Source organism: Delftia tsuruhatensis NBRC 16741 (assembly GCF_001571325.1).
GTDB classification, from domain to species: Bacteria; Pseudomonadota; Gammaproteobacteria; order Burkholderiales; family Burkholderiaceae_C; genus Comamonas; species Comamonas tsuruhatensis.
Map to the genome: position 1 here is coordinate 1 of NZ_BCTO01000027.1, position 113,165 is coordinate 113,165.

General features: G+C 67.3%; 101 protein-coding genes and 2 riboswitches (1 of these 103 running past the window's edge). Of the genes, 39 read left to right on the forward strand and 62 right to left on the reverse strand.

Translation table 11 applies throughout. The annotated features are described in order from the left end of the window. Positions 1-843: IPTL-CTERM sorting domain-containing protein (locus tag DTS01S_RS14290; protein WP_156493771.1), on the forward strand; the 843-nt coding region annotated here is incomplete at its 5' end. A 129-nt stretch (positions 844-972) separates the two neighbouring features. Further along, positions 973-1,452 (forward strand): GNAT family N-acetyltransferase, encoded by a 480-nt coding sequence (locus DTS01S_RS29655; RefSeq protein ID WP_074931903.1) that lies wholly within the window; start codon positions 973-975, stop codon positions 1,450-1,452. 36 nt (positions 1,453-1,488) lie between these two features. Here DTS01S_RS29655 and DTS01S_RS14295 read toward each other — a convergent pair whose 3' ends face one another. The 10 genes from DTS01S_RS14295 to DTS01S_RS14340 form a co-directional block, all read right to left on the reverse strand. Next, positions 1,489-1,929 (reverse strand): hypothetical protein, encoded by a 441-nt coding sequence (locus tag DTS01S_RS14295; RefSeq protein ID WP_017404801.1) that lies wholly within the window; start codon positions 1,927-1,929, stop codon positions 1,489-1,491. Positions 1,930-2,134: 205 nt separating this feature from the next. Then, positions 2,135-4,015 (reverse strand): HEAT repeat domain-containing protein, encoded by a 1,881-nt coding sequence (locus tag DTS01S_RS14300; RefSeq protein ID WP_255247319.1) that lies wholly within the window; start codon positions 4,013-4,015, stop codon positions 2,135-2,137. A gap of 294 nt (positions 4,016-4,309) precedes the next feature. After that, on the reverse strand, positions 4,310-4,717 hold the full coding sequence (locus DTS01S_RS14305) for a GFA family protein (RefSeq protein WP_017404804.1): 408 nt from the start codon (positions 4,715-4,717) through the stop codon (positions 4,310-4,312). 94 nt (positions 4,718-4,811) lie between these two features. Further along, positions 4,812-5,147 (reverse strand): hypothetical protein, encoded by a 336-nt coding sequence (locus DTS01S_RS14310; RefSeq protein WP_223275358.1) that lies wholly within the window; start codon positions 5,145-5,147, stop codon positions 4,812-4,814. A gap of 198 nt (positions 5,148-5,345) precedes the next feature. Continuing rightward, positions 5,346-6,290, reverse strand: a complete 945-nt coding sequence (locus DTS01S_RS14315) for an FHA domain-containing protein (protein ID WP_016446376.1) — start codon at positions 6,288-6,290, stop codon at positions 5,346-5,348. A gap of 119 nt (positions 6,291-6,409) precedes the next feature. After that, entirely contained in the window at positions 6,410-8,620 is a 2,211-nt protein-coding gene (locus DTS01S_RS14320) for a TOMM precursor leader peptide-binding protein (protein WP_061287938.1), read from the reverse strand. Next, positions 8,577-9,443, reverse strand: coding sequence for a class I SAM-dependent methyltransferase (locus DTS01S_RS14325; protein ID WP_244160511.1), 867 nt, complete (start codon positions 9,441-9,443; stop codon positions 8,577-8,579). The genes DTS01S_RS14320 and DTS01S_RS14325 overlap by 44 nt, the downstream gene beginning before the upstream one ends. Further along, positions 9,418-10,203 (reverse strand): BMA_0021/BMA_0022 family TOMM bacteriocin, encoded by a 786-nt coding sequence (locus DTS01S_RS14330; protein WP_016446373.1) that lies wholly within the window; start codon positions 10,201-10,203, stop codon positions 9,418-9,420. The genes DTS01S_RS14325 and DTS01S_RS14330 overlap by 26 nt, the downstream gene beginning before the upstream one ends. A gap of 17 nt (positions 10,204-10,220) precedes the next feature. Further along, the gene (locus tag DTS01S_RS14335) at positions 10,221-14,309 is read right to left on the reverse strand and encodes a TOMM system kinase/cyclase fusion protein (RefSeq protein WP_017404808.1); all 4,089 of its coding nucleotides are present in this window, start codon (positions 14,307-14,309) and stop codon (positions 10,221-10,223) included. A gap of 177 nt (positions 14,310-14,486) precedes the next feature. Continuing rightward, positions 14,487-15,026, reverse strand: a complete 540-nt coding sequence (locus tag DTS01S_RS14340) for a DUF6886 family protein (protein ID WP_017404809.1) — start codon at positions 15,024-15,026, stop codon at positions 14,487-14,489. Between the two features lie 110 nt (positions 15,027-15,136). On the opposite strand from DTS01S_RS14340, the gene DTS01S_RS14345 reads away from it, so the two are divergent. Then, positions 15,137-15,541 carry a GFA family protein gene (locus tag DTS01S_RS14345; RefSeq protein WP_061287939.1) on the forward strand — a complete coding sequence of 135 codons (405 nt, stop codon included), beginning with the start codon at positions 15,137-15,139 and terminating at the stop codon, positions 15,539-15,541. An 11-nt stretch (positions 15,542-15,552) separates the two neighbouring features. Beyond that, positions 15,553-16,695: a DSD1 family PLP-dependent enzyme gene (locus tag DTS01S_RS14350; protein ID WP_026062218.1), complete on the forward strand. Its 1,143-nt coding sequence runs from the start codon at positions 15,553-15,555 to the stop codon at positions 16,693-16,695. A gap of 74 nt (positions 16,696-16,769) precedes the next feature. Here the strand turns inward: DTS01S_RS14350 and DTS01S_RS14355 are convergent, their stop codons facing one another. Next, a complete protein-coding gene (locus DTS01S_RS14355) occupies positions 16,770-17,777 on the reverse strand; it encodes a Bug family tripartite tricarboxylate transporter substrate binding protein (RefSeq protein WP_017404812.1) in 1,008 nt (335 codons plus the stop codon). 203 nt (positions 17,778-17,980) lie between these two features. On the opposite strand from DTS01S_RS14355, the gene DTS01S_RS14360 reads away from it, so the two are divergent. Continuing rightward, complete coding sequence (locus DTS01S_RS14360) at positions 17,981-18,880, forward strand: LysR family transcriptional regulator (protein WP_016451484.1); 900 nt, start codon at positions 17,981-17,983, stop codon at positions 18,878-18,880. Between the two features lie 34 nt (positions 18,881-18,914). On the opposite strand, the gene DTS01S_RS14365 is transcribed toward DTS01S_RS14360, so the two are convergent. Further along, positions 18,915-19,697 carry an IclR family transcriptional regulator domain-containing protein gene (locus DTS01S_RS14365; RefSeq protein WP_061287940.1) on the reverse strand — a complete coding sequence of 261 codons (783 nt, stop codon included), beginning with the start codon at positions 19,695-19,697 and terminating at the stop codon, positions 18,915-18,917. A gap of 170 nt (positions 19,698-19,867) precedes the next feature. Between DTS01S_RS14365 and pobA the strand changes: the two genes are divergently transcribed. From pobA to DTS01S_RS14380, 3 genes are all read left to right on the forward strand, one after another. Continuing rightward, on the forward strand, positions 19,868-21,043 hold the full coding sequence (gene pobA / locus DTS01S_RS14370; RefSeq protein ID WP_061287941.1) for a 4-hydroxybenzoate 3-monooxygenase: 1,176 nt from the start codon (positions 19,868-19,870) through the stop codon (positions 21,041-21,043). A 131-nt stretch (positions 21,044-21,174) separates the two neighbouring features. Beyond that, positions 21,175-21,957, forward strand: coding sequence for a 2OG-Fe dioxygenase family protein (locus DTS01S_RS14375; RefSeq protein ID WP_061287942.1), 783 nt, complete (start codon positions 21,175-21,177; stop codon positions 21,955-21,957). Positions 21,958-22,056: 99 nt separating this feature from the next. Next, on the forward strand, positions 22,057-22,494 hold the full coding sequence (locus tag DTS01S_RS14380) for a universal stress protein (protein ID WP_016446360.1): 438 nt from the start codon (positions 22,057-22,059) through the stop codon (positions 22,492-22,494). 90 nt (positions 22,495-22,584) lie between these two features. Here DTS01S_RS14380 and DTS01S_RS14385 read toward each other — a convergent pair whose 3' ends face one another. The 8 genes from DTS01S_RS14385 to rpoN form a co-directional block, all read right to left on the reverse strand. Then, positions 22,585-23,139: a bacteriohemerythrin gene (locus DTS01S_RS14385; protein ID WP_223275325.1), complete on the reverse strand. Its 555-nt coding sequence runs from the start codon at positions 23,137-23,139 to the stop codon at positions 22,585-22,587. A gap of 60 nt (positions 23,140-23,199) precedes the next feature. Continuing rightward, positions 23,200-24,183, reverse strand: a complete 984-nt coding sequence (locus DTS01S_RS14390) for a Bug family tripartite tricarboxylate transporter substrate binding protein (RefSeq protein ID WP_034366137.1) — start codon at positions 24,181-24,183, stop codon at positions 23,200-23,202. Positions 24,184-24,437: 254 nt separating this feature from the next. Then, positions 24,438-25,715: a Zn-dependent hydrolase gene (locus tag DTS01S_RS14395; protein ID WP_061287943.1), complete on the reverse strand. Its 1,278-nt coding sequence runs from the start codon at positions 25,713-25,715 to the stop codon at positions 24,438-24,440. A gap of 93 nt (positions 25,716-25,808) precedes the next feature. Next, positions 25,809-29,639 (reverse strand): ATP-binding protein, encoded by a 3,831-nt coding sequence (locus DTS01S_RS14400; RefSeq protein WP_217649272.1) that lies wholly within the window; start codon positions 29,637-29,639, stop codon positions 25,809-25,811. 80 nt (positions 29,640-29,719) lie between these two features. Beyond that, a complete protein-coding gene (locus DTS01S_RS14405; RefSeq protein ID WP_061287945.1) occupies positions 29,720-29,971 on the reverse strand; it encodes a hypothetical protein in 252 nt (83 codons plus the stop codon). A gap of 1 nt (position 29,972) precedes the next feature. Beyond that, positions 29,973-30,167, reverse strand: coding sequence for a hypothetical protein (locus DTS01S_RS14410; protein WP_016446355.1), 195 nt, complete (start codon positions 30,165-30,167; stop codon positions 29,973-29,975). A 49-nt stretch (positions 30,168-30,216) separates the two neighbouring features. Beyond that, positions 30,217-30,543 carry a hypothetical protein gene (locus DTS01S_RS14415; RefSeq protein ID WP_061287946.1) on the reverse strand — a complete coding sequence of 109 codons (327 nt, stop codon included), beginning with the start codon at positions 30,541-30,543 and terminating at the stop codon, positions 30,217-30,219. A 184-nt stretch (positions 30,544-30,727) separates the two neighbouring features. After that, entirely contained in the window at positions 30,728-32,062 is a 1,335-nt protein-coding gene (rpoN, locus tag DTS01S_RS14420; RefSeq protein WP_061287947.1) for an RNA polymerase factor sigma-54, read from the reverse strand. A 233-nt stretch (positions 32,063-32,295) separates the two neighbouring features. On the opposite strand from rpoN, the gene DTS01S_RS14425 reads away from it, so the two are divergent. Then, entirely contained in the window at positions 32,296-33,888 is a 1,593-nt protein-coding gene (locus DTS01S_RS14425) for a nitrogen regulation protein NR(II) (RefSeq protein WP_061287948.1), read from the forward strand. Between the two features lie 92 nt (positions 33,889-33,980). On the opposite strand, the gene DTS01S_RS30885 is transcribed toward DTS01S_RS14425, so the two are convergent. The 12 genes from DTS01S_RS30885 to pdxK all read right to left on the reverse strand — a co-directional run bounded on the left by DTS01S_RS30885 (position 33,981) and on the right by pdxK (position 47,715). After that, a complete protein-coding gene (locus DTS01S_RS30885; protein WP_016446351.1) occupies positions 33,981-34,124 on the reverse strand; it encodes a hypothetical protein in 144 nt (47 codons plus the stop codon). Positions 34,125-34,168: 44 nt separating this feature from the next. Continuing rightward, a complete protein-coding gene (locus DTS01S_RS14430; protein WP_016446350.1) occupies positions 34,169-34,447 on the reverse strand; it encodes a GlsB/YeaQ/YmgE family stress response membrane protein in 279 nt (92 codons plus the stop codon). A gap of 70 nt (positions 34,448-34,517) precedes the next feature. Then, positions 34,518-35,045, reverse strand: a complete 528-nt coding sequence (locus DTS01S_RS14435) for a hypothetical protein (RefSeq protein WP_016446349.1) — start codon at positions 35,043-35,045, stop codon at positions 34,518-34,520. A gap of 95 nt (positions 35,046-35,140) precedes the next feature. Next, a complete protein-coding gene (locus DTS01S_RS14440) occupies positions 35,141-36,736 on the reverse strand; it encodes a sigma-54-dependent transcriptional regulator (protein ID WP_016451495.1) in 1,596 nt (531 codons plus the stop codon). 162 nt (positions 36,737-36,898) lie between these two features. After that, positions 36,899-37,960, reverse strand: coding sequence for a DNA topoisomerase IB (locus DTS01S_RS14445; protein ID WP_061287949.1), 1,062 nt, complete (start codon positions 37,958-37,960; stop codon positions 36,899-36,901). 345 nt (positions 37,961-38,305) lie between these two features. Further along, the gene (locus DTS01S_RS14450) at positions 38,306-40,393 is read right to left on the reverse strand and encodes a catalase (protein ID WP_139223858.1); all 2,088 of its coding nucleotides are present in this window, start codon (positions 40,391-40,393) and stop codon (positions 38,306-38,308) included. Between the two features lie 142 nt (positions 40,394-40,535). Beyond that, a complete protein-coding gene (locus DTS01S_RS14455) occupies positions 40,536-40,745 on the reverse strand; it encodes a hypothetical protein (protein ID WP_016446344.1) in 210 nt (69 codons plus the stop codon). Positions 40,746-40,961: 216 nt separating this feature from the next. After that, positions 40,962-41,951, reverse strand: coding sequence for a non-homologous end joining protein Ku (gene ku / locus DTS01S_RS14460; protein WP_061287951.1), 990 nt, complete (start codon positions 41,949-41,951; stop codon positions 40,962-40,964). Next, on the reverse strand, positions 41,948-44,620 hold the full coding sequence (ligD, locus tag DTS01S_RS14465; RefSeq protein ID WP_061287952.1) for a DNA ligase D: 2,673 nt from the start codon (positions 44,618-44,620) through the stop codon (positions 41,948-41,950). The genes ku and ligD overlap by 4 nt, the downstream gene beginning before the upstream one ends. A 134-nt stretch (positions 44,621-44,754) precedes the next feature. Further along, positions 44,755-45,729, reverse strand: coding sequence for a hypothetical protein (locus tag DTS01S_RS14470; protein WP_016451500.1), 975 nt, complete (start codon positions 45,727-45,729; stop codon positions 44,755-44,757). A 292-nt stretch (positions 45,730-46,021) separates the two neighbouring features. After that, the gene (locus DTS01S_RS14475; RefSeq protein WP_046240202.1) at positions 46,022-46,798 is read right to left on the reverse strand and encodes an SDR family NAD(P)-dependent oxidoreductase; all 777 of its coding nucleotides are present in this window, start codon (positions 46,796-46,798) and stop codon (positions 46,022-46,024) included. Beyond that, positions 46,795-47,715 carry a pyridoxine/pyridoxal/pyridoxamine kinase gene (gene pdxK, locus DTS01S_RS14480; protein WP_061287953.1) on the reverse strand — a complete coding sequence of 307 codons (921 nt, stop codon included), beginning with the start codon at positions 47,713-47,715 and terminating at the stop codon, positions 46,795-46,797. The genes DTS01S_RS14475 and pdxK overlap by 4 nt, the downstream gene beginning before the upstream one ends. 172 nt (positions 47,716-47,887) lie before the next feature. Here pdxK and DTS01S_RS14485 point away from each other — a divergent pair, with 172 nt between their 5' ends. Further along, positions 47,888-49,036 (forward strand): hypothetical protein, encoded by a 1,149-nt coding sequence (locus tag DTS01S_RS14485; protein ID WP_016446338.1) that lies wholly within the window; start codon positions 47,888-47,890, stop codon positions 49,034-49,036. Between the two features lie 99 nt (positions 49,037-49,135). On the opposite strand, the gene DTS01S_RS14490 is transcribed toward DTS01S_RS14485, so the two are convergent. The 10 genes from DTS01S_RS14490 to gcvT all read right to left on the reverse strand — a co-directional run bounded on the left by DTS01S_RS14490 (position 49,136) and on the right by gcvT (position 62,081). Continuing rightward, entirely contained in the window at positions 49,136-49,837 is a 702-nt protein-coding gene (locus DTS01S_RS14490; RefSeq protein WP_026062223.1) for an ABC transporter ATP-binding protein, read from the reverse strand. An 8-nt stretch (positions 49,838-49,845) separates the two neighbouring features. Continuing rightward, positions 49,846-50,613, reverse strand: coding sequence for a high-affinity branched-chain amino acid ABC transporter ATP-binding protein LivG (gene livG / locus DTS01S_RS14495; RefSeq protein WP_016446336.1), 768 nt, complete (start codon positions 50,611-50,613; stop codon positions 49,846-49,848). Between the two features lie 52 nt (positions 50,614-50,665). Continuing rightward, on the reverse strand, positions 50,666-51,904 hold the full coding sequence (locus DTS01S_RS14500; protein WP_016451503.1) for a high-affinity branched-chain amino acid ABC transporter permease LivM: 1,239 nt from the start codon (positions 51,902-51,904) through the stop codon (positions 50,666-50,668). Beyond that, complete coding sequence (livH, locus tag DTS01S_RS14505) at positions 51,904-52,830, reverse strand: high-affinity branched-chain amino acid ABC transporter permease LivH (protein ID WP_016446334.1); 927 nt, start codon at positions 52,828-52,830, stop codon at positions 51,904-51,906. The genes DTS01S_RS14500 and livH overlap by 1 nt, the downstream gene beginning before the upstream one ends. Positions 52,831-52,930: 100 nt before the next feature. Then, complete coding sequence (locus DTS01S_RS14510; protein ID WP_016446333.1) at positions 52,931-54,052, reverse strand: branched-chain amino acid ABC transporter substrate-binding protein; 1,122 nt, start codon at positions 54,050-54,052, stop codon at positions 52,931-52,933. A 340-nt stretch (positions 54,053-54,392) separates the two neighbouring features. Next, on the reverse strand, positions 54,393-55,094 hold the full coding sequence (locus DTS01S_RS14515; RefSeq protein WP_017404835.1) for an RluA family pseudouridine synthase: 702 nt from the start codon (positions 55,092-55,094) through the stop codon (positions 54,393-54,395). Next, entirely contained in the window at positions 55,091-57,319 is a 2,229-nt protein-coding gene (locus tag DTS01S_RS14520) for a PAS domain-containing hybrid sensor histidine kinase/response regulator (RefSeq protein WP_017404836.1), read from the reverse strand. Before DTS01S_RS14520 ends, DTS01S_RS14515 begins: the two co-directional genes overlap by 4 nt. 155 nt (positions 57,320-57,474) lie before the next feature. Next, positions 57,475-60,366 (reverse strand): aminomethyl-transferring glycine dehydrogenase, encoded by a 2,892-nt coding sequence (gene gcvP / locus DTS01S_RS14525; protein ID WP_017404837.1) that lies wholly within the window; start codon positions 60,364-60,366, stop codon positions 57,475-57,477. 71 nt (positions 60,367-60,437) lie between these two features. Beyond that, complete coding sequence (gene gcvH / locus DTS01S_RS14530; RefSeq protein WP_012206130.1) at positions 60,438-60,812, reverse strand: glycine cleavage system protein GcvH; 375 nt, start codon at positions 60,810-60,812, stop codon at positions 60,438-60,440. 135 nt (positions 60,813-60,947) lie between these two features. Next, a complete protein-coding gene (gcvT, locus tag DTS01S_RS14535) occupies positions 60,948-62,081 on the reverse strand; it encodes a glycine cleavage system aminomethyltransferase GcvT (RefSeq protein WP_437438706.1) in 1,134 nt (377 codons plus the stop codon). A 58-nt stretch (positions 62,082-62,139) separates the two neighbouring features. Continuing rightward, positions 62,140-62,258, reverse strand: a riboswitch (glycine riboswitch). Between the two features lie 15 nt (positions 62,259-62,273). Further along, a riboswitch (glycine riboswitch) is annotated at positions 62,274-62,385 on the reverse strand. Between the two features lie 169 nt (positions 62,386-62,554). Here gcvT and DTS01S_RS14540 point away from each other — a divergent pair. The 3 genes from DTS01S_RS14540 (at position 62,555) to DTS01S_RS14550 (ending at position 64,913) form a co-directional block, all read left to right on the forward strand. After that, a complete protein-coding gene (locus tag DTS01S_RS14540) occupies positions 62,555-64,159 on the forward strand; it encodes a fatty acid--CoA ligase (protein WP_026062224.1) in 1,605 nt (534 codons plus the stop codon). A 102-nt stretch (positions 64,160-64,261) separates the two neighbouring features. Further along, complete coding sequence (locus DTS01S_RS14545) at positions 64,262-64,504, forward strand: type II toxin-antitoxin system prevent-host-death family antitoxin (protein WP_217649273.1); 243 nt, start codon at positions 64,262-64,264, stop codon at positions 64,502-64,504. Beyond that, positions 64,494-64,913 (forward strand): putative toxin-antitoxin system toxin component, PIN family, encoded by a 420-nt coding sequence (locus tag DTS01S_RS14550; RefSeq protein ID WP_017404841.1) that lies wholly within the window; start codon positions 64,494-64,496, stop codon positions 64,911-64,913. The genes DTS01S_RS14545 and DTS01S_RS14550 overlap by 11 nt, the downstream gene beginning before the upstream one ends. A 37-nt stretch (positions 64,914-64,950) precedes the next feature. Here the strand turns inward: DTS01S_RS14550 and DTS01S_RS14555 are convergent, their stop codons facing one another. Continuing rightward, the gene (locus tag DTS01S_RS14555; protein WP_017404842.1) at positions 64,951-65,868 is read right to left on the reverse strand and encodes a LysR family transcriptional regulator; all 918 of its coding nucleotides are present in this window, start codon (positions 65,866-65,868) and stop codon (positions 64,951-64,953) included. Positions 65,869-65,966: 98 nt separating this feature from the next. On the opposite strand from DTS01S_RS14555, the gene DTS01S_RS14560 reads away from it, so the two are divergent. After that, positions 65,967-66,458, forward strand: a complete 492-nt coding sequence (locus DTS01S_RS14560; protein WP_026062226.1) for a DMT family transporter — start codon at positions 65,967-65,969, stop codon at positions 66,456-66,458. Positions 66,459-66,509: 51 nt separating this feature from the next. Here DTS01S_RS14560 and DTS01S_RS14565 read toward each other — a convergent pair whose 3' ends face one another. Continuing rightward, the gene (locus DTS01S_RS14565) at positions 66,510-68,156 is read right to left on the reverse strand and encodes a sensor histidine kinase (protein WP_017404844.1); all 1,647 of its coding nucleotides are present in this window, start codon (positions 68,154-68,156) and stop codon (positions 66,510-66,512) included. A 458-nt stretch (positions 68,157-68,614) separates the two neighbouring features. Between DTS01S_RS14565 and DTS01S_RS14570 the strand changes: the two genes are divergently transcribed. The 3 genes from DTS01S_RS14570 to DTS01S_RS14580 all read left to right on the forward strand — a co-directional run bounded on the left by DTS01S_RS14570 (position 68,615) and on the right by DTS01S_RS14580 (position 70,285). Then, positions 68,615-69,070 (forward strand): Lrp/AsnC family transcriptional regulator, encoded by a 456-nt coding sequence (locus DTS01S_RS14570; RefSeq protein WP_012206124.1) that lies wholly within the window; start codon positions 68,615-68,617, stop codon positions 69,068-69,070. Between the two features lie 5 nt (positions 69,071-69,075). Continuing rightward, positions 69,076-69,843: a helix-turn-helix domain-containing protein gene (locus DTS01S_RS14575; RefSeq protein ID WP_017404845.1), complete on the forward strand. Its 768-nt coding sequence runs from the start codon at positions 69,076-69,078 to the stop codon at positions 69,841-69,843. An 85-nt stretch (positions 69,844-69,928) separates the two neighbouring features. Further along, complete coding sequence (locus DTS01S_RS14580; RefSeq protein ID WP_016451512.1) at positions 69,929-70,285, forward strand: VOC family protein; 357 nt, start codon at positions 69,929-69,931, stop codon at positions 70,283-70,285. 51 nt (positions 70,286-70,336) lie between these two features. On the opposite strand, the gene DTS01S_RS14585 is transcribed toward DTS01S_RS14580, so the two are convergent. Then, entirely contained in the window at positions 70,337-71,818 is a 1,482-nt protein-coding gene (locus DTS01S_RS14585) for an amino acid permease (RefSeq protein WP_061287955.1), read from the reverse strand. A gap of 255 nt (positions 71,819-72,073) precedes the next feature. Then, positions 72,074-72,964, reverse strand: coding sequence for a LysR family transcriptional regulator (locus tag DTS01S_RS14590; protein WP_017404847.1), 891 nt, complete (start codon positions 72,962-72,964; stop codon positions 72,074-72,076). Between the two features lie 91 nt (positions 72,965-73,055). On the opposite strand from DTS01S_RS14590, the gene DTS01S_RS14595 reads away from it, so the two are divergent. The 3 genes from DTS01S_RS14595 to DTS01S_RS14605 all read left to right on the forward strand — a co-directional run bounded on the left by DTS01S_RS14595 (position 73,056) and on the right by DTS01S_RS14605 (position 75,831). Further along, a complete protein-coding gene (locus DTS01S_RS14595) occupies positions 73,056-74,495 on the forward strand; it encodes an MFS transporter (RefSeq protein WP_061287956.1) in 1,440 nt (479 codons plus the stop codon). Between the two features lie 60 nt (positions 74,496-74,555). Next, on the forward strand, positions 74,556-75,368 hold the full coding sequence (locus tag DTS01S_RS14600; RefSeq protein ID WP_017404849.1) for an AraC family transcriptional regulator: 813 nt from the start codon (positions 74,556-74,558) through the stop codon (positions 75,366-75,368). A gap of 76 nt (positions 75,369-75,444) precedes the next feature. After that, positions 75,445-75,831: a cupin domain-containing protein gene (locus tag DTS01S_RS14605; RefSeq protein WP_017404850.1), complete on the forward strand. Its 387-nt coding sequence runs from the start codon at positions 75,445-75,447 to the stop codon at positions 75,829-75,831. A 38-nt stretch (positions 75,832-75,869) separates the two neighbouring features. On the opposite strand, the gene DTS01S_RS14610 is transcribed toward DTS01S_RS14605, so the two are convergent. From DTS01S_RS14610 to DTS01S_RS14630, 5 genes are all read right to left on the reverse strand, one after another. Then, complete coding sequence (locus tag DTS01S_RS14610; protein ID WP_017404851.1) at positions 75,870-76,814, reverse strand: ankyrin repeat domain-containing protein; 945 nt, start codon at positions 76,812-76,814, stop codon at positions 75,870-75,872. 102 nt (positions 76,815-76,916) lie between these two features. Beyond that, complete coding sequence (locus tag DTS01S_RS14615; protein ID WP_016446316.1) at positions 76,917-77,711, reverse strand: ABC transporter ATP-binding protein; 795 nt, start codon at positions 77,709-77,711, stop codon at positions 76,917-76,919. A gap of 169 nt (positions 77,712-77,880) precedes the next feature. Next, on the reverse strand, positions 77,881-78,765 hold the full coding sequence (locus tag DTS01S_RS14620) for an ABC transporter permease (RefSeq protein ID WP_016446315.1): 885 nt from the start codon (positions 78,763-78,765) through the stop codon (positions 77,881-77,883). 124 nt (positions 78,766-78,889) lie between these two features. Continuing rightward, entirely contained in the window at positions 78,890-79,861 is a 972-nt protein-coding gene (locus DTS01S_RS14625; protein WP_016446314.1) for an ABC transporter substrate-binding protein, read from the reverse strand. Between the two features lie 404 nt (positions 79,862-80,265). Continuing rightward, positions 80,266-81,966, reverse strand: a complete 1,701-nt coding sequence (locus tag DTS01S_RS14630; protein WP_016446313.1) for an electron transfer flavoprotein-ubiquinone oxidoreductase — start codon at positions 81,964-81,966, stop codon at positions 80,266-80,268. Positions 81,967-82,183: 217 nt separating this feature from the next. Between DTS01S_RS14630 and DTS01S_RS14635 the strand changes: the two genes are divergently transcribed. Beyond that, positions 82,184-82,621, forward strand: coding sequence for an acyl-CoA thioesterase (locus DTS01S_RS14635; protein WP_016446312.1), 438 nt, complete (start codon positions 82,184-82,186; stop codon positions 82,619-82,621). 168 nt (positions 82,622-82,789) lie between these two features. On the opposite strand, the gene DTS01S_RS14640 is transcribed toward DTS01S_RS14635, so the two are convergent. The 3 genes from DTS01S_RS14640 to DTS01S_RS14650 all read right to left on the reverse strand — a co-directional run bounded on the left by DTS01S_RS14640 (position 82,790) and on the right by DTS01S_RS14650 (position 86,128). Beyond that, complete coding sequence (locus tag DTS01S_RS14640) at positions 82,790-83,815, reverse strand: methionine synthase (protein WP_061287957.1); 1,026 nt, start codon at positions 83,813-83,815, stop codon at positions 82,790-82,792. Positions 83,816-83,919: 104 nt separating this feature from the next. After that, complete coding sequence (locus DTS01S_RS14645; protein WP_016451520.1) at positions 83,920-84,903, reverse strand: DUF1852 domain-containing protein; 984 nt, start codon at positions 84,901-84,903, stop codon at positions 83,920-83,922. Positions 84,904-85,111: 208 nt separating this feature from the next. Next, entirely contained in the window at positions 85,112-86,128 is a 1,017-nt protein-coding gene (locus tag DTS01S_RS14650) for a LacI family DNA-binding transcriptional regulator (RefSeq protein WP_061287958.1), read from the reverse strand. Between the two features lie 110 nt (positions 86,129-86,238). Here DTS01S_RS14650 and DTS01S_RS14655 point away from each other — a divergent pair, with 110 nt between their 5' ends. The 12 genes from DTS01S_RS14655 to DTS01S_RS14710 all read left to right on the forward strand — a co-directional run bounded on the left by DTS01S_RS14655 (position 86,239) and on the right by DTS01S_RS14710 (position 100,343). Beyond that, positions 86,239-87,270: a Gfo/Idh/MocA family protein gene (locus tag DTS01S_RS14655; protein ID WP_061287959.1), complete on the forward strand. Its 1,032-nt coding sequence runs from the start codon at positions 86,239-86,241 to the stop codon at positions 87,268-87,270. Further along, the gene (locus DTS01S_RS14660; RefSeq protein WP_046985419.1) at positions 87,267-88,862 is read left to right on the forward strand and encodes an acyl CoA:acetate/3-ketoacid CoA transferase; all 1,596 of its coding nucleotides are present in this window, start codon (positions 87,267-87,269) and stop codon (positions 88,860-88,862) included. Before DTS01S_RS14655 ends, DTS01S_RS14660 begins: the two co-directional genes overlap by 4 nt. Then, positions 88,855-89,634 (forward strand): enoyl-CoA hydratase/isomerase family protein, encoded by a 780-nt coding sequence (locus DTS01S_RS14665; RefSeq protein ID WP_061287977.1) that lies wholly within the window; start codon positions 88,855-88,857, stop codon positions 89,632-89,634. Before DTS01S_RS14660 ends, DTS01S_RS14665 begins: the two co-directional genes overlap by 8 nt. Positions 89,635-89,721: 87 nt before the next feature. Next, positions 89,722-91,281, forward strand: coding sequence for an aldehyde dehydrogenase family protein (locus DTS01S_RS14670; protein WP_061287960.1), 1,560 nt, complete (start codon positions 89,722-89,724; stop codon positions 91,279-91,281). Continuing rightward, positions 91,278-92,525, forward strand: coding sequence for an ABC transporter substrate-binding protein (locus tag DTS01S_RS14675; protein ID WP_061287961.1), 1,248 nt, complete (start codon positions 91,278-91,280; stop codon positions 92,523-92,525). Before DTS01S_RS14670 ends, DTS01S_RS14675 begins: the two co-directional genes overlap by 4 nt. Before the next feature lie 14 nt (positions 92,526-92,539). Beyond that, positions 92,540-93,412, forward strand: coding sequence for a carbohydrate ABC transporter permease (locus DTS01S_RS14680; protein ID WP_082774918.1), 873 nt, complete (start codon positions 92,540-92,542; stop codon positions 93,410-93,412). After that, a complete protein-coding gene (locus DTS01S_RS14685) occupies positions 93,405-94,289 on the forward strand; it encodes a carbohydrate ABC transporter permease (RefSeq protein WP_047216922.1) in 885 nt (294 codons plus the stop codon). The genes DTS01S_RS14680 and DTS01S_RS14685 overlap by 8 nt, the downstream gene beginning before the upstream one ends. A 28-nt stretch (positions 94,290-94,317) precedes the next feature. Further along, the gene (locus tag DTS01S_RS14690; RefSeq protein ID WP_061287963.1) at positions 94,318-95,433 is read left to right on the forward strand and encodes an ABC transporter ATP-binding protein; all 1,116 of its coding nucleotides are present in this window, start codon (positions 94,318-94,320) and stop codon (positions 95,431-95,433) included. After that, positions 95,430-96,965, forward strand: a complete 1,536-nt coding sequence (locus DTS01S_RS14695) for a GMC family oxidoreductase (protein ID WP_061287964.1) — start codon at positions 95,430-95,432, stop codon at positions 96,963-96,965. The genes DTS01S_RS14690 and DTS01S_RS14695 overlap by 4 nt, the downstream gene beginning before the upstream one ends. Further along, positions 96,962-97,747, forward strand: coding sequence for a 3-ketoacyl-ACP reductase (locus DTS01S_RS14700; protein ID WP_046239201.1), 786 nt, complete (start codon positions 96,962-96,964; stop codon positions 97,745-97,747). Before DTS01S_RS14695 ends, DTS01S_RS14700 begins: the two co-directional genes overlap by 4 nt. Before the next feature lie 11 nt (positions 97,748-97,758). Next, entirely contained in the window at positions 97,759-99,360 is a 1,602-nt protein-coding gene (locus DTS01S_RS14705; protein ID WP_061287965.1) for a GMC family oxidoreductase, read from the forward strand. A 14-nt stretch (positions 99,361-99,374) separates the two neighbouring features. Then, complete coding sequence (locus DTS01S_RS14710; RefSeq protein ID WP_061287966.1) at positions 99,375-100,343, forward strand: DUF993 family protein; 969 nt, start codon at positions 99,375-99,377, stop codon at positions 100,341-100,343. 78 nt (positions 100,344-100,421) lie between these two features. Here DTS01S_RS14710 and argC read toward each other — a convergent pair whose 3' ends face one another. Then, entirely contained in the window at positions 100,422-101,390 is a 969-nt protein-coding gene (gene argC / locus DTS01S_RS14715) for an N-acetyl-gamma-glutamyl-phosphate reductase (RefSeq protein WP_061287978.1), read from the reverse strand. Between the two features lie 119 nt (positions 101,391-101,509). Here argC and DTS01S_RS14720 point away from each other — a divergent pair, with 119 nt between their 5' ends. Next, positions 101,510-102,394: a LysR family transcriptional regulator gene (locus DTS01S_RS14720; protein WP_017407463.1), complete on the forward strand. Its 885-nt coding sequence runs from the start codon at positions 101,510-101,512 to the stop codon at positions 102,392-102,394. A gap of 129 nt (positions 102,395-102,523) precedes the next feature. On the opposite strand, the gene DTS01S_RS29665 is transcribed toward DTS01S_RS14720, so the two are convergent. After that, positions 102,524-102,940 (reverse strand): jacalin-like lectin, encoded by a 417-nt coding sequence (locus tag DTS01S_RS29665; RefSeq protein WP_074922946.1) that lies wholly within the window; start codon positions 102,938-102,940, stop codon positions 102,524-102,526. A gap of 832 nt (positions 102,941-103,772) precedes the next feature. Here DTS01S_RS29665 and DTS01S_RS14725 point away from each other — a divergent pair. Then, positions 103,773-104,699 carry an NAD-dependent epimerase/dehydratase family protein gene (locus tag DTS01S_RS14725; protein WP_017407464.1) on the forward strand — a complete coding sequence of 309 codons (927 nt, stop codon included), beginning with the start codon at positions 103,773-103,775 and terminating at the stop codon, positions 104,697-104,699. After that, the gene (locus DTS01S_RS14730) at positions 104,696-105,391 is read left to right on the forward strand and encodes a type 1 glutamine amidotransferase domain-containing protein (RefSeq protein WP_016446292.1); all 696 of its coding nucleotides are present in this window, start codon (positions 104,696-104,698) and stop codon (positions 105,389-105,391) included. The genes DTS01S_RS14725 and DTS01S_RS14730 overlap by 4 nt, the downstream gene beginning before the upstream one ends. A 25-nt stretch (positions 105,392-105,416) precedes the next feature. Here the strand turns inward: DTS01S_RS14730 and DTS01S_RS14735 are convergent, their stop codons facing one another. Then, the gene (locus tag DTS01S_RS14735) at positions 105,417-105,911 is read right to left on the reverse strand and encodes a MerR family transcriptional regulator (protein WP_016451534.1); all 495 of its coding nucleotides are present in this window, start codon (positions 105,909-105,911) and stop codon (positions 105,417-105,419) included. Positions 105,912-106,213: 302 nt separating this feature from the next. Between DTS01S_RS14735 and DTS01S_RS14740 the strand changes: the two genes are divergently transcribed. After that, complete coding sequence (locus DTS01S_RS14740) at positions 106,214-106,705, forward strand: hypothetical protein (protein ID WP_012206106.1); 492 nt, start codon at positions 106,214-106,216, stop codon at positions 106,703-106,705. Positions 106,706-106,794: 89 nt separating this feature from the next. Here DTS01S_RS14740 and DTS01S_RS14745 read toward each other — a convergent pair whose 3' ends face one another. From DTS01S_RS14745 to DTS01S_RS14760, 5 genes are all read right to left on the reverse strand, one after another. Next, entirely contained in the window at positions 106,795-107,403 is a 609-nt protein-coding gene (locus DTS01S_RS14745; protein WP_034366698.1) for a DUF4337 domain-containing protein, read from the reverse strand. Positions 107,404-107,503: 100 nt separating this feature from the next. Then, positions 107,504-107,683, reverse strand: a complete 180-nt coding sequence (locus DTS01S_RS29670) for a DUF2256 domain-containing protein (protein WP_074931907.1) — start codon at positions 107,681-107,683, stop codon at positions 107,504-107,506. A 20-nt stretch (positions 107,684-107,703) separates the two neighbouring features. Further along, on the reverse strand, positions 107,704-108,762 hold the full coding sequence (locus DTS01S_RS14750) for an NAD(P)/FAD-dependent oxidoreductase (protein WP_061287967.1): 1,059 nt from the start codon (positions 108,760-108,762) through the stop codon (positions 107,704-107,706). Continuing rightward, positions 108,759-109,391, reverse strand: coding sequence for a lipocalin family protein (locus tag DTS01S_RS14755; protein WP_061287968.1), 633 nt, complete (start codon positions 109,389-109,391; stop codon positions 108,759-108,761). The genes DTS01S_RS14750 and DTS01S_RS14755 overlap by 4 nt, the downstream gene beginning before the upstream one ends. Next, positions 109,352-110,335 carry a MerR family transcriptional regulator gene (locus tag DTS01S_RS14760; protein ID WP_061287969.1) on the reverse strand — a complete coding sequence of 328 codons (984 nt, stop codon included), beginning with the start codon at positions 110,333-110,335 and terminating at the stop codon, positions 109,352-109,354. Before DTS01S_RS14760 ends, DTS01S_RS14755 begins: the two co-directional genes overlap by 40 nt. A gap of 259 nt (positions 110,336-110,594) precedes the next feature. Here DTS01S_RS14760 and DTS01S_RS14765 point away from each other — a divergent pair, with 259 nt between their 5' ends. Both DTS01S_RS14765 and DTS01S_RS14770 read left to right on the forward strand, forming a co-directional pair. Further along, positions 110,595-112,169, forward strand: coding sequence for a methyl-accepting chemotaxis protein (locus DTS01S_RS14765; protein WP_061287970.1), 1,575 nt, complete (start codon positions 110,595-110,597; stop codon positions 112,167-112,169). A gap of 479 nt (positions 112,170-112,648) precedes the next feature. After that, positions 112,649-113,165: the beginning of a dicarboxylate/amino acid:cation symporter gene (locus DTS01S_RS14770; protein ID WP_061287971.1), read on the forward strand. Its footprint extends 791 nt past the window's final position; only the first 517 of its 1,308 coding nucleotides appear in the window; it begins with the start codon at positions 112,649-112,651; its stop codon lies beyond the right edge, outside the window.

Here is a 113,165-nt window from a genome sequence, read left to right on the forward strand (position 1 = left end):
TGCACCGCCACGCCTGGTACGGGCTATCACTTCACCAGTTGGTCGGGCGATTGCGCGGGCACGGGAGCATGCCAGCTCACCAACGTGACCAGTCCGCGCAGCGTTTCGGCCACGTTCACCCACGACCCGGTCGATGCCACCTGCGGCTCAGCGGCCAACGGCGCTGTGGCCTTCAAGCCCAGCGCGAATCTGTGCGCCACGGGTACGCCAGGGACCGTGCTATCCGCCGGCGGCCAACACAAATGGCAGTGCAGCGGTGAATATGGCGGCGCAGCGCAGCAGTGCAGCGCACCGTGGCAGGGTGCGGGCGGCAACGGCAATCTGGGGGCGGTGGAGGTGGATGGAGCGAACGGCTGGGAGATCAGCAGCGCCGCCTTTGCCTCCACCTTGCCCGCGCCCTTGCCGTCCCATGTGCGTGCGGTGCACGCGCCGCTGGGCCTGGTGCTGGGGCGTGTCGCTGGCAATGCAGATGCACAGGTGACCGTGCACTTCACCACACCAGTGCCGCAGGGGGCCGTTTATTACAAATACGGCCCCAGCCCCGACGGGCTGGGCTGCACCGGCGCTGCCTGCGCGCAGCCGCACTGGTATGCGCTGCCCGGCGCGCAGTTTGCGCCCGACGGCCTGAGCGTGACCTTCACCCTGGCCGATGGCGGCGTGGGTGACAGCGATTCCGTGCCCAACCAGATCACCGACCCCGGCCTGCCCGTGCTGCTGGCCCCGCAGGCCATACCCGCGCTCGGCCCCTGGGCGCTGGCACTGCTTTCGCTGCTGGCAGCGGGTCTGGTGGCGGTGCGTTGCCGAGCGTCGAGCAGTGGTTGCGCACCGCCGATCAGAAAGTGAAGCCTTGGCTTGCAGCGGCAGCAACCCCGCACTGTGGACTGCTGCCCCTTGGTTGACGCTCAGATAGACGGTCGGCAACCACCGTTTTGGTAGGCTTTGAATTTGATGGGTAGACAACCAGATACAGGCATGAATTTGAAATTTAAGCGGCTCACTGAAGTTGATCCGGCTCACATTGTTTCGCTGAACAACAATCCAGATGTGCTGCGACAAATGCCGCTTGGCAGTGCGAATTTCGACCTGGCGAAAGCAAATGAATGGGCTCGGCAAAAGGATGCCCAGTGGCAGCAATACGGCTATGGGCCATGGGCGTTTGAAATTGACCAGCAATTTGCCGGCTGGGGCGGTTTGCAGTACGAGGAAGGTGATGCCGACCTCGCTTTGGTGCTTCACCCCAAATTCTGGGGAAGTGGCAAAGCCATCTATCAAGAGATAGTGAAACGTGCATTCACTGGCTTGGGGCTGAGCTCCATCACAATTTTGCTGCCACCTTCAAGAACCAGAATAAAAGGGATTCTCAAGCTGGGATTTCGGCCAGATGGCGCACTGGATATCGAGGGGACTCGCTTTTTGCGCTATCGCCTGCATGCACCCGGCAAACCCGCTTGACCAGATCTTTGGGCAGCGCGTCTTGATCCCGCGCGCTCATACCTTGGCGAGGAAGGCCGCTGCATCACCCGCTTCACACTTCCAGTCTGCGAAGACCCCAACCAGATTGCACTCCACGCAGCGGCAAGCGATGTAGTACCAGCGCACGTCGTGTGTGCCTTCGTACACGGAGACGCCGGACATCAGTTCGAACGTCTCGTTCTCGCACACGCACTCGTGTGCCTCGGGGGTGGCCTCTTCAACATATTCCGCGCTGTCGCCCATCAGGTGTTCCTGCCCGCAGTCGGTGCAGGTGCGGATGGCCACGCCGGCTTCTTCATCCGTCTGCAGCGCAAAAGTCCGGCACCCGCAATCGCATTTGGACGAGGCAAACCGGACGGCCTCATGGCGATTCGCAATGCTGTAGCTGCGCAGCTCGGCTTGGGTGTCGCCGGACGTTGTCCCGTACCAGAACTCGCCCTTCTTCGTCAGTGCCATTGATACTGTTCCCTTCTTCAAGTTGGGCTTCCCGGCAGACCTGACGCCAAGCTTTCCCGATCGTCTGGATTTTGCCTGAAGGCACGGTGAATCTTCGTCAAGGGGCCGGGCAGCTCTCAGCCTCAAGCAGCCGCACCGAATGCCGGCTCTACAGCGATGGCAGATCCAGACCGGGCGCACCGCAATCCGTGCGGGGATGTGCGTGTCAGCGTTCCCTGCGCAGCTGTCTGGCACTGGCCAACAGGAATGCGCGCGTGCCCGGCGCGCCCAGCCCATCGAGTGCGCCACCATCTTGCGCGCCCATGGCCAGCCAGGCTTGCATTGCGGCCTGCGCCACCTCCAGATGAAACTCTTTCAGCAGCAGGCGGACAAGCGGTGCCCCCGCCGCAGGGTCTGCGATCTGCCCCAGCGCCATGGCCGCTGCCTGGCGGCGGCGCGCGTTGGGGCTGCTCAGTTGATCGATCAGTGCAGGCACAACCGCCCGGTCGCCCAGACTGCCCAGACGGCCCAAGGCTTCCAATATCTCTTCGGTGGCGAGGTCGGCCTGCAGCGCCCGTATCAGGTCGGGAATCGCCTCGCGCGTGGCTGCCTTCGCCAGCGTTTCGGTGATCAGCCGGGCATCAGCCGGCGATTCGGCTTGCCGCAATGCCGCAGCCAGCGCCGCGCTGGCCTCGGCGCTGGGCGTGGCTGACAGCGACAGCATGGCGGCGTCCCGCAACGGGTTGCGGCGGACCATCAGAGGCGCCAGCAAACCGGCCCCCTGGGGGTCGCGGAATTCGGCAAGCGCCATCACGTAGCGGTATCGCAAGCTGTCGCCGGCTGCCTGGGCTGCAGCGATCAGCGCAGGCAATACCTCAGCCCCTTGCGCTGCCAGCGCTTTGCAGACGTGGTGGACGTATTCGTTGCGGATGCCGGGTATCAGCCCCAGGAGCAGGGCCTGCACCTGGGGGCCGCGAAGATTCTGGCAGGCGTACGCCACGGCGCTGGCATTCCAGTGGTGGGGGTCGTCCGCCAATGCCTTCGCGAAGCCTTCGAAACCCTCTGCTGAGCCCATCAAGGCCAGCGCTTCGGCCACGCCCACGGCGTCGCCGCCGCACAGCTGGGGCAGCATGGCGCGCAGATGCTGGGCCGCTTCCTGGGGCGCGGTGCGCGCCAGCTGCAGCGCGGCGGCTCGGCGTACCTGCAGCGACGCCGTGCGCAACCCTGCGCGGGGCCACTGCGACTCGCCGGGCCCTTGCAGCTGGGCCAACACCTCGGCCAGCTCGTCGGCATCGCGCGGTGTCCTTGCCTGTTCCAGCGCGGCCATCAGTTCAGGCACGGCTTCCTGCGCCTTCAGCGGGCCCAGCGCCGGTGCTGCAACGGTCACTCCGGCACGCAGCAGTGGCGCGATCGCACGCGTGTCGCCCAACTCGCCAAGCACCTTGACCAGTGCCGTCCTCAGCTCCCGCGGCATCCCGCGGCGCGGGTGTTCAAGCGTCTCGATCAGCGGGACCACGGCTGCCGTATCGCCCAGGCGCCCCAGTGCGCTGATGCAGGTCCCGCGGACTCTGGCGTCCGCATCGTGGAGTCCTTCCATCAGCAGGTCCAGGCAGGCGTGTGTGGATTTCTGGACCACCGCGCTGCACAGCGTGTTGATCACCTCGCCAAAGTCTTTCTTTTTGTCGGTCTCCTCACGCCGCAGCGTGCGGATGGCCTCCAGCAGGTCGGCGATCCAGTGTTCGTCGGCGTGGCTGTGAATGGATGTCGCCGCATACTCGCGCACCGCTGCGCTGCGGTGGCCCAAGGCCTTGAACAAAGGCGCCCGGGCCTGTGGCGAGGAGATACGGCCCAGGTACATGCAGCCCGAGCAGGCTTCGTCAACGCTCTTGGACTTGGCCATGCGCAGGTACAGGGGCAGTGCCTCATTGGAGGGACGGATCAACAAGGCCTGCCTGGCCGCGTCAGCCACCTTTGCGTCTTCGTCCAGCGTCGCGCTCACCAGGAGCGCGGGAGCGCGGTCCGCCAGCTCCAGCAGTGCATTTCGGGCCAGGGGCAGCTGATTTGCCGGCGCGGACCTCATGAATGTCGTGATGGCCTCGAAAGCCACTGCGGGGGCAGCGCAGGACAGCGCTTGCAGCGCCAAGAACACATCGACGTTTTTTGTGGAGCTCTGCAGCTGCTCTGCGAGTGCCTGGCTTGGGTTGTCGTTCATAAGTACTGGAAGGGCCGGTCCGGATTGCCCTGGTTCTGCTTGTCCGAGAAGACCACCAGCACAGGCTCGTCTGGCGCGCCCTGCATCATAGGTGCCGCCCCAGCGCCGCCACTGGACAAGTCGTCCACCGGTCGACCGGCCGGGCAGGCCTTGGCACCCGGCCGCTTTTGGGCGACCCTATCCGCCCGGTCACCTTGTCCCACCATCCACCCACGCCATCCCCGCCCCCCGGTTCACATGCCGCTGCCTGCCCACGACAAACTCCGAATCCAGCGTGGCCAGTGCGACGGAGATCCATGCGCCTTCTTCGTAATGCTGGCTGTGCCATGACAGCGATGAGCCGCATTGCTGGCAAAAGCAGCGCGTGATGCCGGGCGATGAGGCAAAGGAGCGCAATTGCTCCTGGCCCCGGGTGAAGACAAGGTCCTTTGCCGGCACGCTGCCGTAGGTGGCGAATGCGGCACCGTGGGCCTTCTGGCAGATGCGGCAGTGGCAGTGCGAGACGGCCCGGGGCGTGGAGCGCAGTGCATAGGCGATGGCGCCGCACAGGCAGCTGCCGGTCAGGGCAAGAGGGGGGCTATCCGGGGCGTTGCTCATGGTCGGGCGGGCACGAAAAAAGGCGCATGCCATTGTGCATGCGCCCCAATGCCGCGACAGGGATGCGCGGCAACCCCAGGAGTCATCCGTTTCGTCAGTCGCCGATGACCTGCAGCCCGCTGCCGTCCCCATGCGCCTGCAGGCACATTCTTCCGAGGTCGTTGAGAAAACGCAGCACCGGCATCTCGCCCACGCAGGCGGGGATGGCGGCCATGATGTCGTTGTGCAGTTCCAGCAACTGGTCCGAGGCCACGAACATGGCGGCGGATTCGCCGTAGTAGTGCCGCCAGAAGTCCTGCAGCAGGCCGTGGCGGGCCTTGCCGACGACCAGGGGATAGCCGTTTTCCCAGACCTGTGCGTCCATGGAAAGGCTGGCCAGGCCAGGATCAACGGGCCGCGCGCTGGCGGGGATCAACAGTACACGTCGCATGTCCATGCTCATTTGCGGTTTCCAGGTGCGCCAGTGGACTCGGGCAACCCGGTCCGGGAGGAGGGTGAGAGGTCCTTGCCGCAGGCGGCAGGAACCGGTTCCCACTTTATTGACGTGTGCACAACAAGAAAATTACAGCTGATTACATACGGCGAGCGATGCGCCGTGTGCCTGCCGTTCTCCGTTGCAGTTCGCCGTTCAGGCGCTGCGCGCGCCGCCCTCGATCTCGAACGCAAAGTCCCCGAAGCGCAGGCTGCCGCGCCGCCGCTCCACCAGGGCCGGCAAGGCCGCGCATTCGGGCAGGGCGCTGAGGATCTGGTGCTTGGCGCGGAAGATCTGGATGTTCACGTACGACGAATCCACGCCCAGCATGCGCGAGAGCGCGTCGAGCTCTATCCAGCCCTGGCTTGCGGGGGCCAGGCCCTTGTGGGCGTCCTGCTGGCGCACGCGGGCCAGGGTGACCAGGGTGTAGTGGTGTATGCGTTCACCCAGCGCGATGGGCTTGCCGTCGCTCATGACGGTCAGGCTGGCGTGCTCCTCGTTCTGGCTGACGTGGAAGCGAAAGGACACGTCCGGCGGCTTGGGCGCATGCGGGTCGAAGCTGCTTTCCCGCGTGGATTCCAGGTCGTCGCATTGCACGAATTCCCAGCTGCCTGCCGAGGTGTGGACCATGGCGCCGTCCACCAGGGGCTCGGTGCCGTCGCCGGACTCCAGCAGCCAGCGCCCGTCTTCGAAGAAGACGTTGGCTTCGGGCTCCTGGGCGTCGGGCAGCAGGGTGCCGCGCGGGTTCAGGGCCAGGGGGGCGTCCTGGGGCAGGCCCGGGCCGGGGCTCAGGCAGGTGACGGGCGGCCCCAGGTCTTGCACGGTCCAGGCCGCTTCTGCGCCTTCGCCCATGCTGAGCCTGGCGCCCACGGTCAGTACGGTCCAGCGGCCGGCGACCAGGCGCACGCCGTTGAGCATGGTGCCGTTGCGGCTCTGGTCCACGATTTCCCAGGTCTGCCGGTTCCAGCGGAACAGGGCGTGGACCTGGGAGACGTCGGGCGCCTTCATGACGGTCTGGCAGACCGAGGGGTGGCGGCCGAAGGTATGCAGGGGCCGCAGCACGACGATGCTGCCGTCGAGTTGGTTACGAAAGAGGGCCATCGCCTCGAATTCTCCTTGGGGCTTGTGTGAACAGGGGGTGGGCTGGGGGCGCATTGGCCCGGAGCCGGCAGCCTGTTGCCAAGCCGAGAGAGTACATGCCCGCTGCGCGTTTCAGTTTGTCAAACGTACAGCGCCTGCGGATTGAACTCGGATTCCTGCAGCGGCCGGCTGCGCCAGCCCAGGGCCACGGGCACGTCGCGCAGCCGTGGATTGCCCAGTTCCGGCCAGATATGGCACAGGCCCGGAACCACGACCTTGACGGTGTACAGAGGGATGTCGGGGCGCGAGTGGTCGTAGACGATGGTTTCCAGGCCCAGGCCCCGTGCGATGTCCACGCAGTGCGCAATGGCCCGGGCAATGTCCGGCGGCGCGGTGTCCGCCTGCTGCGCAGGCTGTTGCGGCGGCGCATCGGTGCCGTCCAGCGGATGCAGAAAGGCCTGCACCTGCTGCGGCACGGCAAAGCCCTTGCCCGCCGCGATCAGCTGGCTGATTTCGGTGAGGGCGCGTTCGCAGGCCAGGGCGCGGTCCAGGCTGCAGCCAAAGCCCACGGCCCAATGGCCGGTATCCGCGTGGCGGCCCACGCAGACCACGACCGGTATGCCGAAGTCATGGGTGATGTCCAGCAGCCAGTACGACCATTGCGGGCCGCAGCTGCGCGCCAGGCGCTGGCGCGTGGCTGCGGCGATGCCGTCCAGCGCGATGGCGGGCCTGCGGATCTGGCCGTACCACCAGATGGCGGCGGCGTCGCGCTCCACCAGTTCCATGAAGCCTTGGAGGATGGCTTCTTCCCGCGTGTTGCCGGCCGCGCAGCCGTTGGAGGTCCAGCCCACGTGGTGCTGGCTTTGCGCGGGCGCATGGGCCAGGCAAAAGCCCAGCGGCAGGTAGCGGCGCGCATCGGCGGTCAGGGACCAGGCGGGCGCCCACCACAGGGGTTCGCCCTGGCCGGCGCCGGGGGCCACGGCATGCGGCGGCCTGTCGGTGGCAAAGCGGGCGGTCTGCCGGTCGCTGAAGCGGGCCAGCGCTGTGGGAGGAATGCAGGGCGCATCCAGCTCGGCGGCGGGGGCGACGACCACGGCTTCATCGCCCTGGTGGAAGGCGGCGTAGCGCTCCACGGCTTCGCACATGGCGCTGGCGCGGGCCTGCATGGCCGACAGGCCCTTGCCCAGGCACAGCTGTGTCGGGGGGGCTGCCAGGAAGCCGCTGCCAGGCGCGGGCGTTCTGAAGATTTCGCTGCGGTAGACGGTGAGCGCTTCGTCGGTCTCGGCCGTCAGCGGCGTGACCCGGGCAATCACGCCGGTCAGCGGGCTGACGTGCCGGGACAGGCGCTGCACCGTGGTCTCGGCCGGCACGCTGCGCCAGCCGCCGTCGGCGCGCGCGGCATGCGTGCCGGGAACTGGCGCAATGGGTTCGCGTTGGCGCAGTGCCATCAGCCCCGGTGTGCCGCAGTGCGGGCATTGCGGGCGGGCGGCCACGGGGTGGGCCTGGAGGGGCTCCAGCGTCCACACGGTTTGCGCTGCATCGGTGTGCGCCAGCAGGCGCTGCACCGTGGGCAGCAGGGCCTGCAGCCGCGTGGCGATGAGGTCGGCGCCGGCGCGCACGGGCGGGCAGCGGCCGCTGTCGTGCGGCGGGCCGCCTTGCGCGGCGCGTGCGGGATGGTTGCGTTGCCAGCGGTGCGCCAGGCAATGCCGGCAGGCCGATGCGGTGCCGGCATGGGGCGTGAACAAGGGCCCGGCCATGGCCTGCTCGCCCGCGGGCCGGACCAGCATCCAGGGCCGGCCTGCGGCACGCTGGCCGGCGTCGATGGCGCCCAGGCGCGGGTCCAGGTAGTCGTCGCAGAAAACGATGGTGAGGGGGGCGGGGGCGGGTGCCTGCGTGGCCACGGCCGCAGCCCAGTGGCAGGCGGCTGTGCTGTCCAGCGCTGCAGTCAGCAGGACGATGTCGATCTGCTCCGATGCCTGCAGGCGCACGGGCGGGGCCGAGAAATCCGGTTGCAGATAACCGTGGCCGTTCAAGTCGCTGTGCAGCACCGGCTGGACCAGGCCCTGGCGCAGCAGGGCGCCCAGGGCGTGCAGCATCTGCGCAAGCGGCGCATCGGGCGCTGTGGCGCAGTGCTGCATGAGGCTGGTGCCGGCCTGCAGCGGGGCGTTGAGCGCCAGCACGGCGGCGGAGCCCAGGGCCAGGGTGTCGCGTTCGCTGGCCAGCAAGAGGCGGTCGCCCTGCTGCACGGGGGGCAGGAATTTCTCGTGCCAGCGGAAGGCGTCGGCAAACAGGTCCGGGGCCGCAGGCTCAGGCAAGGGACGGGGCTCCCAGTTCAAGGCGGACGACGGCATACGGGTGCTGGCCGGTGGTGGCGTGGAAGGCGGTCTCGAACAGTTGGTGCTGCTGCGAGAACCGGGCATACAGGTGCTCCTGCAGGCTGATGCGGATGGCGGGGTGGATGCGCTCCATCTGGGCGCCGTCCGCAAAGCCGGAGACGACGGGCAGCCGCATGCCGCCCACCTGCATGGGCAGCCGTGCAAGGGCCGGGTGCACATGGTCGAGCACCACGGTGCACGGCGGGCTGCCGGGCGCGGCAAAACGCTGGGCCAGCTGCTGCAGCATGGCCTCCAGCGGCGCCTGGGGAAGGTAGGGGCAGACGCCTTCGAGCAGCACCAGAACGGGCTGGCTGCCGGGCAGGGCGGCGGCGTCCAGCCAGGAGGTGTCGAGGATGGAGCAGGCAAGGCGGGTTTCGTCGCCGTCCATGTATTGATCGCGCAGCGCAATGGCGTCGGGCAGGTCCACGTTCAGCCAGCGTGCGGTGCCGGCCAGGGCCGCCAGGCGGCTGCGCCGCGTGCACAGGCCCGCGCCCAGCGCAATGCACAGGCCGGACGGATGCGCGCTCAGGAATTGCGTGGTGAGCCGGTCGAACAGCTGCGTGCGCAGCACCACGCTGCGCACAAAGGCGGGGTCGGCGGCGTGCGCCTCGCTGGCCTGGGGCAGCGCCGCCACGATGCGGCACGCCTCGGGGTCGGCAAAGGGCGGCAGGTCGTGCAGCTCCGGGGGAGCTGCCGCACCTGCAGCGCGGGCACGTGCCGCCAGCGTCAGCAGCAAGGTGGCCGTGGCCCCTTGCAGCTGCGCCGGTGCCGTATCAGCAGGTGAAGGGATAGGCGTCACCGGTGTTGTTGTAGGAGGTGAGGGCGATGGCCCACAGGTCCTGCTCGGCGGGTGCCACCGGGTAGTTCAGCACGATGCCGTTCTTGATGGCCGTGCCGTCTGCGCGCTGCAGGTTCCACTCGCCGCGCGCGGCGTCCCAGGTGAAGGCCTGTTCGGTCTCGAAGCGGACCTGGAAGTTGAACGGGTTGTTGTAGCCCAGCCATTGGCTCAGCACGGGGGCCTTGTCCTTGCCGTCGTCACGCGTCAGCTCCGCGTGGAACTCGGGCGACTGCCAGGCCAGGGCGATGGCGCGCAACACCACGCCGCCGAAGGCCAGCAGCGAGTCGGGGCCGCCGCCGGGGATGCCCAGGCCCGTGGGCAGGGCAGCCCTGAGCATGCCGTTGTTCGGTTCCTCGAACGAGGTGCTCACGCCCATGAAGTTGGGGAACAGCTGGTAGTAGGCGGCCAGGGCCTCGGAGGCATGGGTCTGGGGCGCCTGGGGCAGGACGATGACGAATTCATCGTCGGGACCGATCCAGCCGGCCGTGAGCACGGGCTTCCATTCGGCGCGCTGGGTGGGGTCGTCGCTCAGGCGCAGCGACACATCGACCTGGGGCCACTGGGTCGGCAGGTTGAAGTCGCGGTGCAGCATGGGCTGGATGTCGCGCTGCCCCAGCAGGTCACGGCGGTAGGCGTCATCCTGCCAGGAGCGGGCGATGGCCCGCAGGTAGGCAAGGCGGAATGCGAGCAACGGTTCAGTATTCTGCAGCTGGGTGGTCATGTGACTTCATCCTCGGTTCAAGAAAAATGCGCCTGGCCGGGCAGGGGCCCGGACAGGTGCACGGACAGTTCAGGCCGCAGCGCGGCCAGCTCACTCAGGCGCGCGCCCACGTCCGGCCTGGCGGGTGCCAGGGCCTGCGACAGGGCCAGTGCCTCGGTTTCGGTGCGGTACTTGCCGGCAGTGCGCGCAGTCCCGGCCGCCTGGGCCAGGCTGTCCTGCACGGCCGCGTGGTCGGCGCCCATGGCCAGCAGGAAGCGGGCCTTCTTCAGGTGCAGCTCGCTGCTGTGCAGCCGTTCGTCCAGCACGTCGGCCAGGCGCAGGCATTCGTCGATCTTGTCCAGGGCCTCGGTCCAGCGCCCGCTGGCCGCCAGCATTTCGGCGACGAAGGAGCGGTAGTAGGTCTGGCAGTAGCGGCAGCCCATGTCCCAGAGCACCTGCGCCGTTGCGCTGGCGCGCGCTATGCCTTCGCTGTCTTCGCTTGCCGTGCCCTCGCCCAGGGCCCAGCAGCGGATGATGTCCGCATAGCCCGAGAACGCTGGCAGGCCGTAGCGGGCCGTGATGTCCAGCAGCTCGCCCGTGGTGGCCAGCGCGCTGGCCCGGTCGCCGCGCGCCTGGTGGACCAGGCCCTGGTAGAGCAGGGCCATGCTCAGCGAGGGAATGTGCGAGACCTCGTGCGCCAGGCGCACGGCGTCGGCCGCATCGGCCAGCGCGGCCTGCCCGAAGCCGGCGAACCAGCGCACCAGGGCGCGCCCGCAGGTGGCCCAGACACGGGTGTCGAAGCCGAACTCGGCCGCATGGTGGGCATGGGCCACGGGGTCGTAGCGGGTGATGGCGTCGGTCAGCGCTTCTTCGGCCTGCTCGAATCGGCCGTCGGAGTAGTGGGCCAGTCCCAGGTAGGTCTGGGCGGCCACCAGCACGCCCGTGTCCTGCTGGCGCACGGCCTGCTCCAGCAGCCGGTGGCTGAGCTGGCGCACTTCCTCGCGGTTGCTGGCCACGTGGTGGTAGGTGATCAGCATCCACAGGTGCTGCACCTGCTTGTAGTCGGCCACGGCGTTGGCGCCCGGGCCGGCCAGCAGCTCCTGCGACAGCGCGATGCTTTCCACCACCTGGGCATGGGCCCAGCCGTGCTTGTTCATCAGCGCCTGGGTCACGTAGCTGTTGACGTCCAGCCGCGCCTCGCGCTGGGCCACGCCCTGGAGCTGTTGCAGCCAGTCGTCGATGTGGCGCGCGTAGGCAATGGTTTCATCGTTGAGCGAGCGCAGCTGGGTGATGCGCAACTGCCGCACGGCCAGGGCCACGGCCTGGGCGTGGTCTCCGGCGTCCGCCCAGTGCTGGGCCACGCCTGCGGGTTCCGCCGCAACGCGCTGCGGCTGGTGCTGCATCAGGGCCAGGGCCACGTCGCGGTGCAGCAGCCGGCGCTGCGATACCAGCATGCATTCGTAGGCCGTGTCCCGGATCAGCGCGTGGCGGAACATGTAGGCGCCCGGGCCCGCGCGTTCGTCGGCAATCACCAAGCCGGCCTGGCCCAGGGCGGCCAGTTCCTGCCCGACTTCGCCCTGCGGGCGTTCCACGCAGGCGCACAGCAGGTCGAACTCGAAGTGCCGGCCCATGGTGGCGGCCAGCTGCAGCAGGGGCTTGAGCGGGCCGATGCGGTCAAAGCGGCTGACCAGCGAGTCGCGCAGCGTGAGCGGAATGGCGGCCGGCAGCCCGGCATGGCGAAAGTCCCAGACGCCGTCTTCCTCCACCAGGTGGGCATCCAGCAGCATGCGCGCCATTTCCTGGATGAACAGCGGCACGCCGTCGGTGCGCTCCACCACGTGGCGGATCACGGCGGGGCTGAGCCGGCGCGGTGCCAGCGTCTGGCGGGCCAGTTCGGTGGCCTGGGCGTCTTCCAGCCGCCGCACGTCCACGCAGTCGGCCTGCAGGCCTTCGGGCGGTTGCCACTGCGGACGCGCCGTGAGCACCAGCAGCACGCGCCGCCCGGGCAGGCGCGCTACCAGTTGCTCCAGCAGTTCGATGCTGGTGGGGTCGGCCCAGTGCACGTCCTCGACGACCAGCAGCAGGGGCTCGGCTTCGGACATGTGCAGCAGCCATTGCGCGGTGGACTGCAGCAGCAGCGCCCTTTGCATGACGGCCGAGATGCGGCTGGGCTCGCAGTCGCCCAGGGGCAGCGAGAGCCAGGCGCACAGAATGGGCAGGGCGGCCTCGGCATCGCAGCCTGCGGCGCGCAGGGCTTCGCGCATCTGCTCGCGGTGGTCCTGCGGGGGATCGGCCGCCTCCAGCCGCTGCCGTATCAGGCCCAGGAAAGGGGTCAGCGCGGTGTTGCGGTGCTCGGGCTGGCATTGCAGCACCACGGTGTTCGCGCCCTGTGTCCTGGCGTGGACGAGCAGCATGTCGGCCAGGCAGGATTTGCCGATGCCCGGCTCGCCGCGAATCCACAGCGCATTGCCCCCGGCTTCGCGGGCCCGCGCCCATGCGTCGTGCAGGCGTTGCAGTTCGGGTTCGCGGCCTATGCACTGCAAGGCTGCATCGGACACAGGTCCCTGCAGTAGCTCGGCTGGCTGCTCCAGCTCCAGGCGATAGGTCTGCATGCCCGTGGGCTGGCCGGGCAGGCGCAGGCTGCCGGCCTTCTCGAAGCGCGCATGGCGCGACAGCAGGCGGTGGCTGCTTTCGCTGGCCAGCAGGGTGCCCGCATCGGCGATGGCCTCCAGCCGCATGGCCACGTTGACGGCATGGCCCGAGGGTGCTTCGCCGCCGACCACCACAGCCATGCCGGTGTGCAGGCCCATGCGGATTCCCAGGTGCAGTCCGTGGACCTGCTCGATGGCGGCCGCGCGGCTGCGGCTGAGCGTCAGCAGCTCCTGGGCCGTCATGCCGGCCTGGCGGGCATCGGTGTCGCTGGTGTGCGGGTAGCCGAAGAGCACCAGCATGCGGTCGCCCAGCGTGCCCGCCAGCATGCCACCGCGCCGGGTGGCAACGTCGGAGAATAGCGTGAGTTCCTCGCGCTGCAGCAGCTCGATGTCTTCGATGTTCAGCCCCTGCGAGGGCTGGCTTGAGGTGCCCGTCGTGCCGTCCATGCCGTGGGTGTCGCTGCCCGGCCAGAGGGAGACGCTGCAGCACAGCACGGTGAGCTGGCGCACTTCGGAGAACACGCGTGTGGTGGCCACGGTGCGTGTCAGGTCCGCCTGCTGCACCTGGGCGGCGGCGGGCAACTGGCCCACCAGATCGTCCAGCCGCACGCGCATGAGGTCCCTGAGCAGGGCCGCCGCTGAGTCGCTGCGCTCCGCAGGCCGCTTCTTGAGCGCCTTGCGCAGCAAGGTGGCGATGGGGTGGGTGGAGATGGCCGGCGGCAGCTGCACTTCCTGCGGGCTGAGCTGGCGGTGCACGATCTCGGCCACCGAGGCGCCCTGCACGGCGGGCGTGCCCGTCAGGCATTCGAGGAACATCAGCCCCCAGGCATACAGGTCGGTGCGGGCGCTGGGCGGCTCGCCGCGCAGCTGCTCGGGGGCGCTGTAGGCGGGCGTGCCAAGGCATTCGTCGCCCATGGTGAGCTGCGAGACCTGCGGGCCGGCAAACTGCGGGATCACGGTGCCAATGCCGAAGTCCAGCACCATGGCGTGCCGCACCGCGCCCGTGGAGGTGACCATCACGTTGTCGGGCTTGAGGTCGCGGTGCACGATGCCGGCGGCATGCGCGCAGTCCAGCGCATCAAGCACCTCGGCCATGAGGCGGCCGGCCTCGGCGGCCGTCAGCACGCCCTGGCGGCGGATCAGGCTCTTGAGGGTCTCGCCGGGCACATATTCGAAGACGCCGTAGACGCAGTCGCCTTGCTCGCCCTTGTCCAGCAACTGGACGATGTGGGGATGGTGCAGGGACGCGCACAGCATGGTCTCGCGGTGGAAGCGCTCCACCTGGCGGCCGCCTTCCTGCAGCCTGACGACCTTGATGGCCACCGATGCACCCGTGCGCCGGTGTCGCGCACGGTAGACGGTGCCGTAGCCACCCGATCCCAAGGTTTCCAGCAGTTCGTAATCGGGTATTTCCAGGGGGGCTGGCGCCACCGGGGTCACCGCAGCTTGCGTGGGGTTGGTGATGGCATCGTGCATTTCAGCCTCGGTTGGGTATCCTCCTGGAGGGTATCCAGTCGTCCATTTGTCATACGGCAGACCGTGCTTTTGATACCGTTCGTTACTATAGCGTACGTCCGAATGCAATTGCCTGTTTTTGCCTACGTGCTTGCCCATGGTTGCCGTCGCCGCCGCCATCGCTGTGGCGTCCGGTGCTCAGGCCCAGCTGGCCGCATTGCGCAGCCGTATGCCGCTGGCATGCAGCGAGCTGTCCCAGACGCCGCGCAGCGGCTGCAGGGAATCGACGATGCGTAGCTCGGTGCCGCATTCCGCTATTGCTTGCGGCAGATCGACCAGCAGGTCCCGGCGCAGGGGCTGCACGGCCTGCCGGCTCACGTACATGCCGGCGTCCTCCAGGCTTTCAAACGTATCGGCCGGCAGCTCGTACCGGTGTATCCGGGCCGCTTGCAGGCGCGCGGCCCAGGCGGTCTCCACATAGGCCACGGCCAGCGCTCCATCGGGCAGGGCGTTCAGCCATTGGGCCCTGTCTTCGCTGGTGCTGTGCTCGTGCGGCCATATGACGATGCGCGGGCATTCGCGCGGAAACAGGTACAGCCGCTGATGCGTCTGTGCGATGGCCCACACCAGGGGGCCGTTGAGCCACTCCTGTCCCTGGCGGCGGGGGGCCGCCTTCAGGACCGGGCGGGGTTGGAACTGCCGGATGTCCCCGTCTTCGCTGAAATGAAAAAGTCGCATGGCGCGCAGTGTAGGGCGCGGCGATTTGCAGGCGGCCCGCCATCGCCTATGATGCGCGACACCTGTGAATAATCCCAGGTGCTCGCAACCCACGGAAAGGTCCACGCACCATGAACGGTCACTGTCTTTGCGGCGCTGTCAGCTTTGTCTCTCCCCAGGCCCGGGAAATCGGGGCCTGCCACTGTGGGTACTGCCGGCGCTGGGGCGGTGGCCCCATGCTGGCGGTGCATTGCGGGCCCGATGTGAAGTTCGAGGGCGGCGAGCACATAGGCACCTATGCCTCCTCCGAATGGGCCGAGCGCGCCTTCTGCAGGCAATGCGGCACGCACCTGTACTACCGGCTGCACGCCACGGGCGAGTACTTCGTGCTGGCCGGCGCCTTCGAGTCGCAGGACTTCGAGCTGGCCACGCAGATCTACATCGACAGAAAGCCCGGCTACTACGACTTCGCCAACCAGACGCCGACCATGACCGAGGCCGAGGTCATCGCCCAGTACGCGCCCCCGCAGGAATGAGGCACAGCACCATGCCCTTGCACGATGACGCCAGCGGCCTGGCAATGGAGCCTGCCGCACGGCCCGGCGATCCGCTCGATCGCATCGACACACCCAGCCTGGCGCTGGACCTGACGGCCTTCGATGCCAACCTGCGCACCATGCAGGACTGGGCCGACCGCCATGGCGTGGCGCTGCGCCCGCATGCCAAGGCGCACAAGTGCCCCCAGATCGCGCTGCGCCAGCTGGCGCTGGGCGCGCGTGGCATCTGCTGCCAGAAGGTGAGCGAAGCGCTGCCCTTTGTGGCGGCCGGCGTGCGCGACATCCTGATCAGCAACGAGGTCGTGGGGCCGGCCAAGCACGCGCTGCTGGCCCGGCTGGCGCGCAGTGCGCGCATGGCCGTGTGCGTGGACAACGCGGCCAACCTGGTGCAGCTGTCCGAGGCCATGTCGCAGGCGGGCGTGGAGATCGACGTGCTGGTGGAGGTGGACGTGGGCCAGGGCCGCTGCGGCGTGCCCGGTGCCGATGCCGTGCTGGACCTGGCGCGGCAGGCGCGTGATCTGCCGGGCTTGAATTTCGCGGGCCTGCAGGCTTACCACGGAGCGGCGCAGCACCGGCGCAGCCGCGAAGAGCGTGCGCAGGCCTGCCAGGAGGCTGCGAGCCGGGCGGCGGCCTGCGCGCAGCTGCTGCGCGACAACGGCCTGGCGTGCCACACCATCACGGGCGGCGGCACGGGCAGCGTGGAGTTCGATGCGGCCAGCGGCGTCTACACCGAGCTGCAGCCGGGCTCCTATGCCTTCATGGATGGTGACTACGGCGCCAACGAATGGGGCGGGGCGCTGGCCTTTCGCCGCAGCCTGTTCCTGCTGTCCACGGTGATGAGCACGCCCGCGCCGGACCGCGTCATCCTCGATGCGGGCCTGAAATCCACCTCGGCCGAATGCGGCCCGCCCGCCGTCTACGGCACGCCGGGCCTGCGCTGCGTGGCCATCAATGACGAGCACAGCGTGGTATGCGTGGAGCCTGGCGCCCAGGCGCCCGCCCTGGGCAGCGTGCTGCAGCTGCTGCCCTCGCACGTGGACCCGACATTCAACCTGCACGACGAGCTGGTGGTGCTGCAGGGCGGCACGGTGCACGCGCTGTGGCCGATTGCGGCGCGCGGGCTGTCGCGCTGAAGACGGCATGAAAGAAGCCGCCGGCCTTGCGGCGCGGCGGCTTTTTTGCGTCTGCGCCTGCTGTGGCCTGTGGCTTACAGCTCGATCTTGGCGCGGCGGATCACGTCGCCAAAGCGCTTGTTCTCTTCGACGATGAAGGCCTTGAACTCTTCGGGCGTGGGAAAGTAGTTCTCGTAGCCGAAGGTCTGGAACTTGGGCTGGATGTCGGGCTCGCGCAGGACTTTCATGGTGTCCTGGCGGATCTTCTCGACCACGGCGGGCGGCGTGGACTTGGAGACGGCAAAGGCATTCCAGCCGGTGACCACGGCATCGGCCGGGCCGCCCGATTCGGCCACGGTGGGCACGTCTTCATAGCCCTTGAGGCGGTGGGGCGCCAGCACGGCCAGGAAGCGCAGCTTGCCCGAGCGCATCAGCGGGCCGGCCGTGCCCGAGGAGCCCAGCGCAAAGGCCAGCTCGCCCGTGGCCACGCTGGTGTACAGCTGGCTGGTTTCCTTGTAGATGACGTGTTCCATCTTGGTGCCCGTCAGCGACTCCAGCAGGGCCGAGCCCAGGTGCACCGGGTTGCCCACGGACCACGAGCCGTAGTTGAGCTTGCCGGGGCGCGCCTTGGCGTCGGCAATCAGGTCGGCCACGGTCTTGTAGGGGCTGTTGACCGGCACGCAGACGAAGAAGAAGGTGCGAAACAGCGGCAGGACGACCTCGAAGTCCTTGTCGATCCTGTAGGGCAGTTTCTTGAACAGGTGGGGATAGGCGGCCAGGTGGACGTTGTCCAGCTGGATGATGTCCGTGCCGTCGGTGGCGCCGCGCTTGAAGGCCTCGATGGCGATGAAGCCGTTGCCCCCCGGGCGGTTTTCCACGATGACGGGCTGGTTCCACAGGCGCGCCAGCTTGTCGGCCACCAGGCGCGAGGTGCCGTCCGGCCCGCCGCCCACGGGGAAGGGGTTGATGATGCGCACCTGCTTGGTGGGCCAGTTGGCGGCGGCACCCGACTGGGCACGCGCGGGTGCCAGGGCGCCCATGGCCAGGGCGCCAAGGGCGAGGCCCGCCTGGCGGCGATTGATGCGGAAGGCGCTGTCTTTCATGGTTTGTCTCCGAGTCGCTGTTGGGCTTGCTGGGTGGCTTGGTCCTATGCCGGCAAGGCACAGGCTGCTCTTGTTTTTACGCTCTCTTGCGGGAGCGGCTGGATCATCCAGTCGCCGCATTGTGTCAGTTCGTTGCAAAGCACCTAGCCGTGGCTGGCGCTAGCAGCTATAGCAAAATGGCATAAGTGAGGAGGCGAGAGAACATGAATTTGCAGCAGATAGAGACGTTCGTGCATGTGGCCGAGACCGGCAGCTTCAGCAAGGCGGCCGTGCTGCTGGAGACGGCCCAGCCCGCACTGAGCCGCCAGGTGCGGGCGCTGGAGACCGAGCTGCGCGAAACCCTGCTGATCCGCACCGGCCGCGGCGTGACCCTGACCGACGCCGGCCGCCGCCTGCTGGAGCACGGCCACGCCATCATGCAGCGCGTGGCGCTGGCCAAGGAGGATCTGGGCAGCCAGCGCGACGAGCCCGTGGGCCGCATCGTGGTGGGCCTGCCGCCCAGCCTGGCGCGGCGCCTGACGCTGCCGCTGATCGATCTGTTCAGCAAGGACATGCCCAAGGCCCGGCTGGCCGTGGTCGAGGGCTTTTCCATGAATATCGCCGAATGGCTGACCTCGGGCCGCATGGACCTGGGCCTGGTCTATACGCCCGAGCCGCATCCGCACATCGAGGTCACGCCCGTGCTGGAAGAGCGCCTGTGCCTGATCGGCCCGGCGCGCACGCTGGGCGGGCGCAGCAGCGTGCGCTTTGACGAGCTGTCGCAGTTTCCGTTGATCATGCCGCAGCACGGCCAGATCTTCCGCAAGCTGATGGAGGCCCAGGCCACGCTGTCCCAGGTCAAGCTCAACGTGGTCTGGGAAGTGTCCAGCGTGCCGGCCATCCTGGACCTGGTGCGCGGCGGCTACGGCTACGCCGCGTTGACCGACAGCGCCATGCGCAGCCACCTGACCGATGCCGAGCTGGTGGGCATTCCCATCGAATCGCCCCATGTGGTGAGCACGCTGTGCCTGGCGCAGTCGGCCAAGAAAAAGGCCACGCCGCTGATCCGCAAGACTTCTCTGGCCCTGCGCGAACTGAGCCAGCAGGTGTGCGCGCCGCTCTGAGCGGTTGCAGCGACGGCGGCGGTTCAGCCAGGCCTCAGAGCAACGGCCGCAGCTCCCGCGCCGCCTCCTGCAGCAGCGGCAGCAGCTCGGCCACCATGTCGGCCGGCGCCATGCGCTGGGGCGAGGTCACGATGTTGAGCGCGGCCACCGTGCGCCCCTCCATGTTGCGCAGCGGCACGGCCAGGGCCTGCACGGCCAGCTCATGCTCTTCCAGGGCCAGGCAGAAGTCCTGGCGGCGCACTTCGTCCAGCACGCCTTCGAGCGCTGCGCTGTCGGTGACCGTGTGGGCGGTCAGGCGCCGCAGGTCGTGCGAGGCCAGCCATTGCCTGAGCTCGGCCCCAGGCAGGGCGGCCAGCAGCACGCGGCCCGTGGAGGTGGCATGGGCGGGCAGGCGGCTGCCCAGGTGCAGGCCGTGGGCCATGAGGCGCTGGCCGCGCTCGTGCAGGGCGCTGCGCGCCACGATGACCACCTCGTGGCCATCGCGCACCACGCAGGAAAACGACAGCTGGGTCTGCGCCGCCAGCCGGTAGAGCACGGGCTGGACGATGCGCGGCAGCCGCGCCGAGGCCAGGTAGCTGCCCGACAGCCGCAGCACCTTGGGCGCCAGCCAGAAATGGCTTCCGTCCGTCTCCAGGTAGCCCAGGTGCGTCAAGGTCAGCAGATGGCGGCGCGCGGCCGTGCGCGTGATGCCAGAGCGCTCGGCCGCCATGGTGGCGTTCAGGCGCTGGCGCTCGGTGTCGAAGCTCTCCAGCACGGCCAGGCCCTTGGCCAGTCCGGCGATGAAGTCATCGGGGTCGATGGGAAAGGGCTGGTTCATGGGCGGGGAGGGCGGGCATGCAGGTAGTGCGCGATTGTCGCGCAGATTGCGCGATCACCGCGCAACTCATGTGCCAGCCCCTCGTCTTTGCGCTGCCTCAAAACTAGTCTTGGGACCAGGCCATGGCATGAACCGGCCATGACATCGAACAACGCAACGGAGACAGATCAATGCGTACCCAAGTCGCCATCATCGGCGCAGGCCCTGCCGGCCTGCTTCTCGGCCAGCTGCTGTACCGCGCGGGCATAGACAACGTCATCATCGAGCAGCGCAGCGCCGACTACGTGCTGGGCCGCATCCGCGCCGGCGTGCTGGAACAGGTCACGGTGGACCTGCTGGAGCAGGCCGGCGCCGATGCCCGCATGCGCGCAGAAGGCCTGCCGCACGACGGCATCGAGCTGCTGTTCGGCGGCCAGCGCCACCGCATCGACCTGCACGGCCTGACCGGCGGCAAGCGCGTCATGGTCTACGGCCAGACCGAGGTCACGCGCGACCTGATGGAAGCGCGCGCCGCCGAGGGCCTGACCACCGTCTACGAGGCCAGCAACGTGCAGCCCGTGGGCTTCGATGGCGACAGCCCCGTCGTGCGCTACGAAAAGGACGGCCAGGTCCATGAGCTGCAATGCGACTTCATCGCCGGCTGCGACGGCTTTCACGGCATCTGCCGCGCCAGCGTGCCCCAGGACAAGGTGCGCACCTTCGAGAAGGTCTACCCCTTCGGCTGGCTGGGCCTGCTGTCGGACACGCCGCCCGTCTCGCACGAACTGATCTACGCCCAGACCGAGCGCGGCTTCGCACTGTGCAGCCAGCGCAGCGCCACGCGCAGCCGCTACTACCTGCAGGTGCCGCTGACCGAAAAGGTCGAGGACTGGAGCGACGAGGCCTTCTGGAACGAACTGCGCCTGCGCCTGGACCCCGAGGCACGCGAGCGCCTGGTGACCGGCCCCTCGCTGGAAAAGAGCATTGCCCCGCTGCGCAGCTTCGTGACCGAGCCCATGCGCTTCGGCCGCCTGTTCCTGGCCGGCGACGCGGCCCACATCGTGCCGCCCACGGGCGCCAAGGGCCTGAACCTGGCCGCCTCGGACGTGGGCTACCTGTCCAGCGCCTTCGCGCAGTACTACCGCGACAAGGCGCCCGAAGGCATCGACGGCTACTCCGAGCAATGCCTGCGCCGCGTCTGGAAGGCCGAGCGCTTTTCGTGGTGGATGACCTCGCTCATGCACCGCTTCCCCGATGCAGGCGGCTTCGACACCAAGGTGCAGGAGGCGGAGCTGGACTACATCGTCAACTCCCGGGCAGGCTCGACCTCGCTGGCGGAGAACTATGTGGGGTTGCCGCTGGTGTGAGGGCCGGCGTGAGGCCCCGGGCGCCGCCGAGGCTGCGCCCGCATTGATGCGCGCCTGTCGCCACAGCATTGCGCAAATTTGCAGGCCGCCTCGCCCGGACGGGCACGGGCGAGGAGTAAGCTTGGCAGGTTATGGCGCACATCACGTTTCCCCCTCCCTATATCGCTCCCCAGAATGCAGCGCAGTCGCTGCGCGACGCAGGCTATGCGGTGCTGCGCCCCGACGAATTCGCGGCCTGGGCGGGCGTGTCCTTGACCGAGCTGCATGCGCTCGATGCCGACTGGGCCCAGCTGCCGCCCGATGCCTTTCTCAAGGACGGGGGCCGCTACCGGCGTCGCCGCCATTCCTGCTTCATCGCGGGGCAGGACGGGCTGCAGCAGGTGGAGCACCGCGCGCACTGGCAGCCGGTGGAGTACAACGCCCTGCATGGCGGCATGCTGCGCATGTTCGAGCCCATGCGCGATGCCACGGCGCAAAGCGCCACCTGGAGCCGCCTGCTGCTGGCGCTGGCGGGCCTGTCCGACCAGGTGTTCTGCGCCCAGGGCGATGATGTGCAGCACGAGCGCTGGTTCATCGAGTCCCACCAGTTCCGCATCGACACCACGGACGGCATTGGCCGGCCCACGCCCGAAGGCGCGCACCGCGACGGCGTGGACCTGGTGGCCGTGATCCTGGTCGGGCGCGAGGGCGTGAAGGGCGGCGAGACGCGCATCTTCGAGGCCACGGGCCCCAGCGGCCAGCGCTTCACGCTGACCGAGCCCTGGTCGGTGATGCTGCTGGACGATGCCCGCATGATCCACGAGACCACGCCCATACAGCCCGAGCAGCTGGGCGGCGTGCGCGATACCCTGGTGCTGACCTATCGCCGCCAGGGTTTCCAGGGCTCGGAGCTGACGCGTCGCCGCAAGGATTGATGCAGCTCAAGACGCTGGCGCATGATGGGCGCACACTTTGGTTCATCGACCCGGCCGCCCCCGATTCCTGAGGGCGGCCAAGCACAAAGGAGAAAACGCATGTTCAAGCACATCCTGGTTCCCGTGGACGGCTCCAACAGCTCGATGCTGGCGGTCCACAAGGGCGTGGAGCTGGCCAAGGTCTTTGGCAGCACGCTGACGGCGGTCTACGTGGTGGACCCCTATCCGTTCACGGGCGTGGGCGCCGACTTCGCCTACGGCCAGTCGCAGTACCTGAGCGCGGCCACGGCCGAGGCCAACACCACGCTGGACGCCGTCAAGAAGATCACCGACGAGGCCGGCATCACCGCCACCACCGTGGTGGGCGAAGGCCATGCGGTGCACGAAGGCATCGTGCGCGTGCTCGAGAGCACGGGCGCCGACCTGATCATCATGGGCTCGCAAGGCCGCCGTGGCCTGGAAAAGCTGATGCTGGGCAGCGTGACCCAGCGCGTGCTGGGCGCCGTGCGCGTGCCGGTGCTGGTGGTGCGCGAGTAATCCCCGGGCCGCTCGGCCCTTCGCCGGGTGAAACGTCAACGGCTCCTTCGGGAGCCGTTTTTATTGGTGCGCTGCAGGGGGAGAGGGCGATCAGCGATTGAGCAGCCGTGCCAGCCAGCCCTTTTTCTTGCGCTGCAGTTCCAGCTCCTGCAGCACTTCGTTCTTGAGCCTTTCCTTCTCGGCGGCAGGACTGGACTCGCGCGCCATGCGCAGATAGGCCTTGGCCGAGTCCACGTAGCCGGTGTCTTCGTTGCGGATGTGGTTGAACAGCCAGCGCGAGAGCATGCCGTGCAGCTCGGCGGCCACGTCCTCGCCGGCATCGAAGCGGGTCTGCATCTCGATCACGCGGCGCGTGAACAGCTCGTGCACCTTCTTGTGCGGGCCGGCGAACATGTAGCCGGCGCTCTCGATCAGGCTTTCCTCGAACACGAAGTGCGAGACGGTGTAGTCGATCATCTCGCCGATGACATCGCCCAGGGCCTCGCGGTCGGGCGAGGAGCGCAGCTCGTAGAGCTTGTTGATGTAGTCGACGATGCGGCGGTGCTGCCTGTCGATCTCTGCAATTCCGGTGTCCAGCTCGGGGACCCAGACCAGCAATGCCATGGCGTTCTCCAGGAATTCGATGATTTCCGGAGAAGTATTCACGGGACTGTCACATCGCCCCTTGATGCAGATCAGTCTGATCTGCATCAAGGAGACGCGGCGTCACTCGATCTTGGCGCCCGAGGACTCGACGATCTGCTTGGACTGCCTGAAGTCGGCCTGGAACATCTTGTCGAAGTCGGCCACGGTCATGGACTGGGGCTCGGCGCCCTGGGTCTGGATGGCGTCGCGCACTTCGGGCATGGCCAGCAGCTTGTTCACTTCGGCGTTGACCTTGGTCACGATGGCCGTGGGCGTGCCCTTGGGCATGAACAGGCCGTACCAGGTGCTCACGTCAAAGCCCTTGAGGCCCGATTCGGCCAGCGTGGGCGTGTCGGGCAGCGAGGACGAGCGCTTGGCCGAGGTCACGGCGATGGCGCGCAGCTTGCCGGCCTTGATCTGGCCGATGGCCGAGGGCACGGAGGACACCAGCAGGTCCACGTTGCCGGCCAGCGCATCCATCAGGGCCGGGTTGGAGCCCTTGTAGGGCACGTGCACCAGCTGGATGCCCGCCGCTTTCTCCAGCAGCACGCCCGAGAGGTGGATGCTGGTGCCATTGCCCGGCGAGCCGTAGGTCACCTTGCCCGGGTGCTGCTTGGCAGCGGCCACGATGTCGGCCAGGGTCTTGTAGGGCGAGTTCACGCTGGTGGCGATCACGATGGGCGTGTAGGCCACGTGGGCCACGGGCACCAGGTCCTTGACGGGGTTCCAGGGCAGGTTCTTGTAGAGGTAGGGGCCCAGGACCACGTTGTCCTTCTGGCCCATGACCATGTCGTAGCCCGTGGGCGCCGCCTTGGCGGCCTCGGTGATGCCGATGGTGCCGCCTGCGCCCGCGCGGTTGTCGGGCACCACGGTCCACTTGCTGACTTCGGTGAGCTTGTTGGACACCACGCGCGCGAGGATGTCGGTGCCGCCGCCGGGCGGGAAGGGCACGATCATGCGCACGGGCTTGTTCGGATAGTCGGCAGCCGCACCTTGGGCGGCTGCGGAAAAGCTCAGGCCCATGGCGGCGGCCACGGCGGTGCAGGTGATCAGTTGGCGGAACATGAAAGAAGAAACTCCAGGGTCTGATGGGGCGGTGCAACCCTCTCGCAGCGGACCGGCAGTGCCGGGCCGCCCATGCGGTGGGTTGTCGATGATCGGGGAGGGTGGTTCCGCCATCTTGCATTGGGAAACCCGCTATTTGGGCGGATTTCCGCAATCTGTGCCACAGGGGCTTCCACCAAGGAGCAGCTTGTGCCTGCTCCAGAGGGAAGCGGGCTATTTTATGCCGCCTTGGTGCCTGGCCGCAGGCCAGGCGCTCAGCCCTGCGCCAACTGCCTGTCCAGCACGCGCACCGTCTCGTACAGCACCCGGGTGCCGTCCAGCAGCTGGGACGGCTCTATCCATTCCTCGGGCGCGTGGCTGCGGCCGTGGAGGCAGGGGATGAAGATCATGCCCATGGGGCCGGTGGGCGCCATGTAGACGGCGTCATGGCCGGCGCCGCTGGGCATGCGCATGTGGGCGTAGCCCAGGTTGTCGCAGGCCTGCTCCACGCCCTGCATGACCAGGCCAGCGCAGTCCGTGGGCTCGGAGCGGCTCACGTCGGCCATCTCGGCACGCACGCGCAGGGCGGCCAGGCCGGGCAGGACTTCGGCCAGCAGTTCCTCGGGGAAGCTCTCCAGCACGCCGGCGTGGTCGCTGCGCACTTCCATCATCATCTCGACCAGGCCGGGCACGGCATTGGAGGCATTGGGCGTGAGCGAGAGCCGGCCCACGGTGGCCACCACATAGTGGGGCTGGCCATTGAGCGCAGCGGCCTTGCGGTTGGCCGCATCGATGATGCGCGCCGCGCCCACCAGCGCGTCCTGTCGGATGTCCATGGGCGTGGTGCCTGCGTGGTCGGCCTGGCCGTGCACGGTGAAGCCCACGCGGCGTATGCCCACGATGTTCGTCACCACGCCAATGGGCAGGCCGCGCTGCTCCAGCACCGGGCCCTGCTCTATGTGCAGCTCCACAAAGGCGGCCGTGCCGCCGGCGCTGCGCAGCGGGCGGTCCAGCGCCTCGGGCCGTGCGCCGATGCGCCGCATGCCTTCGGCCAGGGTTTCGCCTTGCGGGTTGCGTGCCGCCAGCATGGCGGCGTCCAGCTTGCCCGACAGCGCGCGGCTGCCGATGCAGGAGATGCCGTAGTCGCTGGGCTCCTCGGACAGGAAGTCGATCACCTCGAACGGGTGCTGCAGGGCGATGCCGTTTTCATGCAGGCAGTGCGCCACCTCGATGCCGGCCAGCACGCCGATGATGCCGTCGAAGCGCCCGCCCATCATCACGGTGTCGCAGTGCGAGCCGGTGGAGATGGGGGCGCGTTCTGCGCTGCCCGCAGCGGCCTGGGCAGCCGGCAGGCGGCCGACCAGATTGCCGCCTTCATCCAGATGCACCTGCATGCCCGCGGCCGCGAGCTCGGCGCGCAGCCAGGCGCGGGCCTGGTCGAACTCGGGCGAGAAGGCGCGGCGGGTCCAGGGCCGGTCGGGCAGGGTGAAGGTGGACAGGGTCTGGACACGGCGCCAAAGGCGCTCGGCATTGATGGGGGGCAGGGCGGTCATGGGTCTCGGTGAGTTCTGCGGCAGGCGCGCGAGCCGCGCAGGCGGCGCAGGCAGGCTGGGCGAAGCGGGGATTGTCGCGCGCAAAGGCGGTGCTCATGCAGACGTGCGCAGGCTCCTGAGCAACCGCTCCAGCGTGTCGAAGCTCACGGGCTTGACCAGGTGGTGGTCCATGCCGGCCTCGCGCGATCGTCTCAGGTCATCCTCCTGCCCCCAGCCCGTGAGGGCGATCAGCAGGACCTGGTCGCGGCCCTGACGGGCGCGGATGCGGCGCGCAACTTCCAGGCCGTCCATGCCGGGCAGGCCGATGTCCAGCAGCACGACGTCGGGCCTGAAGGCGTCGTGCATGGCCAGCGCGCCGGGGCCGTCGCGGGCGATCTCGACCTCGGCTCCCAGCAGCCCTAGCAGCATGGACAGGGTGTCGGCGGCGTCCGCGTTGTCATCGACCACCAGGATGCGGCCGAAGGCTGGCGCGTCCCCGGTCTGCGCGCCTGCGGCCGGGCCGGGCAGGGAGGGCACATCGGCGGGTGCATGGGCGGATGCATCGGCAGGTGCATGGGCCGGCAAGGGCAGGCGCAGCCGCAATTCGCTGCCCTGGCCCGGACCTTCGCTGAGCGCCTGCACGCTGCCGCCATGCATCTCCACCAGGCTGCGCACCAGGGTCAGGCCGATGCCCAGGCCCCCCTGGCCCCGGCGGCCGCCGCGGTCCACCTGCATGAACATGTCGAAGATCCTGTCCAGCAGCGCGGCGGGGATGCCTATGCCGTCGTCACGCACGGAGATCACGGCCTGCGCACCCTCTGCCCAGGCCGCCAGCACGATGTGGCCGCCGGGATCGGTGTACTTGGCGGCATTGTTGAGAAGGTTGGTGACCATTTGCGCCAGCCGCACGGGGTCGGCCGGCAGCAGCAGGGTCTCGGCGGGCAGCTCCAGCCGAAGCTGGTGGCTGCCGGATTCCATGACCGCATGGCTGGCCGCCGCCACGCCTTGCAGCACGTTGTTCAGGTCCACCACCTCCTTGCGCAGCTGGACCTTGCCCGTGGTGATGCGCGAGACCTCCAGCAGGTCGTCCACCATGCGCACCATGTGGTTGACCTGGCGCTCCAGCATCTCCTGGCTGCGGCGCGCGCTGTCGTCGCCATGGACGGTGCGCTTGAGGATTTGCAGGCCGTGGCTGATGGGTGCCAGCGGATTGCGCAGCTCGTGGGCCAGGGTTGCCAGGAACTCGTCCTTGCGCCGGTCGGCTTCCCTGAGGTGCTGCTCGGCGCGCTTGAGTTCGGTGATGTCCTGGATGATGGAGCAGGTGCCCACGAGCTGCCCGCCGTCGTCGCGCAGCGGAGCGGCGCTGACGCGCATCCACCATTCGCGGCCCTCGTCGTCGGTGTGCAGCATCTCCAGCCCCGGCATGACCACCTCGCCGCGCAGCGCGCGCCTGCCGGGCCAGTTCTCGGGCGGTATGGGCCGGCCCTTGTCGTCCCAGCCGCGCCAGCGCTGCACGCGGTCGGCAAGGGTGGACGGGATGGCGCGCGGGACGAATCGGTCCATGAGCGCATTGCTGAGCACCATGGTGCCGCCCATGTCGGACACGCCCACGCCCGCCGGCATCTGGTCGATGATGGCGCGCAGCCTTTTCTCGTTGGCGCGCAGGGCAGCATGGGCCTGCTCGCGCACGCGCTCGAGCTGCAGCAGCGAGGCGACGCGCGCCAGCAGCTCGCGCGCCGAAAAGGGCTTGACCAGGTAGTCGTCCGCGCCTGCGCGCAGGCCTTCGACCTGGGCCTCCTGGCCTGCACGCGCGGACAGCATGATGACGGGGATGGAGCGCGTGGCCTCGTCGCTGCGCAGCGCATGCAGCAACTCGAAGCCGTCGAGCACGGGCATCATCACGTCGGCAATCACGAGATCGGGCCGCTGGCGCCGGATGCAGTCCAGCGCGGCCCGGCCGTCGCCGGCCACCTCCACCTCGTACAGCGGACGCAGCAACTGGCCGATATAGCCGCGCATGTCGGCGTTGTCGTCGGCGCAGACGATGCGCGGCCGGGGGCCTTGCGGTTCGGCCCCAGCCGGCACGCCGTGCGGGGCGTGCGTGGGCGATTCGCCCGGCACCCACTGCCGCGTCTCGTCCACGAGCTGGCGTGCGGCCGGGGCGCCCGCGCCGTGCCCCGGCGGCGGCGGGGTTGACGGTGCCGCGATGGGGTTCACCTGTTCGGCCGGCAGGTGCGCGCTGCCCTTGGGCAGCCGCACGGTGAAGCGGCTGCCCTCGCCCTCCGTGCTGGTGACCGTGATGGTGCCGCCATGCAGCCGCACCAGTTCCTGCACCAGGGCCAGGCCGATGCCCGTGCCCTCGTGCGTGCGGGCGGGCTTGCCCGGAATGCGGTGAAAGCGCTGGAAAAGATGGGGCAGGTGCTGGGGCGCAATGCCCGAGCCGGTGTCGCTGACGGACAGCTCCACCGCAGGGCCCGCGTCGTGCAGCGCCACGGCGATTTCGCCCTGCAAGGTGAACTTGAAGGCGTTGGACAGCAGGTTGAGCACGATCTTTTCGTACATGTCCTGGTCCACGTAGACCGGCCCTTGCAGTGGCGGGCAGTCCACGCGCAGCCGCAGGCCCGCCTGCTCCATGGCCGAGCGGAACACGCTGGCCAGCTCGGCCGTGGCGCGGGCCAGGTCCGTGGGCTCGTAGCTGGCCTGCATGCGCCCGGCCTCGATGCGCGCGAAGTCCAGCAGGGCGTTGACCAGCTTTTGCAGGCGCAGCGCGTTGCGGTGGACCATCTGCGCCTGATCGGGCGGCAGGTGGCCGCCGTGCTCGCGCAGGGCGTCGTCCAGCGGCCCCAGGATCAGCGTCAGCGGCGTGCGCAGCTCGTGGCTGACGTTGGAGAAGAACATGGTCTTGGCACGGTCCACCTCGGCCAGGGCCCGGGCGCGCCGTGCTTCCTGCTCATAGGCCACGGCGTGCGCGACAACGCCGCCCGTGTGGCTTGCCACCATATCGAGGAAGGCGCAGTACTCCGCATCCAGCGGGCGGCGCGGGCTGACGCCCAGCACCAGCACGCCCGAGGCCTGGCCGTCGCCCGACCAGCGAACGGGCACGATGCGCGCCAGGCGCGAGGGTTCGGGCCAGGGGCCGCCAGGCAGGGTCAGGCCCAACTGCGCCAGGTCCACGTTGGCCGGCTGGCCCGATTGCACGGCCTGGGCCAGCGGCCAGGGCGCGGGGTCGGCCGCCAGGTCGGTGTCCATGCCGGTGGAGCACAGCAGCTGGAAGGCCGGGGGAGCGGTGTCTGCGCTGCCTGCATCCGGGGCGGCCTGGCATTCGTAGATGATGGCGAAGGGCACGTCGTAGGGGTTTTCATCCAGCACGGCGCAGACCTTTTCGCCCGCGTCCTTGGCACTGCGCATGTCCAGCGTGCGGATGCCCAGGCGGTGCAGCGTCTCCAGGCGCCGCCGGCTGACGATTTTCTCGGTGGTGTCGGTGCAGGGACAGAACACGCCCTGCACGGTGATGCCGTCATCGGCCAGGATGGGGCCGTAGGTGAAGGTGACGAAGACCTCTTCCTGCGGCAGCTCGCGGTCGAAGAAGTAGCGCGCATCGGTGGACCAGGTGGCCTGGCCCGTGCGCAGCACGCCCTCCAGCATGGGGCCGATGTCGTCCCAGATCTCGCTCCAGCATTGCGCGCCGGCCTGTCCCAGCGCCTTGGGGTGCTTGCTGGTGCCCAGGAAGGGAATGTAGGCGTCGTTGTAGATCAGCCGGAAGTCATCGCCCCACCAGATGATGATGGGAAAGCGCGAGCCCAGCATCAGGCTGGCGGCGTTGCGCAGGCTTTGCGGCCAGCTCTGCGGCGAGCCCAGGGGCGTGCCCTCCCAGTCGTGGGCGCGCACGCGTGCCGCCATTTCGCCGCGCTGCGGCAGGAATCCAAAACCGTCTTCTGAATTCACGGGTTCTCCCACGGGATTGCCGACTTCGCGGGCCGGCCTGTGTCGTTGATCCAGGCGCCGGGGCCGCGGGGGCGGCGCAGCTATCGCGAGGCGGATTGCGCTGCAGGTGCGGCGCCTCGCCTGCGGGCGCCCTTGCGGGCAGCGCAATGCGCTGCTTGCCAGCCCCGGCCGCAGCCCGATTGCCTGCCGCCGCCGCTGTCCTTGTCCACGGTGGCCCACAGGCGCCTTTCGGCCTCTTCATGGCCTGCGCCGCGCGATTCGTGGCTGTGCACTATGTGCCGGGCCTGGCGTTTTCGCTCATGGGTATCGGTGGATTGGTCTCCTCGGGGCATGTCACTCTCCCTTGCGGGTCTGTTCCTGCTCGGGCGCGGGCGGCAATTCTATGGGGGGCGCCGTGGTGGGCGGATCTATCGGCTCGGGTCCGCGCGGGCGGCCGGGCTGGCGGTTGGGATCGTCGGGTGCCACGGGGTCGTTGGGCGTGGTCGGCACCTGGGGAATATTGGGTGCGTGGGGCAGGGGGTGGTTCATGGCTGCTGCTGTCCTGAGGGGAAGGGTTGATACAAGTGCGCAGGCGGGCTCAGCGTGGCGCGGTGGTGGCGGGTGCGGTGGCCGGATCGGCCTGCGGCGGCGTCATGGAAGGCGCGGCAGGTGCGGCAGGTGCGGCAGGTGCGGCAGGTGCGGCCGGCGAGGCTGAGGAGGTGGGTTCTGTCGCTGGCGTTCCGGTGGCGCTGGGCGCATCCAGCCGCCCCCTGGGTGCCATGAAGTTGAACATCAGCACCAGGATCAGTGCGACGGCGGCCGTGAGGGCGGCGATGCGCAGCGGCCAGCGGCCATCGCGGATGTGGTTGTTCTCGCTGCGCTGGCGTTCGAGGGGGGCGTGCACTCTGCGGGGAGGGGTGTCCATGGCGGTCTCCTTCAATCCATGAGCCTTCACCTTAGGCCGGACGGCGGCCTGCAACTGTCGGACAAGGCAGGACCTGGGGGAGCGACAAGCCGCTGCACGGCAGTGGGGCTTGGCAGGACACACCGCCACGGGCAGCGGCGCCAAGGTCCATCGCAAGGCCGCGGCCGCGACGGCAGGTGCCGTGTCAGCCGTGGCGCCTGCGCCTGTCGGCCGGCGCTATGCGCAGCAGCTGGCGGTACTTGGTGACGGTGCGGCGGGCCACGACCAGGCCCTGGGCGCCCAGCTGGCGTGCGATATCGACGTCGGACAGGGGCCGGGCATCGGATTCGGCCGCGATGATGTCGCCGATCAGCTCGCGGATGGCCGTGGCCGAGCAGGCGCTGCCGCTGGCACTGAGCATGGGGCGCGAGAAGAAGTGCTTGAGCTCGAACACGCCCGTGGGCGTGGCCATGTACTTGTTGTTGGTCACGCGCGAGACGGTGGATTCGTGCACACCCACTTCCTCGGCAATTTCGCGCAGCACCAGCGGCTTCATGGCCATGGCGCCGAACTCCAGGAACAGCTCCTGCTTTCGCACGATGGCCCGGGCCACGTCCAGGATGGTGGAAAAGCGCTGCTCCACATTGCGCACGGTCCAGCGCGCGTCCTGCAGATGGTCGGCCAGCTGGGCCTGGCCCGTGCAGCGGTGGCGCTGGAACAGCTGCTCGTAGACGCTGTTCAGTCGCACGCGCGGCACGACGGCGGGGTTCAGTTGCACATTCCAGCCGCTCGGTCCCCTGCGCACGATCACGTCGGGAACGATGTAGTCCACGCGCGTGGAGCCGAAGCTCCAGCCAGGCCTGGGGTTGAGGCGCCGTATGGCATCCATGGCCTGCACGATCTGGGCCGCCGGCACCTGCAGCGCCTTGGCCAGCCGCGGCACGTCGCGCGCGGCCAGCGCTTCCATGTGGTGCTGCAGCAGGGTCTGCGACAGCTGGCGCAGCGTGGCGTCGGCCATCTGCGGGCATTGCAGCAACAGGCATTCGCCCACGCTGCGCGCGGCCACGCCCGCCGGATCCAGCGATTGCACCAGTCGCAGGGCGATGAGCATTTCCTGCGCATCGGGCGCCGGGCTGAGCGCCAGCAGGCCGGCCAGCTCCTGCAGGTCCGTGCGCAGATAGCCGTCGTCGTCCAGCGATTCCACGATGGCGCGCGCCATGCACAGGTCGCGCGGCGTCATGGCCGTCACGTTGAGCTGGCCGTGCAGGTGCATGGCCAGCGTGGTTTCGCAGGCAGCCGTGTCCATGGCGGAGCCCTCCGCGTCAACGGCCTGGCGCGCGCCCAGGTGCATGTCGGCCACCCACAGGTCGCGGTCATCTGCGGGCTCGGCATCTTCCAGGAATGGGTTGTCCTCCATCTTGCTGCGCACCATCGCGGCAAAGTCCAGCGAGGACATCTGCAGCATGCGCACCGCGTGCTGCAAGCGCGGGGAAAGCGTCTGGGACTGGCGTATGTCCGCCTTGAGGTGCATGGAACCCATCTCGTCTCCTTGTTGCGATGGCCACAAGGACGCAACGTTCATGCCCCGATCAGCGTGGCGAATCGTCTGGATACACTTTGGGCACGAAACCTGCTGCGTACTTGCTGCGCAGAAGGCACAGGGGCCCGGGGTTCGGCCGTCGCTGCGGGTATCGGCTTTGCAACAGCAGGGCCGCTCAAGGCGCCTGCGGTAAGAATTTCCGCTCGGGCGCAAGGTTTTCTGCAAACTTTGCCATGTACCAATCCACCGGTTTTCACACGGTCCCGCCGCCGGGAACCCTCAATGCAGTCCCGCAAGGCGGGGCGCGCGGCGCCGCACGCGGGCCATCCATGTCCATGCGCCTGAGACGGGTCCTGTTGCTTCTGGCCTTGCTGGTGCTTGTGCTGGCCGCCTCGTCCTGGCTGCTGTTGCGCGCCTATCAATCCGGGCACGCGGCGCAGGAGCAGGCCGTTCGCATCGCCAGCATGGCCGCGGCCCGTCTGCTGGACAGGCAGGAGCCACGCGCTGCCAATGCCGAGCAGGCGCTGGCTGCCGTCCAACCGCTGCTGGAGGCGGGATGGTCCGGCTTTCTGGTGGACAGCGCGGGCCGTGCGGTGCCGGCCGGCACGGCTGCGGCAACGGGTCAGCCTGCCTTGCCCGCTGATTTCAGCGAGCGCCTGGCTTCCAGCCTGGCGCACGGCTGGCTGGATGTGCCCGATGCGCAGGGCGGCACCCTGCGCGTTTTCTTCAGCAGGACGGCCCAGGGCTGGACCTGGGTGAGCTGGGTTCCCTGTTCCGCGCTGGATCCGGCGTGTTCCCCGCTCCTGAGGGGCGTGATCTGGGCGGCGATCGTGTTGTTTGCGCTGGCCGGCCTGGGCCTGGCGGGGCTGGCCCTGCGTGGCAGGGCGGACCCGATGAGGCCGGCCCGGCGCAGCCAGGCCGGCGGCGCACCGGGGGAGCGGGACAACGAAGCCGGCGAGGCCCATATCCAGAACGAGCGCCTGCAGGTGGTCGGCCGGCTGGCAGGCCGCTTCTCCCATGAGTTCAACAACCAGCTCGGCGTTCTGAGCAACAGCGCCTATCTGATTGAGCGTCGTTCGGAGGACCCGAACCTGCGCCTGCCTGCACAGGCCATGCTGCGTTCGGTGGACACGGCCAGCCGGTTGACGCAGCAGCTGCTGCGCTTCGGGCCGCGCCACAGCACGCATGCGCTGGTGGTGGATCTGTACCGCTGGTTGCCGGGGGTGCGGGGCACGCTGGCCGTGGTGCTGGGAAAGCGCGTGGCGCTGGAGGTGGCTGAGCCCGCCGAGGCCAGCCCGCCGGGCCAGCCGGCCGCGCGCCTGGGCGTATATGTGGACCCTGACGAGCTGGAGCTGGCGCTGATCAGCATTTTCCTGTCCGTGCGCGAGGCCTTGCCCGATGGCGCACGCGTGCGCATGGCGGCACATCCCGTGGGCGGACATCTTGCGGCATCGGCCGCCAAGGGCGAGCAGGTGGAGATCCGCATCGAGGCCGTGGCCCACTGGCAGGGCGCCGGGCCGGGGCCGGAGGGGGTGGGTCCGGGCGAAGCGGGCGTAGCGGGCGTAGTGGCCGCAGCCAGCGCCGAGGCGCCGCAGCGGCCGCAGGAATCCCGCCCCGGCGTGCGGTTGAGCGACGCCGATGCAGATGCCTCCTGCGGCCTGGCCCTGGCGCGCCGGCTGTGCCTGGCTGGCGGTGGCGTGGCGTGGGCCGAGGGCGGCAGCGGGGGAGGCGACGGCGATGGAGACAGCGGCGGCCTGGCCGTCTCTCTGGTCCTGCCGCGCGTGCCCATGGCGGCGCAGGATTGTCTTGCGCAAAGCCTGGACTGAGCTGGCATTCGCGGTCCTGGAAACAGGACTGCGCGCCGGGGCGCGCAGTCAGCAAGCAGGAAAGTCGAAAAAGAGAGGAGGGCCGAGCCCGGTCAGCGTGCGAGGCGCGCGATCAGCAGCCCCGCCGCCAGCGCCGTGGCAATGGAGCGCAGCGGTTTCTTGCACACGGCGCTGCCCTGGCGGGAGAGGTCGGTGCTGCCAGCGGTACTTCTGGTCTGGAAGGGATCTTTGCTCATGGAGGCTCCTTTCCTGCAAGTCAATGGCCCGTGGCCGGGCCGGCTCAGTGGCGCATGCGCGGTTTGCACAGGTTGAAGATGGCCAGCAGCGCAACGGCGCTGGCCATGGAAATGAAGATGGACATGGATGTGGCCGGCACCTGCGCCTGCGCATCCATGGCCGAGGGCGCCAGCAGCGGCGCCAGCAGCCAGCCGCCCAGCAAGGCGCCGATGGCGCCTATTGCCACGTTGAGCAAAATGCCTTGCTGGGCCTGGGTGTTCGTGACCATGCTGGTGATCCAGCCGATCAGCCCGCCCACCATCAGCCAGATGAGGAAATCCATGGCATCGCCTTTGACAAAAGTTGCAGTTGAATATCAATGGCAATCGGCGTGCCTGCCCGTCGCAAGCGACTCAGCGCTCCGGTTGCGGGGTGCCGTTGCCCCGGGCCGGCGCAGGGCGGATTTGTGCCCGCTCGGCTTCGCGGCCTGAAGGTGTCTGGGCGTCCAGGCCCCGGTCGGGCGACTCGCTGACCTGGGGCAGATCGGCGGCGTGTTCTATCAATTCCTCGATGATGAAGCGGCCGTAGAGCTGGGCGCGCTCGGCGCCGGCGGCCTTGAGGGCATCGGCGGCGTTGCGTGCGGCCTCGTCGCTGTCCACCCGTACCACCAGCCAGTGGTAGCCGCGCTCGGCCAGGGCCTGGTGGGCCTTGACCAGATTGAGTTCCTGGCCCACGGCGGCCACGGGACTGGCCTGTCGCAGGTCTTGGTCGATCTGGGCCAGCATTTCCCGGTCGGTGTAGCGCCGTACGTCCTGCTCGGGCAGGTTCAGCGCCTGCAGCGCCGCCATGCCGTCATCGGCCTGCGCAGCCGTGGGAAAAGAGACCACCATGTGGCCCACGGGCTTGAAGACACCGTAGGCGCGGGCAGGAGAGGAGTCCATGGGCTTGTCCTTGGTTGCTCAAAGGTGCTTGCAGGGTGGCAAGCAGCGTGCCCGCAAGGCAACGGCAGCAGGTGCTGTGCGCGTCTGCGCACGTGTCAGCCGGGTTCGGCGTCCGTCCTGTCCTTTTTGCCGCCCGCATAGTCCTTGAGCCGGTTGTACAGCGTCTTGAGGCTGATGCCGAGCACGGCGGCCGTGCGTTCCTTCTGGTACTTGCACTGCTTGAGCGTGGCCTGGATCAGCAGCCGCTCGGCCTGCGCCATGGTCATGCCGATGGGCAGCTGTATGGTGGCCGGCTCCATATCGGGCAGGTCGTAGGCGTCGCCTGCCGCGCCGTGGTCGGCGAACGGATGCACGGCGACAGGCGCGGCCTGCGCAGTGGGCGGCAATTGCGGGGCGTTGGCGGCCAGCTGTGCAGGCACGGATGTGTGCACGGATGCGTGCAATGACACCGGCATGGGGGCGGGCTGGGCAATGGCCACCGGTGGGCGTGGCAGCCATTCGGTGCCTACCTGCGGGCCGGGCTCCATGACGTAGGCACGCTGCACGGCATTGCGCAGCTCGCGCACATTGCCGGGCCAGCTGTGCTGCGCCAACTGCCTCAGGGCCGACGCCGTGAACTGCTTGGTCTGCCCCTCTCGCTGAGAGATGGCCTGCAGCAAGTGCTGGGCCAGCAGCGGGACGTCGGACAGGCGCTCGCGCAGCGGCGGCAGCTCGATGGGAAAGACGTTCAGCCGGTACAGCAGGTCCTCGCGCAGCCTGCCGCTGGCCACGGCCTCGAAGGGGCAGCGGTTGGTGGCGGCGATCACGCGCACATCGGTCTGCAGCGTCTGGGTGGAGCCCACGCGCATGAAGCGGCCGGTCTCCAGCACGCGCAGCAGCTTGACCTGCAGCTCCATGGGCATTTCCGTGATCTCGTCCAGGAACAGCGTGCCCGTGGCCGCGCGCTCGAAAAAGCCCTGGTGCTGGCGGTCGGCACCCGTGAAGCTGCCCTTTTCGTGGCCGAAGATCTCGCTTTCGATGAGATGCGGCGAAATGGCGCCGCAGTTCACGGCAAGAAACGGGCGGCTGCGCCGCTGGCTCAAGTCGTGCAGGGTCTGCGCCACGACCTCCTTGCCGGTGCCGCTCTCTCCCGTGAGAAACACCGTGACCGAGGTGCCCGCCACGCGCTCCATCTGCTGGTACAGGCGCTGCATGGGAGGCGATTGGCCCAGGAGCCGGCCAAAGCGGCCTTCCTGCGCGCAGTAGCTGCCAGCGGGTGCGCAATGGTCTTGTGCCGTGATCTGATCGGAGGCCGGGCCTGCGCCGTTGCGGCTGTCCGCGCCCGACAGGCCCGGCGTAGGGATGAGAAAACGCGAAAGAATGTCCTCGAGCCGGCCTATGCCCACGGGCTTGACCAGATAGTCCATGGCGCCTCGGCGCAGGGCTTCGATGGAGGAGTCCAGGCTGGCATGGCCGGTCACCAGCACGATCTGCGAGTCCTGCGGCACTTGCCGGTCGCCGAACAGGTCCATGCCGTTGCCATCGGGCAGCTGCAGGTCCAGCAGAACCAGGCTGGGCGGCTGCATGGCCATCTGGCGGCGCGCATCGCGCAGGGTGTGGGCCACGGCGACCGAAAAGCGGTCCACGCCCACCAGTTCGCGCATGGTGGCTGCCGAGTCCGCGTCGTCATCGACGATCAGCACGTGGTTCATTCCATGGCCTCCAGAGCTGCCGGCCGCAGCCTGTTTTGACAAAAATTCATGATCCGGCAGTTTAGGGGCTGGGATGTATGCATCTGTGTCAGTCCACAGGCACAGTGCTTGCCGGGTGGTCCGGTCCCCGCCGCCGTCGCCGCAAAGAGGGGATCAAGCGGATCAGGCGGGCCGGCGGCTGGCGCCCTGGCCACGGCGGGGCGGGGTCCTGCGGGGCCGGGGCTGGGGCTCCAGCAGGCCCAGGAACAGGCATTCCTTGGCGCTCAGCCCGCGCGTGCGCCGTGCGGGTGCAGCGGTCGCGGCGGGCGGGCATTGTCCGGGCTGCTCGCACAGGGCCAGTACCCGGGGATGGATGTAGAACTTGCGGCAAACCGTACAGGTATTGCCCAGGCGCCGCGCCACCTCGGCGATCAGGTCCGTGAAGGTGAGCGCGCCCGGATGGCGGCTGCCCGCCGGTGACGCTGCGGCGGCCATGGCCAGCTCCAGCGCGTACACGCTGGCATGCCAGGTACGGAAGTCCTTGGCACTGAAGTCCGGTCCGTCTGCCTCGTCTGCCCCGGCCTTGCTGCAGATCCTGCGGATGTAGTCGTTCACGTGCTCGGAGCGCACATGGTGAACATCTCCCTCGTCGTCCACGAACTGGAAAAGCCGCTGCCCCGGCAGGTCCTGGCAGCGCTTGACGACGCGGGCCACGGCCCGGTCGGACACGCGGGCCTGCTGGGCGACGCCGCTCTTGCCCTTGAAGCTCAGCGTCAGCTCGCCGGCGCGCACCTGGGCATGGCGGTTCCTGAGCGTGGTCAGGCCGAAGGATCCATTGGCTTCTGAATACTCGTCATTGCCAACGCGCAGCGCCGTGCAGTCCAGCAGCCAGACGATGGTGGCCACCACGGTTTCGAGCTGCGGCCGCCCCGGCCTGAGGTCCCGCGCCACGGCACGCCGAATGGCGGGCAGATGCCGGCCGAACTCGCGCATGCGGTCGAACTTGACCTGCTTGCGCTGCTCCTGCCACTGCGGGTGATAGCGGTATTGCTTGCGCCCGCGGGCATCGCGGCCCGTGGCCTGCAGGTGGCCCCGGGCGTCAGGGCAGATCCATACATCCACATAGGCCGGTGGAATGGCCAATTTGCGGATGCGCTCCAGCGCCTGGGCGTCGCGCACGGGCCTGCCGTCCTGGTCCACATAGGAAAAGCCTTTGCCACGCCGCACGCGGCGCCAGCCGGGCATGCGGTCGTTGACATGGATGAGGTCTGCAGTCAGTGCAACCCCTGCGGCGGCGGCGGCGGAGGTGCGATGGGGGGATCGGAATAGGGTGAAGGCGCCGGAGCCGGCGGAGGATCACCCACGGGTGGCACCAGCGGCTCGGTCGGCGGCGGATTGACCGGCGGAGCGACGGGAGGTGTGGCAGGCGGTGTGGGTGGTGCAGCGATCATGGAACGGTTTCTCCTGTGATGGTGGCGGGCCGCAGCGGCCATGCAGCCGCTGCAGCAATCGCCATGCCCGGACCCTTGCACGGGGCCGAAGCGTTGACATTTGGTAGCAATGATTCGCGAAAACCGGTGGCCTGCGGCCTCAGGCCAGCGTCCTCAGCGTGGGCTCGCGGTCCCAGAAGCGATTCTTGGCGCCTTCGACAAAGGGCTTGGGCGTGTCGATGGGAAACACGCCCTCGTCCGGCGTGATGCCCGCGGTCTGCAGGATGTGCCCGGTGGCCTTGCAGGCCGCAATGGCCTTGAGGTGGCCGAAGGCATCGCGGAACCAGTCCTGGGCGGCCGCTTCCCGGGCCAGGGCTTCGCCGCGCTGCGGCGTGAGGATGGACACCACGGCGTCGAACTGCGCCGAGGGCGATCCGGCCAGCTGGCCGTCTGCAGGCAGGTGGCTGCCGTCGTCCAGCGTGGCGCCGCCGATCTTGGGCGCAATGATCTTCACGCTGGCCTTTTGCGCCACCAGGGCCTTGTGGAAGGCGGCAATGTGCCGGGCGCTGGAGCCTTCATCCACCAGGATGGCCACGCAGCGGCCCTGCAGTGTGGGCTTCATGCGGTCGATGATGCGCGTGGCCGGGCTGGGCGGCAGCTTTTGCGGGGGCACGGCAGGCTTGGCGGCAGGCGGCAGCTGGGGCAGGCCCAGGCCGTCGGCCACGCGCTTTGCCAGGTCGGCGTCTATCACCTGCAGGTGGCCCACCACGGCCAGTCGCACATGCGGCGTCTGCACCTTGGACAGCTCGAACACCAGGGCGCTGGCGATGTGGGCCTGCTCCACCGCGCTCTGGCTGGCGTAGAACATGCGCGCCTGGCTGTAGTGGTCGGCAAAGCTTTCGGGGCGGATGCGGCCCTTGGCGCCGTCCCCGTCATCCTGGGCAAAGTGCCTGAAGCCGCGCGCCGCCGAGGCGCGCGGACTGTCGGCCTGCAGGCTGGAGGGCTCGTAGGCCACGCGGCCCTTGGGCACCTGGGTCTGCATATGGCCGTCGCGCTGGTCGTGGGCAAACGGGCATTTGGGCGCGTTGATGGGCAGCTGCGTGAAGTTGGGCCCGCCCAGTCGCGACAGCTGGGTGTCCAGGTAGGAGAAAAGGCGGCCCTGCAGCAGCGGATCGTTGCTGAAGTCGATGCCCGGGGGCAGGTTGGCCGGGCAGAAGGCGACCTGCTCGGTCTCGGCAAAGAAGTTGTCGGGCCAGCGGTCCAGCACGAAGCGGCCGATCTTGCGCAGCGGTATTTCCTCTTCCGTAATGATCTTGGTGGGGTCCAGATGGTCATAGGGCAGGGCGTCGGCCTGTTCCTGCGAGAACAGCTGCACGCACAGCTCCCAGGCCGGGTAGTCGCCCGCCTCGATGGCCTCGAACAGGTCGCGGCGGTGGTAGTCGTTGTCGGCGGCCTGCAGCTTCAGGGCCTCGTCCCAGACGGTGGATTGGATGCCCAGCTCGGGCCGCCAGTGGAATTTCACGAAGGTGCTTTTGCCTTGCGCATTGACCAGCCGGAAGCTGTGCACGCCAAAGCCCTCGATCATGCGCAGGCTGCGCGCGATGGTGCGGTCGCTCATGATCCACATGACCATGTGCATGGACTCGGGCATGAGGGAGATGAAGTCCCAGAACGTGTCGTGCGCCGTGGCAGCCTGTGGAAAGCCCCGGTCCGGCTCCATCTTCACGGCATGGACCAGGTCGGGAAACTTCATGGCGTCCTGGATGAAGAACACCGGAATGTTGTTGCCGACCAGATCCCAGTTGCCCTCTTCGGTATAGAACTTGATGGCGAAGCCGCGCACGTCCCGCGGGGTGTCCACCGAGCCTGCGCCGCCGGCCACGGTGGAAAAGCGCACGAAGACCGGCACCTGCTTGCCGGTTTCGGTCAGCACCTTGGCGGTGGTGTACTGCTCCAGTGAATCGGTCAGCTGGAAATAACCGTGGACACCTGTGCCGCGTGCATGGACGATCCGCTCCGGAATGCGCTCATGGTCGAAATGCGTGATTTTCTCGCGCAATATGAAATCTTCCAGCAGCGTGGGTCCCTTTGGCCCTTGCTTCAATGAATTCTGGTTGTCCGCAACCGGTATGCCCTGCTGCGTCGTCAATACAGGATGAGAGGCTTCGGCCTGCTGCTGGAGTTCTCCGCCGTGGCCAACGGGGCATTGGGATGGGGATTTCTTTTCAGCTGGGGCTTTCTTGGCCATGATGCACTCCTTGGGAATGAACGCCATGTTCTTTTGACGCGGATATTTCAAGCGGAGCAACGGTATGTTTTTCAGTTGCCGCAATGGGAAAATAAAAAAAAGGGCCCGGAGGACCCTTTTTTCAGGTCATGCAACCTGCGGCTCAACGCTGCTGGTGGCTGTCCTGCTTTTGCTGCTGACCCGGCTGGTTGCGCTGGGGGTTGCTCTGCTGTTGCTGATGGTTGGGATTATTGGGATTGCTTTGCTGCTGCTGCCCCGGATTGTTTTGTTGCTGCTGCTGGTTCTGCTTGTTCTTGTCGTTTTGCTGGTTGCTGGCCGTGTTGCCTTGAGGGTTATTGGTCTGTTGCGTCATTTCCATACTCCTTAAGTAAACAGCGATGCCGTCATCACTGCAATTTCATTGTGCTGCCTGAAAAATCCACGGCGTGTAGGAAATTCGGAAGATTACTTTTGGTAAATCATTGGAATTTGCTATGAATATCATGGAATCCATTTTTGCGGCAAAAATGCATGTATTTTTTATCATGAAATGCCATTTGTAGATTATGCAAAACGGCAATGGTCCGTTTCATTTGGATGTTGAACGTTTTGCAGGCGCCTTGGACGCTGGCTTTCGGGGCTTGGGTGTTGTCCGGGTCGCGGGCGCTTTTGCAGCTTTTGCAGCTTTTGCCGCCGCCCCGGTATTTTTTTCCTTGGCCGCGGAGGCGGGGGCCCCGCTGCCTGCCTTGCCCAGGCTGCTCCTGAGCAGGGCGGTCAGATCCAGCACGGCTGCGTTGGCGGGTGCGGCGGGCGCGTCCTGCTGCCTTTGCACACTTTGCACGTCGCCCGCATGGGCCTTGGCCTGCACCAGCTGGTGGATTTCCTCGCTGAAGGAGTTGCGGAACTGGTCGGCGTCCCAGGCCTGGCTCATGTCCTTGATCAGTGCCAGGGCCATGGTCATTTCGGCGGCCTTGATGCCTGCGGCCCTTGCGTCCAGCGGCGGCAGGTCCAGCTGCTCGAAGGAGCGGATCTCGCCGCCCCAGCGCAGCAGGTTCAGCACCAGCGCCCGGCCGCAGGGGATCAGGATGGCCAGGTGCTGCTTGGCCTGGATGACGACCTTGGCCACGCCCACCTTGTTGCTCTTGCGCAGCGCCTCGCGCAGCAGTGCGTAGACCTTCCCGCCCCGGTGCAGGGGGGCGGTGTAGTAGGGCCGCTCCAGGTAGATGAAGGGGATATCGTCGGCATCGACAAAGGCCTCGATCTCTATGGTCTGCATGGTCTTGGGAAAGGCGGCGGCAATCTCTTCGGCGCTCAGCACCACGTAGCGGCCTTCTTCGAATTCCACGCCCTTGACGATGTCGGCCGAGGCCACCTCCTTGCCCGTGACCTTGTTGATGCGCTTGTAGCCCACGGGCTGCATGTTGCGCTTGTCCAGCCAGTCGAAGTCGATGTCCGTGCTGGCCGTGGCCGCATACAGGCCTATCGGGATGTGGACCAGGCCAAAGCTGATGGCCCCCTTCCACAGGCTGCGCGAGGAGACGGCCGGGGCCGTGCGGGGAGATGTGGCTTTCCTGGTCATCGTTGTGCTTTCCTCGTTGGCGGCTCTTCGCGGGCCGGTGCCTCGAAGCCCAGCGCCTTCATGGCGCGGCCCAGGCTGGTGGCCGCCGTGCCGTAGTGCTCCCAGGGCGAGTTGCCCAGGCGCAGGCGCTGGTCCACCGAGCGAATGGTCCAGTGCGCGCCGCCCGTGAGCCTGTCGAGCTCGTTCCAGCCCACGGGCACGGAGATGCCCATGCCGGGCCGCGCACGCGCTGTCCACGCGCAGGCCGTGGTGGCGCCAAAGCCGTTGCGCAGGTAGTCCACGAAGATTTTTCCCACGCGGTTGCGTGGCCCGCTCTTGGCCACGAAGCGCTGGGGCACGGTGCTGGCCAGATGCTGGACCACGGCCTGGGAGAAGGCCTTGACCGTGTCCCAGTCCAGCAGCCGCTTGATCGGCACGACCACATGCAGGCCCTTGCCGCCGCTGGTTTTGAGGAAGGCCGGCAGCTCCAGCTCCTGCAGCAGCACATGCAGCAAGGTGGCCGCTTCCTGCACCTGCGTCCAGGGCACGCCCTCGCCGGGGTCCAGGTCGAAGGTCATGCGGTCGGGCCGGTCGATGCGGTCCCGGCGGGCATTCCAGGTGTGCCATTCGATGGTGTTCATCTGCGCGGCCGCCACCAGGCCTTCACGCCGCGCCACCTCCATCAGCGGCGCATGGCCGGGATCGAGTTCGGGTGCCAGGGCGGCAATGCCCTGCAGCGGCGTCTGGTCCATGTGTTTCTGGAAGAACAGCTCGCCCTCGATGCCCTCCGGCGCGCGCACCATGGCCACGGGCCGGGCCTTGAGGTGGGTGATCATGAAGGGGGCCACCGTGGCGTAGTAGCGCGCCAGCTCCATCTTGGTGATGCCGGTGGAGGGGTCGATGACACGCTCGGCATGGGTGATGGCGATCGTGGCGGGCAGGCGCGCCGCCTTGGCCATGCGGGGCGGGGCGGCTTTGTGGCGGGTTGCGGTGCGGGGTGAAGATGCGGTCGATGGCACGTGCTGTGGCTCCTCTTTTGCGATGCGGCGCGCAGGCTTGTCCGTGCGCAGGCCCTGGAATACGGCGTGGCGGATGCGGCCGTCCGCGGTCCATTGCGCGAACGAGACTTCGGCCAGCAGGGTGGGGCGCACCCAGTGCACCTGGCTGCCAAGGCCCCGGGTGTCTGCCAGCGGGGATGTGCCGGTGGCCAGGCCGTCCAGGCGCTGGCGCAGGTCGGCCAGGGTGCGTGCGTTGAAACCCGTGCCGACCTTGCCGGCCGCGTGCAGCTGCCCGTCCTCGCCATGCACGGCGAGGACCAGGGCCCCCAGGCCGGTGCGCGAGCCCTGGGGATCGGTATAGCCGGCGATCACGAACTCCTGGCGGTGGCCGCACTTGAGCTTGATCCAGTCCATGCTGCGCCGCGAGACGTAGGCGCTGCCGCGCCGCTTGCCGATCACGCCCTCCAGGCCCAGCCGGCAGGCGGCGGCCATCAGGTCGGCGGGCGGGGCGTCAAAGGCCTGGCTGAACCGAACGCGGTCCGACGGCGCCTTGTGCAGCAGCTCCTGCAACCGCTGGCGGCGCTGTTCCACGGGCTGCTGGCGCAGGTCCTGGCCGTCGTGCCACAGCAGGTCGAAGGCGAAGAAGACCAGCAGGTCGGTGTGCTCGCCGTCGAAGGCATTTTGCAGGGCCTGGAAGTTGGGGCGGTCGTCGCTGTCCAGCATCAGCACCTCGCCGTCGATCCAGCCTGTTTGCAAGGGCAGGGCCGCCAAGGCGCGGGCCAGGGCAGGCATTCTGGCGGTCCAGTCCTTGCCGTTGCGCGTGACAAGCCGCACGGTACCGCTGTCGATGCGCGCCAGCAGGCGGTAGCCGTCGAACTTGCTCTCGAAGATCCATTGCCCGGCCTCCGTGGGCGGGCGGTCCACCAAGGTCGCCAGCTGGGGGGCGATCTCCTGCGGCATGGTCGCGGTGCCGGCGTGCTGCTTTCGTGCTGCCGCTGGCGCTGTTGCTGTTGTTGTTTCTGTCGTTGCCGCTGCTGCAGGTTCCAGGGGAAGGCCGGCCACGCTGTCGGGCATGTCCTCGACCACGCTGAATTCGCCGGCGGCGCGTTCCAGCCCGTCATGCTCCTTGATCAGCAGCCACGCGGGTTTTTTGGCATCGTCCTTGCCGCGCATGCGCACCAGGGTCCAGCGGCCCTGCAGCTTGTGGCCGCGCAGCTCGAACTTGAGCTTGCCCTTGCGAAGGTCCTCGGCGGCGTCGCCTTGTGGCCACCAGGTGCCCCGGTCCCAGATGATGACCTTGCCCGCGCCGTACTGGCCCGGCGGAATCTGGCCTTCGAAGCGGTTGTAGGCCATGGGGTGGTCTTCCACCTGCACGGCCATGCGCTTGTCGGCCGGGTCGTAGCTGGGGCCCTTGGGCACGGCCCAGCTTTTCATGCTGCCGTCCAGCTCCAGCCGGAAGTCGTAGTGCAGATGGCTGGCCCAGTGCTTTTGAATGACGAATTGCAGGACACCCGTGCCGGGCTGCCCTGCAATCGCGTCGCTGGAAGGTTCTGCCGAGGGCTCCGGCGTGCGCGTGAAGTCGCGCTTTTGCCGGTAGGCCGCCAGCGAAGCGGCAGCCTTGTCCTGCCCGCCGGCCGCAGCAGCCCGCCGCGGCTGCTGCGTGACCGGGTGGCTGCGGCGCGGTGCGGGCATGCGGCGCTCCTTCAGAACATCAGTGCAATCAAAATGATGATGGGAATGGGCACGCCCAGAAGAAAAAGCAGTATGGATCGCATGAATGGCCTCCGTTCAATGAATGGTTGGATGGTGTTGACTGCGATGCAGGATCAAATGGCATCGCGTTGGCGGCCACCCCAGGTGGCGCACAGGCTGCCCACAAAGGCGCCCAGCATCAGGGAAACAAACAGCCAGAGCATGGAATGGGCGGTGGCCTTTCGCGTTTCTTCAGCGGCCTGCTTGGCCTTTTGCTTGGCCTCTTCTGCCTTTTGCTCGGCCTGCTTTATCTGCATCTGTACGGAATCAAAGGTGCTTCGCACTTTCTTTTGCGCTTCTTCCACCGGAATATCGGAATTGCGCGCAATCAGCTGGGCCAGATATTGCTCATCGGCCGCAGAAAGCTGGCCGGTGCGCAGCGACTGGGCAAAGATCACGCCGGCCTCCCGCGTGGCGCTGGCCATGTCGGCAGGCGTTGTGCTGCCGGAGGTTGCCGCGGAATTGCGGAACAGGCTGCCGGTCCAGTAGGCCAGGCCCTGGGGCGAGGCATCGGCGCCCGAGGCACCGGCCATGGCTGCGGCACCGCCAGCAGCCGCACCGCCGGCGGCGCCGATCGCGCCGCCCACCACGCTGGAGGCGCTGGTGGCCACGGTCTGCGCCGCCTTGAAGGCGCCGGACACCGCACCACCGGCCGCAGCGCCCATCAGGGCCACCATGGCCAGCGTGGCCAGCGCCCAGGACAGAAAGCCGTGGGCCGTGTCGCGGAAGTAGACCTCGTCCGTATGCACGCCTTGCCAGCGGGTGCGCAGCCGCCCGGCCAGGTACCCGCCCACGCCGGCGGAGGCCAGCTGGGTGAAGGCGATCCAGGCCACGGCCGTCCACCCCAGGGCGCCGGCATCCATGCCTTGGCCGGTCCATACCGAGACAGACGACAGGCCCAGGCCCGTGCCCAGAATGAACAGCAGCAGCGACAGCGAGGCCGCCGCCATGGCGCCCGCGAATATCGCCGCCCATGAAACACCGCTGACGGATGTATTGGCCGCAGGGACCACTGGCGCTGCCAGGGGATCGGAATAGGCAATGGACATGGCTGGATTTCCTGGAGTTGAGTGCCCCATTCTTGCCAGCCGAAATAAATGCCACTGTAGGAGGATTGGAAAAGCAGGACTGGCAAACTCAGACGAAAAACGTCATCCTTTGCCAGATGACGGTTTTCAAGGCAATGCGCGGCCTGGATATGGAAAATGATTCCTGCAACCGGTAAAACTTGCGGAATATTTTCCAGGGCGAATGGCTGGATTGTTTCCGGCAGCACGGCGATATGTTTCTGTCTGCTGCCGGTGTTTTCATTGCTGCATCGGGCCTGCCAGACCCGTACGTTCAGGGCTGGCGCACGTCGGCCACGACCTGCTCGCCAAAATCCGCGCGCTGCAGCCAGCCCAGCACCAGGGTGGCGGCCTGCTCGGGCGTGGACAGCTTGCCGCCCTCCTTGAGCTGGGCGAAGTTGCCTGCGTCGGGAAAGGCTGCGGCATCGGCGCTGCGCAGCTGCACCTGCATGTCGGTGTCGATGACGCCGGGCGCCAGCGAGCAGATGCGCGCGCCGTGGGGCTTGAGCGCCTCGTCCAGCGCCACGCTGCGGCTGAAATGGTCCATGCCGGCCTTGGCCGCGCAGTAGGAGGCCTGCGAGGCAATGGCGCGCCGCCCCAGGCCCGAAGAAATGTTGAGCACCTTGCGCGGCACGGCCGTCCAGCCTTCGGTGGCGGCCAGGAAGGCGGCCGTCAGCAGCATGGGCGCCTCCAGTCCCACGCGCATGGCCTGGGCGATGTCGGCGGGCCGCAGCTGCGACAGCGGCGCGATCTGCGGAATCACGCCCGCGTTGTTGATCAGGGTGACGCTGGCGTAGCGCGTGGCGTCCAGCCCGGCGAGCCATTCGCCCAGCCTGCGGGCCGCTGCCTCGGGCTCGCCCAGGTCCACGCTCCACTGCTGCAGCGGGGCGCCTGCCGTGGCGGCGGCCCGGTTCAGGTCTTCGCTGGTGGAGCGCGACAGCGTGACCAGCTCATGGCCGGCATCGAGCAGTTGCCGGGCCATGGCCAGGCCCATGCCGCGCGAAGCGCCCGTGAGAATCGTCAGGGAAAGGAGAGGCGATGCATTGTTCATGCGGGCGATGGTATCGCTTGTGCCCGTGCTGCCGGTGCTGCCTGCGCGGTCATTGCCCGGGCGGCGACGGGGTCCGAGGGCAGCAGCAGCTCGGCGCTGCGCGCCTGCCGCGTATGCTCCAGCGCCTGCACGATGCGTTCGCAGGCGCGCTCGGCCGCATCGCGCAGGCTGGCGCCCTGCAGCCAGTGGCCGGTGAGCGCGGCGCTGAACAAGTCGCCCGTTCCCTTGGGCACCGCATCCACGCGCGCGTGGGTGACCACATGCACGTCCTCGCGCGTGACCAGCGCCACGCGCATGCGCAGTGCATGCTCGCCGCCCAGCTCGGGCGCCGCGCTGGTCACGGCCACCCACTGCGTGCGGCCGGTCAGCAGGCTGCGCGCGGCCTGGACCACATCGTCCATGCCGTGCACAGGGCGCGCGGTCAGCCGTTCCAGCTCGAAATGGTTGGGTGTCAGCCCGTCGGCCAGAGGCAGCAGGTGGCGCTGGTAGGCCTCGACCATGGCGGGGTCCACGTAGATGCCGCTGTCGTGGTCGCCGATCACCGGGTCCACCACCACGCGCAGGCCGGGGCGCTGCTGCAGCAGGCCCGCCACCCAGTCCGCCAGCAGCCCGGCCTGGTCCGGCCCGCCCAGGTAGCCGGCCAGCACGGCCTGCAGTTGCCCGAGCGCGCCGCGCGCGCCCAGGTCCTGCAGATAGCCCGCAAACCACTCGGCGGCAATTGCTCCGCCGTGGATGCTGGGATAGTGCGGCGTATTGCTGAACACCACCGTGGGCACGGCTGCCGCCGCCAGTCCCAGGGCCTGCAGCGTGGGCATGGCCACGTTGTTGCCAACGCGGCCGTAGACGACCTGGGACTGCACGGACACCACGTCGATGGCCAGGGGGTGCAGCATGTCATGGGGGGCGGGGGCGTTCATGGGCGGCCTTGCGGGTGGTAATTCTTGGGCGAAGCTGCATTTATAGCGCTGCCATGCGAGGGCCGGCAGCACAATCCAGGGAGCACGGCCAGACCACTTCCAGAATCGCGGCAGCGGGATTGGAGCGCCATGCAAGAATGGTTTTTTCCGCGCGCATGCATCTCGCTTGAACATGAATTCCCCTTCAGAAATCCAGGCCCTGTATTCGAAATTCAGCGGTGCCGAGGCCTCGGAGCGATTGAGGGCCGAGATCCGCAGCCAGGTCGCAAGCTGGCGCTGGGCGTCCGACTCCATGAGCTTTGACGAACCCTATGCCCGTGAGCTGTTCGGCGGCCCTGCCGCACGCTGGCTCAGCGATGGGCGGGCAGACCCGCAAAAGCATGTGCACCACGGCTTTGATGCCCAGGGCCGTATCGTCATCGAATGCCGGTCCAACGCGCGCGAGCAGGTATGCCTGTACACGCCCGGCCAGCGCACAACCGTGTCGTGGCATGGAGGCGGCAGCATCGATTCCGTCAGCCAAAGCCGCTACGAGGAGGGGCGGCTGGTCGCCCATCACATGCACCTTGGCTACCGTGGCATGGACAGCCGTTATGAGTACGACGGCCGGCAACTGCAGTGCAGCGTGACCCGGAACTGGGAAACCCGTGAGAAGCCCTGGCTCACGCGGCATGTGTTCGTGCATGGCGCGGACGGCGTTCTGGATCGCATCCACCTTCAATACCTGGACACCCAGGGCCAGCCCGAGCCGGGTGCCGACAGGCTGCTCTACCTGCGCCTGCCCAGGGGCGAGACGCTGAAGACCGTCGAGGCGCGTGTGCAGCAGCTGCTGGAGCAGTCACTGGCCACGGCCTTGCAGCAGATCCCACGCGGCGAACCGCTCTACGGTCTTTTGCTTTGCTACACGCATGAGGACCTGACTGCAGCCTGGCCGCCTTTTCTGGTCTGGGGGCGCGAATCCTATCGGCGCGCGGTGCTGGAGCGTGGTGAAGAGATTCCGTATTACCTGTGGGCGCCGGACGAGATACGCGGCATGGGCGAGGCCGATGAGCACTGGTTCTCCGACGAGGCGCTAGGCGAAGCCTGCCTGCTGCATGGCCAGTTGATGGAGATGAAGCAAAGCAATGCCTCGGCCATGCGGGTGCTCAGGCACATGCTGCCCTTGCTGGAGAGCATGGTCAGGCAGGCGGGCCTGCCCGTGACCGATGATTTCGTGGTGGCCTTTGCCGACAACACGGGCGAGGTCGATCCCTTGAAGGCCATGAAGGCCCGTCTGCCGGATGCGCATTGGGCGTTGCTCAAGCAGCGCGGCTTGGTGTGAGGTCTCGCGGGCTCTGAAATGAAAAGGCCCGCCGAATGGCGGGCCTCCGTTCAGTGCCGGCGTGCAGTATTGCCGGCGTTTTGCCGGGCGCGCAGGCGCTCAGGCGCCCAGGTAGGCGCGGCGCACGGCGTCGTTGGTCAGCAGGTTGGCGCCGGTGTCCTCCAGCACCACCTTGCCGGTCTCCAGCACATAGCCGCGGTCGGCGATCTGCAGGGCGCGGTTGGCGTTCTGCTCGACCAGGAAGACCGTGACGCCAGCGGCGCGGATGGTCTGGATGATCTCGAAGATCTGCGCAATGATCAGCGGCGCCAGGCCCAGCGTGGGTTCGTCCAGCAGCAGCAGGCGGGGCTTGCTCATCAGCGCGCGGCCGATGGCCAGCATCTGCTGCTCGCCGCCCGACATGGTGCCGGCGCGCTGGTGGGCGCGCTCGCGCAGGCGCGGGAAGAGGCCGAACACATGTTCGATGCCGGCCTCGATCTGCGGCTTGTCCAGGAAGAATCCGCCCATCTTCAGGTTGTCGGTGACCGTGAGGTCCGAGAAGATGCGCCGCCCTTCTGGCGAGACCGCAATGCCCTTGCGCATGATGTGGTGCGAAGGAAGCTGGGTGATGTCCTCGCCCTCGAACGAGATGCGGCCCGAGCTGGCGCGCGGGTTGCCGCACACCGTCATCAGCAGCGAGGTCTTGCCGGCGCCGTTGGAGCCGATCAGCGAGACGATCTCGCCCTGGTTGACGTGCAGGCTGACGCTGTCGACCGCGCAGATGGCGCCGTAGTGGGTGGAGATGTTCTCCAGTTGCAGCATGGCAGGCATCAGGCTTCTCCCAGATAGGCCTTGATGACCCGTTCATCGTTGCGAATGGCATCCGGCAGGCCCATGGCGATGGGCTTGCCGTACTCCATGACCAGGATGCGCTCGGACACGCCCATGACCAGGCCCATGTCGTGCTCGATCAGCAGCACGGCAATGCCGTACTGGCGGCGCAGCTGGTCGATCAGGCCCTGCAGGTCCTTTTTCTCCTGCGGGTTCAGGCCGGCGGCGGGTTCGTCGAGCATGAGCACGCGCGGCTTGGTGATCATGCAGCGCGCGATCTCCAGGCGGCGCTGGTGGCCGTAGGCCAGGTTGCCGGCCTCGCGGTTGACGAACTCGCGCAGGCCCATCACGTCCAGCCAGTGCAGGGCGCTCTCGATCTTTTCCTCTTCGCTGCGGCGGTAGCCCGCCGTGTTGAACAGGCCCGACAGCAGGTTGACGCCGGAGCGGCGGTGCTGTGCCACCAGCAGGTTTTCCAGCACCGTCATGGACTTGAACAGGCGCACGTTCTGGAAGGTGCGCACCACGCCGTGGTTGGCCACGTGGTGGCTGCTGCGCCCCTCGATGGCGCTGCCGTCCAGCGCGATGGAGCCGCTGCTGGGCTGGTAGAAACCGCTGATGCAGTTGAACACCGTGGTCTTGCCGGCGCCGTTGGGGCCGATGATGGCAAACACTTCCTGCGGACGCACGTTGAAGCCCACGTGGTCCACGGCCAGCAGGCCGCCGAAGCGCATGCACAGGTCTTTGACTTCTAGCAAATACTCGCTCATTGCCGGCCCTTGCTGCTATCTGTTGTCCCAAAAATCATGGTGTCGGCATGCCTCATGAGCGCACCTCCACATGGCGACGGCGCATGGGCAGCAGGCCCTGCGGGCGCCAGACCATCATCAGCACCATCACCAGGCCGAAGATCAGCATGCGGTACTCGGAGAACTCGCGCGCCAGCTCGGGCAGCACCGTCAGCAAGATGGCCGCGATGATCACGCCCAGCTGCGAGCCCATGCCGCCCAGCACCACGATGGACAGGATCAGCGCCGACTCGATGAAGGTGAAGGACTCGGGGTTGACGATGCCCTGGCGCGCCGCGAAGAAGGCGCCGCCGAAGCCGGCGAACATGGCGCCCAGCGTGAAGGCCGACAGCTTGATCTTCATGGGGTTCAGGCCCAGCGAGCGGCAGGCGATCTCGTCCTCGCGCAGTGCCTCCCAGGCGCGGCCTATGGGCATGCGCACCAGGCGGTTGGAGATCCACAGCGTGACCACGGCCAGCAGCAGCGCCATCAGGTACAGGAAGATCACCATGTGCAGCGAGCTGAACTCCAGCCCCAGGAACTGGTGGAACGTCGTGCCGCCCTCGGTGGAGGGGGTGCGCGTCATCTCCAGGCCCAGCACCGTGGGCTTGGGGATGCTGGAGATGCCGTCCGGCCCGCCCGTGATGCTGGTCAGGTTGACCAGCAGCAGGCGGATGATCTCGCCAAAGCCCAGGGTCACGATGGCCAGGTAGTCACCGCGCAGCCGCAGCACCGGAAAGCCCAGCACGAAGCCGAACATCGCGGCAGCGGCACCGGCCAGCGGCAGCGCTTCCCAGAAGGACCAGCCGGCCCAGTGGAAGAGCAGCGCATAGGTGTAGGCGCCCACGGCGTAGAAGCCCACGAAGCCCAGGTCCAGCAGGCCGGCAAAGCCCACGACGATGTTCAGGCCCAGGCCCAGCATCACGTAGATCATGGCCAGCGTGGCGATGTCCACCGCGTTGCGGCCCGCAAAGAAGGGCCAGGACACGGCGATCAGCAGGGCCGCCAGCATCAGGCCGTTGCGGTGGCTGGGGCGCGCCTGCGGCAGCGAGGGCAGCGAGACCTTGGGCATCTTCGCCGCGATCAGCGGGCGCAGCAGCTGCACCAGGAAGACCAGGGCGCAGGCCCAGGCCACCACCGTCCAGTCGGGGTTGATGATGGTGCGGGTGCCGGCGCGTTCCAGGTGCAGGCCGAAGATGGGCGTGACGACCACGGCCGTCATTACCGTGGCGATCAGGGCGTCGCGCAGGTTCAAAGTGGGTTTGGTTTTCATCAGACCTTCTCCACTTCAGGTTTGCCCAGCAGGCCCGTGGGGCGGAACAGCAGGATCAGCACCAGCAGGCCGAAGGCCACGATGTCCTTGTACTCGGATGAGATGTAGGCTGCCGCAAAGGTCTCGGCCACGCCCAGCAGCACGCCGCCCAGCATGGCGCCGGGGATGGAGCCGATGCCGCCCAGCACCGCGGCCGTGAAGGCCTTGATGCCGGCCAGAAAGCCGATGAACGGGTTGAGCTTGCCCACGGCCAGCGCGATCAGCACCCCGCCCACGGCCGCCAGCATGGCGCCCAGCACGAAGGTGAACGAGATCACGCGGTTGGTGTCGATGCCCAGCAGGCTGGCCATGTGCATGTCCTGGGCGCAGGCGCGCGAGGCGCGGCCCATGCGCGAGTGGCGGATGTACAGCGTCAGCAGCACCATGAGCACGATGGCCACCACGATGATCAGGATGCGCGAGTAGGGCACATAGATCTCGAAGCCGCCTTCGGCACCGAAGCGCAGCGCGCCCGGCAGCAGCGAGGGCACGGCCATGTCGCGCGCACCCTGGCCAAGGGCCACCCAGTTCTGCAGGAAGATGGACATGCCGATGGCCGAGATCAGGGCCACCAGGCGGGGACTGCGGCGCAGCGGCTTGTAGGCCACCTGCTCCACCACCAGGCCATAGACGCCGGTGACGAAGACCGAGACCACCAGCATCAGGCCGATGATGGCCCACACCGGCAGGCCGCTTTGCGTGCCTATGGCCGACAGCGTGACCAGGCCGATGTAGGCCCCGATCATGTAGATGTCGCCGTGGGCGAAGTTGATCATCCCGATGATGCCGTAGACCATCGTGTAGCCGATGGCGATCAGGGCATAGATGGCGCCCAGGGACAGTCCGTTGAACAGCTGCTGTATCAGCTGAGGTAAGAGTTCTGACATGGTGTAATGCCGCCCCAAAACAGGAAAAGGCCTAAAAGGCCAGGATGCAGACGACCGGGACACGCCGAATGCGTGCCCCGGTCAGTCAGACGGAGGGGGATTACTTGGCAGCGACCGACTTGCTGCCGTCCTTGTGCCATTCGAACACCTGGAAGTCGAAGGACTTCAGGTCGCCCTGCTTGTTCCAGCCCACCGAGCCCAGAACGGTCTCGAAGTTGGACTTGTGCAGGTGGTCAGCCACCTTGGCGGGGCTGTCGCCCACGGCCTTGATGCTGTCCAGCAGCACTTGCGTGGCGGCAAATGCGGTCAGCTGGAAGGCGCCTGAAGGATTGCGCTTCTTGTCCTTGAAGGCCTTGACCACGGCGGCGTTCTTGGGGTTGGCCGAGAAGTCTGCGGGCAGGGTCACCAGCATGCCTTCGACGGCGTTGCCGGCGATGGCGTTGACTTCGGGGTTGCCCACGCCTTCGGGGCCCATCATGCGGACCTTCAGGCCCTGCTCGGAAGCCTGGCGCAGCAGCAGGCCCATTTCGGGGTGGTAGCCACCGTAGTAGATGAAGTCCACGCCGGCGCTCTTGAGCTTGGTGATGACGGCGGAGTAGTCGCTGTCGCCGGCGTTGATGCCTTCGAACAGGGCCACTTCCACGCCGGCCTTCTTCAGGTCGTCGCGCACGGAGGATGCAATGCCCTGGCCATACGACTGCTTGTCGTGCAGCACGGCAACCTTCTTGGGCTTGGCCTTTTCCAGGATGAACTTGGCGGCGGCCGGGCCCTGCTGGTCATCGCGGCCGATGGTGCGGAAGATGAAGTGGTAGTTCTTGCCGTCGGTCAGGGCGGGGGACGTCGCCGAGGGGGTCACCACGACCACGCCTTCGTTGTTGTAGATCGGGGCTGCGGCAATCGATGCGCCCGAGCAGACGGGGCCGATCACGTAGCCGATCTTGGCGTTGACCACGCGGTTGGCGGCCACGGGACCCTGCTTGGGTTCGCAGGCGTCATCGACGGACACCAGCTCGATCTTCTTGCCGTTGACGCCGCCGGCCGCATTGGCCATTTCCACGGCGGTGTTCACGCCTTCCTTGACCATGTCGCCGTACTGCGTCAGCGGGCCGGTGGTGGGAACCACCATGGCGATCTTGATTTGCGCATGCGCTGTGGAGAACAGGGCGGCGCCAGCCAAACCCAGGGCGGCGACGACGGTGTGCATGCGGAACGGAATGCTCATGAGTACTTCCTTCAACTTTGGGTAAAGCGTTCTGAAAAACGCGGTGGCTCCTGTAGGGGCTAGCCGCGCAAAGAAGCACAGGTTAATCGCCTGGTTACCAATGGCAACAGGGTATCCCGGGGCTGGCGCGGCAACAGGCTTTTCGCTAAGGCTCCCATCGCGGCCTGCGCCGTCGGGCGGGGGCTGTTTTGGCCGAAGAAAACGGCTGATGCCGACGCTGCACCCTGACGGTGCTTCGTGAAGTCAATATGACCAACTGCAAGAAGGGGAAACACGTACGCTGAATGTTGCATTGCAGCAACGTACGCTGTGGCGATGATTTGCGTGTTCCTGCGATGGATCAGAACGGCGCGGCGGATTCGAAACGCAGCGTCTCGCCAGACAGGGGATGCGCCAGCTCCAGCAGCTGCGCATGCAGCAGCAGGCGCGGCGACAGCGCCTGCACGGCGGCATCGGCATAGAGCGCATCGCCCAGGATGGGATGGCCCAGCGCGGCCATGTGCACGCGCAGCTGGTGGGTGCGGCCCGTCACGGGCTGCAGCTGCACCCGCGTGGTGATTGCGTCCCGGACTTCGGCGGCTTGCGCGCCTGGCAGGGCGCGCCACAGGGTCTGGCTGGGCTTGCCCTGCACGGCATCGATGATGCGCAGCGGGCGCCGCTCCCAGTCGGCTGCAATCGGCAGGTCGATGCTCTGCCATGCGCCGGCTTGCCGCGCGGTGGGGCTGCCTGCCACCACGGCCACATAGCGCTTGTGCACGCGGCGCTGCGCAAAGGCCTCGCTCAGCAGGCGCTGGCTGGCCAGGCTGCGCGCCATGATCACCAGGCCCGAGGTGGCCTGGTCCAGCCGGTGCACGACCAGCGCATCGGGCCAGCGCTGCAGGGCGCGGGCGCTCAGGCAGTCCTGCTTGTCTGGGCCGCGCCCGGGCACGCACAGCAGGCCGCTGGGCTTGTCCAGCACCAGCAGTTCGGCATCTTCGTGCAGGCAGATGACGCCTGCGCCGTCACCTGCACTGGCGCCGCCATCGCGTTGCTCAGGGGTCAAGCCGTTCCCCGCTCATTCAGCAGCCTGTGCACCGTGGCGCACAGCTCTTCCACGTCGTTGGGCTTGTGGACCAGGGCCCTGGCGCCTGCAGCCAATGCGGCCTGCTCGATCTCGGTGGTGATGTAGCCCGAGGCCAGCGCGATGGGCAGCTGCGGCTGGATGGACAGGGCCTCGTGCACCAGGTCGATGCCGCTGTAGCCGGGCATGTTGTAGTCGGTGACCAGCAGGTCGCAGTCCTGGGGCGCGGCGCGCAGCGCCTCGATGGCCTCGTGCGGATCGGTGAAGCCGCTGACCTGGTAGCCGCGCCGGCGCAGCAGGCGCTGCACCAGAAAGACCAGGGCCTGGTCATCGTCCACGTACATCACATGCTGCTGCGCGGCCTGCGGGTCGGGCAGCAGGGCGAACTGCGGGCCGGTCGGGGTTTCCGCGGCCGCCAGGGGCTCGGGTGCGCTGGGCAGCGCCTGGGCGGCGAGGGGCTCGGCCGGTGCAGAGTCGGCCGGCGTCAGGGGGTCGGCCGGAGGAAAGTACAGCGTGAAGCGGCTGCCCTGGCCGGGGATGCTGTACACGTCCACGGCGCCGCCGTGGTTGCGCATGACACCGTGCACCACGGGCAGGCCCAGGCCCGTTCCCTGGCCCACGGGCTTGGTGGTGAAGAAGGGCTCGAAGATGCGCTGCAGCGTGCGTGCGTCCATGCCGGGGCCGTTGTCCTGCACCGACAGCGCCACATAGCTGACGGGCGGCAGGCCCAGGCGCTCGCACAGGCGCTGGTCCGGGCGCACCAGGTCGGCATCCATCTGGATCAGGCCGCGCCGCTCGCCCAGGGCGTGCATGGCATTGGTGCACAGGTTGAACAGGGCCTGCTCCACCTGCATGGCGTCGGCCAGCATGGGCGGCATCTGCGGCGGCACGTGCACCTGCAGCTCCACGGCGGGCGGCAGGGTCACGCGCAGCAGCCGCGCCGTGTCGCCCATGACCTCGCGCGCCTGCACGGGCTTGCGCTGCGGCGGTTCATTGCGGCTGAACGTCAGGATCTGGCGCACCAGGTCGCGCGCGCGGCGGCCGGCCTTTTCGATCTCCTGCAGGCTTTCGATGGCTGCGGCATTGCCGCCGCAGTCGGCCTTGGCCAGCTCCACATTGCCCAGGATGGCGCCCACGATGTTGTTGAAGTCGTGGGCAATGCCGCCGGCCATGGTGCCCAGGGCCTGCATCTTGTGCGATTCGCGCAGCTGGTCTTCCAGCTCGTTGCGCTGGGCCTCGGCCTTCTTGCGGCTGGTGAGGTCGCGCGCGAACACGGTGGTGGTCTCGCCGCCGCTGTGGTGCTCGAAGGAGACGCTGACCTCGACCGGGATTTCGCGGCCGCTGGCCGTGCGTGCCGTCATCTCGCCCAGCACGGCCTGCGTGGTCAGCGGCGCAAAGGACAGGGCCTGGGCCGCATCGGGCAGGAAACGCTCCAGCGGACTGCCCAGCGCGTCGTGCGGCGGACACAGAAACAGGGCGGCAGCCGTGGGATTGAAGACGGTGATGCGCTGCTCGTGGTCCAGGCAGATGATGGCGTCCAGGGCCGAGTTGATGACCGATTCGAGCCGCCGCTCGCTCAGGAACAGCTGGTGGTTGCGCTGCTGCAGCGCCAGGCGCTCGGCCAGCAGCGGACCCTGGTCGACCACGGCGCACAGGTACTGCGCAATGGGCGGGCCGCTTTGCTGCGGAATGGCGATGCAGGCCACATGCAGGTCGGCGCGCAGCTGGTGCTGCTCGGTGATGTCGAAGCAGACCTCGTGGGCCTCGGTGCGGCCCAGCTCGCGTGCCGCAACGAAGGTCTCGCGCACGCGCTCGGCGTCGTCAGGGTGCACGAAGGGCGCGAAATTGACCAGCAGCCGGTCATGCTCGGTGGGCTGGAAGGCGCTGTGCGCCATGGCGTTGGCCTGCACCACCATGTCGTGCTCGTCCACCACCAGCAGGGGCAGGGGAATGCTGGCAAACAGGGCTTCGAAGCGCTCGGAGGCGCTTTCGGCCACGGCCTGGCTGTAGTCCAGCACGCGGTTCTGGATCTCCAGCTCGCGCTGGTAGTTGCGCAGCTCGGCGACCAGGGCCTGCAGCGGATCGTCTTCGGGCTGGAAGGAGGGGAAACGTTCGACGGGGGGCAGGTCGGCGCCGGGCGCCAGCAAGGCATGCAGGGGCAGGTGCTCGTCGTCGCGAGGCTGGTCGGAAGGGTCTTGGCTGCTCATCGCGTGCTGGCGCTGGGGAAAGCGGCATCTGCCGCACAAATCCTGGTTGCCCGCGCCTGGCGTCCGGCAGATGGACCGGGGCCCGGCGCGGGCAGGGCCGCAGTGTACGCGCGCCGGCCGGGGCGCCACAAGCGCCCCTTTGGGTGGCAGGTGCTTCAGCTCAGGTAAGCGTCGACCGGGATGCAGCTGCAGTAGAGGTTGCGGTCGCCGTAGACGTTGTCCACCCGGCCCACGGGACACCAGTACTTGGACTGGCGCAGGGCAGCCACGGGGTAGGCGGCGGCCTCGCGGCTGTACGGGTGGGTCCATTCCGAAGCCAGCAGGGTCTCGGCCGTGTGCGGCGCGTTCTTGAGCGGGTTGTCGTCTTGGGGCAGGCGGCCCTGCTCGATGGCGCGGATTTCCTCGCGGATGGCGATCATGGCGTCCACGAAGCGGTCCAGCTCGTACAGGCTTTCGCTTTCGGTGGGCTCCACCATCAGCGTGTTGGGCACGGGGAAGGACAGCGTGGGCGCATGGAAGCCGTAGTCGATCAGGCGCTTGGCCACGTCCTCGGCCATGACGCCCGTGCTTTCCTTGAACGGGCGCAGGTCCAGGATGCACTCGTGCGCCACATGGCCGTGCTCGCCCGCGTACAGCGTGGGGTAGTGGTCGCGCAGCCGGGCGCTGATGTAGTTGGCGCTGAGGATGGCGGTCTCGGTGGCCAGGGTCAGGCCCTGGGCGCCCATCATGCGGATGTACATCCAGCTGATGGGCAGCACGGCCGCATTGCCCAGCGGCGCGGCGCTGATGGCACCCGTGCCGCCCGCAAGGCCCGTGGTGGCATGGCCGGGCAGGAAGGGGACGAGGTCCTCGACCACGCAGACGGGGCCCACGCCCGGGCCGCCGCCGCCGTGCGGGATGCAGAAGGTCTTGTGCAGGTTCAGGTGGCTGACATCGCCGCCGAAGCTGCCCGGCGCGGCCAGGCCCACCAGGGCGTTCATGTTGGCGCCGTCCACGTAGACGCGGCCGCCGTGGTCATGCACCAGCTTGCACAGCTCCTTGACCTGGGTCTCGAACACGCCGTGCGTGCTGGGGTAGGTGATCATGATGCAGGCCAGGTTGGCACTGTGCTGCTCGCACTTGGCCGCCAGGTCCGCCATGTCGACGTTGCCGTTGGCGTCGCAGGCGGTGACCACCACCTGCATGCCCGCCATCTGCGCGCTGGCGGGGTTGGTGCCGTGGGCGCTGCTGGGAATCAGGCAGACGTTGCGGTGCGACTGGCCCCGGCTCGCATGCCAGCCCTTGATGGCCAGCAGGCCCGCGTACTCGCCCTGGCTGCCGGCATTGGGCTGCAGGCTGATGCCGGCGTAGCCCGTGGCCTGGCACAGCCAGTCGCGCAGCTGCTTGTCCAGTTCCGCATAGCCCTGCTGCTGGTCGGCCGGGGCAAAGGGGTGCACCTGGGCGAATTCGGGCCAGGTGATGGGAATCATCTCGCTGGTGGCGTTGAGCTTCATGGTGCAGGAGCCCAGCGGGATCATGCTGCGGTCCAGCGCCAAGTCCTTGTCCGACAGCTGGCGGATGTAGCGCAGCATGGCGGTCTCGGAGCGGTGGGTGTTGAACACCGGGTGCGTGAGGAAGGCGCTGCTGCGGCGCAGTCCGTCGGGAATCAGCGGCTCCACGCCCTTTTCGAAGGCGGTGAAGCAGGGCAGGGCCTGGCCGTCCCGGGCGAAGATCTTCCACAGCAGCTCGACATCGGCGCGCGTGGTGGTCTCGTCCAGCGAGATGCACAGGTATTCCTTGAAATACACGCGCAGGTTGGCGCCCAGGGACACGGCACGCTCCACGATGGCCTGGGTGGCCGCGCCCGTGTGCAGGCTCAGCGTGTCGAAGCTGGGCGCCTCGCGCAGCGGCGCGCCCAGCTCGGCCAGGCCGCGCGCCAGGATGGCCGTGTACGAGGCCACGCGGCGGGCGATGCGCTCCAGGCCCTCGGGGCCGTGGTAGACGGCGTACATGCTGGCCACCACGGCGGGCAGCACCTGGGCCGTGCAAATGTTGGAGGTGGCCTTTTCGCGGCGGATGTGCTGCTCGCGCGTCTGCAGTGCCAGGCGGTAGGCGGGCTTGCCGTGCACGTCCACGCTCACGCCGACCAGGCGGCCGGGCAGGGAGCGCTTGAACTCGTCGCGGCAGGCCATGAAGGCGGCGTGCGGGCCGCCGGCGCCCATGGGCATGCCAAAGCGCTGGGTGGTGCCCACCACGATGTCGGCACCCCATTCGCCGGGCGGCGTGATCAGGGTCAGCGCCAGCAGGTCGGTGGCCACGATGAAGGCGGCCTGCTTGCCATGGGCCTTGTCCACGTCGGCGCGCAGATCGTCGATGCGGCCGCTGGTGGCAGGGTACTGGGCCAGCACGGCGAAGTAGTCGCCCTCCATCAGCTGGTTCCATTCCTCCAGCGAGTTGGCCAGCAGCACCTCGATGCCCAGCGGCGCGGCGCGCGTCTGGATGACTTCGATGGTCTGGGGGTGGGCATCGCCGGCCACCACGAAACGGTTGCTCTTGCTTTTGACGGAGCGCTTGGCCAGCGTCATGGCCTCGGCGGCCGCCGTGGCCTCGTCCAGCATGGAGGCGTTGGCAATCGGCATGGCCGTCAGGTCGCAGACCATGGTCTGGAAGTTGACCAGGGCCTCCATGCGGCCTTGCGAGATCTCGGCCTGGTAGGGCGTGTAGGCCGTGTACCAGGCGGGGTTCTCGAGAATGTTGCGCAGGATGACGCCGGGCGTGTGCGTGCCGTAGTAGCCCTGGCCGATGAAGCTTTTGAGCAGCTGGTTGCGGCCTGCCAGCGCCTTGAGTTCGGCCAGCGCCTGGGCCTCGGTGGCCGCTGGCGGCAGCGCCATGGGCTGGTGGCGCCGGATGGAGGGCGGGACGATGGCGTCGATCAGCGCATCGCGCGATGCCGCGCCGATGGCGCTGAGCATGTGGGCCTCGTCTTCGGGCGCGATGCCGATATGGCGGGCCACGAATTCGGTGGCGTTCTCGAGGGCGGCAAGGGGCTGGGTGGAGGACATCAGCATGGAGGGACCTGTCTCAAAAGCTGAAAAGCGCCAGGGCGGGCCCTGGCGCCCGTCCTGGCCGGAAAGTGGCGTCAGTTGCTCTGGGCAAAGGCCGTGTAGGCGGCTTCGTCGAGCAGCGCGGCCAGCTGGCCTGCGTCGCTGAGCTTGACCTTGAAGAACCAGCCTTCGCCCAGCGGGTCGCTGTTGGCCAGGGAGGGGTCGTCGCGCAGGGCCTCGTTGACTTCGACGATCTCGCCGCTGACGGGCATGTAGACATCGGCGGCGGCCTTGACGGACTCGACCACGCCGGCCACATCGCCCTGGTTGAAGCTGGTGCCCACGGCGGGCAGGTCGACGAACACCACGTCGCCCAGCGCGTCCTGCGCGTGGAGGGTGATGCCGACGATGGCCGCGTCAGGGTTGGCGGCGTTGATCCACTCGTGGTCCTTGGAATACTGGATGCTCATGGCTTGCTCCGATAGAAACTGAAAAGAAACCTGTGAAAGGCGGTTTGAGAAAGGTCAGTGCGCACTGTAGCGGCATGCGATGGCAGGAAAAACGAATCCGCCGAACTCGATCCACGCCAAGCGCGCAGGCTGTCCTCAACCGCGGTGATAGCGGGGCGCCACGAAGGGCGTGGCCTGCACCTGCATGGGCACGGCCTTGCCGCGCACCATGGCCTGCAGCGTGGTGCCGATGGCGGCGCTGCCCGGCTCCACATAGGCCAGTGCCACGGGCTGGTTCAGCGTGGGCGACAGCAGGCCGCTGGTGACCTGGCCGACCTTGCGGCCGCTGGCATCCAGCAGTTCCGTGCCTTCGCGCACGGGCACGCGCTCCAGGGCCACCAGGCCCACGCGCTTGCGCGTGAGCAGCTCGGGCGACTGCAGCTGGGCCAGCACGGTGGCTGCGCCGGGAAAGCCGCCTTCGCGCTCGCCCCCGATGCGGCGGACCTTCTGCACGGCCCAGTTCAGGGCGGCCTCGGCCGGGGTGGTGGTCGTGTCCAGATCGTTGCCGTACAGGCACAGGCCGGCTTCCAGGCGCAGCGAATTGCGCGCGCCCAGGCCCACGGGCCTGACTTCGGGCTGGGCCAGCAGGGCACGGGCAAAGGCCTCGGCGTGGCTGGGGGGCAGGGAGATCTCGAAGCCGTCCTCGCCGGTGTAGCCGCTGCGCGTGATGTACAGCTCGGCCCCCTCCCAGTCGAAGTGGCCGCCTGTCATGAACACCAGGCCGGCCGTATCCGGCAGCAGGCGCTCCATCGCGGCTGCGGCCTGCGGGCCCTGCAGCGCCAGCAGGCCCCGGTCGAACTGGGGCTCGATTTCGCAGCGCTGGCCGATGCGGGCCTGGATGTGCGCCAGGTCTTCATGCTTGCAGGCGCCGTTGACGATCAGGAACAGGTCGTCCTCGCGGCGCACGAACATCAGGTCGTCCAGAATGCCGCCCGCGTCGTTGAGCAGCAGGCCGTAGCGCTGGCGGTGTTCGCCCAGGCCCAGCACGTCCATGGGCATCAGCGACTCCAGCGCGGCCCCGGCGTCGGCACCGCGCACGCTGATCTGGCCCATGTGCGAGACATCGAACAGGCCTGCCGCCTCGCGCGTGTGCAGATGCTCGGCCATCAGCCCCTGCGGGTATTGCACGGGCATGGAGTAGCCGGCAAACGGCACCATGCGCGCGCCCAGTTCCTGGTGCAGGTCGAACAGCGGGGTCTTGAGCAGATCGGTGGTGGAGGCAGCGGACAAGGAGGGCTCTCTTTCAGGCAAGGAACAAGGCATAACGCCATCCCGGTCCTCCGGGATGTGCTGCCCTGCTGTCCGCTTTACCTGAGAGATTCACCCGCACCTTCCATGCGTGGGGCTTGCTCCTTCGGTGGATGGGGCACACCGCCGTGCCCTGCATCTCTCTCCAGCTAGGAACGCCTGCGGCCGTGGCGGCAGGCGGTGCCAGTCCTTTTGCCTGAGCGTTCGGGACGAACCCTGCGCCTTCGGCGGTGCCGCTGCCTGTGACCATTGCGGCCGGGCGGGCACTCTCTCCTGACCGGCGCATTCTAGCTGCGGCCAGCGTCCGCGCGGCTTCGGGATTTCCGCGGGCCGACTGCAACTCCATGCGCTTGCCTGCATGGATGCATTTGCAAATTGCATAACTGTCTAAAAAATCTCCTACATTGAGGTGCATCGATATATGAAATCTCGTGAGCGAGAAGGAAGAAGCGCACATGCAGCAGACGCTGGGAGACACATTGGCCTGGCCGGCACGTTACCTGCCGAACAAGGAAGCCCTGGTCGCATGGGAGGGCGGCGAGCGCCGCGCCTGGACCTACGCCCAGCTCGATGCCGAAGTCAACCGCCACGCCCACGGCCTGGCCGAGCTGGGCATAGGCCATGGCGACGTGGTCGCCGCCTTCCTCTACAACACGCCGGCCTTTGTTTTCACCATGCTGGCGGCCGCGCGCCTGGGCGCCATCTTCAACCCCATCAACTACCGGCTGGCGGCGCAGGAGCTGGCCTTCATCCTCAAGGACGGCGCAGCGCGCGCCCTGGTCTTCGAGCACGAGGGCGGCGAGGTGGCCGCACGCGCCCAGGCCCTGCTCAAGGCCGAAGGCGGCGGCACTGGCGCAGGCATCGAGCACTGGATCTTTGCCGACGATGCCCCGGCCGACCCGCTGCCGGTCTGGGCCACGCAGCGCCTGTCCGCCCTGGCCAGGGGCCGCAGCAGCGCGCCGCCCCAGGCCCATGTGCGCGAGAGCGACCCCTGCATCCTCATGTACACCAGCGGCACCACGGGCCGGCCCAAGGGCGTGCTGCATACGCACCGCAGCAAGCTGGCGCACAACGCCCTCATGCACCAGACCATGCAGTTCACGCGCGACGACGTGGGCCTGGCCATGGCGCCGCTCAACCACACGGCCGAGCTGCACACCAGCTTTCTGCCGCGCCTGCAGGCCGGCGCCACCCAGGTGCTGCTGCGCCGCTTCGACGTGGCCGAGGCCTGGCGCCTGATCCGCGAAGAGCGCGTGAGCTTCTTCTTCGCGGCGCCCACCATGGTCACCATGCTGCTGGCCGAACCCATCGCCTCGCCTGAGCAGGCGCCCGCGCTGAGGCTGGTGGAGTACGGCGGCGCCTCCATGGCGCCGCACCTGATCCGCGAATGGACGCGCAAGGTCGGCAGCGACCTGGTCCAGGTCTACGGCACCACGGAAATGGGCCCCTGCATGTCCGTCCTGCTGCCGCGCGAGCAACTCTCGCACGCGGGCTCGGCCGGGCTGCCCTCCATGGGCCATGACCTCATCGTGGCCCGCTTGCGCGAAGACAACGCCCCCACCGACCCGGCCGAGGCCTGCCTGCCCGGCGAGGTGGGCGAAATCCTCGTGCGCGGCCCCTGCATGATGGCCGGCTACCTCAACCGCCCCGACGCCAACACCCGAGCCCTGGCGCACGGCTGGTACCACACGGGCGACCTGGGCCACATCGACGACGACGGCTATCTCTGGATCCGCGACCGCATCGACTACATGATCAATTCGGGTGCCGAGAACGTCTATCCGCGTGAGGTGGAAGACGCGCTGGTCGAACACGCCGACGTGCTCGAGGTCGCCGTCATCGGCGAGGCCGACGAGCGCTGGGGCCAGATCGTCGCCGCCCACGTGGTCGCCAAGCCTGGCGCCACGCCCACGGCCGAGGCGCTCGACGCCTTCCTGGTCCACGGCGACCGCTTGGCCGCCTACAAGCGCCCGCGCCGCTACCACTTCCGCGAGGCCCTGCCCAAGACGGCCAGCGGGAAGATACAGAAGCAGTTGCTGAGGGTGGTGGTGACGGCCTGAGCGGCCGGCAAAGCTGGCGCATCCCGTCGGGGCAATGCTTGAACGTGTGCCCTCGCACTCGCACAATGGGTGGGCAACATTGCGAGGTTCAAGATGCGCACCATGACGGCAAACCAGGCAGGAAAGGGATTCGCGGAGGTCATCGAGGCCGTCCGCGAGGGTCCTGTACTGATCCAGCAGCAAGCCGCAAACGTGGCGGTGGTCATGTCGGTGCAGGAGTACGAACGGCTCATTCACACCAACCTTTCGGAGTTCCAGCACTTCAGTGACCAGGTTGGCGCCAAGGCCGGCAAGGCCGGTATGACCGAAGATGTGCTTCAGGAACTGCTGAGCCGTGAGGACTGATCTGCGGCTGGTGATCGACACGAATCTGTGGATCAGCCGCCTGCTCATGCCGACTGGCATGGCAGCAAAGACCGTGGATCAGGCGCTGGGCTGCGCGACCGTGTTGATGTCCCAGGAGACCCTGGCGGAATTGAGCGAAGTTCTCTTGCGCCCGAAATTCGACCGGTATGTTTCCCGCGAGGACAGGCAGCGCTTCCTGCTATTGCTGGACGCAGTGGTGCGACGGGTTTCCATCACCCGGCAGGTTTCGGTGTGCCGTGATCCCAAGGATGACAAATTCCTTGATGTCGCACTCAACGGCGGTGCCCAGATGATTGTGACGGGGGACCAGGACTTGCTTGTCCTGCATCCTTTCCAAGGCATTGAGATACTCAGGCCTGCAGATTTTCTTGACAGAGTGGCCCATTGAGAGCGCAGGGTGGCAGCAGGGGGCCTGGCCCTCCTTGTCACCGGCTTTCACGGCAGCACGCTGCCACCGCCTGCCGCAGCCACCGATGCATGGCATCCCCCTGCTTGCGCACATGCCAGGCCTGCTGGTAAGCGAACTCGGGCAGCTCCAGCGGAGGCGTGAAGCGGCGCAGCGTTTTGTGGCGGCGCAGGTCGCCAATGGCGCGGCTGCCCACGGTCAGCACGAGGTCGGTGCCTGCCAGCACCTCCAGCGCCGCGCTCCAGTGGGGCAGGGCCAGCACCACGCGGCGGCTCAGGCCTTGGGCGGCCAGCGCCCGTTCGATCTCCTCGCTGGCGTCGGGCCGCATGGCCAGCATGACGTGCGGGCGCTGCAGCCAGTCCTGCAGTGACAGCCCGCCGCGTGCCGGCAGCACGGCCTGGTCGGCCACGCTCACGAACTGTTCCTGGAACAGATCCTGCACCTCGATGCCGTCGGGCAGGTCGGGTGCGTCGGGGAAGGGGCCCAGGGCCAGGTCCAGTTCGCCATCGGCCAGCTGGGCCAGCATCACCTCGCGCGTGGACTGGCTGATGGCCAGGTCCAGCCCGGGTGCGTGCTGGCGCAGATGCCGCATCAGCGGCGGCAGCACGATGCGTGATGCGTAGTCCGACAGCGCCAGCCGCAGCCGTCCGCGTGCGTGGGCCGGGTCGAACTCCGCCTGTGCCAGCAAGCCGTTGAGGCTGCCCAGCGCATCCGCCAGCGGTTGCACCAGGCCTTGCGCGCGTGCCGTCAGCGCCATGCGGCCACCGCGCCGCACCAGCAACGGGTCGCCCAGGTGCTCGCGCAACTGCGCCAGCGAATGGCTCATGGCCGGCTGGCTCTTGTGCAGCCGCAGGGCCGCGCGCGTCACATGTTTTTCGGCCAGCAGGGCGTGCAGGGCCAGCAGCAGGTTGAGGTCGATACGGCGCAGTTCATCCATGCCATGAATATAGACCGTGCACACAAATGATTTCCATCAACGTGCTGGATGCGAGAGCATGCAGGCATCGATTGACAGAAGAAGAAAGGTCTTGCCGCATGACAGGTAAAAGCACATTCACCGCCCTTGCTCCCGTGGCCCTGGCGCTGCTGGCGGGGGCCATGCTGCCATTCCAGGCTGCCAGCAATGCCCTGGTGGGCCGTCTGCTGGGCCACCCGCTGTGGGGCACGCTGGTCTCGCTGGCCGTGAGCGTCATGGTCGTGGTGCCTGCACTGTGGGTGCTGCGCGCGCCCGCTCCGGCCATGGCCCAGGCGGCAGCGGGGCCATGGTGGCTATGGATAGGCGGCGTGCTGGGTGCCATCTATGTGGCCAGTGCGGCGGCCGTGACACCCAAGCTGGGCGCAGGCGGCTTCCTGGTTTGCGTGGTGGCGGGGCAGATCGTGGTCTCGGTGCTGGTGGACCACTTCGGCCTGATGGGCCTGGGCGCGCGGCCGGTCAATGCGACGCGCCTGGCCGGCGTGGCCTTGATCCTGGGTGGAGTGCTGCTGGTGGTGCAGGGCGGGACGGCCCGTACAGCGGCGGCGCCATGAGCGCCGCGAGCACGCCCTGCTTCAGGGGCAAAGGCCCCGGCCTTGCCCGCGTCAGGCGGGCATGCCCGGCGGCACGGCGGCCGGCCTTGCCGCTGGCGGACATTCCTGGCAGGCATCTGCCGTGCCGGGCAGGAGCCGGCCCAGCCGGATGACAAAGCAGGCCCCGCCTCCGGCAGCCGGCTGGAAGAACGCGTCGCCTGCGTGCAGCCTGGCGATGCGCCTGACCACGGACAGGCCCAGGCCATGCCCGTTGACGTGCCGGGTGGCGCTTGCGCGTTCATAGGGCTCGAAAACCTGTCTTGCCGCTTCGGGCGCAAGGCCCGGTCCCTGGTCGCTGACGGAAATCAGCAGGTCACCGGACGCATCGCAGCGGGCGGCCAGGGTGATGTCGCCCGCCTTGGCATATTTGATGGCGTTGCCGACAAGGTTGGAGATGGCGATGCGCACCAGGACAGGGTCGCATTGCCATTGCTGCGGGCCTTGTTCCAGATCCAGTTTCAGGCGATGCCGCCGGGACCAGCGGACGAGCTCTGCAGACTCCTCCAGGAGTTCATCCAATGGCGTCTGCTCCAGTTGCAGCCGGAACGCGCCCGCGTCCAGCCGGTCGTTGATCAGGCAGGTGTCCACCAGGGTCATCAGCCGGCGCGAGGCCCTGCGTATCTGGGACGCCTGCTCGATGAGGGAGTCCGCATCCGTCGTCGGGAACGTCTGCAGCTCGGTCGCGGCGCCGTCCACGATGGTGAGCGGGGTGCGGAACTCGTGGTTGATCATGTTGAAGAACTGGCGCTGCTCCAGCCGCATCTCCCGCTCGCTGTGCAAGGCGGTCTGCAGGGCCTGCTGGGCCGTTTGCAGCTGTGCGGTGCGCTGCAGCACCTTGGACTCCAGCTCGCGCTCGGCCGCCTGGGCGCGTGACAGGGCCTGCATCCGCTCACTGCGCAGGGCGCGCTCCGCCACCCGCGTGCGATTGGTCACCGCCATTCCCAGCAGGATGGCCTCGGAAACACGCCCGGCAAACCAGAGCATCTGGGCCGATGGCAGCGCGACATCGGGCAGCAGGCCCTGGGTTCTCAGCAGGTTCAGGATGCCCAGGGCGGAAGGCACGGCAAACGCCAGCGCGCCCGGCAGGTATTGCCACTGCCTTCGGACCACCAGCAGGTACAGCACGAAGACGGCGCCGAACGATGTGGACACCAGGGCCGTGAACACCACGGCACGCGAGATCTGCGCATAGCCACCCAACAGTGCCAGGCCCAGTGCGATGGCATTCAGCCAGGCCACCACGCTGAAGAGGTGCGCAGCCCAGATCCAATGGCGGCGGAACTCGAACAATTGGCTGAAAAACACCGTCGCCACCACACAGAAGCTGCAGTAGGCGATGGACAGCGCATGCTGGGGCTGGTCGGCGCCGGGCAGCCACAGGCCTTCGGGCCGGTAACGGAAGGCGGCGTAGGCAAAGCCGGCTGCCAGGAGCGCGGCGCAAAGAATGTAGAGCCTTTCCCTGAGCCAGCACCACAGGATCAGGCTCATCAGCGTGATGGCCAGGGCCGAGCCCATGTACGCGTAAAGCAGCATGGCGGCCGGCGCCATGCTCCTGCCGGGAAAGACCGCAATGCCCTGGGCTGCCTGGGGGTTGGGCAGCAAGCGGGTGAGCAGTGCCAGAAGCGCTGCGGCTGCCAGGGCTTGCGCCAGCCATCGCATTGCAGAATCCGTTGGCCAGTGCCTCCGGCGGCCTTCGGTGGGATTGTCTTGGGTGTGGATCAAGGGGCCGATTGGTTGATGTGGCGAGCGCCCATGCATGCCCGACGTCAGGGTCAGTGCATGGGCGTGCACGTTTGCGGGAGGCATTGTGCACCGGCCGCCGTTGCGGGAAAGCGCTGCCGGGTGTCTGCGGATGCCTGCCGGGTGCCCCAATGCAACAGGCCGCCCCGCTGCGGATAAGCGGGGCGGCCTGTAACGGGTTCCTGAGGGGATCACGCATCCGGGCGCTGGCGGTAGTCGGCGGGGCTGGGTGAATGGTTTTGCTGCGCCGGTAAGCGTGCTCCCATGCAGACAAGTGTGCGCGTTTGGCCTCAGAAAATGCTGCTTTATTTCTTCAAAACAGGCGTTGCTACAGAAAATTATTCTGCACCTGCCTGTTTTGCAGTAGATTGCCGGCCATGGACATCCTCGACAGAAAGATTCTTTCCGCCCTGCAGGCCAACGCGCGCGCCAGCCTGCAGGAAATCGGCGCGGCCGTGGGCCTGAGCGCCTCGCCCTGCTGGGCACGCATCAAGAAGCTGGAAGAGGCGGGGGTGATCGAGGGCTATACCGTGCGCCTGAACCCGCTGGCGCTGGGCCTGGGCGATACGGTGCTGGTGCAGGTCACGCTGGACAGCCATTCGGACAACACGCTGGAGAAATTCGGCGAGATGCTGGCGACCATTCCCGAGGTGGTGGAGGCGCACCTGGTCTCGGGCGAGTACGACTACCTGCTGCGCGTCGTCGTCAAGGACACGCGTGACTACGAGCGCCTCCTGCGCGAGAAGCTCTACAAGATCAAGGGCATACGCCACAGCCAGTCCAGCTTTGTGCTGCGCACGTTGAAGAAGGCCGACCTGCCGCTGGGGGTCTGAAGTCCATGCCCTCTGGCCAGGCGCCGCCGCCCGCTCCCTACCGCGAACACTCCCCGCCGCCCGCCTTGCAGCCGCACTTCCAGTGCCTGTGGAGCAGCACCGTGGCCCCGGACTATGCCGGCGGCTTTCTCGTGGTGCCCGATGGCTGCGTGGACATCGTCTGCAAAGGCGGGCGGCTGCTGGCCGTGGGGCCTGACAGGGTGGCTGCGCGGCCCGCGCTCGTGCCGGGGTCCGAGGTATGGGGCGCGCGCTTCGGCCCCGGTGCGGCCAGCGCCTGGCTGGGCCTGCCCATGGACGAGATCGTGGGGCAGGCGGTGGAACTGGGCGATCTGCTGGGGCCGTGCGTGCGGGAGTGGTTGCATCGCATCAACGATGCGCAGCCGGGCGCGGGGCAGGCCGTGTTCATCCATGGACTGGTGCAAATGGGCCGCGACGCCCCGGAGCCCGACCGGCAGGCCATGGAGCTGTTCAATGTGGCGGCTGCAGCCGGGCGGGACGAATCCGGTGTGCTGGCCGCGATGCGCGCGCAGCTGGACATGTCCGAGCGCAGCCTGCGCCGCCTGTGCCACGCGCAGTTTGGCTACGGCCCCAAGACGCTGGAGCGCGTGCTGCGCTTTCAGCGCCTGCTGGCCCTGGCACGGTCTGACCGGCAGGCAGGTCTTGCGGCCCTGGCGGCGGAGGCCGGCTATGCGGACCAGGCGCATCTGTCGCGCGAGGTGAGGGCGCTGTGCGGCATCACGCCCCGCGCTGCCCTGCAGCAACTGCTGGATTGAGCGGCCCGGCTGGCCGTTTTGTTCAAGATGCCCTGCCCCTGCGTGGCCGATGATGGCGGCCTACCGACATTCAATGGAGCATCACATGGGCATCAGGGGCAACAACCACCAGATCGACAACATCGAATTCAACGTGGCCGACATCGCACGCAGCAAGGCGTTCTACGGCGAGGCCTTCGGCTGGACCTTCACAGACTACGGGCCGAGCTACACCGAGTTCAGCGACGGCCGGCTGACGGGCGGCTTCACCACGGGCGAGGAGGTGCGGCCCGGCGGCCCGCTGGTCATCCTCTACGCCGACGATCTGGCCGAGGCGCAGCGTCGCGTGCAGGCGGCCGGGGCCGTGATCAGCCGCGCGGCGTTCGCGTTCCCGGGGGGCCGCAGGTTCCACTTCACCGATCCGGACGGCTACGAGCTGGCCGTGTGGTCGGCCGATGCCTGAAAGACGACAGCCCGCATCTGCGGGCTGTTTTCATGGGGACCGGGCGGGGCGTCAATCGACGTTGGAGCCCAGCTGCATGTCCTTGTACTGCACGATGTGCGTGCCCTTGACCAGGCGGTAGCCGCCCCAGATCAGCAGGAACAGCGGCAGGCCGATGTAGGTGGCGACCACGCCGGTCCAGTCGATGCGGTCTGCCATGAAGGCCTCGTAGTTCTGGCCCAGCGTGATCACCATGCACAGCACGAAGGCGAAGATGGGGCCGAACGGGAACCACGATGCACGGTAGGGCAGCCGGTTCAGGTCCAGGCCCTGGGCCTCGTAGCCCTTGCGGAAGCGGTAGTGGCTGATGGCGATGCCCAGCCAGGCGATGAAGCCCGTCATGCCCGACAGATTCAGCAGCCAGATGTAGACCAGCTGGGGGCTGAAGATGTTGGTCAGAAAGCACAGCGCAGCCACGACCGTGGTGGCCAGCAGGGCCATCGTGGGCACGCCGCGCTTGTTGACGTACGAGAACATGCGCGGCGCCATGCGCTGGCAGGCCAGCGTGTAGAGCATGCGCGTGGAGGCGTACATGCCGGAGTTGCCGGCCGACAGCACCGAGGTCAGCACCACGGCGTTCATCACGGCGGCGGCCGACAGCAGGCCCGCGCGCTCGAAGACCAGGGTGAAGGGGCTCACGCTGATGTCGCCCAGGTCGTTCTTGAGCAGTTGCGGATCGGTGTAGGGGATCAGCAGGCTGATGACCAGGATGGCCAGGACGTAGAACAGCAAAATGCGCCAGAACACCTGGCGCACGGCGCGGGGCACGTTCTTGGCGGGGTTCTCGGATTCGCCAGCGGCAATGCCGATCAGCTCCGTGCCCTGGAAGGAAAAGCCCACGATCATGGCCACGCCGATCAGCGCCGAGAAACCGCCTGCAAAGGGCGCATCGCCCTGGCTCCACAGGGCAAAGTTGCCCCAGACGCCTTCAGGCGCGCCGCCCCGCACGATGCCCAGGATCATGAGCACGCCCACGCCGATGAAGAGGATGACGGTGGTCACCTTGATGGCGGCGAACCAGTACTCGGCCTCGCCGAAGCCTTTGACCGAGATGGCGTTGAGGCCGAACATGATGGCCAGGAACAGGGCGCTCCACAGCATGCCGTTGCCGTCGGGGAACCAGTAGGCCATGACCAGCTGGGCGGCCACCAGGTCCACGGCAATGGTGACGGCCCAGTTGTACCAGTAGTTCCAGCCCAGCGCGAAGCCGAAGCCTTCGTCCACATAGCGCGCACCGTAGGTGGCGAACGAGCCCGAGACGGGCAGGTTCGCGGCCATTTCGCCGAGGCTGGTCATGAGGAAGTAGACCATCAGGCCCACGATCATGTAGGCCAGCAGGGCGCCGCCGGGGCCGGCCTGCGAGATGGTGGCGCCCGAGGCAACGAAGAGGCCGGTGCCGATGGAGCCGCCGATGGCGATCATGGACAGATGCCGCGCCTTGAGTTCGCGCCTGAGCGCGGTGGGAGCGGCATTCTTGGAGTTGTCTGCTGCCATGGATGTGTCGATTGGTGGATCAGATCCCGCGCGGCCGCTGGCCGGCGCGGGGGCAGGAATGCAAAACAGGAAAAACAAAAGAGCCGCTGTGTCGCGGCCCCATCAAGGTGCATGCACCACGAAAAGGCGTGATTGTCCGAGAACGCTGCCATCGTGGAAAGGCAGGAGTTTAATCCCCCTTCACCCACATAAGCGGAACTGAATCCGATCCCACTGTGTGCATGGCGCCACGCCGTCTGCGGCCCGCCTGCCTGCCTACCACTGTGTCTGCGCCAGCAGCAGCTGGGCCAGTGCCTTGATGCGCGGCGAGGCCTGGCGCGTGCGCGGGTAGACCAGGGACAGTTCGCGGGCGCGGCCCTCGTGCTGGGGCAGCAGCCGCACCAGCCGGCCCGCCTGCAGGTGCTCGCGCACCGCGAACTCCATGACCTGGGCTACGCCCAGGCCGCCCAGCGAGCCTTCCACCAGCGGGTCGCCGCTGTCGAAGGTCACGGTCTGCGGCGCAGGCCATTCCAGCATCTCGCCATTGCCCGCCAGGAACTGCCAGGGCACGCGCCGGCCCAGGTAGTGGTTGTAGACGGCCATGCAGCTGTGCTGCGCCAGCTCCTGCAGCGTCTGCGGCGTGCCGCGCGCCGCCAGGTAGGCGGGTGAGGCCACGGTCACCCAGCGCAGCGGCGGCAGGGCGCGGGCGATCATGCGGCTGTCTGCCAGCGGGCCTATGCGCACGGCCGCGTCAAAGCCTTCCTCCACCATGTCCACCAGGCGGTCGGTGAAGCTGGTGTCGATCTGCAATTGCGGATGCTCGCGCAGCAACTGCCCCAGCAGCGGCACCAGCACGATGCGGCCCAGCATGGACGGCGCCGTCATGCGCAGCACGCCGCTGGGCGCGCAGCGCCGGTCGCTGACCAGCTGGCGCGCCTCCTCCAGCCCGGCGATCAGCGGGGCGCAGCGGTCCACCAGCGCGCAGCCGTCTGGCGTGAGCGACACGCTGCGCGTATTGCGGTGCAGCAGCCGCGTGCCCAGGTCTTTCTCCAGCTGCGCCACGGCGCGCGATATGCGGGACTGGCTGGTGCCCAGCAGGCTTGCCGCCTGGGTGAAGCTGCGGCTTTCGGCCACCTTGATGAGCAATTGAACGGCGTTGAGGTCCATGGCGATGGCAAGTTTGATTGATTCGATTTTGCATAAGAAAAATGAATATCTGATGTTTATCTTCAGAAATGCATTAATTAGGATCGCTCCCATGCTTGTGAACGACTCCCCCGCTGGCGCCCTGCGCCACCCGCGCGCCGCGCTGGCGCTGCTGTCCCTGTCCCAGTTGCTGATTGCGCTGGATGCCACCATCGTCTTCGTCGCGCTCGACGCCATGGGCCAGCAGCTGCAGATGGATGCGCACCACCTGCAATGGGTGGTCAGTGCCTACAGCGTGGCCTTTGGCGGCTGCCTGCTGCTGGGCGGGCGCTGTGCGGACCTGCTGGGCAAGCGGCGCATGTATGTGGCGGGGATGGCGCTGTTCGGCCTGGCCTCGCTGGTCGGCGGCTTCGCCTCCCAGCCCTGGCAACTGGTGCTGGGCCGCGCAGGGCAGGGCGTGGCAGGGGCGTTGCTGTTTCCGGCCACGCTGTCGCTGATCAATACCTTGTATGCGGCCGGGCCCGAGCGCAACCGCGCCCTGGCCGTGTGGAGCATGGCGTCGGCCGGCGGGCTGGCGGCCGGCGCGCTGCTGGGCTGGAACTGGGTGCTGTGGGTGCTGGTGCCCGTGGCCTGGCCGTGTGCCATGGCGGCGCTGCGCTTTCTGCCGCCCTCGGCCCGTACCGGGCGTGCCGCACCGGGCCAGGGCTTTGATCTGGCCGGTTGCCTGAGCGTGACCGTGGGCAGCAGCCTGCTGGTGACGGCCCTGGTGCAAGGCCCTGAATGGGGTTTTGCCAGCGCCGCCACGCTGGGGACGCTGGCCGTGGCCATGGCGGCGCTGGTCCTGTTCTGGCGCATCGAGGCGCGCATCGCCTCGCCGCTGATGCCGCTGTCCCTGCTGCGCGTGCCCAGCCTGCGCTCGGCCATGCTGCTGACCATGATCTTCATGAGCAGCTTTGGCGTGCAGTACTACTTTCTGGCGCTGTATTTCCAGCAGATCTACGGCTGGAGCCCGCTGCAGGCCGGCCTGGCCTTCCTGCTGCCCACGGCGGTCTGCACGCTGGGCATCCGCTGGGCCGAACACTGGCTGCACCGCTCCACGCCGCGCACCGTGCTCATGGGCGGCTGGGCCGCAGGCACCCTCGGCCTGGCCTACATGGCCTGGGCACTGCCGCTGGGCGGCAGCTATGTCTGGCTGGTGCCGGGCTTTGTGGTGCTCAGCCTGGGCCAGGGCGCCAGCTGGACCGCCATGTGGGTGGTCGCCGGCCAGGGCGTGGCGGCTGCGCAGCAGGGCGTGGCCTCGGGCATTGCGGCCACGGCCCAGCAGGTGGGCGCAGCAATGGGGCTGGCCCTGCTGGTGATGGTGGCCACCGCGCCGCTGGCCGGAATCACGGCGCCCGATGCGCTGCGCGAGGCCACCGCCCGGGGGCTGCAGCAGGCCGAATGGGGTGCCGCGCTGATCGCGCTGCTGGGGTGGGTGGTGTCGGCGGCCATGCGCCGCGCACCGGCAATCCAGGCCGTGCCGGGCGCGGAGCAGCCTGCCTGCTCGCCTTGAGGTCACTGGCCCGCAGTTACCATCTGCGGCTGCTTTGCACACCCCTCACCACCAACCCACATGGCAGAAACGAGCATCTCCAGCGACTGGGTCCGGCATTCGCTGCTGGGCGCAGGCCTGGAGCGCATCGAGGCCTACTTCGGCGGGCACGGCTACGCGCCCCACAGGCACGACACCTACGCGCTGGGCCTGACGCTGTCCGGCGTGCAGAGCTTTGCCTACCGCCGCAGCCAGCGGCACAGCCTGCCGGGCGGTGCCATGGTGCTGCATCCCGATGAATTGCATGACGGCCACGCGGGCACCGACGCGGGCTTTCGCTACCGCATGGTCTATGTGGAGCCGGCCCTGATCCAGCAGGTGCTGGGCGGCAGGCCCTTGCCTTTCGTCGAGGGAGGACTTTCGGCTGATCCCCGGCTCAAGGCTGCGCTGCTGCCCTTGCTGCAATGCCTGGACGAGGACCTTGAGCCGCTGGCACGCGACGATGCCCTCTACGACCTGGCGCTGGCCCTGGAGGCCGTGGCCGGTCGGCGCAAGCTCAGGCGTCTGCCGGACCTGGTGGCCGTGGAGCGCGCCCGCGCCTGCATCCATGATTCGCTGGAGCAGGGCGTAACCCTGGAGGCGCTGTCCCAGGCCAGCGGCCTGGACCGCTGGCGATTGTGCCGGGATTTCCGCGCGCTCTACGGCACCAGCCCCTACCGCTACCTGAGCATGCGCCGGCTGGACACCGTGCGGCGCCTGCTGCTGGCGGGGCAGCCCGTGGCCGAGGCTGCCCTGCAAGCCGGGTTCTTCGACCAGAGCCACATGGCACGCCAGTTCGCCATGGCCTATGGCGTGCCGCCCGCACGCTGGCTCAGGCGCCTGGGCGCGGCCTGAGCTGCACGATCGTGCAAGACCGCAGGGAAGGCGCTTCCTAGCATGGAGGCTTCACACGCTTTCATAAGGTCTGCCCATGACGTTCCCCGTTGAAAACCGCCCCTGCGAGGCCATCAACTTCCCCGACAAATTCAGCCGCTTCACCGGCCAGTGGAGCCCCCGCGTCGTTGCCGAAATGAACGACTACCAATTCAAGATCGTGCGCGTGCAGGGCGAGTTCATCTGGCACTCGCATGCCGAAACGGATGAAGCCTTCCTGGTGCTGGATGGCGAGCTGCGCATCGACTTCCGTGATGGCCATGTGCTGCTGCGTCAGGGCGAGCTGTACGTGGTCCCCAAAGGCACGGAGCACAAGCCCAGCGCCGAGCGGGAAGCCCGCCTCCTGCTGATCGAGCCGCGCGGTGTGCTGAACACCGGGGAGGAAGGCGGCGAGAGGACGGCGTCCAACGATGTGTGGGTTTAGCGGGCTGGCGGTTGGCTGTCGCCGGGATGGCCGGCCAGCTAGAGAATGTCGCGCTCCCACTTCTGCGTTCCGTGCAGGCGGCGCGCCAGGCTGTCGATGCGCCACTGTCCCGCCTTGCGATGTACGGAGAAGCGGTGTTCGTATGCCATGGACTCGCTGGCGCGAAGAACGATGAGTTCCATTCTCGATGCGGATTGCTGGGTCACCGACAGCAGCAGGTCTTGCGCGGAGTGGTGGGTGGGTGTGCCAAAAGAGCTGTGGGCGTAGGCGCGCGGCTTGGAGGTGCAGTACTTGGCCACGATGTCCAGTTGCTCTGCCCAGAACTCAGGCGCGGCTGCGGATGCGGATGCGGATGCGGCGTGCCTGGCGACGCCTTTGCGTTCCCAGGCTTCCATGGCCAGGATGTAGGCGCGAACCACTCGTTCAGGCGTCTGCGTTTCGGTGCCCGGTGGTGTCTCTGGCCAATCCTGAGCCTGCGGTGCTGCAGGCGGCGGCGGGCTGGCGCTGCCAGACCTCTCCAGCAGTGCCATGACCTGCGTATGTCCCTTGGCCCGGGCCAGCGCCCAGGCGTTTTCCTGGCGAAAATCCAGCGGTGCGGGATCGGCACCTGCCTCCAGAAGCAAGGCCACCAGTTCCGTATGGCCGGCCTGCGCGGCGCTCATCAGTGCCGTGCGGCCCAGCTCGGGCGAGGCGATTTCGATGTCGGCATTGTGCGAGAGCAGCATTGCAGCGATGGCCGCATCGCCCAGGCTCGCCGCCCAGGCCAATGCCGTGCTTCCAAGCGCCTTGCATTGCAGGTTGAGCGATGCTCCGTGGCGCAGCAGGGCGGCCACGGCCTGCGGCTGCCGCTGGATGCTGGCCTCGATCAGTGCCGTCCTGCCGGTTCCCTTGTGGCGCCAATCTATGTCTGCGCCGCGGGCCAACTGGGCATCGATTGCAGCGACATCACCGGCACTTGCGGCCTTGAAAAGGAGATGGGACATGGGGGATCGGCTTTCTGAAGTCAAAAGGCCAGGGCAGGGGCCGTGAAAAAGGGCGCCGCAGCGCCCTTTTATCTTATGCGGGCTGTTTCAGCCCAGTTCAGCTCAGCCCAGCAGCAGCGCGTCGTCTGCCAGCTTTTCGCCGCGCACTTTCTCGAACATTTGCAGCAGGTCGGGCACGTCCATGCGGGCGCGTTCCTCGCCGCTGACGTCGAGCACCACCTGGCCCTGGTGCAGCATCACCGTGCGCTCGCCCACGTCCAGCGCCTGGCGCATGCTGTGGGTGACCATCATGGTGGTGAGCTTGGCCTCGGAGACGATGCGCGCCGTCAGCTGCAGCACGAAGTCGGCCGTGCGCGGGTCGAGCGCGGCGGTGTGCTCGTCCAGCAGCAGGATGCGCGAAGGCTGCAGCGCCGCCATCAGCAGGCTCACGGCCTGGCGCTGGCCGCCCGACAGCAGGCCGATGCGGTCGGTCAGGCGGTTTTCCAGGCCCAGGCCCAGGATGGACAGGCGCTCGCGGAAGTTGTCGCGCATCTCGGCCTTGACGGCGCGGCTCAGGCGGCGGAAGGTGCCGCGGCGCTGGGCCAGGGCCATGTTTTCCTCGATGGTCAGGTCCTCGCAGGTGCCCGCCATGGGGTCCTGGAAGACGCGGGCCACGCGCTCGGAACGTGCCCACACGGGCAGGCGCGTCATGTCCTGGCCGGCGATCTCGATGCGGCCCTTGTCCACGGACAGGTCGCCCGAGACGGCGTTCAGGAAGGTGGACTTGCCGGCGCCGTTGGAGCCGATGACGGTGACGAACTGGCCGTCGGGAATGTCCAGCGACATGCCGCGCAGCGCCCGCGTTTCGATGGGCGTGCCGGGGTTGAAGGTGATTTCGAGTTGTTGTGCGCTCAGCATGAGTGCAATCTCCGGTATTTCTTCGTTCAGTCGCTCAAGGCGTGGTGCTTGAACTGACGCGGTCCAAACTCAGGGACGCCTAGCAAGGGCCGCCCCGCAGCGATGGCGTCGTTCCCCTCCCTCGCGCAGCGAGTAGAGAGGGGGAAGCGGCATAGCCGCTCAGGGGGTGTCATTTCCTTTGCGCAAATTTGCGCTTCAGTTGGGGGATCACCAGGGCGACGGTCACCAGCAGCGCGGTGACAAGGTTCAGATCCTGGGCCTTGAGGCCGATGAAATCGCTGTTGAGGGCCGCTGCGATGAAGAAGCGGTACACGATGGCGCCCACCACCACGGCCAGCGTGGCCCAGACGATGCGGCGCGAAGGCAGGATGGACTCGCCCACGATCACGGCAGCCAGGCCGATGACGATGGTGCCGATGCCCATGGAAATGTCCGAGCCGCCCTGGGTCTGCACGAACAGCGCGCCGGCCAGGCCGACCAAGCCGTTGGAGATCGCCATGCCCAGCAGGATCATGGCGCCGGTGTTCACGCCCTGCGAGCGTGCCATGCGGGCGTTGGAGCCCGTGGCGCGGATGGCCAGGCCCCGCTCGGTGGCGAAGAACCAGTCCAGGCCCAGCTTGGCCAGCACGACGATGACGAACAGGATCAGCGGGCGCATCACATAGTCGGCCACGCTGTCGGGCTGCAGCAGGGTGAACAGCGTGGTCTCGTTGATCAGCGGCACGTTGGGGCCGCCCATGATGCGCAGGTTGACTGAGTACAGCCCGATCATCATCAGGATGGAGGCCAGCAGGTCCATGATCTTCAGGCGCACATTGAGCCAGCCCGTGATCAGGCCCGCGACGGCGCCAGCGGCCGTGCCGGCCAGCGTGGCCAGCCAGGGATTGGTGCCCGTGGAAATCAGGATGGCGCAGACGGCGCCGCCCAGCGGAAAGCTGCCGTCCACCGTGAGGTCGGGAAAGCGCAGCAGTCTGAACGAGATGAAGACGCCCAGCGCCACCAGGCTGAAGATCAGGCCGATCTCGACGGCACCGAGCAATGAAAAGAGGGACATAGGAAGAGCGACAGGCGCGTGGGAACGGAAAACGACTTAAAAAAAGGGCAGGGCCATGTTGCCATGGCGCCTGCCACCGTGGGCGCACTGCCCGGGTTGGTCCCGGGCAGGCAAACCCCGGGTATTACTTGATCACCTGGGCGGCCGACTTGACCAGCGCGTCGGACAGCTTGACGCCCTGCTTCTCGGCGGCGCCCGGATTCACGAACAGCTCCATCTTGGTGCTGACTTCGGTCTTGAGGTCGCCGGGCTTCTCGCCCTTGAGGATGCGCACCACCATGCGGCCGGTCTGCTCGCCCAGATCGCGGTAGTTGATGCCCAGGGCCGCCACGGCGCCGCGCTTGACGGAGTCGGTGTCCGAGGCCACCAGCGGGATCTTGGCGTCCTGGCCGACCTTGACCAGCGACTCGTAGGCCGAGACCACGTTGTTGTCGGTGTTGGTATAGATCACATCGACCTTGCCGACCAGGCTGCGTGCAGCGCTGCTGACGTCCACGGAGCGGGGAGCGGCGGCTTCCACCAGGGTCATGCCCAGCTTGGGCAGCAGGGTCTTGAGTTCCTTGACGACCACGGCGGAGTTGGCCTCGCCGGGGTTGTAGACCATGCCCACGCGCTTGGCGTTGGGCACTACCTGCTTGACCAGCTCCATCTGCTTGTCCAGGGCCAGCAGGTCGGACACGCCGGTCACGTTGTTCTTGGAAGGCTCCCAGCTGGGCACCAGCTTGGCGGCCACGGGGTCGGTCACGGCGGAGAACACCACGGGCACGGTCTTGGTGGCGGCGACCACGGCCTGGGCCGAGGGCGTGGCGATGGCGACGATGGCATCAGGCTTGTCGCCGACGAACTTGCGAGCGATCTGCGCGGCCGTGCCGGTGTTGCCCTGGGCACTCTGGTACTGCCACTTGAGGTTCTTGCCGGCTTCGTAGCCTGCTTCCTTGAGCGCGGCCTGCACGCCGTCGCGCACGGCGTCGAGTGCAGGATGCTCGACGATGGCGGTCACTGCGACCGACTTCTCGTCAGCGGCGTGGGCGCCGCCCGCAATGGCGGAAATTGCCAGGGCCAGCGCGCCCAGGGGCGCCCAAGACAAGTGCTTCATACGTGTATCTCCAACGTGCTTGTGGTTGTTCCTGTTTGCTCAGCAGAAGGCCGCACAGGACGGTCGCGGCGCTTCGCGGCAAAGTCTACTGCAGCCGCCCTGTACGCCTTGGCGTTTGGACGACCCGGTTTTCACCTATAGGTTTGTATCTAAAAATTGGCATGAAATCTGCGGGGAATGCCCTAGGTGCAACTTTTTCATGCGTCTTGGACAGGTTTGGCGATGCAGGTTTGCGTCTTCAAGGGCCTGTTTTTGGCTTTGCCGTGCATTTTTATTGCGTGCGATGGCATTTCGGATGGCCTTCTATGCTTTCTGCGCCGATGTTGCTTTGACGAGGCTCAAAGAAAAAGCCTGCACAAGCAGGCTTGGGCAGGCTTCAGAGAAGGGCCGGTGTGGCGCGCGGATCACATGCCCGCGTAGTTCGGCCCTCCGCCGCCTTCGGGCGTGACCCAGACGATGTTCTGCGTGGGGTCCTTGATGTCGCAGGTCTTGCAGTGCACGCAGTTCTGGGCGTTGATCTGCAGGCGCTTGCCGCCCTGGGCCGTGTCGTCCACGAACTCATAGACGCCGGCCGGGCAGTAGCGCTGCTCGGGGCCTGCGTACTTGGCCAGGTTGATGGCCACGGGCACCGAGGCGTCCTTGAGCGTCAGGTGGGCGGGCTGGTCTTCGGCGTGGTTGGTGTTGCTGATGAAGACGCTGGACAGGCGGTCGAAGGTCAGCTTGCCATCGGGCTTGGGGTAGTCGATGGGCTTGCACTCGGCCGCCGGCTTCAGGTAGGCGTGGTCGGGCTTGTCGCGGTGCAGCGTCCAGGGGATGTTGCCCTTGAGCACGAACTGCTCGATGCCGTTCATCAGCGTGGCCGTGGTCAGGCCCTTCTTGAACCAGGCCTTGAAGTTGCGCGACTTGTTCAGCTCTTCGTACAGCCAGCTGTTCTCGAAGGCCTGGACATAGGCGCCCAGCTCGTCGCCCTGGCGGCCCGCGACGATGGCGTCATAGGCGGCCTCGGCGGCCAGCATGCCGGTCTTGATGGCGGCATGGCTGCCCTTGATGCGGCTGACGTTCAGGAAACCTGCGTCGCAGCCCACGAGCGCGCCGCCCGGGAACACGAACTTGGGCAGGGACAGCAGGCCGCCGGCCGTGATGGCGCGCGCGCCGTAGCCCAGGCGCTTGGCCGGCTTGATGCCCTTGGACTCGTCGCCTTCCAGGTAGTAGCGGATGTTGGGATGGGTCTTCCAGCGCTGGAATTCCTCGAAGGGGCTCAGGTAGGGGTTGGCATAGTCCAGGCCCGTGATGAAGCCCAGCGTGACCTTGTTGTCGTCCAGGTGGTAGAGGAAGGCGCCGCCGTAGGTCTTGCTGTCCATGGGCCAGCCGGCCGTGTGCATCACGAAGCCGGGCTTGTGGCGTGCCGGGTCGATTTCCCACAGCTCCTTGATGCCCAGGCCGTAGCTTTGCGGGTCCTTGCCGGCGTCCAGCTGGTACTTGGCAATGATCTGCTTGCCCAGGTGGCCGCGTGAGCCTTCGGCAAAGATCGTGTACTTGGCGTGCAGCTCCATGCCCAGCTGGAACTCGCCCGTGGGCTCGCCGTCCTTGCCGATGCCCATGTTGCCGGTGGCCACGCCCTTGACCGAACCGTCCTCGTTGTAGAGCACCTCGGCGGCAGCAAAGCCCGGGAAGATTTCAACGCCCAGTGCCTCGGCCTGCTCGCCCAGCCACTTGACCACGTAGCCCAGGCGAACGATGTAGTTGCCATGGTTCTGGAAGCAGGCCGGCAGCAGGAAGTTGGGCGTGCGCAGGGCGGATTTCTCGCCCAGGAAGACCATGGCGTCATCGGTGACGGGCTGGGTCAGGGGCGCGCCCTTTTCCTTCCAGTCAGGGATCAGCTCGGTCAGCGCACGCGGATCCATGATGGCGCCCGACAGGATGTGGGCACCGGGCTCCGACCCCTTTTCCAGCACGACGACGGAGACATCCTGGCCTTTTTCGGCCGCCAGCTGCTTGAGGCGGATGGCCGTGGCCAGCCCGCCGGGGCCGCCGCCGACCACCACCACGTCGTATTCCATGGCTTCGCGCGGCCCGTACTGGGCCAGGATTTCTTCGTTCGTCATCGGGGTGTCTCGCTTGGATATTGAAAAACAGGATGGTCGGCAGACCGAACGTTTGTTCGGTTGCAGCGCAAAAGCCGCAATGCGGTGGATTCTATGACGTGCTTGGACCCTGCCGTTGCTGATAGGTGACAGCGCGGGAATCCGCCCTGCTGCACAGTGACCGGGGGCTGCGGGGCATGGTGCCTTGCGGTGGCGCTACAACAAGGAGACTGCAGGCATGCGCATAGAGATTCCAGAATATAAAAAATGGGTTCACGAGATGCGATTCAAAGTGCGCTGGGGCGACATGGACGCCATGGGCCATGTCAACAACGCCATGTACTTCCGCTATCTGGAGACTGCACGCATCGACTGGATGGTTGAAGCGGGCATGGCGCCTACGCCGGGCGGGCAGGGGCCGGTCATCGTCAATGCTTTTTGCAACTTCCACCAGCAACTGGCCTATCCCGACGAAGTACTGCTCAAGATGTACGTCAGCGACCCCGGCCGCACCACCTTCGAGACCTGGGGAACCATGGAACGCGTCTCCGAACCCGGCGTGATCTGCGCGGCCGGTGGCGGCACCGTCATCTGGGTGGACTTTCCCAGGCAGAAGGCCGTCGAGCTGCCGGGCTGGGTGCGGGAGATGGTGGGCGGCACGGCTGGCCCAGGTTGACTCAGGCTCGCCCGCTGTACCAGCCGACGTGTAGCCAGCAATGGCTGGCGGGGCTGGCCCGGTCCGGACGAACAAGCCCTTTGATGCAGGGTGCGCTGGGGTTTTTGTTCTGCCGCATTGCAGATCCATCGCAGCCCTGGGTAGCCCGGCGTGGCGGCCGGGCGCGACTTACGCAGCGGCCAACCGCTCCTTTGCCAGCCGCGTGCCTTCTGCCAGCGCTTGCAGCTTGCGCCACGCCACGTCGCGGCCCATGGGTGCGAGGCCGCAGTTCGTGCAGGGGAACAGCCGCTCCTTCGGCACGAACTCCAGCGCCTGGCCGATGGTGTCGGCCACCTCTTCGGGGGTCTCTACCACGTCGCTGGCCACGTCGATCACGCCGACCATCACGTCCTTGCCGGCCAGCAGCCTCATCAGGTCGGGCGGCACGTGGGAGTGGATGCACTCCAGGCTCACCTGGTCGATGCGGCTCTTGGCCAGCGCGGGGAACACCGTCTCGTACTGGCGCCATTCATCGCCCAGGGTGCTTTTCCAGTCCGTATTGGCCTTGATCCCGTAGCCGTAGCAGATATGCACGGCCGTCGTGCAGGTCAGGCCCTGCGCCGCACGTTCCAGCGCCTGCACGCCCCAGTCGGCGGCGTCCTTCATGTAGACGTTGAAGGCGGGCTCGTCGAACTGGATGATGTCCACGCCGTCGGCCTGCAGCGCCAGGGCCTCCTGGTTGAGCAGCTCGGCGAAGGCGAAGGCCATCTTCACCCTGTCGCCATAGAAGCGGTCCGCCACGGTGTCGACGATGGTCATGGGGCCGGGCAGCGTGAACTTCAGCTTCTTCCTGGTGTGCGCGCGTGCCAGTTGCGCCTCGAAGGCATGCACGCGTCCCTTCAGGCGCAGGGCCGACACCACCTGCGGCACCATCGCGTCGTAGCGGTTGTCGCGGATGCCCATCTTCACCTTGTTCTCGAAGTCGATGCCCTCGACCTGCTCCAGGAAGCCGTGCACGAAGTGCTGGCGCGACTGCTCGCCGTCGCACACGATGTCCAGGCCTGCGTCTTCCTGGGCCTTGATCCACAGCAGGGTTGCATCGGCCTTGGCCTGGCGAAGCGCATCGCCTTCGGCCTTCCACTGGGGCCAGAGCTTGTTGGTTTCAGCCAGCCAGGCGGGCTTGGGCAGGCTGCCGGCGATCGAGGTTTCGAACATCTGGGAATTCCTTCAAATCAAACAGGGGTATGGCGGGCGTGCTCCGGGACGGTTTTCCCGGCCCGCCACGGATTGGGTGCCATGGCAGGCATGGCGGCGGGTGGCTACAGGGCGAAATCGGCAGCCCATTGCTCAAGCACATTCTTGTACGGCTTGATGAAGTGCTGCTCTGCAAACTTGCCCTGCTTGACAGCCAACTGGCTGCGCTCTTCCCGGTCATAGACAATCTGCGTCGACGAGTAATCGTGATTCTTCAGGCTGGGTTGATAGAGCATCCCGGCTGCAGAATTCGCGTTGTAGATTTCGGGGCGATAAATCTTCTGGAAGGTCTCCATGGTGCTGATCGTGCCGATCAGCTCGATATTCGTATAGTCGTTCAGCAGGTCGCCGTGAAAGTAGAAGGCCAGTGGCGCAACGCCATTTGGAGGCATGAAGAAGCGAACCTGCATTCCCATCTTCTCGAAATACCGGTCGGTCGAGGAGAACTCGCTCTGCCGATACTCGATGCCCAGTATGGGGTGCCGGTTTCCGGTGCGCTGGTAGGTCTTGCTGGTGGACACGCTGATACAGATGACGGGCGGCTTGTCGAAGTGCTGCCTGTAGGTGCCTGAGCTGGAAAATTGCCTGAACAGCTTCCCATGCAAGTCGCCAAAATCATCGGGGGTGCCGAATTCAGATCGGTTGGCGTTGTACTCCGCAAGCACAACGCTGAAATCGTAGTCGCGCACGTAGGAGGAGAAATTGTTCCCTGCGATGCCGTCTATGCGCTTGTGGTTCTTCTTGTCGAGGATGCTGGTCTTCAATATCTCGATCAACGGAAACGCACCAAGGCCGTTTCTGGCGCCAATTCCCATTTCGACCGAGATGATCTCGAGCTCCACCGAGTAGCGATCTCCCGTGGGATTGTCCCAGTGGGCCAGGTCGTTGAAGCGGTTGTCAATCATCCTCAGCGTGTTGCGCAGGTTCTGCTGCCGGCAATCGCCACGGGCCAGATTGGCAAAGTTGGTGGTAATGCGCGTGCTGTCCGATGGTTGATAGTCTTCATCGAAACGAATGCGCTTGAGATGGAAGCTGAGTTCTTGGTTCATTGTGATCTGCGACCTGATTCATGCCCTTGCCGAAAACTGCGGGCAAGCAATAGGTGCGGATGTTATGGACGGCAATCGATGAAGTAAAGTGGTCTTATCTCATGAAACCATGAGCCTGGTTCATCAAAAGCCGGCAGGCCAGAGCGCATCCCGCTCAGCGCGGTGTAGCCAGTCGGTATCCGGGCCAGTTCCGACCGCGCCGCGGTCTTCAGGCTGACTGGCGCAGCACCAGCTTGGGCCTGGCCAACAACTGCTGGCGGGGCTGGCCCGGATGGGCCATGCGTGCCAGCAGCAAGGTGGCAGCCTGTTTGCCAAGCTCGGCGGGGCGCACGTCCACCGTGCTCAGGGGGGGATGGGAATGCGCGGCATCGAACACGTTGTCGAAGCCCATGAGCGCGAAGTCTTTGCCTGCGCGCAGTCCGTTTTCGTCCAGGGCAGACAGTGCGCCAAAGGCCACCAGATCGTTGTAGCAGATGGCCGCCTTGATGGCTGGCTGCGCGGCCAGCAGGCTGCGCATGGCGTCATGCCCTCCCGTGCGCGTGGGGCTGGCGGAGAAAACCAGGTCTTCATCGAAAGCCAGGCCCGCATCGGCAAAGGCGGCCCTGCAGCCGCTCAGGCGCTGCTCCAGCATCAGGCCGTCCAGCCCTCCCAGAAAACCGATGCGGCGATGCCCGGCCGCCAGCAGGTGGCGCGTGGCCGCCATCACGCCGTGGGCGTTGTCGGCGCCTGCGAAGTCGTAGCTTCCCTCGCCCAGCGTGCGGATCATGACCACCAGGGGAATGCCCCATGACTGCAGGTCCTGCGCCAGCGAGGCCGGCGTGTCCAGCGCCGGGCACAGCGCAATGCCTGCCGCGTTGTGCTCGCGCATGGTGGTCAGCACTTTTTGCTGGCGCTCCAGGCTTTCGCTGGTGTGGGCCATGAGCGTGATGAAGCCGGCATCGGCCAGCCTGCGCTCCAGCCCCGCCAGCACCTCGGCAAAGAAGGGGTTCATCAGGTCGTTGATCACGACTCCGACCATGTTGGACGACTGGCGCCGCAGCTCTCCGGCGCGGCGGTTGTAGACGTAGCCGAGCTGCGCTGCCGCTGCACGCACGCGCTCCGATGTCTCGGCCGGAATCAGGGGGCTGCCCTTGAGCACCAGCGACACCGTTGATTTGGAGACCTGGGCCGCAGCCGCCACGTCAAGGATGGTCACGGCGCGCACGGAAGGGGGCTTGTTCATCATGGTTCGGTGTTTTCCCTGGGTCGGCGCGATTGTGCTTGATCTTCTTTTGGAACGTTCCAATAATCAATTAGAACGTTCCAATAGAAATTATCAATAAATGGAGGGAGATCATGAGCGAGGTCGGTTGGGGATTGATAGGGGCCAGCACCATTGCTGCCGATCACATGATCGGTGCCATCCGCGCGCAGCGCGGGCACACGGTGGCGGCGGTCGCCAGCCGCAGTGCAAAGCGCGCGGCGCAGTTTGCTGCCGAGCAGGGCATTGCCCGCGCCTACGACTCGGTGCCCGCCATGCTGGCCGACCCGTCAGTCCAGGTGGTCTACGTCAGCTCCGACAACGAATTGCGCCACGCCCAGGTCCTTGCTGCGGCAGCGGCCGGCAAGCATGTCCTGTGCGAGAAGCCATTGGCGCTGACCGTGCAGCAGGCGCTGGACATGGTGAGGGCATGCCGGGCCGCAGGCGTGGTGCTGGGCACCAATCACCACCTGCGCAACGCGGCAACGCACCGCAGGATGCGCGAGCTGGTGCGCGATGGCGCCGTGGGCCAGCCGCTGTTTGCGCGCGTCTTCCACGCCATCGAACTGCCGCCCTCTGTGCAGGGCTGGCGGCTGGAGCGGCCCGAGGCCGGTGGCGTGATCCTCGACATCGGCGTGCATGACGTGGATGCGCTGCGCTTCATCCTGGGGGCTGAGCCGGTGGAGGCGGTGGCGCTGGAGCAGCAAGGACCGCTGTCCCGCAACGGCGTGGCGGACGGCGTGATGGCCGTGCTGCGGCTGGACAACGGCGTGCTGGCGCAACTGCATGCGGCATTCACCGTGGCGCATGCGGGAACCGGCATCGAGATCCATGGCACCTCGGGCTCGCTCATCGGGCGCGATGTGATGACGCAGCGGCCGGGCGGCGAGGTGCTGCTGCGCAATGGGGCCGGCGAGCAGTCCATTGCCGTGGAGCACCACGGTCTCTACGCGCATGGGGTGGCCACGTTCTGCGCCGCCCTGCGCGGCGAAGGCCTGCCTGCCGCCACCGGCGAGGACGGCGTGCGCTCGCTGGCGGCGGCGGTGGCCATGGCCCAGGCCTGCCGCACGGGCCGGGCCGTGCCCATAGCCAATCCCCTTGCACGGGAACGGGGGGCGGCCGCATGAGCAAGCACATCACCGCCGCACAGGCTGCAGCCTTGCTGCGCGACGGCGACATCGTCAGCGTGAGCTCGTCCAGCGGGCTGGGCTGCCCCGACAAGGTGCTGGCCGCCATTGGCGAGCGCTTCGAACGCGAGGGTGCTCCGCGCAACCTGACCACGCTGCACCCGATTGCGGCCGGCGATATGTACGGCATCAAGGGAATGGACCATCTGGCCCGGCCCGGGCTGCTGTCGCGTGTCCTGGCCGGCTCATATCCCAGCGGCCCGTCCTCGCTGCCCATGCCTGCGATCTGGCGCATGGTGGTGGACAACCAGATCCAGGCCTACAACATCCCCAGCGGCATCCTGTTCGACATGCACCGCGAGGCGGCTGCGCGGCGCCCGGGCGTGCTGACCCAGGCGGGCATGGGCACCTTTGTCGATCCCGCACAGCAGGGCTGCGCGATGAACGAGCCGGCCAGCCGCCATCCGGTAGTGCGCCTGCAGCATTTCGACGGGCGCGACTGGCTGTTCTTTCCCGCTGTGGCGCCCGACGTGACCGTCCTGCGCGCCACCACGGCCGATGAGCGCGGCAACCTGGGCTATGAGCACGAAGGCGCGCTGCTGGGCGCGCTGGAGCAGGCGATGGCCGCACGCAACAACGGTGGCATCGTCATCGCCCAGGTCAAGCGCATCGTCAGGGCCGGCCACCTGAGGCCGCACGATGTCCGCGTCCCCTGCCATCTGGTGGACCATGTGGTGGTCGATGCCGATCAGTGGCAGACCACACAGACGGTGTACGACCCGGCCATCAGCGGGGAGGTTGCGCAACCGCTGTCCGGCTTCGAGCCCCAGGCCTGGGGGCCCGAGAAGGTGATTGCGCGCCGCGCCGCCATGGAGCTGGCGCACGGGCATGCCGCCAACCTGGGCTTTGGCATTGCGGCCAATGTGCCGCGCATCCTGCTCGAGGAGGGCCTGCATGGCGAGGTGACCTGGGTGATAGAGCAGGGCGCCGTCGGCGGCATGCCGCTGCTGGGCTTTGCCTTTGGCTGCGCGGCCAATGCCGATGCCATCGTGGCCTCGCCCCAGCAGTTCACCTATTTCCAGGGCGGGGGCTTCGATGTGACGCTGCTGTCCTTCCTGCAGGTGGATGGCGATGGCAGCGTCAATGTCTCGCGGCTGGGGGCCAGGCCCTATCTGACGGCCGGCTGCGGCGGCTTTGTGGATATCACGGCCCATGCGCGGCGCATCGTCTTCTGCGGACTTTTCACGGCCGGCGCCAGGCTGCGCGTGGGCGACGGGCGGCTGGACATCCTCGAGGAGGGCGGCACGCGCAAGTTCGTCGGCACGGCCGAGCACATCAGCTTCAGCGGCCTGGTCGGGCGCCAGCGCGGGCAGCGGGTGCGCTATGTGACCGAGCGCTGCGTCATCGACCTCGAAGACCAGGGACTGGTCGTGCGCGAGATCGCGCCCGGCGTGGACCTGCAGCGCGATGTGCTGGAGCAGGCCGGCATGGCGCTGCAGGTGGCGCCCGACCTGCGGCGAATGGATGAGCGCCTGTTCCACGATGCGCCCTTTGGCCTGGCCCTGCAGGCCCGGGAGGTCCGCCGTGGCTGAGACCCTGGTTCAACTGGTGCGCCAGGGCCCCGTGGCCCAGGTCACGATAGACCGGCCCGCACGGCTGAACGCGCTGACCCCCTGCATGCTCGACGCACTGGAGCACATGGCGCGCGAGATCGAGGCCGATGGCGCCATCCGTGCCGTGGTGCTGACCGGCCGTGGCGACAGGGCCTTTTGCGCGGGCGCCGACATCCATGCCTGGGCCGCGCTGCAGCCGCTGGACATGTGGCGGCAGTGGTTGCGCCGTGGCCACCAGGTGTTCGACCGCTGGGCGCGGCTGCGCCAGCCCGTGATTGCGGCGCTCAACGGCCATGCGTTCGGCGGCGGGCTGGAGCTGGCCATCACCAGCGATGTGCGCATCGCCGTCGATACGGCGCAGTTCGCGCTGCCAGAGGCATCGATCGCCACCTGTCCCGGCTGGTCCGGCTCGCAGCGGCTGGTGCGGCTGATCGGCCCCGGCCACGCGAAGTACCTGGCCCTGGGCGGCGTGCGGCTGTCCGCCGATCAGGCGCTGGCCTGCGGGCTGGTGCATGAACGGGTGCCGGCCAGCGAACTGGGCCTGCGCGCTGCTGCGTTGGCCCACGACATGGCAGGCCAGGCGCCCGTGGCACTGCAGCTGACCAAGCAACTGATCAATGCCGCCGCCGGCGAAGACGCACCCGCCGCGCTGGAAGCCATGGCCGCAGCCCTGGCCGCGAGCACGGCCGATGCAGCCGAAGGCCTGCGCAGCTTCAAGGAAAAGCGCGCGCCGCGCTACCTGGGCCGCTGAATCTGCGCCGACCTGCCGACCTGCCGACCTGCCGATTCGCCGTCCCGCCCTTGCCTCACCCCTGAACCACCCAAGGAGACCGCCACCATGACTGCCGCGAACCCGCCTCCAGCCCATGCACCTGCAGTGAATGCAGGGGCCATGGCCGGCCTCGTCCACAGGCCCCCGTTCCATGGCCGGCTGCTCATCGATGGCGCCTGGGCCGATGCGGCCGACGGCGCGACGCTGGAACGCCGCTCCCCGGCCCACGGCACCGTGGCCAGCATCCATGCGCGGGCCGGGCGGGCCGATGCCGCGCGTGCCATTGCCGCAGCACGCCGCGCTGCGGACCACGGGCCCTGGCCCCGCATGAAGGGTGCGCAGCGCGCCAGCGTGCTGCGTGCCGTGGCCGAACGCCTGCTGGACCGCAGGCAGGAATTGGCGCGGATGGAGACGCTGGAGACCGGCAAGCCGCTGGCCCAGTCGCTGGACGAGGTGGGCGCGGCGGCCGACCTGTGGCACTACGCCGCCGCACTGGCGCGCAACCTGCATGGCGACAGCTATGACACGCTGGGCGAGCAGACGCTGGGCGTGGTGCTGCGCGAGCCGCTGGGCGTGGTCGGCATCGTCACGCCCTGGAACTTTCCCCTGCTCATCGTCAGCCAGAAGCTGCCCTTTGCGCTGGCCGCCGGCTGCACGGCCGTGGTCAAGCCGGCCGAGGAAACATCGGCCACCACGCTGATGCTGGGCGAGATCCTCATGAACGCCGGCCTGCCGCCCGGTGCCGTCAACATCCTGCCAGGCGGCGGTGGCGCTGTCGGCGAGGTCCTGGCCGCGCACCCGGACATCGACATGCTGTCCTTCACGGGCTCCACGGAAACAGGCCGGAAGGTGGCCGCAGCATCGGCGCAGACGCTCAAGAAGCTGTCCCTGGAGCTGGGTGGCAAGAACCCCCAGATCGTCTTTGCCGACTGCGACTTCGAGGCGGCCGTCGATGCCACGGTGCTGGGCATGCACTTCAATGCCGGCCAGTGCTGCAACAGCGGCAGCCGCGTGCTGGTGCAGGCGGCCATCGCCGAGCGCTTCGTGGCCGCCGTGGCCGAGCGCGCTCGGCAGGTGCGCGTGGGCGATCCGCTGGACCAGGGCGTGCAGGTGGGCGCCATCACCACGCAGCGCCAGCTGGACGTCATCCTTACCCACATCGAGGCTGCGCGCCAGGCCGGCGCCCGCGTGGTGCTGGGCGGCGGCCGCATGGCGCGCCCGGGCCTGTATGTGGAGCCCACCGTGCTGGCCGGCGTGACGCCGGACATGGCCGTTGCCAGGCAGGAGGTCTTCGGGCCCGTGCTCGCGGTGCTGGTCTTCGAGGACCTGGACGATGCGATCGACCTGGCCAACGCCACGCTCTACGGCCTGTCAGCCGCCGTCTGGAGCCGTGACTTCAGCACCTGCCTGGCGGCGGCGCGGCGCATTAAGGCCGGCACGGTCTGGGTCAATACCTTCCTCGAAGGCCATGCCGAGCTGCCTTTAGGCGGCTACCGCCAAAGCGGCCTGGGCCGAGAGCTGGGCCGCCGTGCCGCCGAGGACTACACCCAGGCCAAGACCCTGCACATGCACCTGGGTGCGCGCAGCCACTGGTATCTGCCCATCCACGAAGGAGACACGGCATGAAGCGGCCACTGACTGCCATGGCGCTGGCCATGGCCCTTGCCACACCGCCGGCTGCCATGGCCGGGCAGAGCGTCGAGGTCCTGCACTGGTGGACCGCTGGCGGCGAGGCCGCCGCGCTGAACCTGCTCAAGAGCGGGCTGGAAAAGCAGGGCGTGCGCTGGAACGACATGCCCGTGGCCGGTGGCGGCGGCGAGGCGGCCATGACGGCGGTGCGCGCCCGCGTGACCTCGGGCAACCCGCCCACGGCGGTGCAGATGCTGGGCTTCGACATCCTGGACTGGGGCGGCCAGGGCGTGGTCGCCGACCTGGATGCCCTGGCCGCGCGCGAGGGCTGGGACAAAAGCGTGCCGCAGGAGGTGCAGAAATTCTCGCGCTACCAGGGCCGCTGGATCGCGGCGCCAGTCAACATCCATTCGACCAACTGGCTGTGGGCCAACCGGCAGGTGCTGGCCCAGGCGGGCGTGACGGCCCAGCCAGCGAGCTTTGACGAATTCATCGCGGCGGCGCGCAAGGTGCGCCAGGCCGGTTTCATCGCCATCGCCCATGGCGGCCAGCCCTGGCAGGAGGCCATCGTGTTCGACAGCGTGGCCCTGTCCACGGGCGGCGCCGACTACTACCGCAAGGCCTTCATCGAGCGCGATCCGGCCACCATCCGGTCGGCGACCACGCGCAAGGTATTCCAGCGCATGGCGCAGATCCGCAGCCTGGTGGACAAGGATTTTTCGGGGCGCGACTGGAACGTGGCCTCGGGCATGGTCATCGCCGGCAAGGCGGGCTTCCAGATCATGGGCGACTGGACCAAGGGCGAGTTCCTCAACGCCGGCAAGCAGCCCGGCAAGGACTTTGCCTGCTATCGCTTCCCGGGCACCCAGGGCATGGTGGCCTTCAGCACCGACCAGTTCGTGATGTTCAGGCTGTCCGACGCGGGCAAGGCGGCCGCTCAGCGCAAGCTGGCGGCCGCCATCATGGAGCCGGCCTTTCAGTCGGCGTTCAATGTCGTCAAGGGTGCGGCGCCTGCGCGCCTGGACGTGGCGGATACGGCCTTCGACGAATGCGGCAAAAAGGCCATCCGCGACGTGGCCGAGGCCGATGGCCGGCGCAGCATGCTGGGCTCCATTGCGCTGGGCCATGCGACGGCCGCATCGGCCAAGAACGCCATCTATGACGTGGTCACGCGCCACTTCAACGGCCAGATCGACGATGCCAGGGCCGTGGCCGAGCTGGCCTCGGCCCTGGCCGACTGATGGAGGACCCTGCCATGAAGGCCGGCTGGCTCCCCAGGCTGCTGCTCAGCCCCAGCGTGCTGCTCACGCTGGTGTGCGTGTACGGATGCATTCTGTTCACGGTCTATCTGTCGTTCACGGCATCGACCCTGCTGCCGCGCCATGAATGGGCCGGCACCGCTGCCTACACGCGGCTGCTGGGGCTGGAGAACTGGAAGATCTCGGCGAACAACCTCGCGGTGTTCGCCAGCCTCTACATCGCCATTGCCATGGCGCTGGGCCTGGTACTGGCCATCCTGACCGACCAGAAGATCCGCGCCGAGGCCGTGCTGCGCTCCATCTTCCTGTACCCCATGGCCCTGTCCTTCATCGTCACGGGAACGGCGTGGAAATGGCTGCTCGACCCCGGCGTGGGCCTGGAAAAATCCATGCACCTGCTGGGCTGGCAGGGTTTTGCGTTCGGCTGGATCAAGGACGGCGACATGGCCATCTACTGCGTGGTCATCGCCGCCGTGTGGCAGACCAGCGGCTTTGCCATGGCCCTGTTCCTGGCGGGCCTGCGCGGGGTGGACTCCGAGCAGATCCATGCGGCGCGGCTCGATGGCGCGCGCACCTGGCAGGTCTACTGGCGCATCGTCCTGCCGCAATTGGGGCCGGTTTTCGTATCGGCCTTCGTGATCCTGGCGCACATGGCCATCAAGTCCTATGACCTGGTGATTGCGCTGACCAATGGCGGGCCCGGCCGCTCGACCTGGCTGCCCTCGGTGTTCATGTACCAGTACTCGTTCACCCGCAACGAGATGGCCGTGGGCGCGGCCAGCTCGGTGCTGATGCTGCTGGCCGTGGGCGCCATCGTCCTGCCCTATCTCTGGGGCGCCATGCGCAGTGCAGGAGGTCGCCATGACTGAGCTGCGCACACCCTGGTCCTTGACACGGCGGCTTCAGCCCTGGCGCGTGCTGCTGTATGCGGCGCTGGTCCTGCTGGCGGCGGTCTTCCTGCTGCCGGTCTATGTGATGCTGGCCAATTCGTTCAAGCCGCTCGACGAGATCCGCAGCGGCCACCTGCTGGCGCTGCCCGGGCAGTGGACGCTGGCGCCCTGGCGCAGCGCCTGGAGCACGGCGCAGATCGGCGTGCAGGCCACGGGGCTGCGGCCGTTCTTCCTCAATTCCTTCCTGGTGGCCGTGCCATCCGTGCTGCTGTCCACGGCCCTGGGCGCGCTCAACGGCTGCATCCTGACCCAGTTCCGTTTCCGGGGGGCGGACCTGCTGTTCGGCGCCATCTTGCTGTCGGTCTTCATTCCATTCCAGATCGTGCTGATCCCCATGGCCAAGATGCTGGGGGCACTGGGCCTGGCGGGCAGCCTCAAGGGCCTGGTCTTCGTCAACACGGTGTACGGCATAGGCTTCACCACGCTGTTCTTTCGCAACTACTACGCGGCCTTCCCGGCCGAGCTGGTGCGCTCGGCGCGCATGGATGGCGCGGGGTTCTTCGGGCTGCTGTGGCGCGTGCTGCTGCCCAACAGCCTGCCCATCGTCGTGGTGGCCGCGATATGGCAGTTCACCAGCATCTGGAACGAGTTCCTGTTCGGCGCCTCGTTCAGCGATTTCAGCTCCTACCCGCTGACCGTGGCGCTGAACAACCTGGTCAACAGCAGCACCGGTGTCAAGGAATACAACGTCCACTTCGCGGGGGCGTTCATTGCGGCCTTGCCGACGCTGGCCGTGTACCTGGTATCGGGCCGGTTCTTCGTGCGCGGGCTGATGGCCGGCGCCGTCAAAGGCTGATGCCCAGCATCTTGCAGTGAGGCATTCCATGGCATTCCTTGATCTCGACCGCATCCACAAGCGCTTCGGCGCGGCCAGCATCCTGCAGGACATCAGCATTGCCGTGCAGGAGGGCGAATTCCTGGTCCTCGTCGGCCCGTCGGGCTGTGGCAAGAGCACGCTGATGAACATCATCGCGGGCCTGGAGCCGCCCAGCGGCGGCCGCCTGGCGCTGGGCGGCCGCGACATCACCCACGCGGCGCCGGCCGAGCGCGACATCTCCATGGTGTTCCAGTCCTATGCGCTGTACCCCAACATGACCGTGGCGGGCAACATCGGCTTTCCGCTGGAGATGCGCAAGGTGGACAAGTCGCGGCGCCTTGCGCGGGTGCAGGAGGTGTCCAGGCTGCTGCAGATAGAGCACCTGCTGGGGCGCAAGCCGCGCCAGCTGTCGGGCGGCCAGCGCCAGCGCGTGGCCATAGGGCGGGCGCTGGCGCGCGAGCCGCAGCTCTACCTGTTCGACGAGCCGCTGTCCAACCTCGATGCCCAGCTGCGCGTGGACATGCGCGCCGAGATCAAGAAGCTGCATCAGCGCCTGGGCGCCACCATCATCTATGTCACGCACGACCAGATCGAGGCCATGACCCTGGCCACGCGCATCGCCGTCATGAAGGGCGGGGTGCTGCAGCAGCTGGGCACGCCGCAGCAGGTCTACAACCGGCCGGCCAACACCTTTGTGGCGGGCTTCATGGGGTCGCCGCGCATGAACCTGCTGCCTGCGCGCGTGGGTGAGGGGGCGGGTGAGGGGCAGGGCGGTCCCTTCCTCGATATCGGCGGCCAGTCCCTGCCCCTGCCGCAGCCGCTGGCCACCGCGCTGCAGGGCCATGCGGGCCGCGAAGTCATTGCCGGCATACGTGCCGAGGCCGTGGGCCTGGCGCCCGAAGGCGTGCCGGCCGCCCCCGGCCAGGGCCTGGCCGAGGCCCGCGTCGAACTGCTGGAGCCCACCGGATCGGACACGCTGGCCCTGCTGGAGCTCGGTGGCCATGCGTTCACCGCGCGGCTGCCGCCCGATACGCCGTTGCGCGCCGGGGACAGGGCACGCCTGCTGATCGACCTGTCTCGGCTGGTCTGCTTCGATGCCGCCACCCAGGCGCTGATCGCATGACCGCCATGGCGCACAACGGGCTGGACTGCGATGTGCTCATCATCGGCTCGGGCGTGGGCGGCTCGGCCGTGGCCCTGCAACTGGCGGACAGCGGTGCGAGCGTATGGGTGCTGGAGCGCGGCCCGGTGCTGCCGCGCGAGGCGCAGAACTGGGACATCGAGGCCGTCTTCGCCGAAAGACGCTACCAGACCGACGAGGTCTGGTACGCCAGCGGGCGGGCGTTTCGGCCCGGCATGTTCTATTTCGTGGGCGGGCACACCAAGTTCTACGGCACGGCCATGCTGCGCTTTCGGCAGCGCGATTTCGAGGCGGTGGAGCATGAGGAGGGCATCTCGCCCGCCTGGCCGCTGCGCTATGCCGATCTTGAACCCTGGTATGCCCTGGCCGAGCAGCTGTTCGGCGTGCGCGGCCAGGGCGGCGCCGACCCCACGGAGCCGCCGCGCAGCACGGCCTATGCCCATCCCCCGGTGCCGCACGAGCCGCTGCTTTCGCGCATCGAGCAGCGCTTGCGTGCCCAGGGCCTGCGGCCGTTTCCCATGCCCTGCGCCATCGACCTGGGACCGGGCGGGCACTGCCGGCGCTGCGCCAATTGCGACGCCGTGCCCTGCATGGTGGGGGCCAAGGGCGATGCCGAAACCTGCCTGCTGCGGCCTGCGCTGGCGCACCGCAATGTGCGGCTGCACACCGGCGTGCACGTTCAGCGCCTGCTCACCGATGCGGGCGGGCGGCGCGTCGTCGCGGCGGAGGTGGTGGACCGCGGCGTGGCGCGCCGCATCACGGCGGGGCTGTTCGTGCTCAGTGCCGGCGCCATCAACTCGGCGGCCCTGCTGCTGCGCTCGGCCAATGCGCGGCATCCGCGCGGCCTGGCCAATGGCAGCGACGTGGTGGGCCGCCACTACATGACGCACAACACCACGGCCCTGATGGCATGGCACCCGTTCAGGCGCAATCGCACGCGCTTTCCCAAGACGCTGGCGCTGCACGACTTCTATTTCGGCGACGGCGCGGGCGGCCCGCCGCTGGGCAGCCTGCAACTGCTGGGAAAGATCCGCGAGCCCATGCTGCGTGCCGCCCTGCCGGGCAGCCCGAGGTGGCTGCGCAGCGCGCTGGCCGAGCGCAGTGTGGACTGGTACGCGCAAAGCGAGGACCTGCCCCACCCCAGCAGCCGCGTCACGCTGCGCGCAGACGGAGCCATCGACCTGCACTGGCACCGCACCAACCTGCGCGCCCACCAGCGTTGGGTGGCGCGCTGCGCCCAGATACTGCGCGGCACCGGCTACCCGCTGGTGCTGTCGCGCGGCTTCGGCACCGAGGTGGTGTCGCACCAGTGCGGAACGGTGCGCCTTGGGAGTGATCCGGCCACCTCGGCGCTGGACCCGCAGTGCAAGGCCTGGGAGCTGGACAACCTGTATGTGGTCGATGCGGGATTCTTCCCGTCCTCGGCCGCAGTCAACCCCGCGCTGACCGTGGCTGCCCAGGCCCTGCGCGTGGGCAGTCACCTGCGTCACCACCTTCAGGAGCTGCTGCCATGAATCCGCAATCGACGGCACGGCGCCCCGTGGCCCTGGTCACCGGCGGCAGCCAGGGCATAGGCGCCGCCATTGCGCTGCAACTGGCGCACGACGGCTTTGACGTGGCCATCACCACGCTGCAGGACGATGGTGCCAGTGACGGCGCCAGCGTCGCGCAGATCCAGGCCTGCGGCGCGCGTGCGCTGCATGTGCGCGGCGACCTGGCCGACGTGCACGACCACGCTCGTGTGCTCGATGCGGTCTGCGCCTGGGGCGGTGTGCCGTCCTGCCTGGTCAACAACGCAGGCATGGGCTCGCCGCGCCGCGGCGATCTGCTGGACATCCGCGCCGAGGACTTCGACCGGGTGATGGCCACCAACCTGCGCGGCAGCTTCTTTTTCACGCAGGCCGTGGCGCAGCGCATGCTGGCTGCGCCTTCGGGCGCTGCGCGGTCCATCGTCACCGTGTCCTCGGTCAGCGGCGAGATGGCGTCGGTGGAGCGCGGCGAGTACTGCCTGTCCAAGGCCGGCCTGGGCATGCTGACGCGCCTGTTCGCGCTGCGCCTGGCGGCGCACGGCATTGGCGTGTTCGAGCTGCGCCCCGGCATCGTCCGCACGGCCATGACGGCGGGTGCTGCCGATCGGTACGACGGGCTGATCGCTGCGGGCCTTGTGCCCATGGGCCGCTGGGGCCGGCCCGAGGACGTGGCGCAGGCCGCCAGCGCGCTGGCAAGCGGCAGGCTGGCGTTTGCGACGGGGTCGGTGCTGCATGTGGATGGCGCGCTCTCCATCGCGCGGCTGTGAGGAGGATGACCATGGACAGCTATGACTACATCATCACGGGCGCGGGCTCGGCCGGCTGCGTGCTGGCCAACCGGCTGAGCGCCGACCCCTCGGTGCGCGTGCTGCTGCTGGAGGCCGGGGGCTGGGACTCGCATCTTCTGTACCACTGGCCTGCGGGCTTTGCGCGCATGACCCGGGGCCGGGGCTCCTGGGGATGGCAGACCGTGCCGCAGCGGCATCTGAACCAGCGCGTGCTGCGCTACACGCAGGCCAAGGTCATCGGTGGCGGCTCGACCATCAACGCCCAGCTGTACACGCGCGGCGTGCCGGCAGACTATGACGACTGGGAGCGCCTGGGCGGCGCCACGGGCTGGTCCTGGCGCGACGTGCTGCCGTACTTCAAGCGTTCGGAGAACAACCAGCGCTTTGCCAACGAGTACCACGGCTACGGCGGCCCGCTGGGCGTGTCCTGCCCCGTCAGCCCGCTGCCCATCTGCGAGGCCTTCTTCCAGGCCGGCCAGGAAATGGGCATGCCCTTCAACCCCGACTTCAACGGCGCCGCGCAGCAGGGCCAGCTCACGCAGTGGAATGCGCGCCGTGCGTCGGCGGCCACGGGCTTCATCGATCCGGTGCGCATGCGCCGCCCCAATCTGACCATCCAGCTGCAGACCCAGGCGCTGCGCGTGCTGGTGCAGGGCAGGCGCGCGGTTGGCGTGGAGGCGGTCTCGGGCACCAGCCGCACGCCTTTCAGCGTGCATGCCAGCCGCGAAGTCATCGTCTGCTCGGGCGCCATAGGCTCGCCCAGGCTGCTGATGCACTCCGGCATAGGCCCTGCCGACCATCTGCGCAGCGTGGGGCTGGCGCCTGTGCATGACCTCCCTGGTGTCGGCTCCAACCTGCAGGACCACCTGGACCTGTTCGTGATCGCCGAATGCACGGGCGACCACACCTACGACAAATACCAGCGCCCCTGGCACGCGGCCTGGGCGGGCCTGCAGTACCTGCTGCTCAAGAAAGGGCCGGCCGCCTCCAGCCTCTTCGAGACCGGGGGCTTCTGGTATGCCGACCCCGATGCGCTCGCGCGCTCGCCCGACATCCAGTTCCATCTGGGGCTGGGCTCGGGCATAGAAGCCGGAATGACCGGGCTGGAGAACGCGGGCGTGACGCTGAACACGGCCTACCTACGCCCCCGCTCGCGCGGCACGGTCCGGCTCGCGGATGCAGACCCGGCGTCGGCGCCCTTGATCGATCCCAACTACTGGGCAGACCCGCATGACCGGGCCATGTCCATCAGGGGCCTGCGCCTTGCGCGCAAGCTGCTGGGCCAGCCCGCGCTGCGGCGCTACGTGCACGGCGAGGTATTGCCGGGCGGACATCGGGACAGCGATGCCGAGCTGTCTGACTACGCCTGCGCCCATGCCAAGACCGACCACCATCCCGTGGGCACCTGCCGCATGGGCCCCGAGCACGACCCGTACAGCGTGGTGACGCCGCAACTGCAGCTCATCGGCATGGAGGGGCTGCGCGTGGCCGATGCGTCCGTGATGCCCTTCATCCCCTCGTGCAACACCAACGCTCCCACCATCATGGTGGCCGAGAAGGCTGCCGACCACATCCTCGGCCAACGGGCTTGAGGCAGGAGACCCCCATGCAGATCCTCCTTCCCCGAAGCGACGGCCGTCTCGTACCACTGGCCATGAAAGCCAATCCCATCGCTCCCGCGGGCCCGGCCCCTGCCTTCAACCGCAGCGTCTACGCAGCGGCCCATGTGGTGATCGACCCGTTGGCCGCCACGCATCCCTGGGATGGCCCGCCTGCCATCGATTGGGAGGCGACGCTGGCCTTCCGCGAGCAGATGGACGTGGTGCAGGCCGAAGGCTGCCCCGTGGTCCTCATGGCCAGCCGCGCCCTGGTCCAGGCCGCGCGCGGCCCGCAGGACTATCTGCAACTCTATGACCGGCTGCTGGACGCGGCCGACCAGCCCGTGGTGCTGCACTGGCTCGGCGAGATGTTCGACCCTGCGCTGCGCGGCTACTGGGGCAGTACGGACCTGGTGCAGGCCCTTGATACCGTCGCCGCGCTGATCGCAGCGAAGGCGCCCAAGGTCGAAGGCATCAAGGTATCGCTGCTCGATGCGCAATGGGAGAGGGCGCTGCGCCGCAGGCTGCCTGCGGGCGTGAAGATGTACACGGGTGACGATTTCCACTACGCCGAACTCATGGCCGGCGATGGGACGGCAGCCGGTGAGGGCGGCCACTCCCACGGCCTGCTGGGCATCTTCGACCCCATCGCCCCGGTGGCGGCCGTGGCGCTGGCCGAACTGGCCCAGGGCCGCAGCGGAAGCTTCCGGGAACTGCTGGATCCCACGGTGGCGCTGTCGCGCGAGATTTTTTGCGCGCCCACGCGGCACTACAAGGCAGGCATCGTGTTCCTGGCCTGGCTCAATGGCCACCAGAAGCACTTCTCCATGGCCGGCGCAATGCAGTCTGCACGCGGGGCCGTGCACTTTGCCAAGGTGTTCGAGCTGGCCGATGCCTGCGGTGCGCTGGCCGACCCGGAGCGGGCCAGCGCGCGCATGAAAAGCTATCTGTCGGTGGCCTGTGGCGTCGAGGCTTGAAGCAGGATTGCCCGGATCTTGCCTCGTCTTCCCCAGGCCGGCAGCTCACACCGTACTCACTCCACGCTCACACCAGGCTCACACCACGCTCAGGGATTCATCGCATCCTGGCTGCAGCATCGGCTGCAGCCCGAGCATCAGATCAAGGTTCTGCACCGCCGCGCCGGCGGCGCCCTTGCCCAGGTTGTCGAACACGGCGGTCAGCAGCACCTGCTGCTCCTGCGGCTGTCCGAACACCGCCAGCCGCATCCGGTTGCTGCCATTGAGCGCGCGCGGATCGAGCCGCTGCGCATCGGCGTCCTCCTCCAGGGGTTGCAGCTCGATGCAGGGCTGGCCCTGGTACCGCGCCTGCAGGGCAGCGTGCAGGCTGCGGGCGGTCACACCAGCGGGCAGCAGCCGCAGATGCAGGGCGATGGTCAGCACGATGCCTTGCCGGTAGTGGCCATAGGCCGGCACGAACACCGGCGCATGGGCCAGGCCGGCATGCTGCTGGATCTCGGGTACGTGCTTGTGGTGCAGACCCAGGCCATAGACCTGCAGGGGCACGGCAGTCGCGGCGGCAGCGCCCTCATGGTCCAGCAGTCCTGCGCGGCCCCGTCCCGAATAGCCCGATACCGCGTGAATGGCCAGCGGGTAGTCGGGGGGCAGCAGGCCCGCGTCGATCAAGGGCCTGAGCAGTGCCAGAGCACCTGTCGGATAGCAGCCGGGATTGCTGACGCGCCGGGCATGGGCGATGCGTTCAGCCTGGCCTGCCTCCAATTCCGGCAGGCCATAGACCCAGCCCGGCGCGGTGCGATGCGCAGAACTCGCATCAATCACGCGCACGCCGGGCCGGCGCACCAGCGCCACGGCCTCGCGCGCAGCCTCGTCCGGCAGGCACAGCAAGGCGATGTCGCAGTCGTTGAGCGCCTCGGCGCGGTGCGCCGTGCTTTTGCGCTGGTCGGCCGGCAGTTGCAGCAGGCGCAGGTCGGTCCGATCCGCCAGCCATTCGCGCACCTGCAGGCCGGTGGTGCCTTGGTCGCCATCGATGAAAACAAGAGAGGTCATGGGTTGCTCCGATTGGGTGTGGAGCGCATGGTGCAGCGCCTGCCGCATGCAGACCAGTTGAATCTGACAAACTACGGATTCATGATTCCTGAATTGCTGGCAACCTGGGACACCGCACCATGCGCGAAATCAATCTGGACCGTCTGCGCACCCTGCTGACGGTGGCCGACCTGGGCTCGTTCGCCGCCGCCGCCAAGGTGCTGCACCTGGCGCCGCCCACGGTGACGCTGCATGTGGCGCAGCTCGAAGAGCGTCTGGGAACACGTCTATTGCACCGCGCACCGGCCGGCGTCACCGCCACATCGGCCGGCAGCCTGCTGATAGACAAGGCGCGCCAGCTCCTGGCCGAGGCCGACGATCTCCTGCAGACCGTGCAGCGCCAGATCGCCACGCGCGGGGGCCGCGTGCGCCTGGGCGCCTCCACCGGCGCACTCGCGCACCTCTTGCCCCAGGCACTGGAAACCCTGGCCGCCCGGCATCCCGAGATCGACGTGCAAGTGGCGGTGATGACCAGCGAGGAAGCCCTGGCGCGCCTGGCGGCCGGCAGCCTGGACATCGGCATCGTTGCCTTGCCGCAGCCCGTGCTGCGCGGGCTGCAGGTGCAGGCCTGGCGCCAGGACCCCGTGCTGGCCTTCATCCCGGCCGCCTGGAAACCGCCGCGACACATCACGCCCGCCTGGCTTGCGGCCCGCCCCCTGATCGCCAACGACCGTGGCACCCGGCTGTCGCGCCAGACCGCCGAATGGTTTGCCGCAGGCGGCGCCCGGCCGCAGGCACGCATCGAGCTGAACTACAACGACGCAATGAAGAGCCTGGTGGCAGCGGGCTACGGCGCCGCGCTGCTGCCCCACGAGGCCGGCGCACCGCAGCCTGACCCCCGCATCACCACGCGACCCCTGCGGCCAGCACTGTCAAGGGCGTTGGGCATCGCGCATCGCAAAAGGCCGGATGACGACGCGACGACGGTGACGATTGAGGTTTTGATGGGGATGCGGGGGCGTTGACTTTGCTGATTGATGCCTGATTGACCGCAGGAATCAATAGAGCCGATGAGCGGACTGGAATAAACCTCGGCTTCATCCCAGTCCGTTTCGGTGCCTTGTTGATGCGATGGCACCATCACCGGCTTGACACTACGCTGGAATGAAAACGCCTATCGCGTCAACATTTGTGCCGGAACGACCAAAGAAGCCACCCGCTGCTTCAGCAGGAATGGGGCCGAAGGGTTTCCCTCCGTCGCCTCCGTAGGGGCCGTAGGACTTCTTGTTGGTGGTAATGGTCAGAGAATCAATTCGACTTCCGCTTCGCCCTTGTATCGTAACGATGTGCTCGTTGCTGCCAAACTCGATCACAGTTTCTTCGCCGCCCCCGCCACCATGGCGTGCACCAGTGAGCTGTGTTCCGTCTGTCAGAAGCCAAGTGGTTTGGATGGCATCGACTCTGGCTCCGTGCCTGATCGAAATCCTCACAATTCGAACCACTTGGGTCAGATCATCGGAAAATTCGTCTCCACCCTGACCGCCGACTTGTTGACTTTTCTTGTAAGGCATATAAATCTCCGTTGTCAATCGCCCTTGGTTTTTTGGCTTCTACGGGGCGATGTTCATAGAAGCATAAGGCTCGAAAGCCAGAAGCTGGATTCAATGATTGGCCGAATGGCGACAATGGTTGTAGTGCGCTTCCAATGCAAATGAGGTGCGGTCGACAAGAGCACGCTCTGACGTTAATTGACCAAACGATCCCTCAGAAATGCGCGAAGTCAACACGATTTGATTTCTGGATATCAATAGCGGTACATCCAGTTTTTCGTCCTGTCATTGCGATCGCCATGGCAATATTTGCCACTGCCATCATCAGAGGTCCTCAGGCCATTCATTGCTGGCGTTTCATTCTGTCACATTGAATAAGCGGCGTCCATCGGAAGTCGGCAATTCAATCATTGGATTGAGAATGGCTTCTTCTTTTCAATGGTGGTGGTGTATTCTGATCGCATCAAATAGTTGCTGTACACACATTGCTGCCATTGCTCTCATTGCACCCATTGCAGCAATTGATGCCGGTGTGCGGTGGCAGTCTCGATAAAGCCGACAAGTTCGGACCACAGATGAGCAACCGCAAAGAGGCAAGTCCGCCATCGCGGCTCATGCACAGGCGCTGCCGACCCGAACCGGGCCTTCACCAGGTGCACCAAAGCAGGCCGCAGTGTCCAGGCTCCAGGCTCCCCGACATGATGGAAGTGCCGGGTTTCTTCAGACAGCCAGCGAGCCGGCAGGGGGCTTCGACCTGATATCAGGGACCTGCAGTTTTGCCGCTTGACCTTCAACTCAAGTTGAAGCTTAAGCTCCTTATCCTCTCATCACACAAGATGCTGCAAGGATCGATATGCAAACCATTTTGGGCGCCAATGGCCAGATCGCTGTGGAGCTGGCGCGCGAGCTCCACCGCAACTACACGCAGAACCTGCGCCTGGTCAGCCGCAAGCCGCGCAAGGTGAACGATACGGACGAGCTGGTGTCCGCCGACCTGATGAATTCCGCGCAAACCCTGGAGGCCGTGCGTGGCAGCGAGGTCGTGTACTTCACCGCCGGCCTGCCACCAGACACCGAGTTATGGGAGGGGCAATTTCCAGCCATGCTGCGCAACGCGCTCGATGCCACGCGGGCAGCGGGGGCCAAGTTTGTCTACTTCGACAACACCTACATGTACCCGCAAACCGCGCAGCGGCAGACCGAGGAAACCGCCTTTGCCCCGGTGGGACGCAAGGGGCGCGTGCGCGCCTTGATGGCCGAGATGGTGCTGGCCGAGATGCAGCGCGGCGATATCCCCGTCGCCATTGCCCGCGCGCCAGAGTTCTACGGCCCCGGCAAAACCCAAAGCATCACCAACACCCTGGTGATCGGCCCGCTCAAGGCGGGCCAGAAGGCCAAAGTGCCGGTGCGTGACGACAAGCTGCGCACCCTGATCTGGACGCCCGATGCAAGCCGCGCCATGGCAGCCATTGGCAATGCGCAAGATGCGTATGGCCAGACCTGGCATCTGCCTTGCTGGGACGAGCGGCTGACCTATCAGGCCTTTGTGAACATGGCGGCTGCAACCTTTGAGGTTGAGCCGCGCTACAAGGTACTGAGCCACCTGGCCATGGTGGTTGCTGGCTGGGTCTCCAAGCCCGTGCGCGAACTGCGTGAACTGCTGCCACGCTACGCGCACGACAATGTGTTTGATTCGTCCAAGTTCAAGCGCCGCTTTCCCGACTTTGCTGTCACCAGCTACGCACAGGGCCTCAAGCACATCGCGCAGGAGTCATCATGAGCACGCCACGTATCTTGCATGTCGTCACCAATGTCGCTCATTACGACGACCCTGCGCACGCCACAGGGCTGTGGCTGTCGGAGCTGACCCATGCCTGGGATGTGTTTGCTGCGCAAGGGTATCTGCAGCAACTGGTGAGCCCGCTGGGTGGAGCCGTACCGCTGGAGCCGCGCGCACTCCAATGGCCGCACTTCGATGCTTCGGCCAAAGCCTGGCTCGATGATCCCGCGCGCATGGCCCTGCTGGCGAACACTGCGGCACCTGCCGATATCGATGCGAACGATTTCGATGCCATCTACTTCACCGGAGGGCATGCGGTGATGTGGGATTTTCCCGATAGTGCGGGGCTGCAGCGCATCACACGCAGCATCTGGGAGCGAAGTGGCATCGTTGCATCGGTTTGCCACGGCTACTGCGGCCTGCTCAATACGCAGCTCAGCGACGGCTCTTTGCTGGTCGCGGGCAAACGGGTCACGGGTTTTTCATGGACGGAAGAAATCCTGGCCGGAGTGGCCCGGTCCATGCCCTACAACGCCGAGCAGGAGATGAAGATGCGCGGTGCGCGCTATCAGAAAGCCTTGCTGCCTTTTATGTCGTATGTGGTGGCCGAGGGCCGCCTCATCACCGGGCAAAACCCGGGGTCGGCCAAAGCGACTGCCAAGCAGGTGGTGCAGGCTCTGGCAAGGCGCTAGGGCCACGTTCCAAACTGGCGCAGGCCTATGCCGCGCTTGCCCGCTTCTTGTGTCCGGTGCGCATGAGCTTGCCCATTTTTTCTTCGGCCGCTGCTTCAGAGGCCAGGGATTCGGATTGCTGGGCCAGTACATGGGAGAGCACGCGGCGTGCGTTGTCATGGCAATCCATGTTGTCTGGCCGCGCTTCAATATCGGACAACAAAGCCTGCAACTGCTTTTTGCTGGTTTGCAGCTTTTTCTCCATGGCCTTGATATCGGCAATTTTTTGGCGCAGCGCGCCTACGACGGCCTCATGGTCCCAGCCTTGCAGGCCGGGCGGCAAGAGTGCACGAATTTCATCCAGGCTGAAGCCCACCCCTTGCGCAATCGCAATCAGCTCCAGCATCTGCACCATCTCAGGCGGATAGCTGCGGTAGCCATTCGCGCCACGCTCAGCCGCTTGCAGCAGGCCGCTTTGCTCATAAAAACGAATGCGTGATGTGGACAGGCCTGTGCGTTTGCTCAGTTCGCCAATGTTCATACGTGACCTCGGCAGGGATGCCTTGACCTTCAACAAGACTTGAAGCTTATCGTACTCGCAAGCCCTTCGCTCCAGCGGCAATTTGCGGCGAGCGCGACGTGCAAGCGAGGCAACCTGACGCAGCTCGGTCAGCCGCTGATGACCAGCCTGCACGCCTGCTTTGACTGCCGTGGCTACCGTATCTGCCGGGTGTCATGGCCCCGTGGAAGCCGCCGCTTGCGCAATAGACCCCTGCGCGCGAACTGTATGGATGGACAGTAGAATTTCGGGCTCGATAGTTTCCACAAGGGAAGGGTCTGGACATGTCCGCAGAACTCGAACAAGAAGTCGTCTCAATCTTCGAAGACCGCCTTTGGCATCACAACGGCTGGGAGGCCCGCGTCATCAAGAATGAAGACGACGATGGCTGGGCCGTTGCCATGACCCAGGACGGCCAGGTGGAGCCAAGCCTGGTCGGCCCGTGGACCATGGGCCGCGACAAGAAAAATCCCAAGCCGCTGGACGTTTCCGCTTTCAACACACTGGTGAAGACGGCGCACGAGGTGATGCGCCGGCATGAGCAGCATCTGGCAGCGCAGTTGCACAAGGATGTGCAGATCGTGGTGGGCGGGTCACGCGTGACCGTCTCTCTGGATATCGAGCCCGATGAAGACAATCCCAGCGCCACGCTCACCGCCACTGCCGCCGACGGCAGCGAGCTGGCCAAGGTGGGAGTCAGGCCGGACCATCAGCTCACCCGGACGTCTGCGCAAGCGTGGGCAGAGGCAGGCTACCCCCGTCCCAGCGAGGACTGAGCCGCGGGCAAGGCCGGGGAATCGGGGGGGGGCTGTTTCACAGCTGCCTTCCAAGGCGGATATGCGGCTTTGCGGCTTTGCCACACGCTCTAGATGTGCAGCATGGCCAGCCCGCCCACGCCAAGGCCCAGCGCTGCCACGCCGAGCATGGCGTATTCCAGCCATTTCTTCTTGGTCAGCAGCGCGATGGCTGCAAGGGCAATGGCGACCTGCAGCGCGGTGGTGGCCTGCGCCCAGCGGTGATGCAGGTGCATCTGCATCTCGGACTTCTCGTCCCATTGCCGGGCCTCTGCTTCCAGGCGGTCGGCATCGCGCTTGATGTCGTCCTTTTCCTTTTCGTAGCGCTCCACCTTGGCCTGGTAGGCCGCCCGCCTGTCCTCCGTGGTCGCCAGATCACGCGCGAACTCGGACAGCGATTGCTTGGTGCTCTTGGCCTGGAAGAAGGCCCACTGGTTGGCCGCTTCGGTCTTCTTGATGGCTGCGTCGTTCTTGTACAGCCCGGCATTGGCCTGGGTGGCGCCGCCCATGTACGCGAAGATGGCGCCCACCGTGGCGATGACTGCCGTGCACATGGCGATCTGGTTGGTCAGGCTGCCGCCGCCGATGCCGTGATGGGCGGTGTGGCCATGCTCGCCCTGGGCAGCATGTTCGAGTTCGTGATCGTGTGGGCCGTGGACGTGAAAGCCGCCGGAAGACATAGGTGCCAATTCCTTGATGCAATGGGGTGGCGCATTATGGGGCCGGCCTGGCGGCAATCCAGGGCTCCAGAATGTGCGGGGCGCATGGCCCGCTTGGAGGTCAGCGCCTTGGCTGACGGCCTGCAGATGAGGGAGTGGGATCAGGCGGCAGTCGCGCGGTGCGGCAGCGCTGCGAGCAGTATTTGACCTCGTCCCAATCACGTGCCCATTTTTTGCGCCATGTGAACGCAAGACCGCAGCACGCACACAGCTTGGAGGGAAGGTGGGGCTTCTTGTGCATGGCGCGGGCGTTCCTGTGGTTCAGCGCGTCAGCGTGGCCAGGGCGCGCCGGGCCAGCGCCCGTCCGCTGAGCCAGGCGCCTTCGACGCCTGCGCCGCACATCCAGTCGCCGCACAGGCCCAGGCCCGCAGGCGCATCCCACCAGTAGCGGTTGACCAGGTGCGGCGCCGGCAGCGCATAGCGCCAGCGGTGGGCAGTGACGCGCAGGCCGCCTGGCAGAGAGTCGGACAGAGAGCCGGCCAGGGCCTCGAATGCCTGCAGCAGTTGCCGGGCCACGGATTCAGCGTCCGATTCGATGTGATCCTGGCTCCACCGTGCACTGGCATGCAGTACCCAGGTCTGCTGCCCTTGTTGCCCTTGTTGCCCTTGCCGCCCTGGCTTGGCGCTGTCGCGTGCCACCCAGCACAGCGGGCCATCCGTGATTTCTGCCGCATCCCAGTCCAGCGGCAGGGGGGCGTCGGTGCGCAGCATGGCCACCCAGCAAGGCTGCATGCGTGCGCTGGCGGCCAGTGCCGCAGCATAGGGCGAGACCGGCTCCAGCAAGGCTGCCGCCTGCGGTGCAGGCACTGCCAGCACCAGGGCGCAGTATTCCGGCCCCATCTGCCCTTGTTCGGCACAGTGCACTGTCCAGCGGGCAGGCCCGTGCTGCAAATGCTGCACCGTGGCCTGCAGGTGCAGCCGTACGCCATGCCCCTGCTGTCCAAGCCGCTGGACAAGAAACGCTGCGGGAGAGGTCATGCGCGGCACGCCCACCCAGCGGTCGAGGCCTGCCTCTGCGGGCACCGCGTCTGTGCCCTGCAGGCACACTGCGCGCGGACGCCAGGCGGCGACAACGCCGTGCTGCTCCCACTGGCGCACCTCCTGCACAAACTCCGGGTCCTGGGCTGCAAACGATGGGGCGCCGTGATCGCACTGCCACGCACCCTGCAGATCCTGCGCGCGCCGTGTGCTCATGCGCCCGGATGGGCCTCGGCTTTTCTCGAAGATATCCACGCGGCAGCCAGCCTCGGCCAGCAACTGTGCGCAGGCCAAACCCGCCATTCCTGCGCCGATCACCGCGACGGGGGGCAGGCTGTTCACAAGGCCTCCTGGCTGCGCGCTTCCTGGTGCCGATCATGGCTGACCCAGATCAGCGCGCCGGTATCGACGCCCAGTTCCGCGGCCTTGGCGACGATGGATTGCAGGGTCTGCGGGGGCAGTTTCGGCTCCCTGGCCAGTATCCAGCAGTACTGCGTGTCCGGCCCGAGGACCAGCGCCCAGCGGTAGTCAGGGTCCAGGGCGGTCACATGGTAGCCGCCGTAGAACGGGCCGAAGAAGGAGACCTTGAGCGAAGCCGTGTCCGGCTTGCCCGTGAACAGGGCCTTGCCGACGGCGCGCTGCCACTGGCCCCGGGGCACGGAAAACCCCCGGTTCACCACCTTCACGCTGCCGTCTGCCTGCGGCGTGTACTCGGCGGTCACATCGGTCATGCCCCGCTCGAAACCATGGTCCAGCCGTGCCAGTTCGTACCACAGGCCCTGGTAGCGCTGCAGGTCGAACGGTGAGACGGGCGTGACCGAGCCTGGCGGGCGCATGCTGGCGCAACCGCTGGCCAGCAGGCCGGCGCCAAGGGTCGCTGCCAGCAGGGTGCGCCGCCTGGCGATGAAGACGGGGCGGGGGGCGGGAAAGTTCATGCGGATGTCCTTGATGTTCTTGTCGCCTGCCGCCATCGGGCGACCAGCGGTTGCAGATCCGTGAGATGGCGCACCGGCGTGATGCCCGTGACCGGGCTGGAATAAAGCGCCGGGCATGCTCCACCGGCCCACAACTCGATGGCCGGCGGCAGGTGGCTGCGCAGCTCGCCCAGGCAAGCCTGCGCCATCGCTCCGTTGTGGGCGCTGCTGAAGCTCAGCCCCACGATGTCGGCGCGATGCGCCCGCGCGGCCTGTGCCACGTCGCCGATGGGCGTCTGGGTGCCCAGCGATACGCAGTTGCAGCCTTCCAGGGCCAGCAGGGCTTCGACCATGAGCAGGCCCAGTCCATGCATCTCCTGCGGCAGCGTGGTCAGCAACACCTTGGGCGCGGGCGGCGGGGAAGGCGGGATGAGCGAGGCGATCGCCTGCCTCAAGACGCCGGTGAGCACCTCGGTGTACAGGTGCTCTTCGAACACTTCAAAACGCCCCTGTGCCCAGAATTCACCGACCGCCGTGGTCAGCGGGGCCACGAGCGTGGTCACGAAACCGGCCAGGCCCATGCGCGACTGGGCCAGGCTCAGGCAATGCCTGAGCTGGGCGGGATCATGTGCGGCAATGGCGTTGAGCATGGGTGCGAAGCGTTCAGAGTCTGCTGCATTCTCTGAATTTGTCCTGGACAAATCCATGGCTGGCGAGGTGTCGGCGCGGGCCAGCAGCGCCTGCAGGCCGTCCAGGTCCACCCCCATCAGCTTGCTGGGGCGCAGCCCCGTATCCATGAGCCGCCGGATCAGGGTCAGTTGTCGAACCTGGTCTGCCGGGTAGCGGCGATCGCCTGCCGAATCCCGTTCAGGCCTTGGAAAGCCGTAGCGTCTTTCCCAGACACGCAGGGTGTCCTTGGCAAGTCCGGTCTCGCGTTCGACGGCCGAGATGGGCAGCCCGGGGCCAGGCGCCAAAGGCAGGGGGTCAGAAAGTGGCGTCATTGATCTGAAGGGAACAAAACGTCCGGCCATGGCCGGAATGTTTTGAGGGATTTTGCGAATTGTCTAGGACAAAAATATGTTTTGTCCAATATATTACATAGAGAAACAAAGCACAGGCCCGCTGGCCGCCACCCGGCAGCCGCTGGCGCGAGTGCTCTGTAGATCCCGGCCAGGAGATGACGGCCCCAGGCGCAGGCGAGGCTTGACATCGTGATCGCCGCGCCCGTGTGCAGTCTTTCCGGCTACGCAGTCCGTACCGATGATCATCATGAATTTGTCCAACTGGCCACTGGCCCGCCGTCTCGCAGCTGCCTTCGCATGCGTCATCGCCATTTTTCTTCTTGTCATCGCGCTGGCCGTGAGCAGCCAGGCCCGGCTCAAGGAGGCCCAGCAATGGAACGAGCACACCTTCAAGGTGATGTCCCAGGGACAGCGCATGCTCACGGGCATGGTCAACATGGAGACGGCCTCGCGGGGCTATCTCCTGTCGGGCGACTCCCGTTTTCTGGCCCCCTGGGATGAAGGACTCAAGGAGTTCGAGGCCTCCTGGCAGGAGGCCGTACGCCTGACCGAGGACAACCCCGCCCAGCAGCGCCGGCTCGACGGTATCCGGCTGCGCCACCGTGAATTCGTGCAGGCGGTGCAGCCGCTGCAGGCGCTGCGGCGGCAAGTTCAGGATGGCACGGCGACGGTCGAGGATCTGGTTCGCGAGTTCTCCCTGGGGCGCGAGAAGGCGGCCATGGATGGGCTGCGCGCACTGCAGGCGGACCTGGTGCGGGAGGAGGAGCAGCTCATGGCCGAGCGCCTGACGCGCACCGAGTCGCTGGCGGCAATGACGCTGGCGTTCGAGCTGGGGGGCGCGCTGGTGGCCGTTGTGCTGGCCGCTCTGCTGGGTACCTGGGTCACGCGCTCCATCACCGGCCCCATCGGCCGGGCCATCCAGGTGGCACGCGCGGTGGCCTGCGGGGATCTGACGCAGCGGGTGGAGGCCACCACCCACGATGAAGTGGGGACCCTGCTGCGCAGCCTCGGCGAGATGAGTGATGCGCTATCGCAGGTCGTGGCCGTCGTGCGCAGCGGCAGCGAATCCGTGGCGAGTGCAAGCACCCAGATTGCCCAGGGCAACACCGACCTGTCCTTGCGAACCGAAAGCCAGGCCAGCGCGCTTGAACAAACTGCGGCCTCCATGGAGCAGCTCGGAGCGACCGTGACCCAGAACGCAGAGGGAGCGGGCAAGGCCAACGCGCTCGCGCAGCAGGCCAGCGGCGTGGCCGGGCAGGCGGGCGAGGTGGTCACCCAGGTCGTGGACACGATGAAGGGCATCAGTGAAAGTTCGCGCCGCATCGCCGACATCATCAACGTCATTGACGGCATCGCGTTCCAGACCAACATCCTGGCGCTGAACGCTGCGGTGGAGGCTGCACGTGCCGGTGAACAGGGCCGCGGCTTCGCTGTGGTGGCCTCCGAGGTCCGCAGCCTGGCCGGCCGCAGCGCGGCGGCGGCCAAGGAGATCAAGGCCCTGATCTCCGACAGCGTCGAGCGGGTCGAACAGGGCTCTGTGCTGGCCGACCGCGCGGGGGGCACCATGGCTGAAGTGGTGATGAGCATACGCAGCGTCACCGACCTCATGGGCGAGATCAGCGCGGCTTCTGCCGAACAACGCAGCGGCGTGGCACAAGTGGGCGAGGCGGTCACGCAGATGGACCAGGCGACGCAGCAAAACGCGGCCCTGGTGGAGGAAATGGCGGCGGCAGCCACGAGCCTGCGCCAGCAGGCGCATGACCTTGTGCAGTCCGTGAGCGTTTTTCGCCTGGGGCCTCAAGCGCAGGGTTGAAGCAGGGTTGAGGCAGGGTTGGCGCAGGGGTGAGGCAGGGTTGATGCACCGGGTGAAGACACGGTGCGGGACCCTGGGAGAGCGGGCCCCTCTACAGGCGCCGGAGCATCAGCCGCTGCTGCCGTCCTGCCCGGGCCCGGCCGGCGTTCAAACAGTTGCGCCATGGCCCGGGAGGGCCGGAGCCCGCAGATCGCGCCATCCGGTTTTCCGAACGGCGCCTGCATTTCATTGTTCGGATTTCCGTTCCACCTTATGCATAAAAGTAAGGTCGATATAGGCGAATCAAGCAGTTAGCGCGCGGCGCAGGTGCCGGATGCGGCTGGCACGGTCTGTGCACTGTCAGGCGCAGGCCACGTGCGTCGTGGTTGTGTGTGCAGGGAGACAAGCCCGTCTTCGCAATGGCATCCGGCAGAGGCCCGGGGGCTGCGGCGGACCGGGCTCGCTTGCAAGACCGAAATACGTCCAACGAAAAAATCCGCATGAAATTCAATCGCTTGACCACCATGGTGCTCGTGGCCATGGTCCTCGGCGTGCTGGTGGGCTATGCCTGCAACAGCTACGCGCCCACGCCCGAGGCCGCCAAGGAAATCGCCAGCTACTTCGGCATCCTCACCGATGTCTTCCTGCGCATGATCAAAATGATCATCGCGCCCCTGGTGTTCGCCACCCTGGTGTCGGGCCTGGCCAACATGGGCGACGCCAAGGCCGTGGGCCGCATCGGCGGCCGCGCGCTGGGCTGGTTCGTCGTGGCCTCGTTCTGCTCGCTGGCCATCGGCCTGATCTATGCAAACGTGCTGCAGCCCGGCCATGGCCTGAGCGTGGCCCTGCCGTCGTCGGCCGAAGGGCTGAACCTCAAGACCTCGGCGCTGAACCTCAAGGACTTCATCGCCCACGTGTTCCCCAAGAACATCTTCGAGGCCATGGCGACCAACGAGGTGCTGCAGATCCTGGTGTTCGCGCTGTTCTTCGGCATTGCGCTGGGCAACCTGCACAACC

Coding starts and splice junctions, on each gene's coding strand:
- DTS01S_RS29655 (WP_074931903.1), top strand. CDS start 973: ATGAATTTGAAATTTAAGCGGCTCACTGAAGTTGATCCGGCTCACATT.
- DTS01S_RS14295 (WP_017404801.1), bottom strand. CDS start 1,929: ATGGCACTGACGAAGAAGGGCGAGTTCTGGTACGGGACAACGTCCGGC.
- DTS01S_RS14305 (WP_017404804.1), bottom strand. CDS start 4,717: ATGAGCAACGCCCCGGATAGCCCCCCTCTTGCCCTGACCGGCAGCTGC.
- DTS01S_RS14310 (WP_223275358.1), bottom strand. CDS start 5,147: ATGCGACGTGTACTGTTGATCCCCGCCAGCGCGCGGCCCGTTGATCCT.
- DTS01S_RS14315 (WP_016446376.1), bottom strand. CDS start 6,290: ATGGCCCTCTTTCGTAACCAACTCGACGGCAGCATCGTCGTGCTGCGG.
- DTS01S_RS14320 (WP_061287938.1), bottom strand. CDS start 8,620: ATGCCGTCGTCCGCCTTGAACTGGGAGCCCCGTCCCTTGCCTGAGCCT.
- DTS01S_RS14330 (WP_016446373.1), bottom strand. CDS start 10,203: ATGACCACCCAGCTGCAGAATACTGAACCGTTGCTCGCATTCCGCCTT.
- DTS01S_RS14335 (WP_017404808.1), bottom strand. CDS start 14,309: ATGCACGATGCCATCACCAACCCCACGCAAGCTGCGGTGACCCCGGTG.
- DTS01S_RS14340 (WP_017404809.1), bottom strand. CDS start 15,026: ATGCGACTTTTTCATTTCAGCGAAGACGGGGACATCCGGCAGTTCCAA.
- DTS01S_RS14345 (WP_061287939.1), top strand. CDS start 15,137: ATGAACGGTCACTGTCTTTGCGGCGCTGTCAGCTTTGTCTCTCCCCAG.
- DTS01S_RS14350 (WP_026062218.1), top strand. CDS start 15,553: ATGCCCTTGCACGATGACGCCAGCGGCCTGGCAATGGAGCCTGCCGCA.
- DTS01S_RS14355 (WP_017404812.1), bottom strand. CDS start 17,777: ATGAAAGACAGCGCCTTCCGCATCAATCGCCGCCAGGCGGGCCTCGCC.
- DTS01S_RS14360 (WP_016451484.1), top strand. CDS start 17,981: ATGAATTTGCAGCAGATAGAGACGTTCGTGCATGTGGCCGAGACCGGC.
- DTS01S_RS14365 (WP_061287940.1), bottom strand. CDS start 19,697: ATGAACCAGCCCTTTCCCATCGACCCCGATGACTTCATCGCCGGACTG.
- pobA (WP_061287941.1), top strand. CDS start 19,868: ATGCGTACCCAAGTCGCCATCATCGGCGCAGGCCCTGCCGGCCTGCTT.
- DTS01S_RS14375 (WP_061287942.1), top strand. CDS start 21,175: ATGGCGCACATCACGTTTCCCCCTCCCTATATCGCTCCCCAGAATGCA.
- DTS01S_RS14380 (WP_016446360.1), top strand. CDS start 22,057: ATGTTCAAGCACATCCTGGTTCCCGTGGACGGCTCCAACAGCTCGATG.
- DTS01S_RS14390 (WP_034366137.1), bottom strand. CDS start 24,183: ATGTTCCGCCAACTGATCACCTGCACCGCCGTGGCCGCCGCCATGGGC.
- DTS01S_RS14395 (WP_061287943.1), bottom strand. CDS start 25,715: ATGACCGCCCTGCCCCCCATCAATGCCGAGCGCCTTTGGCGCCGTGTC.
- DTS01S_RS14405 (WP_061287945.1), bottom strand. CDS start 29,971: ATGCCCCGAGGAGACCAATCCACCGATACCCATGAGCGAAAACGCCAG.
- DTS01S_RS14410 (WP_016446355.1), bottom strand. CDS start 30,167: ATGAACCACCCCCTGCCCCACGCACCCAATATTCCCCAGGTGCCGACC.
- DTS01S_RS14415 (WP_061287946.1), bottom strand. CDS start 30,543: ATGGACACCCCTCCCCGCAGAGTGCACGCCCCCCTCGAACGCCAGCGC.
- rpoN (WP_061287947.1), bottom strand. CDS start 32,062: ATGGGTTCCATGCACCTCAAGGCGGACATACGCCAGTCCCAGACGCTT.
- DTS01S_RS14425 (WP_061287948.1), top strand. CDS start 32,296: ATGTACCAATCCACCGGTTTTCACACGGTCCCGCCGCCGGGAACCCTC.
- DTS01S_RS30885 (WP_016446351.1), bottom strand. CDS start 34,124: ATGAGCAAAGATCCCTTCCAGACCAGAAGTACCGCTGGCAGCACCGAC.
- DTS01S_RS14430 (WP_016446350.1), bottom strand. CDS start 34,447: ATGGATTTCCTCATCTGGCTGATGGTGGGCGGGCTGATCGGCTGGATC.
- DTS01S_RS14435 (WP_016446349.1), bottom strand. CDS start 35,045: ATGGACTCCTCTCCTGCCCGCGCCTACGGTGTCTTCAAGCCCGTGGGC.
- DTS01S_RS14440 (WP_016451495.1), bottom strand. CDS start 36,736: ATGAACCACGTGCTGATCGTCGATGACGACGCGGACTCGGCAGCCACC.
- DTS01S_RS14445 (WP_061287949.1), bottom strand. CDS start 37,960: ATGCCCGGCTGGCGCCGCGTGCGGCGTGGCAAAGGCTTTTCCTATGTG.
- DTS01S_RS14450 (WP_139223858.1), bottom strand. CDS start 40,393: ATGGCCAAGAAAGCCCCAGCTGAAAAGAAATCCCCATCCCAATGCCCC.
- DTS01S_RS14455 (WP_016446344.1), bottom strand. CDS start 40,745: ATGACGCAACAGACCAATAACCCTCAAGGCAACACGGCCAGCAACCAG.
- ku (WP_061287951.1), bottom strand. CDS start 41,951: ATGACCAGGAAAGCCACATCTCCCCGCACGGCCCCGGCCGTCTCCTCG.
- ligD (WP_061287952.1), bottom strand. CDS start 44,620: ATGCCCGCACCGCGCCGCAGCCACCCGGTCACGCAGCAGCCGCGGCGG.
- DTS01S_RS14470 (WP_016451500.1), bottom strand. CDS start 45,729: ATGTCCATTGCCTATTCCGATCCCCTGGCAGCGCCAGTGGTCCCTGCG.
- DTS01S_RS14475 (WP_046240202.1), bottom strand. CDS start 46,798: ATGAACAATGCATCGCCTCTCCTTTCCCTGACGATTCTCACGGGCGCT.
- pdxK (WP_061287953.1), bottom strand. CDS start 47,715: ATGAACGCCCCCGCCCCCCATGACATGCTGCACCCCCTGGCCATCGAC.
- DTS01S_RS14485 (WP_016446338.1), top strand. CDS start 47,888: ATGAATTCCCCTTCAGAAATCCAGGCCCTGTATTCGAAATTCAGCGGT.
- DTS01S_RS14490 (WP_026062223.1), bottom strand. CDS start 49,837: ATGCTGCAACTGGAGAACATCTCCACCCACTACGGCGCCATCTGCGCG.
- livG (WP_016446336.1), bottom strand. CDS start 50,613: ATGAGCGAGTATTTGCTAGAAGTCAAAGACCTGTGCATGCGCTTCGGC.
- DTS01S_RS14500 (WP_016451503.1), bottom strand. CDS start 51,904: ATGAAAACCAAACCCACTTTGAACCTGCGCGACGCCCTGATCGCCACG.
- livH (WP_016446334.1), bottom strand. CDS start 52,830: ATGTCAGAACTCTTACCTCAGCTGATACAGCAGCTGTTCAACGGACTG.
- DTS01S_RS14510 (WP_016446333.1), bottom strand. CDS start 54,052: ATGAGCATTCCGTTCCGCATGCACACCGTCGTCGCCGCCCTGGGTTTG.
- DTS01S_RS14520 (WP_017404836.1), bottom strand. CDS start 57,319: ATGAGCAGCCAAGACCCTTCCGACCAGCCTCGCGACGACGAGCACCTG.
- gcvP (WP_017404837.1), bottom strand. CDS start 60,366: ATGCTGATGTCCTCCACCCAGCCCCTTGCCGCCCTCGAGAACGCCACC.
- gcvH (WP_012206130.1), bottom strand. CDS start 60,812: ATGAGCATCCAGTATTCCAAGGACCACGAGTGGATCAACGCCGCCAAC.
- DTS01S_RS14540 (WP_026062224.1), top strand. CDS start 62,555: ATGCAGCAGACGCTGGGAGACACATTGGCCTGGCCGGCACGTTACCTG.
- DTS01S_RS14545 (WP_217649273.1), top strand. CDS start 64,262: ATGACGGCAAACCAGGCAGGAAAGGGATTCGCGGAGGTCATCGAGGCC.
- DTS01S_RS14555 (WP_017404842.1), bottom strand. CDS start 65,868: ATGGATGAACTGCGCCGTATCGACCTCAACCTGCTGCTGGCCCTGCAC.
- DTS01S_RS14560 (WP_026062226.1), top strand. CDS start 65,967: ATGACAGGTAAAAGCACATTCACCGCCCTTGCTCCCGTGGCCCTGGCG.
- DTS01S_RS14565 (WP_017404844.1), bottom strand. CDS start 68,156: ATGCGATGGCTGGCGCAAGCCCTGGCAGCCGCAGCGCTTCTGGCACTG.
- DTS01S_RS14570 (WP_012206124.1), top strand. CDS start 68,615: ATGGACATCCTCGACAGAAAGATTCTTTCCGCCCTGCAGGCCAACGCG.
- DTS01S_RS14575 (WP_017404845.1), top strand. CDS start 69,076: ATGCCCTCTGGCCAGGCGCCGCCGCCCGCTCCCTACCGCGAACACTCC.
- DTS01S_RS14580 (WP_016451512.1), top strand. CDS start 69,929: ATGGGCATCAGGGGCAACAACCACCAGATCGACAACATCGAATTCAAC.
- DTS01S_RS14585 (WP_061287955.1), bottom strand. CDS start 71,818: ATGGCAGCAGACAACTCCAAGAATGCCGCTCCCACCGCGCTCAGGCGC.
- DTS01S_RS14590 (WP_017404847.1), bottom strand. CDS start 72,964: ATGGACCTCAACGCCGTTCAATTGCTCATCAAGGTGGCCGAAAGCCGC.
- DTS01S_RS14595 (WP_061287956.1), top strand. CDS start 73,056: ATGCTTGTGAACGACTCCCCCGCTGGCGCCCTGCGCCACCCGCGCGCC.
- DTS01S_RS14600 (WP_017404849.1), top strand. CDS start 74,556: ATGGCAGAAACGAGCATCTCCAGCGACTGGGTCCGGCATTCGCTGCTG.
- DTS01S_RS14605 (WP_017404850.1), top strand. CDS start 75,445: ATGACGTTCCCCGTTGAAAACCGCCCCTGCGAGGCCATCAACTTCCCC.
- DTS01S_RS14610 (WP_017404851.1), bottom strand. CDS start 76,814: ATGTCCCATCTCCTTTTCAAGGCCGCAAGTGCCGGTGATGTCGCTGCA.
- DTS01S_RS14615 (WP_016446316.1), bottom strand. CDS start 77,711: ATGCTGAGCGCACAACAACTCGAAATCACCTTCAACCCCGGCACGCCC.
- DTS01S_RS14620 (WP_016446315.1), bottom strand. CDS start 78,765: ATGTCCCTCTTTTCATTGCTCGGTGCCGTCGAGATCGGCCTGATCTTC.
- DTS01S_RS14625 (WP_016446314.1), bottom strand. CDS start 79,861: ATGAAGCACTTGTCTTGGGCGCCCCTGGGCGCGCTGGCCCTGGCAATT.
- DTS01S_RS14630 (WP_016446313.1), bottom strand. CDS start 81,966: ATGACGAACGAAGAAATCCTGGCCCAGTACGGGCCGCGCGAAGCCATG.
- DTS01S_RS14635 (WP_016446312.1), top strand. CDS start 82,184: ATGCGCATAGAGATTCCAGAATATAAAAAATGGGTTCACGAGATGCGA.
- DTS01S_RS14640 (WP_061287957.1), bottom strand. CDS start 83,815: ATGTTCGAAACCTCGATCGCCGGCAGCCTGCCCAAGCCCGCCTGGCTG.
- DTS01S_RS14645 (WP_016451520.1), bottom strand. CDS start 84,903: ATGAACCAAGAACTCAGCTTCCATCTCAAGCGCATTCGTTTCGATGAA.
- DTS01S_RS14650 (WP_061287958.1), bottom strand. CDS start 86,128: ATGATGAACAAGCCCCCTTCCGTGCGCGCCGTGACCATCCTTGACGTG.
- DTS01S_RS14655 (WP_061287959.1), top strand. CDS start 86,239: ATGAGCGAGGTCGGTTGGGGATTGATAGGGGCCAGCACCATTGCTGCC.
- DTS01S_RS14660 (WP_046985419.1), top strand. CDS start 87,267: ATGAGCAAGCACATCACCGCCGCACAGGCTGCAGCCTTGCTGCGCGAC.
- DTS01S_RS14670 (WP_061287960.1), top strand. CDS start 89,722: ATGACTGCCGCGAACCCGCCTCCAGCCCATGCACCTGCAGTGAATGCA.
- DTS01S_RS14675 (WP_061287961.1), top strand. CDS start 91,278: ATGAAGCGGCCACTGACTGCCATGGCGCTGGCCATGGCCCTTGCCACA.
- DTS01S_RS14680 (WP_082774918.1), top strand. CDS start 92,540: ATGAAGGCCGGCTGGCTCCCCAGGCTGCTGCTCAGCCCCAGCGTGCTG.
- DTS01S_RS14685 (WP_047216922.1), top strand. CDS start 93,405: ATGACTGAGCTGCGCACACCCTGGTCCTTGACACGGCGGCTTCAGCCC.
- DTS01S_RS14690 (WP_061287963.1), top strand. CDS start 94,318: ATGGCATTCCTTGATCTCGACCGCATCCACAAGCGCTTCGGCGCGGCC.
- DTS01S_RS14695 (WP_061287964.1), top strand. CDS start 95,430: ATGACCGCCATGGCGCACAACGGGCTGGACTGCGATGTGCTCATCATC.
- DTS01S_RS14700 (WP_046239201.1), top strand. CDS start 96,962: ATGAATCCGCAATCGACGGCACGGCGCCCCGTGGCCCTGGTCACCGGC.
- DTS01S_RS14705 (WP_061287965.1), top strand. CDS start 97,759: ATGGACAGCTATGACTACATCATCACGGGCGCGGGCTCGGCCGGCTGC.
- DTS01S_RS14710 (WP_061287966.1), top strand. CDS start 99,375: ATGCAGATCCTCCTTCCCCGAAGCGACGGCCGTCTCGTACCACTGGCC.
- argC (WP_061287978.1), bottom strand. CDS start 101,390: ATGACCTCTCTTGTTTTCATCGATGGCGACCAAGGCACCACCGGCCTG.
- DTS01S_RS14720 (WP_017407463.1), top strand. CDS start 101,510: ATGCGCGAAATCAATCTGGACCGTCTGCGCACCCTGCTGACGGTGGCC.
- DTS01S_RS29665 (WP_074922946.1), bottom strand. CDS start 102,940: ATGCCTTACAAGAAAAGTCAACAAGTCGGCGGTCAGGGTGGAGACGAA.
- DTS01S_RS14725 (WP_017407464.1), top strand. CDS start 103,773: ATGCAAACCATTTTGGGCGCCAATGGCCAGATCGCTGTGGAGCTGGCG.
- DTS01S_RS14730 (WP_016446292.1), top strand. CDS start 104,696: ATGAGCACGCCACGTATCTTGCATGTCGTCACCAATGTCGCTCATTAC.
- DTS01S_RS14735 (WP_016451534.1), bottom strand. CDS start 105,911: ATGAACATTGGCGAACTGAGCAAACGCACAGGCCTGTCCACATCACGC.
- DTS01S_RS14740 (WP_012206106.1), top strand. CDS start 106,214: ATGTCCGCAGAACTCGAACAAGAAGTCGTCTCAATCTTCGAAGACCGC.
- DTS01S_RS14745 (WP_034366698.1), bottom strand. CDS start 107,403: ATGTCTTCCGGCGGCTTTCACGTCCACGGCCCACACGATCACGAACTC.
- DTS01S_RS29670 (WP_074931907.1), bottom strand. CDS start 107,683: ATGCACAAGAAGCCCCACCTTCCCTCCAAGCTGTGTGCGTGCTGCGGT.
- DTS01S_RS14755 (WP_061287968.1), bottom strand. CDS start 109,391: ATGGCGGCAGGCGACAAGAACATCAAGGACATCCGCATGAACTTTCCC.
- DTS01S_RS14760 (WP_061287969.1), bottom strand. CDS start 110,335: ATGACGCCACTTTCTGACCCCCTGCCTTTGGCGCCTGGCCCCGGGCTG.
- DTS01S_RS14765 (WP_061287970.1), top strand. CDS start 110,595: ATGATCATCATGAATTTGTCCAACTGGCCACTGGCCCGCCGTCTCGCA.